103 protein-coding genes, 1 riboswitch and 1 other annotated feature (2 of these 105 cut by a window edge) are annotated in these 115,343 nt (G+C 44.4%); of the genes, 69 read left to right on the top strand and 34 right to left on the bottom strand.

Annotated elements, in window-relative coordinates; all coding sequences use genetic code 11:
* Together AACU28_RS19315 and udp are read left to right on the top strand one after the other, a co-directional pair.
* On the top strand, positions 1-1,210 hold the 3' portion of the coding sequence (locus AACU28_RS19315; protein ID WP_121603445.1) for a zinc/cadmium/mercury/lead-transporting ATPase. The gene continues 1,139 nt to the left of window position 1, outside the view; only the last 1,210 of its 2,349 coding nucleotides appear in the window; its start codon lies off the left edge, out of view; it ends in the stop codon at positions 1,208-1,210.
* A 314-nt stretch (positions 1,211-1,524) separates the two neighbouring features.
* Positions 1,525-2,283, top strand: a complete 759-nt coding sequence (udp, locus tag AACU28_RS19310) for a uridine phosphorylase (protein WP_004736272.1) — start codon at positions 1,525-1,527, stop codon at positions 2,281-2,283.
* A 206-nt stretch (positions 2,284-2,489) separates the two neighbouring features.
* Here udp and AACU28_RS19305 read toward each other — a convergent pair whose 3' ends face one another.
* Together AACU28_RS19305 and AACU28_RS19300 are read right to left on the bottom strand one after the other, a co-directional pair.
* The gene (locus tag AACU28_RS19305; RefSeq protein WP_004736271.1) at positions 2,490-3,656 is read right to left on the bottom strand and encodes a DUF1887 family protein; all 1,167 of its coding nucleotides are present in this window, start codon (positions 3,654-3,656) and stop codon (positions 2,490-2,492) included.
* 197 nt (positions 3,657-3,853) lie between these two features.
* Entirely contained in the window at positions 3,854-5,845 is a 1,992-nt protein-coding gene (locus tag AACU28_RS19300) for a methyl-accepting chemotaxis protein (protein WP_004736269.1), read from the bottom strand.
* A gap of 277 nt (positions 5,846-6,122) precedes the next feature.
* Between AACU28_RS19300 and hinT the strand changes: the two genes are divergently transcribed.
* From hinT to AACU28_RS19265, 7 genes are all read left to right on the top strand, one after another.
* Positions 6,123-6,473, top strand: a complete 351-nt coding sequence (gene hinT, locus AACU28_RS19295; protein WP_121603444.1) for a purine nucleoside phosphoramidase — start codon at positions 6,123-6,125, stop codon at positions 6,471-6,473.
* Positions 6,474-7,015: 542 nt separating this feature from the next.
* Positions 7,016-8,407 carry a COG3014 family protein gene (locus AACU28_RS19290; protein WP_102500363.1) on the top strand — a complete coding sequence of 464 codons (1,392 nt, stop codon included), beginning with the start codon at positions 7,016-7,018 and terminating at the stop codon, positions 8,405-8,407.
* On the top strand, positions 8,407-8,790 hold the full coding sequence (locus tag AACU28_RS19285; protein ID WP_004736265.1) for a YcfL family protein: 384 nt from the start codon (positions 8,407-8,409) through the stop codon (positions 8,788-8,790). The genes AACU28_RS19290 and AACU28_RS19285 overlap by 1 nt, the downstream gene beginning before the upstream one ends.
* An 86-nt stretch (positions 8,791-8,876) precedes the next feature.
* Complete coding sequence (gene lpoB / locus AACU28_RS19280) at positions 8,877-9,467, top strand: penicillin-binding protein activator LpoB (protein ID WP_004736264.1); 591 nt, start codon at positions 8,877-8,879, stop codon at positions 9,465-9,467.
* 205 nt (positions 9,468-9,672) lie between these two features.
* Positions 9,673-10,527 (top strand): phosphotransferase, encoded by an 855-nt coding sequence (locus AACU28_RS19275; RefSeq protein WP_121603443.1) that lies wholly within the window; start codon positions 9,673-9,675, stop codon positions 10,525-10,527.
* 108 nt (positions 10,528-10,635) lie between these two features.
* Complete coding sequence (ycfP, locus tag AACU28_RS19270; RefSeq protein ID WP_004736262.1) at positions 10,636-11,175, top strand: alpha/beta hydrolase YcfP; 540 nt, start codon at positions 10,636-10,638, stop codon at positions 11,173-11,175.
* A gap of 510 nt (positions 11,176-11,685) precedes the next feature.
* Positions 11,686-12,975 carry an NAD(P)/FAD-dependent oxidoreductase gene (locus AACU28_RS19265; protein ID WP_004736261.1) on the top strand — a complete coding sequence of 430 codons (1,290 nt, stop codon included), beginning with the start codon at positions 11,686-11,688 and terminating at the stop codon, positions 12,973-12,975.
* 158 nt (positions 12,976-13,133) lie between these two features.
* Here AACU28_RS19265 and AACU28_RS19260 read toward each other — a convergent pair whose 3' ends face one another.
* The 4 genes from AACU28_RS19260 to AACU28_RS19245 all read right to left on the bottom strand — a co-directional run bounded on the left by AACU28_RS19260 (position 13,134) and on the right by AACU28_RS19245 (position 18,662).
* Complete coding sequence (locus AACU28_RS19260; protein ID WP_121603442.1) at positions 13,134-13,679, bottom strand: GNAT family N-acetyltransferase; 546 nt, start codon at positions 13,677-13,679, stop codon at positions 13,134-13,136.
* A gap of 114 nt (positions 13,680-13,793) precedes the next feature.
* Positions 13,794-14,561 carry a peptidoglycan binding protein CsiV gene (locus AACU28_RS19255; RefSeq protein ID WP_017086100.1) on the bottom strand — a complete coding sequence of 256 codons (768 nt, stop codon included), beginning with the start codon at positions 14,559-14,561 and terminating at the stop codon, positions 13,794-13,796.
* A gap of 63 nt (positions 14,562-14,624) precedes the next feature.
* Complete coding sequence (mfd, locus tag AACU28_RS19250; RefSeq protein ID WP_121603441.1) at positions 14,625-18,086, bottom strand: transcription-repair coupling factor; 3,462 nt, start codon at positions 18,084-18,086, stop codon at positions 14,625-14,627.
* Positions 18,087-18,092: 6 nt separating this feature from the next.
* A complete protein-coding gene (locus tag AACU28_RS19245) occupies positions 18,093-18,662 on the bottom strand; it encodes a hypothetical protein (RefSeq protein WP_009847150.1) in 570 nt (189 codons plus the stop codon).
* A gap of 227 nt (positions 18,663-18,889) precedes the next feature.
* On the opposite strand from AACU28_RS19245, the gene lolC reads away from it, so the two are divergent.
* From lolC to lolE, 3 genes are read left to right on the top strand one after another with little or no spacing between them, the layout of a single operon-like run.
* Complete coding sequence (lolC, locus tag AACU28_RS19240; protein WP_121603440.1) at positions 18,890-20,098, top strand: lipoprotein-releasing ABC transporter permease subunit LolC; 1,209 nt, start codon at positions 18,890-18,892, stop codon at positions 20,096-20,098.
* Positions 20,091-20,783 (top strand): lipoprotein-releasing ABC transporter ATP-binding protein LolD, encoded by a 693-nt coding sequence (gene lolD, locus AACU28_RS19235; protein WP_102500356.1) that lies wholly within the window; start codon positions 20,091-20,093, stop codon positions 20,781-20,783. The genes lolC and lolD overlap by 8 nt, the downstream gene beginning before the upstream one ends.
* Positions 20,784-22,028, top strand: coding sequence for a lipoprotein-releasing ABC transporter permease subunit LolE (gene lolE / locus AACU28_RS19230; protein WP_076676706.1), 1,245 nt, complete (start codon positions 20,784-20,786; stop codon positions 22,026-22,028).
* A 227-nt stretch (positions 22,029-22,255) separates the two neighbouring features.
* Here lolE and AACU28_RS19225 read toward each other — a convergent pair whose 3' ends face one another.
* Positions 22,256-22,768 carry a DUF2062 domain-containing protein gene (locus tag AACU28_RS19225; RefSeq protein WP_017078948.1) on the bottom strand — a complete coding sequence of 171 codons (513 nt, stop codon included), beginning with the start codon at positions 22,766-22,768 and terminating at the stop codon, positions 22,256-22,258.
* 17 nt (positions 22,769-22,785) lie between these two features.
* On the opposite strand from AACU28_RS19225, the gene AACU28_RS19220 reads away from it, so the two are divergent.
* The 11 genes from AACU28_RS19220 to pyrF all read left to right on the top strand — a co-directional run bounded on the left by AACU28_RS19220 (position 22,786) and on the right by pyrF (position 34,369).
* Positions 22,786-25,113: a DNA internalization-related competence protein ComEC/Rec2 gene (locus AACU28_RS19220; RefSeq protein ID WP_121603439.1), complete on the top strand. Its 2,328-nt coding sequence runs from the start codon at positions 22,786-22,788 to the stop codon at positions 25,111-25,113.
* 31 nt (positions 25,114-25,144) lie between these two features.
* Positions 25,145-26,893: a lipid A ABC transporter ATP-binding protein/permease MsbA gene (msbA, locus tag AACU28_RS19215; protein ID WP_004736248.1), complete on the top strand. Its 1,749-nt coding sequence runs from the start codon at positions 25,145-25,147 to the stop codon at positions 26,891-26,893.
* Positions 26,894-26,907: 14 nt separating this feature from the next.
* On the top strand, positions 26,908-27,915 hold the full coding sequence (gene lpxK, locus AACU28_RS19210) for a tetraacyldisaccharide 4'-kinase (RefSeq protein ID WP_017083250.1): 1,008 nt from the start codon (positions 26,908-26,910) through the stop codon (positions 27,913-27,915).
* A complete protein-coding gene (locus AACU28_RS19205) occupies positions 27,896-28,075 on the top strand; it encodes a Trm112 family protein (RefSeq protein ID WP_004736429.1) in 180 nt (59 codons plus the stop codon). The genes lpxK and AACU28_RS19205 overlap by 20 nt, the downstream gene beginning before the upstream one ends.
* Positions 28,075-28,821, top strand: coding sequence for a 3-deoxy-manno-octulosonate cytidylyltransferase (gene kdsB, locus AACU28_RS19200; protein WP_102488189.1), 747 nt, complete (start codon positions 28,075-28,077; stop codon positions 28,819-28,821). Before AACU28_RS19205 ends, kdsB begins: the two co-directional genes overlap by 1 nt.
* A 276-nt stretch (positions 28,822-29,097) precedes the next feature.
* Entirely contained in the window at positions 29,098-29,778 is a 681-nt protein-coding gene (gene cmk, locus AACU28_RS19195) for a (d)CMP kinase (RefSeq protein ID WP_017060237.1), read from the top strand.
* 106 nt (positions 29,779-29,884) lie between these two features.
* Entirely contained in the window at positions 29,885-31,555 is a 1,671-nt protein-coding gene (gene rpsA, locus AACU28_RS19190) for a 30S ribosomal protein S1 (protein ID WP_017057038.1), read from the top strand.
* A gap of 121 nt (positions 31,556-31,676) precedes the next feature.
* Positions 31,677-31,961: an integration host factor subunit beta gene (ihfB, locus tag AACU28_RS19185; protein WP_010439923.1), complete on the top strand. Its 285-nt coding sequence runs from the start codon at positions 31,677-31,679 to the stop codon at positions 31,959-31,961.
* 129 nt (positions 31,962-32,090) lie between these two features.
* Positions 32,091-32,363 carry a LapA family protein gene (locus tag AACU28_RS19180; RefSeq protein WP_004734544.1) on the top strand — a complete coding sequence of 91 codons (273 nt, stop codon included), beginning with the start codon at positions 32,091-32,093 and terminating at the stop codon, positions 32,361-32,363.
* 12 nt (positions 32,364-32,375) lie between these two features.
* Entirely contained in the window at positions 32,376-33,551 is a 1,176-nt protein-coding gene (gene lapB, locus AACU28_RS19175; RefSeq protein ID WP_004734543.1) for a lipopolysaccharide assembly protein LapB, read from the top strand.
* Positions 33,552-33,673: 122 nt separating this feature from the next.
* A complete protein-coding gene (gene pyrF / locus AACU28_RS19170) occupies positions 33,674-34,369 on the top strand; it encodes an orotidine-5'-phosphate decarboxylase (RefSeq protein WP_017078954.1) in 696 nt (231 codons plus the stop codon).
* Positions 34,370-34,537: 168 nt separating this feature from the next.
* Here the strand turns inward: pyrF and miaE are convergent, their stop codons facing one another.
* Both miaE and AACU28_RS19160 read right to left on the bottom strand, forming a co-directional pair.
* A complete protein-coding gene (gene miaE / locus AACU28_RS19165) occupies positions 34,538-35,332 on the bottom strand; it encodes a tRNA isopentenyl-2-thiomethyl-A-37 hydroxylase MiaE (protein ID WP_017080436.1) in 795 nt (264 codons plus the stop codon).
* 102 nt (positions 35,333-35,434) lie between these two features.
* Positions 35,435-36,199 carry a hypothetical protein gene (locus AACU28_RS19160; RefSeq protein WP_004734562.1) on the bottom strand — a complete coding sequence of 255 codons (765 nt, stop codon included), beginning with the start codon at positions 36,197-36,199 and terminating at the stop codon, positions 35,435-35,437.
* A 322-nt stretch (positions 36,200-36,521) separates the two neighbouring features.
* Here AACU28_RS19160 and cysB point away from each other — a divergent pair, with 322 nt between their 5' ends.
* Complete coding sequence (cysB, locus tag AACU28_RS19155; RefSeq protein ID WP_004734561.1) at positions 36,522-37,496, top strand: HTH-type transcriptional regulator CysB; 975 nt, start codon at positions 36,522-36,524, stop codon at positions 37,494-37,496.
* A 342-nt stretch (positions 37,497-37,838) separates the two neighbouring features.
* Positions 37,839-39,047 carry a methyltransferase gene (locus tag AACU28_RS19150; protein ID WP_121603438.1) on the top strand — a complete coding sequence of 403 codons (1,209 nt, stop codon included), beginning with the start codon at positions 37,839-37,841 and terminating at the stop codon, positions 39,045-39,047.
* Positions 39,048-39,253: 206 nt separating this feature from the next.
* Here the strand turns inward: AACU28_RS19150 and ald are convergent, their stop codons facing one another.
* Positions 39,254-40,378 carry an alanine dehydrogenase gene (gene ald / locus AACU28_RS19145; protein ID WP_004734559.1) on the bottom strand — a complete coding sequence of 375 codons (1,125 nt, stop codon included), beginning with the start codon at positions 40,376-40,378 and terminating at the stop codon, positions 39,254-39,256.
* 156 nt (positions 40,379-40,534) lie between these two features.
* Between ald and lrp the strand changes: the two genes are divergently transcribed.
* The 6 genes from lrp to AACU28_RS19115 all read left to right on the top strand — a co-directional run bounded on the left by lrp (position 40,535) and on the right by AACU28_RS19115 (position 48,691).
* On the top strand, positions 40,535-41,029 hold the full coding sequence (gene lrp, locus AACU28_RS19140) for a leucine-responsive transcriptional regulator Lrp (protein ID WP_004734558.1): 495 nt from the start codon (positions 40,535-40,537) through the stop codon (positions 41,027-41,029).
* A gap of 162 nt (positions 41,030-41,191) precedes the next feature.
* A complete protein-coding gene (locus AACU28_RS19135) occupies positions 41,192-44,374 on the top strand; it encodes a DNA translocase FtsK 4TM domain-containing protein (protein WP_121603437.1) in 3,183 nt (1,060 codons plus the stop codon).
* A gap of 341 nt (positions 44,375-44,715) precedes the next feature.
* Positions 44,716-45,312 (top strand): outer membrane lipoprotein chaperone LolA, encoded by a 597-nt coding sequence (gene lolA / locus AACU28_RS19130; RefSeq protein ID WP_029224497.1) that lies wholly within the window; start codon positions 44,716-44,718, stop codon positions 45,310-45,312.
* 64 nt (positions 45,313-45,376) lie between these two features.
* Positions 45,377-46,732 (top strand): replication-associated recombination protein A, encoded by a 1,356-nt coding sequence (locus AACU28_RS19125; RefSeq protein WP_017078970.1) that lies wholly within the window; start codon positions 45,377-45,379, stop codon positions 46,730-46,732.
* Positions 46,733-46,874: 142 nt separating this feature from the next.
* Complete coding sequence (gene serS / locus AACU28_RS19120; RefSeq protein WP_004734554.1) at positions 46,875-48,182, top strand: serine--tRNA ligase; 1,308 nt, start codon at positions 46,875-46,877, stop codon at positions 48,180-48,182.
* A gap of 242 nt (positions 48,183-48,424) precedes the next feature.
* Positions 48,425-48,691, top strand: coding sequence for a DksA/TraR family C4-type zinc finger protein (locus AACU28_RS19115; protein ID WP_004734553.1), 267 nt, complete (start codon positions 48,425-48,427; stop codon positions 48,689-48,691).
* 104 nt (positions 48,692-48,795) lie between these two features.
* Here the strand turns inward: AACU28_RS19115 and bioA are convergent, their stop codons facing one another.
* Complete coding sequence (gene bioA, locus AACU28_RS19110; protein WP_108111680.1) at positions 48,796-50,073, bottom strand: adenosylmethionine--8-amino-7-oxononanoate transaminase; 1,278 nt, start codon at positions 50,071-50,073, stop codon at positions 48,796-48,798.
* A 159-nt stretch (positions 50,074-50,232) separates the two neighbouring features.
* On the opposite strand from bioA, the gene bioB reads away from it, so the two are divergent.
* From bioB to bioD, 4 genes are read left to right on the top strand one after another with little or no spacing between them, the layout of a single operon-like run.
* Positions 50,233-51,285, top strand: a complete 1,053-nt coding sequence (gene bioB, locus AACU28_RS19105) for a biotin synthase BioB (RefSeq protein ID WP_004734551.1) — start codon at positions 50,233-50,235, stop codon at positions 51,283-51,285.
* Positions 51,272-52,483, top strand: coding sequence for an 8-amino-7-oxononanoate synthase (bioF, locus tag AACU28_RS19100; protein ID WP_121603436.1), 1,212 nt, complete (start codon positions 51,272-51,274; stop codon positions 52,481-52,483). The genes bioB and bioF overlap by 14 nt, the downstream gene beginning before the upstream one ends.
* Complete coding sequence (gene bioC / locus AACU28_RS19095) at positions 52,484-53,287, top strand: malonyl-ACP O-methyltransferase BioC (protein ID WP_121603435.1); 804 nt, start codon at positions 52,484-52,486, stop codon at positions 53,285-53,287. It begins immediately after the preceding gene.
* On the top strand, positions 53,284-53,967 hold the full coding sequence (gene bioD, locus AACU28_RS19090) for a dethiobiotin synthase (protein ID WP_004734548.1): 684 nt from the start codon (positions 53,284-53,286) through the stop codon (positions 53,965-53,967). Before bioC ends, bioD begins: the two co-directional genes overlap by 4 nt.
* Before the next feature lie 114 nt (positions 53,968-54,081).
* On the opposite strand, the gene AACU28_RS19085 is transcribed toward bioD, so the two are convergent.
* A complete protein-coding gene (locus tag AACU28_RS19085; RefSeq protein WP_017078977.1) occupies positions 54,082-54,249 on the bottom strand; it encodes a hypothetical protein in 168 nt (55 codons plus the stop codon).
* A 277-nt stretch (positions 54,250-54,526) separates the two neighbouring features.
* Here AACU28_RS19085 and htpX point away from each other — a divergent pair, with 277 nt between their 5' ends.
* A complete protein-coding gene (gene htpX, locus AACU28_RS19080) occupies positions 54,527-55,390 on the top strand; it encodes a protease HtpX (RefSeq protein ID WP_010439977.1) in 864 nt (287 codons plus the stop codon).
* Positions 55,391-55,651: 261 nt separating this feature from the next.
* On the opposite strand, the gene purB is transcribed toward htpX, so the two are convergent.
* The 3 genes from purB to mnmA form a co-directional block, all read right to left on the bottom strand.
* On the bottom strand, positions 55,652-57,022 hold the full coding sequence (gene purB, locus AACU28_RS19075) for an adenylosuccinate lyase (RefSeq protein WP_017083261.1): 1,371 nt from the start codon (positions 57,020-57,022) through the stop codon (positions 55,652-55,654).
* Between the two features lie 144 nt (positions 57,023-57,166).
* Complete coding sequence (gene hflD / locus AACU28_RS19070; RefSeq protein WP_004734565.1) at positions 57,167-57,784, bottom strand: high frequency lysogenization protein HflD; 618 nt, start codon at positions 57,782-57,784, stop codon at positions 57,167-57,169.
* 48 nt (positions 57,785-57,832) lie between these two features.
* Positions 57,833-58,969 (bottom strand): tRNA 2-thiouridine(34) synthase MnmA, encoded by a 1,137-nt coding sequence (gene mnmA, locus AACU28_RS19065; RefSeq protein WP_102451510.1) that lies wholly within the window; start codon positions 58,967-58,969, stop codon positions 57,833-57,835.
* 203 nt (positions 58,970-59,172) lie between these two features.
* On the opposite strand from mnmA, the gene AACU28_RS19060 reads away from it, so the two are divergent.
* Positions 59,173-59,442, top strand: a complete 270-nt coding sequence (locus tag AACU28_RS19060; RefSeq protein WP_004734567.1) for a hypothetical protein — start codon at positions 59,173-59,175, stop codon at positions 59,440-59,442.
* Between the two features lie 102 nt (positions 59,443-59,544).
* On the top strand, positions 59,545-60,849 hold the full coding sequence (locus AACU28_RS19055) for an inosine/guanosine kinase (protein WP_004734568.1): 1,305 nt from the start codon (positions 59,545-59,547) through the stop codon (positions 60,847-60,849).
* A 172-nt stretch (positions 60,850-61,021) separates the two neighbouring features.
* Here AACU28_RS19055 and AACU28_RS19050 read toward each other — a convergent pair whose 3' ends face one another.
* Positions 61,022-61,432: an H-NS family histone-like protein gene (locus AACU28_RS19050; RefSeq protein WP_004734569.1), complete on the bottom strand. Its 411-nt coding sequence runs from the start codon at positions 61,430-61,432 to the stop codon at positions 61,022-61,024.
* Between the two features lie 364 nt (positions 61,433-61,796).
* Positions 61,797-61,974, top strand: a riboswitch (Lysine riboswitch).
* A gap of 112 nt (positions 61,975-62,086) precedes the next feature.
* Here AACU28_RS19050 and AACU28_RS19045 point away from each other — a divergent pair.
* The 9 genes from AACU28_RS19045 to hisIE all read left to right on the top strand — a co-directional run bounded on the left by AACU28_RS19045 (position 62,087) and on the right by hisIE (position 71,347).
* Positions 62,087-63,679, top strand: a complete 1,593-nt coding sequence (locus AACU28_RS19045; RefSeq protein WP_026012259.1) for a Na+/H+ antiporter NhaC family protein — start codon at positions 62,087-62,089, stop codon at positions 63,677-63,679.
* A 189-nt stretch (positions 63,680-63,868) separates the two neighbouring features.
* Positions 63,869-64,004: a sequence feature (His leader region), on the top strand.
* Positions 64,005-64,057: 53 nt separating this feature from the next.
* Positions 64,058-64,954, top strand: coding sequence for an ATP phosphoribosyltransferase (hisG, locus tag AACU28_RS19040; RefSeq protein ID WP_029222074.1), 897 nt, complete (start codon positions 64,058-64,060; stop codon positions 64,952-64,954).
* Complete coding sequence (gene hisD, locus AACU28_RS19035; protein WP_102494320.1) at positions 64,954-66,255, top strand: histidinol dehydrogenase; 1,302 nt, start codon at positions 64,954-64,956, stop codon at positions 66,253-66,255. The genes hisG and hisD overlap by 1 nt, the downstream gene beginning before the upstream one ends.
* A gap of 9 nt (positions 66,256-66,264) precedes the next feature.
* Complete coding sequence (gene hisC / locus AACU28_RS19030) at positions 66,265-67,305, top strand: histidinol-phosphate transaminase (RefSeq protein ID WP_102491433.1); 1,041 nt, start codon at positions 66,265-66,267, stop codon at positions 67,303-67,305.
* Between the two features lie 131 nt (positions 67,306-67,436).
* Positions 67,437-68,525, top strand: a complete 1,089-nt coding sequence (gene hisB, locus AACU28_RS19025; protein WP_004734574.1) for a bifunctional histidinol-phosphatase/imidazoleglycerol-phosphate dehydratase HisB — start codon at positions 67,437-67,439, stop codon at positions 68,523-68,525.
* Between the two features lie 24 nt (positions 68,526-68,549).
* Positions 68,550-69,164 (top strand): imidazole glycerol phosphate synthase subunit HisH, encoded by a 615-nt coding sequence (gene hisH, locus AACU28_RS19020; protein ID WP_004734575.1) that lies wholly within the window; start codon positions 68,550-68,552, stop codon positions 69,162-69,164.
* 43 nt (positions 69,165-69,207) lie between these two features.
* Entirely contained in the window at positions 69,208-69,945 is a 738-nt protein-coding gene (gene hisA / locus AACU28_RS19015; RefSeq protein WP_012604374.1) for a 1-(5-phosphoribosyl)-5-[(5-phosphoribosylamino)methylideneamino]imidazole-4-carboxamide isomerase, read from the top strand.
* Positions 69,927-70,700, top strand: a complete 774-nt coding sequence (hisF, locus tag AACU28_RS19010) for an imidazole glycerol phosphate synthase subunit HisF (protein WP_004734577.1) — start codon at positions 69,927-69,929, stop codon at positions 70,698-70,700. Before hisA ends, hisF begins: the two co-directional genes overlap by 19 nt.
* The gene (gene hisIE, locus AACU28_RS19005) at positions 70,697-71,347 is read left to right on the top strand and encodes a bifunctional phosphoribosyl-AMP cyclohydrolase/phosphoribosyl-ATP diphosphatase HisIE (RefSeq protein WP_017094419.1); all 651 of its coding nucleotides are present in this window, start codon (positions 70,697-70,699) and stop codon (positions 71,345-71,347) included. The genes hisF and hisIE overlap by 4 nt, the downstream gene beginning before the upstream one ends.
* 245 nt (positions 71,348-71,592) lie before the next feature.
* Here the strand turns inward: hisIE and AACU28_RS19000 are convergent, their stop codons facing one another.
* From AACU28_RS19000 to AACU28_RS18985, 4 genes are all read right to left on the bottom strand, one after another.
* Positions 71,593-72,117: a YchJ family protein gene (locus AACU28_RS19000; RefSeq protein WP_121603434.1), complete on the bottom strand. Its 525-nt coding sequence runs from the start codon at positions 72,115-72,117 to the stop codon at positions 71,593-71,595.
* A 118-nt stretch (positions 72,118-72,235) separates the two neighbouring features.
* Positions 72,236-73,453 carry an EAL and HDOD domain-containing protein gene (locus AACU28_RS18995; RefSeq protein ID WP_004734580.1) on the bottom strand — a complete coding sequence of 406 codons (1,218 nt, stop codon included), beginning with the start codon at positions 73,451-73,453 and terminating at the stop codon, positions 72,236-72,238.
* Between the two features lie 123 nt (positions 73,454-73,576).
* Positions 73,577-74,311, bottom strand: coding sequence for a UDP-2,3-diacylglucosamine diphosphatase (gene lpxH / locus AACU28_RS18990; protein ID WP_004734581.1), 735 nt, complete (start codon positions 74,309-74,311; stop codon positions 73,577-73,579).
* Between the two features lie 350 nt (positions 74,312-74,661).
* On the bottom strand, positions 74,662-75,156 hold the full coding sequence (locus AACU28_RS18985; protein ID WP_004734582.1) for a peptidylprolyl isomerase: 495 nt from the start codon (positions 75,154-75,156) through the stop codon (positions 74,662-74,664).
* Between the two features lie 191 nt (positions 75,157-75,347).
* Here AACU28_RS18985 and cysS point away from each other — a divergent pair, with 191 nt between their 5' ends.
* The gene (gene cysS, locus AACU28_RS18980; protein ID WP_017078988.1) at positions 75,348-76,733 is read left to right on the top strand and encodes a cysteine--tRNA ligase; all 1,386 of its coding nucleotides are present in this window, start codon (positions 75,348-75,350) and stop codon (positions 76,731-76,733) included.
* 97 nt (positions 76,734-76,830) lie between these two features.
* The gene (locus tag AACU28_RS18975) at positions 76,831-77,409 is read left to right on the top strand and encodes a thymidine kinase (RefSeq protein ID WP_004734584.1); all 579 of its coding nucleotides are present in this window, start codon (positions 76,831-76,833) and stop codon (positions 77,407-77,409) included.
* Between the two features lie 128 nt (positions 77,410-77,537).
* Here the strand turns inward: AACU28_RS18975 and AACU28_RS18970 are convergent, their stop codons facing one another.
* The 3 genes from AACU28_RS18970 to AACU28_RS18960 form a co-directional block, all read right to left on the bottom strand.
* The gene (locus tag AACU28_RS18970; protein ID WP_121603433.1) at positions 77,538-78,230 is read right to left on the bottom strand and encodes a YdcF family protein; all 693 of its coding nucleotides are present in this window, start codon (positions 78,228-78,230) and stop codon (positions 77,538-77,540) included.
* The gene (locus tag AACU28_RS18965; protein ID WP_061022641.1) at positions 78,223-79,077 is read right to left on the bottom strand and encodes an NAD(P)H-binding protein; all 855 of its coding nucleotides are present in this window, start codon (positions 79,075-79,077) and stop codon (positions 78,223-78,225) included. Before AACU28_RS18965 ends, AACU28_RS18970 begins: the two co-directional genes overlap by 8 nt.
* A 114-nt stretch (positions 79,078-79,191) precedes the next feature.
* Positions 79,192-79,422: a TIGR02647 family protein gene (locus AACU28_RS18960; protein WP_004734587.1), complete on the bottom strand. Its 231-nt coding sequence runs from the start codon at positions 79,420-79,422 to the stop codon at positions 79,192-79,194.
* Between the two features lie 257 nt (positions 79,423-79,679).
* Here AACU28_RS18960 and AACU28_RS18955 point away from each other — a divergent pair, with 257 nt between their 5' ends.
* Both AACU28_RS18955 and focA read left to right on the top strand, forming a co-directional pair.
* Positions 79,680-80,987 (top strand): ATPase, encoded by a 1,308-nt coding sequence (locus AACU28_RS18955; RefSeq protein WP_121603432.1) that lies wholly within the window; start codon positions 79,680-79,682, stop codon positions 80,985-80,987.
* Between the two features lie 363 nt (positions 80,988-81,350).
* Positions 81,351-82,193 carry a formate transporter FocA gene (gene focA, locus AACU28_RS18950; protein ID WP_004734589.1) on the top strand — a complete coding sequence of 281 codons (843 nt, stop codon included), beginning with the start codon at positions 81,351-81,353 and terminating at the stop codon, positions 82,191-82,193.
* Between the two features lie 352 nt (positions 82,194-82,545).
* On the opposite strand, the gene AACU28_RS18945 is transcribed toward focA, so the two are convergent.
* Positions 82,546-83,340, bottom strand: a complete 795-nt coding sequence (locus AACU28_RS18945; protein WP_108155522.1) for an ABC transporter permease — start codon at positions 83,338-83,340, stop codon at positions 82,546-82,548.
* Positions 83,341-83,777: 437 nt separating this feature from the next.
* Here AACU28_RS18945 and torE point away from each other — a divergent pair, with 437 nt between their 5' ends.
* Genes torE through torA form a run of 3 tightly spaced genes read left to right on the top strand, consistent with a single transcriptional unit; the run spans position 83,778 to position 87,681 of the window.
* Complete coding sequence (gene torE / locus AACU28_RS18940; protein WP_004734591.1) at positions 83,778-83,960, top strand: trimethylamine N-oxide reductase system protein TorE; 183 nt, start codon at positions 83,778-83,780, stop codon at positions 83,958-83,960.
* 52 nt (positions 83,961-84,012) lie between these two features.
* Complete coding sequence (gene torC / locus AACU28_RS18935; protein WP_004734592.1) at positions 84,013-85,194, top strand: pentaheme c-type cytochrome TorC; 1,182 nt, start codon at positions 84,013-84,015, stop codon at positions 85,192-85,194.
* Positions 85,195-85,218: 24 nt separating this feature from the next.
* The gene (gene torA, locus AACU28_RS18930; RefSeq protein ID WP_004734593.1) at positions 85,219-87,681 is read left to right on the top strand and encodes a trimethylamine-N-oxide reductase TorA; all 2,463 of its coding nucleotides are present in this window, start codon (positions 85,219-85,221) and stop codon (positions 87,679-87,681) included.
* Between the two features lie 412 nt (positions 87,682-88,093).
* Here torA and AACU28_RS18925 read toward each other — a convergent pair whose 3' ends face one another.
* The gene (locus tag AACU28_RS18925; protein WP_121603431.1) at positions 88,094-89,308 is read right to left on the bottom strand and encodes a putative manganese transporter; all 1,215 of its coding nucleotides are present in this window, start codon (positions 89,306-89,308) and stop codon (positions 88,094-88,096) included.
* 201 nt (positions 89,309-89,509) lie between these two features.
* Between AACU28_RS18925 and AACU28_RS18920 the strand changes: the two genes are divergently transcribed.
* Together AACU28_RS18920 and AACU28_RS18915 are read left to right on the top strand one after the other, a co-directional pair.
* Positions 89,510-90,415: a manganese-dependent inorganic pyrophosphatase gene (locus AACU28_RS18920; RefSeq protein WP_065681213.1), complete on the top strand. Its 906-nt coding sequence runs from the start codon at positions 89,510-89,512 to the stop codon at positions 90,413-90,415.
* A gap of 149 nt (positions 90,416-90,564) precedes the next feature.
* A complete protein-coding gene (locus AACU28_RS18915) occupies positions 90,565-90,954 on the top strand; it encodes a DUF2750 domain-containing protein (protein ID WP_004734596.1) in 390 nt (129 codons plus the stop codon).
* Between the two features lie 229 nt (positions 90,955-91,183).
* On the opposite strand, the gene AACU28_RS18910 is transcribed toward AACU28_RS18915, so the two are convergent.
* From AACU28_RS18910 to pspF, 7 genes are all read right to left on the bottom strand, one after another.
* Complete coding sequence (locus tag AACU28_RS18910) at positions 91,184-91,963, bottom strand: DUF2927 domain-containing protein (protein WP_121603430.1); 780 nt, start codon at positions 91,961-91,963, stop codon at positions 91,184-91,186.
* A gap of 36 nt (positions 91,964-91,999) precedes the next feature.
* A complete protein-coding gene (locus AACU28_RS18905; protein ID WP_017086198.1) occupies positions 92,000-92,782 on the bottom strand; it encodes a peptide ABC transporter ATP-binding protein in 783 nt (260 codons plus the stop codon).
* On the bottom strand, positions 92,779-93,780 hold the full coding sequence (locus AACU28_RS18900; RefSeq protein ID WP_017078997.1) for a peptide ABC transporter ATP-binding protein: 1,002 nt from the start codon (positions 93,778-93,780) through the stop codon (positions 92,779-92,781). The genes AACU28_RS18905 and AACU28_RS18900 overlap by 4 nt, the downstream gene beginning before the upstream one ends.
* Positions 93,780-94,667: a putrescine export ABC transporter permease SapC gene (sapC, locus tag AACU28_RS18895; RefSeq protein WP_017078998.1), complete on the bottom strand. Its 888-nt coding sequence runs from the start codon at positions 94,665-94,667 to the stop codon at positions 93,780-93,782. Before sapC ends, AACU28_RS18900 begins: the two co-directional genes overlap by 1 nt.
* Positions 94,654-95,616, bottom strand: a complete 963-nt coding sequence (locus tag AACU28_RS18890) for an ABC transporter permease (RefSeq protein ID WP_017083273.1) — start codon at positions 95,614-95,616, stop codon at positions 94,654-94,656. The genes sapC and AACU28_RS18890 overlap by 14 nt, the downstream gene beginning before the upstream one ends.
* The gene (gene sapA / locus AACU28_RS18885; RefSeq protein WP_102458020.1) at positions 95,616-97,238 is read right to left on the bottom strand and encodes an ABC transporter substrate-binding protein SapA; all 1,623 of its coding nucleotides are present in this window, start codon (positions 97,236-97,238) and stop codon (positions 95,616-95,618) included. The genes AACU28_RS18890 and sapA overlap by 1 nt, the downstream gene beginning before the upstream one ends.
* A gap of 102 nt (positions 97,239-97,340) precedes the next feature.
* Entirely contained in the window at positions 97,341-98,363 is a 1,023-nt protein-coding gene (gene pspF / locus AACU28_RS18880; RefSeq protein ID WP_004734603.1) for a phage shock protein operon transcriptional activator, read from the bottom strand.
* A gap of 316 nt (positions 98,364-98,679) precedes the next feature.
* On the opposite strand from pspF, the gene pspA reads away from it, so the two are divergent.
* From pspA to AACU28_RS18835, 9 genes are all read left to right on the top strand, one after another.
* On the top strand, positions 98,680-99,351 hold the full coding sequence (pspA, locus tag AACU28_RS18875; RefSeq protein ID WP_017079001.1) for a phage shock protein PspA: 672 nt from the start codon (positions 98,680-98,682) through the stop codon (positions 99,349-99,351).
* Positions 99,352-99,366: 15 nt separating this feature from the next.
* A complete protein-coding gene (pspB, locus tag AACU28_RS18870; RefSeq protein WP_029222098.1) occupies positions 99,367-99,600 on the top strand; it encodes an envelope stress response membrane protein PspB in 234 nt (77 codons plus the stop codon).
* Complete coding sequence (gene pspC, locus AACU28_RS18865) at positions 99,593-99,979, top strand: envelope stress response membrane protein PspC (protein ID WP_029222097.1); 387 nt, start codon at positions 99,593-99,595, stop codon at positions 99,977-99,979. Before pspB ends, pspC begins: the two co-directional genes overlap by 8 nt.
* Positions 99,980-100,136: 157 nt before the next feature.
* A complete protein-coding gene (locus AACU28_RS18860; protein WP_102452946.1) occupies positions 100,137-101,171 on the top strand; it encodes an efflux RND transporter periplasmic adaptor subunit in 1,035 nt (344 codons plus the stop codon).
* A 1-nt stretch (position 101,172) separates the two neighbouring features.
* Positions 101,173-102,258 (top strand): efflux RND transporter periplasmic adaptor subunit, encoded by a 1,086-nt coding sequence (locus AACU28_RS18855; protein WP_004734608.1) that lies wholly within the window; start codon positions 101,173-101,175, stop codon positions 102,256-102,258.
* The gene (locus tag AACU28_RS18850) at positions 102,251-105,361 is read left to right on the top strand and encodes an efflux RND transporter permease subunit (RefSeq protein ID WP_017083278.1); all 3,111 of its coding nucleotides are present in this window, start codon (positions 102,251-102,253) and stop codon (positions 105,359-105,361) included. The genes AACU28_RS18855 and AACU28_RS18850 overlap by 8 nt, the downstream gene beginning before the upstream one ends.
* Before the next feature lie 76 nt (positions 105,362-105,437).
* Complete coding sequence (locus AACU28_RS18845) at positions 105,438-106,004, top strand: DNA-3-methyladenine glycosylase I (RefSeq protein WP_121603429.1); 567 nt, start codon at positions 105,438-105,440, stop codon at positions 106,002-106,004.
* 109 nt (positions 106,005-106,113) lie between these two features.
* The gene (locus AACU28_RS18840; protein WP_121603428.1) at positions 106,114-107,094 is read left to right on the top strand and encodes a winged helix-turn-helix domain-containing protein; all 981 of its coding nucleotides are present in this window, start codon (positions 106,114-106,116) and stop codon (positions 107,092-107,094) included.
* Positions 107,085-107,555: a hypothetical protein gene (locus tag AACU28_RS18835; protein ID WP_017079009.1), complete on the top strand. Its 471-nt coding sequence runs from the start codon at positions 107,085-107,087 to the stop codon at positions 107,553-107,555. Before AACU28_RS18840 ends, AACU28_RS18835 begins: the two co-directional genes overlap by 10 nt.
* 86 nt (positions 107,556-107,641) lie before the next feature.
* Here the strand turns inward: AACU28_RS18835 and AACU28_RS18830 are convergent, their stop codons facing one another.
* A complete protein-coding gene (locus AACU28_RS18830) occupies positions 107,642-108,826 on the bottom strand; it encodes a cystathionine beta-lyase (RefSeq protein ID WP_004734614.1) in 1,185 nt (394 codons plus the stop codon).
* 183 nt (positions 108,827-109,009) lie between these two features.
* Complete coding sequence (gene cls / locus AACU28_RS18825) at positions 109,010-110,464, bottom strand: cardiolipin synthase (protein ID WP_004734615.1); 1,455 nt, start codon at positions 110,462-110,464, stop codon at positions 109,010-109,012.
* A 382-nt stretch (positions 110,465-110,846) separates the two neighbouring features.
* On the opposite strand from cls, the gene AACU28_RS18820 reads away from it, so the two are divergent.
* The 4 genes from AACU28_RS18820 to AACU28_RS18805 all read left to right on the top strand — a co-directional run.
* Positions 110,847-112,280 (top strand): sodium-dependent transporter, encoded by a 1,434-nt coding sequence (locus tag AACU28_RS18820; RefSeq protein WP_012604350.1) that lies wholly within the window; start codon positions 110,847-110,849, stop codon positions 112,278-112,280.
* A gap of 229 nt (positions 112,281-112,509) precedes the next feature.
* Positions 112,510-114,126, top strand: coding sequence for a methyl-accepting chemotaxis protein (locus AACU28_RS18815; RefSeq protein ID WP_017090088.1), 1,617 nt, complete (start codon positions 112,510-112,512; stop codon positions 114,124-114,126).
* Positions 114,127-114,305: 179 nt separating this feature from the next.
* On the top strand, positions 114,306-115,004 hold the full coding sequence (locus AACU28_RS18810) for a TIGR01621 family pseudouridine synthase (RefSeq protein ID WP_004734618.1): 699 nt from the start codon (positions 114,306-114,308) through the stop codon (positions 115,002-115,004).
* A gap of 8 nt (positions 115,005-115,012) precedes the next feature.
* Positions 115,013-115,343, top strand: the 5' portion of a protein-coding gene (locus AACU28_RS18805) for a class I SAM-dependent methyltransferase (RefSeq protein ID WP_121603427.1). 623 nt of this gene lie beyond the right edge of the window; the window shows 331 of its 954 coding nt (coding positions 1-331); the start codon lies at positions 115,013-115,015; the stop codon falls past the right edge of the window.

Below are 115,343 nucleotides of genomic sequence, written 5' to 3'. Positions count from 1 at the left end.
CGATAAGTTCAGTCGCTGGTATACACCGTTAATGATGTTGGTGGCTCTTTTAGTCATCATCACACCACCATTGTTGTTCGCACAGCCTTGGGAAACGTGGGTCTATCGTGGTTTAGCGCTATTGTTGATTGCTTGTCCGTGTGCGTTGGTTATCTCAACTCCAGCCGCGATTACGTCTGGTTTAGCAGCAGCCGCGAAACGTGGTGCGCTAATTAAAGGCGGCGCAGCACTGGAGCAGCTTGGTAAAATTCAAACTATTGCCTTCGATAAGACGGGCACACTGACTGAAGGTAAACCTCAGGTTACGGACATTCAGCCTCTATCGGGTTGGCAACAAGATGCGATGCTGCGTGTGGTTGGAGCAATTGAAGTGGGTTCTACTCACCCATTGGCGCAGTCGCTAGTTGCTAAAGTGAAAGAACTGAATGTCGAAATTCCAGAGTCACACAACAAGACCGCGCTGATCGGTAGTGGTGTTGAAGGCGATGTCGACGGAATTAAGTATCAGGTTCTATCGCCTTCTAAGGTGACGTTCGATCTTAGTGCCGATGTTGTTTCTCAGGTTGAGGCATTAGAAGGCGAGGGCAAGACGGTTGTGGTTGCCCTTGAGCTTAAAGATCAAGAAGAATCAATAGAGCAAGCTGCGACTGTGATTGGTCTGATTGCTTGGCAAGATACGTTACGTAGTGACGCTAAGCTTGCGATTGAACGACTCAATGACTTGGGAATTCAATCTATCATGCTTACTGGGGATAACCCGCGAAGCGCGGCAGCGATCAGCAGCAAGATTGGTATGCAGTATAAAGCAAGCCTATTGCCAAGCGACAAGGTGTCTTACGTTGAACAGTTATCTCAGCAGTCACATGTGGCCATGGTGGGCGATGGCATCAACGATGCGCCGGCTATGAAAACGGCAAATGTAGGTATCGCAATGGGCGGTGGTACGGATGTTGCTCTTGAAACTGCGGATTCAGCACTGACTCATAACCGTTTAACTGAGTTACCAGCGATGATCGAACTGTCGCAAGCGACCATGAATAACATTCGCCAAAACGTCGCACTTGCACTTGGTTTGAAAGGTGTGTTCTTAGTGACCAGTTTGCTAGGTATTACCGGTTTATGGGTGGCAGTTTTAGCGGATAGTGGTGCAACAGCTTTGGTGACACTCAACGCTCTTCGTTTACTTCGATTCAAATCAAAAGCGGATTAGTTTCAGGTTCCTGATGTATGACGCTCTCAATTTAAAAGCACCTAATATCAAAAACGCCTAATATAAAAAGCGCCTTTAGCGGTAATACGTTAAAGGCGTTTTTTGTCTCATTCGTATGCAACACATGCGTGTAGATTGCTTATTTTTGTGATGCCAATCGGTTTTTCGTGAAACTTGAAATCTTGTTGCGATCATTGGTGTGACGCTCGTCACTTCATTTTGTAATGAGCTTGGTTAGAGTGTGTTCGTACCCCACGAATTTACTATGAGCTTAAATAAGGGTAAAAAGCCCAATAAGCCAAAAGGAGCGAACTATGTCTCAAGCTGTTTTCCATTTAGGTGTTACTGAAGCAGATCTTAACGGTGCTACTCTTGCGATCATTCCTGGTGATCCTGCTCGTGTGCAAAAAATTGCCGAAGAGATGGAGAATCCTGTATTTCTTGCTAGTCACCGTGAATACACGCTTTACCGCGCAGAGCTAGACGGCAAGCCAGTTGTTGTATGTTCAACAGGTATCGGTGGTCCATCTACTTCTATCGCAGTTGAAGAGCTTGCTCAACTTGGTGTTCGCACTTTCCTACGTGTTGGTACTACTGGTGCTATCCAACCACACGTAAACGTGGGTGACATGATTGTTTCTACAGGTTCTGTTCGTCTAGACGGTGCTAGCCTGCACTTTGCTCCTATGGAGTTCCCAGCAGTGGCTGACTTTGAAGTTGCAACAGCAATGAAAGCGGCAGTTGATGAATCAGGTGCAACAGTCCACATGGGCGTAACGGCATCAAGCGATACGTTCTACCCAGGTCAAGAGCGTTACGACACGTTCTCTGGTCGCGTTGTTAAGCGTTTCCAAGGCTCTATGCAAGAATGGCAAGACATGGGCGTTCTAAACTTCGAAATGGAATCTGCAACGCTTCTAACTATGTGTGCGAGTTCTGGTCTTAAAGCGGGTTGTGTTGCTGGTGTAATCATCAACCGTACTCAAAAAGAGACGCCTGATCACGAAACGCTAAAAGTAACAGAAGCTCGTTCAATCAAAGTGGTTGTAGAAGCTGCTCGTAAAATGCTTTAAGTCTGTTTCCAAGATTTAAAAATGGCCGCATCAAATGATGCGGCCATTTTTTATGGGGCAAAGAAATTAGAGACATAGATAGTTGAAAGATGAAAATAGAGCTAAACAGATAAATGGCTAGAGAACAAAAAAGGCGAGTGACCTAATCGTCATTCGCCTTTTTAGATTTACTTAAGAGCGTTGAGCTCTCAAGAGTCTATTGGCTTTTAGCATTCTAAATCTTCATCACCACCGGCGGCGGTAAACCATGCCGCTAGGTGTGTTTTAAGATCTTTTAATTCGTCAGGGCCAATCAATGCAAGGCCAAGATCTTCTGCTCGTGTGATGTCGTTATGACGAAGAGGGCGGAAACTCACTAACATTGCACGTGCTTGTAGGCCACCCAGAAGGTCTCTAAGCGATTCCAGCTTGTACAAGGTATCATCGCCATCATCACGCATACCTTTGGTCTTACACTCGATGATGTGCAGCTTATTGTTCACTACAGAGGCAACATCAAGCTCGTTACGAACCTCGCGCTCACCGAGTTGACGATAAACTTGAACATTCAAAGAGCGGTCTTGAATGGTCGGCATGTCATCTTGGATCTGCTTAACTGTGCTATGAACCAATGTTTCAAGCCATTCGCCGTTTGAGAAGCGTCGTGCGTCTTCATTGGCAAACGTCAAAATACCATTGTCGTAAGTGGCGATCTTAGCTTCAACCAAATCGCTCAACAGCATGTTTAGCTCACGATAACCTTGTTGTTTCTCTGACAACCCTACATCAAGTCTCTGTTCTTTGCGGCAGGTCGTTGCAAGATAGTTCAATGTAGCAAGGCCTGGGCCGAGTTCTAGTGCATTACTTGCCCAGCGTTCACCCAGCTCATAAAGCTTTTGATCAAGTTGCGGAGACAGCTGTACATCGCTGAACTCACCACGAGCGCCGAACACAGTCAGGTAGTCGTCGATAGTGATGCGGTCTTGAACTTGTGCGTCTTCTTTGCCATTCGGGTAAAGCCAGCACAGCTTGTCACTGTTTGGTTCAACAACAAAGATTGGCCAGTGGTAAGTACGAAATACTTCGTAGACAGAAAGTAGGCGGTGACGAAGGCCACAACTTGCGTTGAGTTTCACTTCTTCACCACGAGCTTTGAGGTCTTCGGCAAGGTTTTGGATAGACTCTTTAATCGCGGATGTATTTACGAGGGTTGGAATCTCGAAAAATTCACTCGTAATGTCGCGCTTCTGCAAAACGCTGTCTAAGCGTTGGTAAATACTGACTTGATTCTTGTCACCGATGAACACGATGTGAGTGCTGATCGTTCGGTTATCGAGTAGTGGGGTGATCAAGCGAATGGGATCTTGATCGATAATGCCAACATGAACAGCCATATAAATTCCTTAATAGCGGCTCGCTCATAAAGGTGAAAGAAAAAACGGGAAGCAGCAAGCCTTAATAATCATATAATGACAAAGATCATAAAAAACAAGGGCAACCCTTGATAAAAGTTGCCCTTGTTCAAATAGTTATCACTATTGGGTAAGAAGTCCCAATATTCTCACTAAATATCTATCAATTTCTCAGCTACCTATAGCTTGAACTGATGAACCAAATCACCTTGCTGGTTTGCGAGAATTGTTAGGTTTTGGCTTGCCTCAGCAATTGAAGACATCGCTTGGTAACTCTTATCTGCGATATGGTTGATGTCTTCTATATTCCGCGCAATATCACCAGAAGTTTCACTCTGCTCAGCGGCTGCTTGAGAGATGTGTGTACTCATGTGGCTGATCTCTAGAATCAAGGCTTGGATCTCTTCCATCGCACTGTTGGCACTTGAAGCTTGTTGAACCGACATGTCCATATCGCTCATACAACTTTCAATCACGTTGCTTGCTGTTTTCGAGCTTGATTGCAGGTTGCTGATCATGGTCTCGATTTCAGACGTTGATTGAGTGGTCTTCTGTGCTAGCACGCGTACTTCATCGGCAACCACTGCAAAACCACGGCCTTGCTCACCGGCACGCGCTGCTTCGATTGCCGCGTTGAGTGCAAGTAGGTTGGTTTGTTCAGCAATACCACGGATAACATCGAGGATTGAGCCAATCTGGCTACTCATCTGTTGCAACTCACCTACAGCACCAACAGATTCAGTAAGGCGAACCTCGAGCTGGTTAATGGTACTGATGTTGGTGTTCATTATCTGACGACCAGACTCAGAAGCCGATTCTACTTGTTGAACCATGGTTAGTGAGCTTTGCGCGCTGTTCGCCACTTCTTGTACAGAATGAGACATTTCTGTCATTGCGGTCGCGACAGTTGCCGTTTGCTCACGTTGGCTGTTCAGTTGAGCTTGCGTCTCTGTAGAGGTTTTCTGGTTTACGCTTGCGGTCTTCGTTAAGTCATCTGAAGCGTCATTCAGTTTCACCAGAATATTGCGTAGGTTGTCGGCTAAGGTGTTGATGTGACGACTCACACGGCTGAATTCGTTGTCATAACGAATATCGATACGCTGAGTCATATCGCCTTCAGTTAGGCCTTCTAATGTACCTAGAATGCGAGTTAATGGCTCTCTTACGCTATGTGCAATATGGTAACCAATTGCTGCAGCGAATACGGTGACAACAATACCAATTGCAATCGCATTGAACAGGCCTTTGTCGTAGATGCTGCTTGCGTCTTCAAGTGAAGCGTTCAGTTGCTCTTCCGCAGTCACGTTGAATGAGTCTAAAACAGCCATGGCTTGGTCTATTTCTACGGCTAAGTTAGCAATGTTGATGTACAGAGCTTGTTTCGCTTTCAAGTAGTTGTTGTGCTTGTCCAACACACCGCCTTTTTGACCAACGTCTTTGGTGAATTTCTGAACCGATTCATCAAAGACATTTTTAAGTGCTGGCAGTTGTGTGGATAGGCCGCGATAAGCGTAGTTAAGGTGAGTAACGGCCTTTTTGTTTTGGTTAACGGCTTTCTGAACGAAGGCAACATCAGAACTCGCTAGCGCATCAGAGGTAATCACTTCAGCATCTTGAAGTTTAATGAAGTAGCTTTTTGCCATCACTTTTACAGAGATGCTTTTTTGGTCGGCAACGTACTCTTTCATGCCAACAGTTAACTCTGAATGTAAGCGTTGGAAATCGCGAGATGCTTTCTGTACTTGCTCTTGAGCTTCAAACATCGCGACGTAGTTGTTCATCGCTTCGTCTGCTTCGGCGAAGTAGCGTTCTTCCATTGCTCTTAATTGGGCAATGCGTTCAGTGAGCGAAACATTGTTTTGGCTTGCCGCTTCTAAACTTCCGAGAACTTCTGAAAACGAGTTTTGTGACGCAGCAAACTCAGTACGCATTGCAGACATGCGTTCAGCGTTTTGTGTGGTTAAGTAATCTTTGAATGATTTATCAGCAGAAAGCAATTGAACACTTGTTTGATTTGAAAGCGCGACAAGTGGTAGTGAGGTTTCTGAGACACTCTCAAAATTGCTGTGTATCTGATTCATGCTGTTCATCATGATGGTTATCGTGACTGCGAACATGATGATGATCAGTGCGAAACCAGCGTACATACGCTTGATCACAGATCCCTTCATGGCTTTCTCCCTAAATAAAAATGCAGACCTAATGTCAGGTCAAAGTAAAACTAACAAAATTATCAGCATTCTATTGAGCTCCGTTTACGCATTTTATGACGCACACGTCAAAAATAGCCCTCAGTTATAATCAACATGCCATTCTTGAGAGCTAAGGCTCGTTTTCTTTGATTTGAACGGTGTTTTTTATTATGCTTTAAAGCAGATTTATTGTGGTTTGATGCGGCATAGCGCATACTCAAAGCATTAAAAAATAAATGTTTTATCGGAGAGAAACATGGCTGAAGAAACCATTTTTACTAAGATCATCAACAAAGAAATCCCAGCAGATCTACTATACCAAGACGATTTAGTAACCGCATTTCGCGATATCAACCCTCGCGCGCCAAGCCATATCTTAATCATCCCAAACAAGCTGATTCCAACAACGAATGATGTTGAAATAGAAGATGAAGCCATGATGGGGCGCATGTTTACCGTGGCTCGCAAGTTAGCAAAAGAAGAGGGCATCGCAGAAGATGGCTACCGTCTTATTGTGAACTGTAACTCTCACGGTGGCCAAGAGGTTTACCATATTCACATGCACTTGGTTGGGGGCCGTCCACTTGGTCCCCTCTTAATGAGCTAATAAAAAGTGAATGAGCTAATGCAAAGCTACCAAGTTAATGAAAGCTAATGAGCTAGTTTAAACGAACTCATTAGTGGGTTAACACAAGTAGTTAGTTGGAAAATTTGTAGTTTGTATGCCAACTTTAAGTTCTATCTGTTGTCTGAATGTCGGCATCGCCTAGGCAGAGGCTAAATCAGTAGGGCATCAACTTGCTTGAGATCCTTTTTACAACACGTTTCGTTTTGATAATGAGACTAGGGTCTATTGATCTTTCGAGCTGATTTTTGCAGCACTTTGTGGGAAATTTCTACAAGGCAGAGGCTTTGAAGTGTAGCTAGCCTACATGAGAAGCTGATAACGCAGTAGAAATGAACCACAAAGACTGCCCGAAGGGTTCGGCTAGAATCGTTTTATGCTTTGTTAAGAAGTATTAACTTAGAATGACTAGGCTACATACTCCTTGCCGTGCCTAAAATGATTCTATCTCGAACAAAATTTAACCACGAAAGGTCAACAGACCCTAACAAAGTTGGCATTTTAAACATGCACGGAGACGATAAGTGAAGCAACAGTTTAGATTCGCTTCCATTGCCCTGTTATCGGCGTTGACTGTGGGCTGTGCAAGTATGTCTGCAGGAAACCTATTCAGTCATTACAGCGCGCAAAACAAAGAGATCTACCAAGCCGTTAAATCTGGAGATTATTCAGAGGCTCAACAAGAGCTACCAGATTACGCTGCGGGTGACATCCTTGATAACTTTGAAAGAGGTAGAATTAACCTTCTGGATCAGCAATACCCAGAGAGTAAGTCTTCGTTTGAAGTGGCGGATCAGGCGGTAACTGAGCAGCAAAGAAAAGCCGTTATCTCGATTTCAGACAGTGCAACCAGCGTGGGTGCATTGGCGGTGAATGATAATATTACCGAGTATGTGCCAGCCGATTATGAGCTGGGGTTTCTTCATCTGTATCTCGGTTTAAATTATCTCAAGAAAAACGATTTAGAAGGTGCGGTGATCGAAATGCGTCGCGCCAACCAAGTTCAAGAACAAGCAAAGAAGCAACGCGAGGCTGAGTTAGACAAAGCAGCCAGCGATGCGAAGAAGCAAGGCCTGTCTGCCAATGTGGGTAGCATCCTTGCCAATTACCCTGATGCGGGTAAAAAGCTGCAGTCGGTACAGAATGCGTATTTGATGTTTTTGTCTGGACTGCTTTATGAAGCATCGAATGACTTAAACAGCGCATACGTTGACTATCGTCGTGCTTTGGCTGTGATGCCAGACAACCAAGAAATTATCGACAGAACGATGGCAACCGCCGCCCGTTTAGGGATGCGACAAGATTTAGCGACATTGGAAAAGCGTTACAAGCAATCATCTAAGCTTGGTGCAGGTGAAGGGCGAGTGATTGTGCTTCAAGAACAAAGCGCTGTACAAGCAATGGACAGTTGGCGATTAGATTTACCTGTTTATGACAGTCGCGATCAGGGGGCAATATACTCTCTTGCGCTGCCCTATTACCCGAGTCAAAACGTAGAGCGTTTTTCTGCCTTGCGAATCAGTGGGCAACCGTTACAAGAACATTTGATCACGGATGTAAACGCGATGGCTCAGAATGATTTGTCTGAACGTATGACGAGCATTGTTATCCGTCAGGCTTTACGTGTGGTAGCTAAAGACCGTATCCGTAAAGAAGCGACCAAAGGCAACGATGTCGGCAATATCTTGTTCAATGTGTGGAATACATTCACCGAACAACCAGACACTCGCAGTTGGCAATCTCTACCTGCTGAAATTAAGAGCAGCACGTTCGTAGCAAACAGCGGTCAATATACGCTAGAAGCGGGCGCTAAAACGTACGACTTTGATATCCGAGAAGGGCAGACCACTTTGGTGTGGATTTCTCGACAAGGTAACAATGCAACAATGTGGCATAAACAGCTAGGGAGGCTGTAATGAAAAAGTGGTTAGTGAGTTTAGCAGCGGTTATGGCTCTGGCTGGTTGTGCTGATAATACAGCTGGCGTAAGGGTTGATAGTCTGACCCAGAACGTTTTCTTTGGTGACAAGGTATTGGGCAGCCGTTTGTTGGTTGAAGATATCCGTACCGACCAAGTTGACGGTCACACTCGAGGAATTGTTCGTTTAAACAGTAACTATAAAGGCGATCAACATATCCTTTATCGTTTTTACTGGTACGACGATGCCGGGCTTGAGGTCAACCTAAAGCAAGGCCCTTGGAAGCAAGCGATTGTTCGTGGTTTTGAAAGTATTTCGTTGTCGGAAGTGTCGGTAAACCCGAAAGCAACTCAGTTCAGAGTCCAGTTCCGAGAGCAGTAAGTCTGATAAAACGGGTCTAATGATTCGTAAATACAAGAATTTAAGAGTGTGGGTAACCCCGCTCAGTGATAAGTTGAGGAAACAAAATGAAAAAGAGTGTCGTTGCGCTACTAGGTTTAGCGGTTATTTTAGGCGGTTGTTCAAACAAGGTAAGCTACGGTGATGCACAAGCAGTAGAAACCACGACAATCGATTTCGGTTCAACTGACCTTCAAACGATTGCGGGTGAAATGGTCGATAGCATGATGGCGTCTGGTTCAGTGTCTTACATTACTCGTGAGCAACGTCCAATCGTGTTCGTAGAGCGAATCAAGAACAAGACAAGTGAGCACATCGATACTGAGTCAATCACTGACACTATCAGTACTAAAATGCTGAATTCTGGTAAGTTCCGTTTCGTTGATATGGACCGTGTAGAGTCTGTTCGTGACCAATTGAACTTCCAAAACAATGATGAGCTTGTAAATCAAAGCTCAGCAATTCAATTCGGTAAAATGGTCGGTGCTCAATACATGCTGTACGGCAACCTATCAAGCATCGTTAAGAAAGACGGTAGCGACGAAGACGTTTACTACAAAATGACGATGCGTCTAATGGATCTTGAGTCTGGCTTGATTGAATGGGCTGACGAGACTGAAATCCGTAAGCAACAATCTAAGAGCCTACTAGGCCTTTAATTTCGCTTACTTGCCAACTAAACGCAGCCAGTTTTGACAGCGTCTAGTCTTGGCAGCGCATAGCTTGGCCACACAGAGCTTGGTCACACGCCAATGCAGTGCATGATGTGCTGTTTATGAAGAGACACTGGCTTTTGGTCAGTGTCTTTTTTGTGGGGAAATGAAGACGTTTATAGGGCAGTTAAGACGTTTATAGGGAGTAAATATGGCAATTTTTTCTTGGTCTGAGGCTAAGCTTCTTGATACCAGTTTGAGTTCGCTTGATGGTTACTTTTCTGAGCCACCTGTTAGAGCTCAAACGCTGACCGGCGGGTTGACTAATCGATGTTGGAAGTTGGTGTTAGCCGATGGCACTGCGTATGTTTGGCGTCCAATCACTCCCATCACCAAAGCCTTCTTTATCTCTCGTCATGAAGAGTATCAAGTGCTTTCCGCAATTGAGCGTCTAGGTATTGGACCAAGTCCAATAGTGGTCAATGAGCAAGGCTTATTGGTTGAATGGATTGCGGGTGAGACGCTTTACGAAGGCTTAGAGCTTGATGATTTGTTGAAGACTCTGATCTCGGTGCATTTGGTTAATACCGCGCGATTACCACTCCAACCGTTCAGTTTCACAGCGCGAGTCGATCATTACTGGCTCCAACTTGATGCGATTCATAAGACTGAAACCTGCACCAAGATTTATCAAGAGTGGCGCGTGGCTCCAAGTATCCCAAATGTTGACCTGTCTTTGTGCCATTTTGATTTAGGTGGTTATAACTTAGTGAGAAATAGCGATGGGATTAAGGTTATTGATTGGGAATATGCAGCACTAGCAGACCCTAGACTTGATCTTACGTTGACCATTGCTGTTGCAGGATTACCAGTTGCTGAAGCCGTTAACAAGTACTGTCAGCTGCGAGGCATCCATGATGTCCAACCTTGGCTTGATGGGGTAGAAGCATGGTTACCAAGAAGCCAAATGATGGCGATGCTGTGGTATTTACTTGCTCATCAGCTCTGGGGAGATGAAAGTTATCTGCGTGAAGCAGAGGCGCTGAGTCACACTTTATGTAGCTAGGATCACGTTTAGGAAGTGAAAAATATAATTTCGTTCGTGTTCCCTTTAAAACCTTATTTTTCATGTTAGATTAATTAAAACGTACCAATATTCAACAAGGAGGTACTAATGATTATTTATCTACATGGCTTCGACTCAACTAGCCCGGGCAATCACGAAAAAATACTGCAGTTGCAATTCATTGATGATGACGTTCGTTTCATCAACTACAGTACTTTGCATCCAAAACACGATATGCAACATTTGCTAAAAGAAGTGCATAAAGTGATAGAGCAATCCGATGACCCGCATCCGATCATTTGTGGTGTAGGCTTAGGTGGTTTTTGGTCTGAACGTATTGGTTTCTTATGTGGTATTAAGCAGGTGGTGTTCAACCCGAATCTGCACCCTGAGAACAACATGGTAGGTCGAATTGACCGTCCAGAAGAGTACGAAGACATCGCGACTAAGTGTGTTGCTCAATATCGTATGAAGAACAAAGGTCGCTGTTTAGTGGTGCTTTCTCGTGAAGATGAGATTCACGACAATACCAAAACAGCTGCCGCGTTAGAAGATTATTATGATGTCATCTGGGACGAAAAAGAGAGTCATAAGTTCAAAAAAATCTCTCAGCACTTGAAGACAATGAAAGCGTTTAAAAACGCTTAATTATTCCAGTTATTTTATAAAAGCAGCACTCAATTGAGTGCTGCTTTTTTTACATCTGAACCCAAGAGCCGAACATTAATCAAATGGTTGTAGTTATTTTTTGAAGAGTTTGAGCATTTAAAGATAAGTTTGCGCAAACGTTAACTAATTCGCCGCGAATCCTCATTGTGGGTAAGGATTTTTGTTGCGGTCATCTTTTTGCTATATATAATGTTCCCAAGAAAAATATTTTGATAAATATCAAGAAAAATTGAGAGCGAGTGATAAAACTTGCCCATTATTTGTGCTCTACCTCTCAGGTAGTCACCTTTTTATCCAAGTGAGCAAAGCGGCAAGCCAATGTTTGTTGCTTGTAACCCCTCTAACTACTCGGTGAGCTGTCGTTATTCTTTTTCGCGGTAATCCAATTTGTAACAGCCTTCGCATTCAAGGCCGAGTAGATACATAGAATTTATCGGTTGGAGTAATCGAGCCGAACCCCATTTATTCATTTTGTAGAGGATTGTCATTGTGACAAAAATTATCGTAGTAGGCGGTGGAGCTGGTGGTTTAGAACTAGCAACTAAGCTAGGCCGCACTTTAGGTCGTAAAAAGCGTGCCCAGATTACTCTGGTAGATCGTAAAGCAAGCCACCTATGGAAACCATTACTTCATGAAGTAGCAACGGGTTCATTGGACGAGGGTGTTGATGCGTTAAGCTACCGCGCACACGCAAAAAACCATTACTTCGATTTCCAAATGGGCAGCCTGAACGATATCGATCGTGAACGTAAAGTGATCGCTCTGAGCGAATTGAAAGATGACCACGGTGAACTGCTTATGCCAAGCCGTGAACTTGAATACGATATTCTTGTGATGGCGCTAGGTTCAACGTCAAACGACTTCAACACACCAGGTGTTCGCGACAACTGTATTTTCCTTGATAGTCCAGAGCAAGCGCACCGTTTCCGTACAGAAATGAACAACCAGTTCTTAAAGCTTCACGCTAAGAACGGCCAAGGCACAGTAGATATTGCTATTGTTGGTGCTGGCGCGACAGGTGTTGAGCTTTCTGCAGAACTGCACAACGCGGTTAAAGAGCTTCGTACTTATGGCTTTGGCGATCTAGATTCAAGCAAGCTGAACGTTAACCTTGTTGAAGCGGGTGAGCGTATTCTTCCAGCCTTACCTCCTCGTATTTCGAGTGCAGCACACTCTGAGCTTACGAAGCTTGGTGTAACTGTGCGTACGACTACAATGGTTACACAAGCTGATGCTGACGGCCTAACGACTAAAGATGGTGAGAAGATCCCAGCACAAATCATGGTTTGGGCTGCAGGCATTAAAGCGCCAGATTTCATGAAAGATATCGGTGGTCTTGAGACGAACCGTATCAACCAGTTGGTTGTGAAAAATACGCTACAAACTACGCTTGATGACAATATCTTTGCTATTGGTGACTTAGCGCAATGTACGCAAGCAGATGGTTCATTCGTTCCACCACGTGCACAAGCGGCTCACCAGATGGCAAGTTGTGCATTTAGCAATATCATTGCTAAGTTAAACGGCCGTGACCTGAAAGATTACATCTACAAAGATAAAGGCTCACTTGTTTCGCTAAGCCGATTTTCTACGGTAGGTAGTTTAATGGGTAACCTAACTAAAGGTTCGATGATGGTTGAGGGTCGTATTGCTCGTATCGTTTACATCTCTTTGTACCGTATGCATCAGATGGCGCTTCACGGACTAATTAAAACATCGCTGATGATGTTAGTTGGTCGTATTAACCGTGTACTTCGTCCAAACCTAAAGCTTCACTAATCAGGCATGCCTTCTAAGGTCATTACGCTGATAATAAAAAAGAGCTCTTCGGAGCTCTTTTTTGATTGTGTCGACTACGTGTTGTTACGGATTGTTACCCTATTAAGCTATTAAGCTATTAAGCTATTAAGCTATTAAGCTATTAAGCTATTAAGCTGTTAAGAGGTTGGAGGTAGCACGGAATAAACCACGCCGTCTTTCGGCTTACCGTTAAAGGTAAAGCGATTCTTAGCAATGGTTTCACGTTCAGCGCCACATTTCTCGATCAGCTTTTGGCTAGGTAGGTTCTCTGTATCGCAGACAATCTCCAAACGCGTTAACTTGAGCAGTGCGAAGCAAAATTCAAATAAGGCAATCATCGCTTCCTTGGCTATCCCTTTTCTTTGAAATTCATCACCTATCCAATAACCTAAACTTGCCATGTTAAAGGTGTGGTAAAGCTCATTAATGGCCACCATACCGACTAACTTATCGCTTTTTCGCTCGAAGATACCAAAGCCAAACGCTTCGGCTTTAACCCAGTTTAAGCGAGTCGCCAGAATGAATTTCTCGGCCTCGATGATAGAAAACTCGCTATGACACCAGTCGAGCCATGGCAATAAACTCGGGGAGGACTTAACCAGCTGCGAAAATTCTTGAGCGCCTGAGGCTTCAATAATTTTGAGGCTGAGATTTTGTGTATTGATCTGAAAGTCAGGGCTCATAGGACGTACCAAGTAACGTGTAGATAAGGATAGTAAGTACCGCGTAATAAAACGCCCTCACAATGGAGGGCGTATTGAATTATTTATATAATTATAGCCGAATCGGCAAGTAACTTACTGCGCCACGCGTCGAACTTGAATCACCATGCCAAGAAGCGGGTGATCAAGGTAGTGAGTCTCAGTACTGCGCATACGACGTTTTTGGTCCATGCGGTAGCTCTTAAGGAACTCTTCCACTTCAACCGTGGGAGAAATCTCAGTGAGGTTGCCCACTTGAACATTGCTTTCGGCGCCACTTACTGGTGAATCTAGCTCGATTTGTTGCTCTTGAAGAGTCACTTCACGAACGCTCGGCGCTTTTAAATCCAATGTTGTTTCAGCATAGAGGTAATGCTGAACGTAGATTTGTAGCTTGCCGTCTAATTCGTACAGTGGCTTATCAATGGTCTCTTCTTTGAAGCCATCAGTATTTGCTGCAGTTACTGCACCTTTCTCTGAACCGTCAGCGTTGAAGTCTTTAGAGAAATCTTTACCTGCTTGAATGTGGAATACAGGTGCCGAGCTCTTACCTTGGTCGCCCTGACGCCAAGCGGTATGCATTAGCACTTCAAAACCAGCGTGTTTACGTAGCTTGTCTTTCTGAGGCGTTAACTTGTATTCCGAGTAAGGCAGCATTTGTACGCCTTTCTTTGCTCGGTATTGGGTGTCTTGAAATGAACCAACGCGCTCAAGTGAAATCTTAGGCTGTGTGTTAGGCCAAGATTCATTCACTTTTTCTGCATCAACAGCACGCTTAAAAATGATCACTTCTATATCAAATTGTCTCTGTGCCAAACTTGGCAGTGAGACGAACAATAGTAGCAGTGGGATCAGTCTTTTCATTTTTACTCCGTCTTCCAACCGATCTATCGGCTGGATAATTTATATGTGCAAGTGGATTGGATCTTATGCTGAAGGCAGCAAGTTCTGTCTGAATTCGCCCAATAAATCACTAACAAATTGAATTCGTTTCCGTCTGTCGACCAATGGTATCGTAAACTTGAACTTTGTTGGTCCTTCCATTGAAAACTTTTGCGGTTGAGATTGCAACAGTTTAACAAGGTAGGCCGGGTTTATGTCAGCATCTGGGTAGAATTCTAAGAATCCACCTTTATCGTGAGCTTCAATTTTCTTTGCTTTGATTGACGCCGCGGCTAATTTTAGCTCAGAAACTGACAACAAGTTTTTGGTAGCATCAGGTAGAAGGCCGAAGCGATCAATTAGCTCGACTTTCAACTCGGCCAATTCGTCGGTGTCACTCACACTCGCAATACGCTTATAGGTAGACAAACGTGTATTGATGTCTGGGATGTAGTCATCAGGCAACAGTGCAGGCAGGCGCATCTCAATTTCAGTTTGTTCACGCAGTAGGTCATCAAGCGATGGCTCTCGTCCCTCTTTTAATGCCTCAACCGCTTGTTCAAGCATCTCCATGTAAAGCGTAAAGCCAACCGACTGGATTTGACCACTCTGTTCATCACCGAGTAGTTCACCTGCACCACGAATCTCTAAGTCATGGGTTGCTAGCGTAAAGCCTGCACCTAAGTCTTCAAGTGAAGCAATGGCGTCTAATCGCTTGACGGCATCTTTGGTCATTGCTTTCGGGGGAGGTGTTAGCAAGTAGGCATAAGCTTGGTGGTGAGATCGACCCACACGCCCACGCAATTGGTGCAGTTGCGCTAAACCAAGGTTATCGGCTCTGTCCATTAAGATGGTATTTGCCGTTGGTACGTCGATACCCGTTTCGATGATGGTTGTACACACTAGCAAGTTAAAACGCTGGTGATAGAAGTCATTCATGATGCGTTCTAGCTCTCGCTCTCGCATCTGACCATGGGCAACGGTGACACGCGCTTCTGGAATCAGTTTTTGCAGTGACTCAGCCGTCTTTTCAATCGTGTCGACTTGGTTGTGCAGGAAGTAAACTTGACCACCACGCATGATTTCACGCAGTACCGCTTCTCTGACTATCGCGTCATCACTCTCACGGACAAAAGTCTTTATTGCTAAGCGTCGTGCGGGTGGTGTGGCGATGATCGACAAGTCACGCATACCGCTCATTGCCATATTCAACGTTCTCGGAATCGGTGTCGCGGTTAGCGTGAGGATATCGACATCCGCGCGCATCGCCTTCACTTTCTCTTTTTGGCGTACACCGAAACGGTGTTCTTCATCGACAACCAACAGACCAAGGTCTTTAAACTGAAGGTCACTTGAAAGTAACTTGTGAGTACCCACTAAGATGTCGACCTTACCGTCGGCAACATCTTGCATGATCAATTTTTGTTCTTTAGCTGACTTAAATCGCGACAGTACTTCGACACGTATCGGTTGGTTCGCGAAACGGTCTCGGAAGTTTTCAAAGTGTTGCTGAGCAAGTAGGGTGGTTGGAACTAACACGGCTACTTGTTTGCTGTTGTCGGTACAAACGAATGCTGCGCGCATCGCGACTTCAGTTTTACCAAAGCCAACATCACCACACACCAAACGGTCCATGGCTTTGGCTTGGCACATATCTGACATAACGGCATTGATGGCCATTGCTTGATCATCCGTTTCTTCAAACGGGAAGCCAGATTTGAAGGTCGCGTATTGGCCACGATCGAGTACAAACTTGTAACCCGGCTTAAGCTCACGCTTGGCGTAAACATCAAGCAGTTCGGCTGCAACGTCACGGACTTTTTCTGCGGCGCGCTTACGAGCTTTCTGCCATGCTTCGCCACCTAACTTATGCAGTGGTGCAGAATCTTCAGCGCCGCCAGAGTAGCGCCCGATTAAGTTCAGAGAAGCAACAGGTACGTATAACTTGGCATCATTTTGATACTCAAGCGTTACGTATTCTGTTTTCATGCCACCCGCTTCAAGTGTTTGCAGGCCGATGTAACGACCAATACCGTGGTCAATGTGAACCACAGGTTGACCTGGTTTAAGTTCGGCTAAGTGACGAATTACAGTGTCGCTGTTAACGCTTTTCTTGTCTTTCTTACGGCGTTGTACAACGCGATCACCTAACAGGTCGCTCTCACAGACAAGGGCGATGTTTTGCTCTTCGTGGATAAAGCCATGCTCAGCAGAACCTAGGATCAGGGTGAACTTATCTTTACCTTTAATCGCCGCGTCGAGGTTTTCAACTTCACTTGGTCGTACTTTGATGCCTCGAAGCAATTCACTCAGTGCTTCACGGCGGCCTTCAGACTCAACCGAAAAGACCACTTTGCCGTCGAAGGCTTCAGTGAACTTTCTTAGGTTAGACAAAGGTTCTTTATTCTGATGTTGAACGCTGAGATCAGGCAGAGACACAACCGGAAGGTTGGTACGTCCGGCTTTTTCTTCAATTGAATCTAAGCTCAGATTGACCTGTGGTTTTTGTTTGAAATGTGCGAACAGTTCATCTTTTTGTAGCCAAAGTTGTTCAGGTTTCAGCAGTGGTCGTAACGGGTCAACACCGCGTTGTTCGTATCGATGAGAAACGTCTGTTAGGAATGAATCTACCGCAGTCTCGACATCACCTAGAACGAGGATTTGCGCTTCGTCGGCAACATAATCAAACAAGGTTTCAGTATGGTCGAAGAACAGCGGCTGCCAGTATTCAATACCTGCGGGCCAAGTGCCTTTTGAAACCTGCATATAAACCGATTCTGGTTCACGGCGCGCATCAAACTGTTGGCGCCAGCGAATGCGGAAATCTTCAATAGCACTTTCAGAAGTTGGGAACTCGTGAGCTGGCAGCAAACGGATCTCAGAGATGTCTTCGATAGAGCGCTGATTTTCAGGATCGAAAGTACGTATGGTGTCGATCTCGTCATCGAAGAAGTCGATACGATACGGGTCTTTGCTGCCCATTGGGAACAAGTCGAGAATTGAACCTCGGCTCGCATACTCACCCGGGCCAAACACTTGGTCTACGTAACGATAGCCAGACTTTTCAAGTTGAAGACGCAGCTTCTCTAACGAGTACAGATCGCCCGTTTTCACCATTAAGGTGTGCTGCAACAAGAAGTCACGCGGCGACTGACGCTGTAGTAGCGTGCTGATCGGAACGATCGTGATGCCATCTTTTAACGTTGGCAATGCATATAGTCGGGCTATACGGTCAGAAATAATCTCTTGATGTGGTGAGAAGCTGTCGTATGGCAGTGTCTCCCAATCAGGGAATAGTGCCACTTCATGTGACGTAAACTGCTCAATTTCTGATTGAAGCTTGAGTGCGATTTGAGGGTCGGGCACTGCAAGTAAAGTATGGCTGTTATGCTGCTCCGCAAGTCTAGCGATAGCAAGCGCGAGAGATGAACCAACTAGGTTACCGATGTGTTTTTTATCACCGGCACCTTTGAGCTTAGGTAGTGTAAAAATGGATTGTTTTGTCATGTCTATTTACTTGTTATCTCGTTCTAGAGAGCGTTGACGTAAGAGCTTTTGTTGTTGATGAAGCGCAGCTTTGATCAGCAAGTCTTGGTCAGTATCACGAAGATGAGCATATTTGAATTTGATTTCGAAACCTGAATCTTTAGGTTCACTAGCGAAGACTTCCGCGTAGCAATAAATAGCGGCGGCAGGGTGCTCGATAAAGAGCTTGGCTTTAACTAAGCGACCCGCTTCGATATCTGTTTTGGAAAAACAAGAGAACTGACTCGCGCCAAATGAATATGTGTGGGTACGAAATTGTTCATCATCTTGTTGCGATAACATAAAGCTCAACAAGAGGTTTAATTTAGAGTTCTGTGCATCCAATAAACTGATGACATTCTTCAAGTCGCTGTTTTTCAGTTCGTTGCGAGCACTGTCGGCTAATAGATCCAATTGGCTAAATTCACTTGCCACGACAAACGGGGCAGGGATCTCAGATTCGAATTGAATTTGAGAAGGTAAAGCGAAGTTACTGTCCATTGGCTCAATATTAGCGGTAAGGCTGTGGTGAACGGTGAAAAACTCTTGTTCTGTCATGCGTTAGTTCCTTGAAGTGATCTATTGATTATCGCTATGTGGCCGCAGTAATCAAGGTCAGTTAATTGAAAGTCTCAAATAGTTGTTTGAAAGTTGGCTATTTGACAAGGTTCTGTTTTTCAAGCCTAACTAATTGAGTTAATTCACTCTATATTTTCAATTAACCCCTACACAGTAACAGCAATACCCGTTACATTAACCCGCATCCCCTTTAGATGGTTCAAAGTATGTTTCATCCTATTTCGTTGTTTGTTGGCCTGCGCTATTTGAAAGGTCGTTCAGGTGATCGCTTTAGCCGTTTTGTTTCTTATATGTCGACGGCAGGTATCACCATTGGTGTGCTGTCTTTAGTTACTGTTTTATCGGTAATGAATGGATTCGAAGCGCAGTTAAAAGACCGAATTCTCGGTGTCCTTCCTCAAGCCGTCGTTTACGAGCAAGGGGGCACTACGTCACTTTCTGCTCAAGCGCCTAATTTTGCAGAGCAAATGTCGCTCAATGGTCACGTTGAACCTATTGTTCGCAGCGAAGCGGTAATTCAAAGTCCTGCCCAGTTATCAGCAGGTCTGTTGATCGGCATTGAACCTAATTCAGATGACCCTCTTCAGAACCACTTGATTGCGGGTAGATTGTCTTCACTTAAAGCGGGCCAGTATCAGCTATTTCTTGGCCATACCTTGGCGAGAAATTTGAAGGTATCTATGGGTGACAAAGTTCGCCTGATGGTGACCAGTGCCAGTCAATACACACCGCTCGGACGTATTCCTAGCCAACGAAATTTCACGGTAGCCGGTATCTTCAATACAGGTTCTGATATTGATGCTCAACTGATGGTGACAGATATTAAAGATGCTGGGCGTTTGATGCGCTATAAATCCGATACCATTTCAGGCTGGCGCTTGTTCTTTGAAGACCCGTTTGAAGTGGCGAAACTGTCTAATCAACCGTTACCTGAAGGTTGGTTGTGGAGTGATTGGCGAGACCAACGTGGTGAGTTATTCCAGGCCGTTCGAATGGAAAAAAATATGATGGGCTTAATGCTTGGGCTGATCATCGGTGTTGCTGCTTTCAATATTATTTCGGCACTTATCATGGTGGTGATGGAGAAGCAGTCTGAAGTGGCTATTCTTAAAACCCAAGGCATGACCGATGGTCAAGTTATGGGGATATTCATGGTTCAAGGTGCAAGTAGCGGCGTGATTGGAGCCCTATCAGGTGGCGTGTTAGGCGTTGCTCTAGCGATGAACCTCAATACTGTTTTAGAGGCGATGGGTGTTGCTCTGTTTTCATTTGGTGGACAGTTGCCAATTTTAATTAACCCAATTCAAATCGCCGTTGTTGTGGTTCTGGCTATTGCACTTAGCTTGATTGCCACTGTATTCCCATCTTATCGTGCATCGTCTGTGAAACCTGCTGAGGCCCTTCGTTATGAGTAATTTTCTTCAATGTAATGATATCCGTAAAACGTACCGTGAAGGCTCGTTAGATACTGAGGTTCTCAAGGGAGTCAGCTTTGAAATCGAAAAGGGTGAGCTAGTCGCTATTATTGGTACCTCTGGTTCCGGTAAAAGTACGTTATTGCATATTTTAGGGGCATTGGATGATGCGTCTGATGGCAGCGTGAGCTTTCTCGGACAAGACTTAGCATCTTTGAGCTCAAATAAGCAGGCGAAGCTTCGCAACCAGCATCTTGGCTTTGTTTATCAATTCCATCATCTTCTTTCGGACTTTTCAGCGTTAGAAAATGTGGCAATGCCGCTGCTGATTGGTGGTGAAAAGCCAGCTAAAGCAAAAGAAGAGGCGCAACGTCTGTTGGATAAAGTTGGATTGAGTCATCGTGTTGACCACCGACCTTCAGAGCTTTCTGGTGGTGAGAGGCAGCGTGTGGCGATTGCTCGAGCTTTAGTGAATAAACCTGCTTTGGTGTTAGCGGATGAGCCTACCGGCAACCTTGATCACAACACCGCACTTTCTATTTACGACTTAATGCGTGAACTAAACCGCGAGTACGACACGGCCTTTTTGGTTGTAACTCATGATGGTGAACTTGCAAGTAAGATGGATCGCCAGCTTCACATGCAAGATGGTTTATTGGTCAACGTAGAAAAAGAGGAGAGCTAAGTGTTTTCTTCTTTATCTCTATTGATAGGTGGCCGATTTAGCCGAGCGAAACAGCGAGACAAAATGGTGTCGTTCATCTCTTTGTCTTCGACGATTGGTATCGCTGTTGGTGTGGCGGTGATCATTATCGGTTTGTCTGCAATGAATGGCTTTGAGCGAGAGCTAGAGTCGCGTGTACTTTCCGTTATTCCACATGGTGAATTCGAGGGTGTAAATGAACCAGTGACTCGCTGGGAGCACGTGATTGAGCAGTCGGTGAAAAATGATAAAGTTGTAGCTGCAGCACCCTATGTAAAAATTACCGCGCTTGCTGAAAAGGGCAAAGAACTCAAAGCAATTGAAGTTCGCGGTGTTGATCCACAACTTGAACAACAGGTATCAAGCCTATCGAAATTTATCGATAAACAAGCTTGGAGTGAGTTTAAAGCAGGGCAACAACAAATCATCTTAGGTTCTGGTGTGGCTAACGTGTTGGGGGCGAAAGTGGGTGACTATCTGACTTTGATGATTCCAACGGTTAACGGTTCTGTGAAAGTTCAGGCGCCAAAACGAGTTCGAGTGAAAGTGGTTGGCTTACTGACGCTTAATGGCCAGATAGACCACAGCTTGGCGCTAATCCCGATTGGTGATGCTCAAGCTTATGCAAACCTAGGCGAGGCAGTAACCGGAGTTTCTTTAAAAGTGACCGATGTGCTGAACGCGAACTCTATTGTGCGTGAAGTGGGTAATCAGCTTGATGTGTATGTGTATCTACGAAGCTGGCAACAGAAGTTTGGCTTCTTGTATCGAGATATTCAGTTGGTTCGCACCATTATGTATCTGGTGATGGTACTGGTTATTGGTGTTGCTTGTTTCAATATTGTCTCGACCTTAATGATGGCAGTCAAAGACAGAGCATCGGAGATCGCGATCTTAAGAACCATGGGCGCATCAGACGGCCTTGTAAAACGTATCTTTGTTTGGCAGGGCGTATTCTCGGGTGTGCTAGGCAGCTTAGTCGGGAGTGCGATAGGTGTCTTGGTGGCGCTTAATCTCACTACGCTTATCAAAGGGCTCGAAAAGTTGGTCGATCATCAATTCTTGTCCGGTGATATTTACTTTGTCGACTTCTTGCCATCACAACTTGATATGACGGATGTTGTTGTGGTTTCCGGTACCGCGATTGTGTTGAGCTTACTGGCGACATGGTATCCAGCCTCACGAGCGGCTAAGCTAAACCCGGCCTCGGTGCTTAGCTCGAAGTAATTTTCGAAGTAATGCTCTAAGTAATACGTCACGTTGCGCGATAGACTAACGGCATAAACAAAAAAAGGATCCCTGATGGGATCCTTTTTTATTGAATTCAATTCGTGTTCTTTACAACTTTCGTTACATGTCAATCTTGCAGAGTTCAGTGGCTTATCTGATTTTAACTTGTGTACGTTTTAAGTGAAGCGCATACAAGGATAGATTGAATAACAAGGAACGGTCGTTCAGTACCTTGCTTGTCGCTTCTTCCAGCTTCTTACTACTGAGTAACGCCATAACCCGCGAATACCAAAGTAGCCAACCATTGCAGAAACCACACCACAAATCAGACAACCCAGCAGGAACGGAGGTCCTATGGTGCTCATTTGCGCCAAGATGAAATCCCAAGACAGTTCGAAATGGAAGGCTTGAGGTGGCACATGCATCACAAACGCGCCTACTTTATAAGCAAAGTAGAACAGCACCGGCATAGTCACAGGATTACTGATCCAAACCAATGCGACAGACAGTGGTAGGTTAACACCACATGCGACCGCAAGACCTGCAGACATAATCATTTGACTTGGTAAAGGGACAAACGCCATGAATAACCCAACAGCGAACGCACCAGCCGCAGAGCGACGATTAAGGCACCATAAGTTGGGGTTGTACAAAACATTGCCAAAAACTTTCAATGCTTTCTGACGCTTGATTAGCTCATGGTCAGGCATAAATCGTTTGATAAACTTTCTTGGCATAGGAGGAAGCTACTCTCTTGTTTAACACTTGGTTCTTGATTTCATTTGCTGCGACAGTTGTGTCTGCCAGCTTCTGGCCTGTGATGCCACATTGGGTTTGGGCACCATTGATGCTGTTGTTACTGCTAGCATCAACAAAGTATAGCGTTTTCCGGAGTGCAAGAGGTCTAGCAACAGCATTGATACTAGTTATCTGCCTAGGGAATGTGATTGAAATACAAACGAGTCGCTTATTCCAATCAGGGCAGAATACTACCATAAATGCTTCGGTTGTTAGCCTTTTTAGTGAAAATAGCCACGGTTTTGAAAGCGTAATAGTAGCCAGATCAATTGGCGGCGAAAAATTAATCTTTCCCCAATTGATAAAATTGCGTTTGTTCACTCCTTTTAAGTTGACGCTCGGGGATGATGTCTATTTATCAGTCTCAATAAAACCAGTGTGGGGTAAACTCAATGAAGCAGGCTTTGATCTAGAAAAGTATTTGTTTAGCACCGGTGTGGTTGCCAATGCAACTTACAGAGCCGATACCCAATATCGAATTCACACCAATACCAACATGCGGTCTCATTGGTTTGAAAACCGTCTTGAAAGGTTAAGTGAGTTAGCAAATCAAGACCTCATTATGGCTTTGAGTTTTGGTTATCGAGACCTTATTCATCCTCAGCGTTGGGATTTGCTTAAAAGCAGTGGTTTGATTCACTTGATGGCTATCTCGGGGCTGCATATTGGGATTGCCTTTGGTATCGGCTATCAGGTAGGAAAGGTATTCAGGTTACTCTCACCTTCATTTCTTTGGTTTCCCACAATATTCGGGCTCGGCTTAGCCTATTTCTATAGTTGGTTTGCTGGATTCACGCTGCCAACCTTGAGAGCTTTAGTGATGTGTATTATCGCGAGCTATTTCTTGTGGCGTGGGCAAAATATCAGTGTGCTTCGGTATGTCGTCTTAAGCCTGTGCGTGGTTCTGCTGATTTGGCCGTTTTCAGCATTATCGAGCAGCTTTTGGCTATCCTTTGGTGCGTTGGGTGCCGTTATTTATATTGCCTTGAATAGTCGGCCATCATCTTCAAACGCCACTCTTATCGATCGATTGCTGCAGCTCATCAAGATTCAGCTGATGCTGACATTTCTTATTGCTCCCTTTTCGATACTGTTTTTCAAAGGGGTGAGTCTAGTCTCTGTTCTCTACAACTTGCTCCTTTTGCCTTGGGTATCAGTAGTGACGATCCCGCTGCTGTTTCTTGCGATGTTACTTAGCTTAATATTGGAGTCAGTGTCTGAGGTGATGAGTTTGACAGCGTTAAGCAATGGTTTTTCTGAACAGCTATGGATGTTGGTCGACTTGTCGCTTGATCCTCTCGTATATAGCCTTCCTTTCTCTGAACGATTTTGGATTCAAGTTGATAATCACAGTATGGCGTTGTCTGTATTCCTCATCTTATTTTTCGGGTTCGTCAGCCGATATCTCAAACGAACACTATCAATATTGGTCATTGCAGTGTTTGTACTGTGGTGGGAGTTCGGTAAGCAGCAAAACAAATTAACAATCGATATCTTGGATGTTGGGCATGGGTTGTCTTTAGTTTTGGAAAAGAACAATCGGGTCGTTGTTTACGATCTCGGCAACGCGTGGCAGGGAGGTTCGATTGTTGAATCCTTGCTGATTCCCACCTTGAATCAGAGAGGAGTTCATGAGGTGGAAGGTGTGATAGTGAGTCATTTCGATTCTGACCATGCTGGTGGCTATCCGGCGTTACTTGAAAACTACAATCCTAAGTGGATAAGAGCCAGTCAGAATATCAATCAACAAACACAATCGACTGTTCAAGTTCAGTCGAATATCCAAACATGTACTTTTGGAGAGGTGTGGAACTGGCAGGGTCTAGAGTTTGAGGTTTTATGGCCACCTCAAAGAGTAAAGAGGGCGTACAACCCACATTCGTGTGTGGTCAGGATTTTTGAGCCCAATTCTGAGTTCTCGATGTTGCTCACTGGTGATATTGAACGGGTAAGTGAGTGGCTACTTGCTCGTGAAGGTCGGCGGCTCAAGAGTGACGTGATGCTTGTCCCGCATCATGGTAGTAATTCGTCGTCGATTAAGCCGTTTATTGAGGCAGTTTCACCTCAGTTAGCAATCGCTTCTTTGGCTAAAGGTAATCAGTGGGGAATGCCCAGCAAATCTGTGATTGAACGTTATCATAAAACGGGTGGTGCTTGGCTTGATACCGGAGAAAGCGGACAAATAACCATCACTATCAGCAAGGAAGGTTGGAAATATCATACGATTAGAGAACAACAAGGCAGGCAGTGGTATAGGCAGATGCTTCGTAAGGGAGTAGAATAGATAGATTATTGTGAGAAAATTAAGCGATTCTATGTCAACACAAACAGATGAAACTACCTGGGTCACATTTAAAAGACTTTGGACTTATATTCGACTGTATAAGGCCGGCCTTGGTGTTGCGGTTATTGCGCTTATTATAAATGCCGTCTCTGATACCTATATGATTTCTCTACTGAAGCCTCTGCTTGATGAAGGTTTTGGTAACGCTGAGTCTGACTTCCTACGTACACTTCCAATTATTATATTTGTTATGATGTTTGTTCGTGGCGTCAGTGGTTTTGTTTCAACCTATTGCCTCAGTTGGGTTTCTGGCAATGTGGTCATGGAAATTCGTCGTAAGATCTTTAGCCACTTTATGCACATGCCTGTTTCTTTCTTTGATAAAGAGCAGACGGGCGCACTGCTATCTCGAATTACTTACGATTCAGAACAAGTATCTGCTGCGACCAGTAAAGCTTTGGTGAGTATTGTGCGTGAAGGTGCCAGCATCATTGGCTTGCTGACGCTGATGTTCTGGAATAGCTGGCAGTTGTCTTTAGTTCTATTTGCTGTCGCTCCTTTTGTTGCTTGGGCAATTAGTATTGTATCAAAGCGATTCAGAAAAATTTCTAAGAACATGCAAACCAGCATGGGACATGTTGCTTCTTCAGCAGAACAAATGCTGAAAGGTCATAAAGTGGTTCTAACTTACGGTGGTCAAGAGCTAGAAAGAGGCCGTTTTGATACCGTTAGCAACCAGATGCGCCAACAAAGCATGAAGCTGGTAACGGCTCAAGCTGCCGCTAACCCAATTATTCAGATGATTGCCTCAATTGCGATTGTTGTTGTTCTTTATCTAGCGAGTGTTGATTCAATTAAAGCTGAGCTAACAGCAGGTACGTTTACAGTTGTTTTCTCCGCGATGTTTGGCTTACTGCGCCCCCTTAAAGCTTTAACCAATGTGACGTCTGAATTCCAACGCGGTATGGCAGCGAGTACGACCCTATTTGGTTTGATGGATCTAGATACGGAACAAAATAAAGGTACGTTGAAGCCTGAAACCGTAGCGGGTGAAGTCGAAGTAAAAGATGTGACATTTACTTACCAAGGTGCTGAGAAACCAGCGCTTGATAAGGTCAGTTTTAATATACCGAAAGGTAAGACCGTTGCACTTGTCGGCCGATCAGGTTCGGGCAAGAGTACCATTGCGAACCTGTTTACTCGTTTTTATGATGTAGACTCAGGCTCTATCGAACTTGATGGCCACGACATTCGTGATTACGAATTGAGAAACCTACGTGAGCACTTTGCGCTTGTTTCTCAAAATGTACACTTGTTTAACGATACGGTAGCCAACAACATTGCTTACGCAGCAGAAGCTAAATATTCTCGCGAACAAATCGAACACGCGGCTAAGCTTGCTCATGCTACTGAATTTATCGAAGGCATGGAAAACGGCATTGATACGATTGTTGGTGAGAATGGGGCAAGCCTATCTGGCGGCCAAAGACAACGTATTGCTATTGCAAGAGCGTTGTTAAGAGAGGCTCCAGTATTGATTCTTGATGAAGCTACATCGGCTTTGGATACTGAATCAGAGAGAGCGATCCAATCTGCGTTAGAAGAGCTGCAAAAGGACAAGACAGTATTGGTTATCGCTCACAGACTCTCTACTATCGAACAAGCCGATGAGATCTTAGTGGTTGATGATGGTCGTATTGTAGAAAGAGGTGCACACGCGGAGCTAATCGCGCATGATGGCGCTTATGCACAACTCCACCGAATTCAGTTCAGCGGATAAGATTAGGCCTTGTTGTGATCGAAAAGATTTGGTTTAACAATCATCCGTTAAAATACCTTCTTTGGCCGCTACTGTGGCCATTGAGTCTGCTTTTCAAAATGATCAGCGGTCAAAGACGTGACGCCTATCTATCCGGTAAAAAAGAGACCTACCGTCCGCCCTTACCAGTAATTGTTGTTGGTAATATTACCGCTGGTGGCAATGGTAAAACTCCGGTTGTGATTTGGTTAGTTGAGGTGCTTCAAGCTAACGGCTTTAAGCCTGGGGTGGTTTCTCGAGGTTATGGGGCAAAAGCGCCAAGCTACCCGTTAGTATTGGATGAAAACACGCCTGCTGAACACTCTGGCGATGAACCTCGTTTAATTCGAAAGCGAACCGGTGCGCCTGTCGCTGTCGATCCTGTGCGTGCAAACGCGGTAAAGGCTTTGTTGAACGAAGGGGTTGATGTCATCATCACGGATGATGGCCTTCAGCATTATGCACTTGAACGTGATATTGAATTTGCGGTTATCGACGGTGCTAGACGTTTTGGTAGCGAATGCCTAATTCCTTTAGGCCCGTTAAGAGAGCCTATATCTCGTTTAGATGACGTAGACTTTTTGGTTAACAATGGCGGTAAAGTGCAAGGACGAGAGTTCTCTATGTCTTTGCTACCAAGCCAAGCCGTTAACCTAAAGACTGGTCAGAAAATATCGGTAGCAGAACTACAGAAGTTGGTGGCTTTTGCTGGTATTGGTCACCCACCACGCTTTTTTAAAACATTGGAAGATCTTGATGGTGATGTGGTTTTCACACAGGGCTTCGCCGACCATCAAGATTTTGATAAAGATGAACTTCATGCCTTAGCTAAGAAAGGTATGAATCTGATTATGACAGAAAAAGACGCTGTAAAATGCGAAGAATATGCTCAAGATAACTGGTGGTATCTTCCAGTTTCTGCGCAGTTTGATGAAGATTCGCAACAGCAAATTTTAAAAAGAATAAAAGAGGTTATGGAATACTATGGATCACCGTCTACTTGAGATCGTTGCTTGCCCTGTATGTAAAGGTAAACTAACTTTTGACAAGGATAAGCAAGAGCTTGTTTGTAAAATTGATCGCCTTGCTTACCCAATTAAAGAGGGTATTCCTGTTCTTTTAGAACCTGAAGCTCGCACCGTTTCAATGGATGAGGGTAAGTAATGTCTTATACGGTTGTTATACCTGCGAGATACCAATCGAGCCGTTTACCTGGGAAGCCGCTTGCTGACATTGGTGGAAAGCCGATGATTCAATGGGTATACGAACAGTCAATGAAAGCGGGTGCCGATAACGTTATTATCGCTACCGACGACGCTCGAGTTGAAAAAGCGGCTAAAGCATTTGGCGCGACCGTTTGTATGACATCTCCGAATCATGAATCGGGCACTGAACGCCTAGCTGAAGTGATTGAAGTTATGAAGATTCCTGATGATCATATTATCGTGAATGTTCAAGGTGATGAGCCACTTATCCCACCAGCGATCATTAATCAGGTTGCTAACAATCTTGCGAACAGTACAGCTCCGATGGCAACACTCGGTGTGGAAATCACTCATGCTGATGAAGTGTTTAACCCTAATGCCGTTAAAGTTGTAACCGATAAAGACGGTTACGCCTTGTATTTCAGTCGAGCAACCATTCCTTGGGATCGCGATGCTTACGCGAACAACGGTACTGCAGCGGAATTGCCACTGCTTCGTCACATTGGCATCTACGCTTACCGTGCGGGTTTTATCAATACCTATATCAATTGGGAACCAAGTACTCTTGAGCGTATTGAGTGCCTAGAGCAGTTACGTGTACTTTGGTATGGTGAAAAAATCCATGTGGCAGTTGCAGAAGAGGCGCCTGCTGCTGGTGTTGATACGCCTGAAGACCTAGAAGCGGTTCGAGCTATTATTGGCTAAGCTTCTTTGAGCTGTTTACAGAACACCGCTGAGCCTTGCTTGTTGCGAGGCTTTTTTCTATCTATCGAAAAGTGCGCTATCGAAAAGCGCGTGCGTGTCTTATTGACCTAAGCAAACGGATATTGGGCTGGTTGCATTGGTTTATGCATCATCAACTCCGAATTATCTGAGATTTACCTCGCTCGACTTCCAATTTTTCTCTATAATATGCCGCCTATAAAGTAGTGGCGAATCGCTAGTACAGAATAAAACTTACGACAAAACGTGGAGTAAAAGATGCCTTCTCAAAGCCCAGTGATTACGGTTGATGGACCAAGTGGTGCAGGTAAAGGTACCCTGTGTATGTTGCTAGCAGATAAGCTAGGCTTTCATCTTCTAGACTCAGGCGCGATCTATCGCGTATTGGCTTTAGCGGCAATTCACCATGGTGTGGATACTGAATCAGAAGATGCTTTAGTACCGCTTGCGACACACTTAGACGTGCAGTTTATTGCTGAAGGCGACTTAGTTAAGGTTATCCTAGAAGGTGAAGATGTGTCTGGTGAACTTCGCAAAGAAGAAACCGGCATGGCAGCTTCAAAAGTGGCCGCTTTACCTCGCGTTCGTGAAGCTCTGCTTCGTCGTCAACGCGCATTCAGCGCGGCACCTGGTTTGGTAGCTGATGGCCGTGACATGGGAACGGTTGTGTTCCCTGAAGCTGAAGCGAAAATATTTTTAGATGCAAGTGCTGAAGAGCGTGCGAGTCGCCGCCTTAAACAGTTGCAACAGAAGGGGTTAGATGTTAAATTTGACGACCTTTTGAGCGAGATCCAAGAGCGAGACGACCGAGATCGTAATCGCCCAGTGGCGCCACTTCGCCCTGCAGAGGATGCTCTAGTGCTTGATTCCACCTCAATGAATATTGAGCAGGTAGTAGAAAAAGCACTACACTATATTGAATCGAAACTGGCTGGGTAATTTCGCCGAGCTAGTACGAACGTTGGTCGCAAGGATGATGACCGGCGAATTTATCAACCCCATGCGGTAGGATACCCATGGACGTTTAATTATTGAAGATTAAATAATGACTGAATCTTTTGCTCAACTCTTTGAAGAGTTTCTATCTGAAACTGAATTCCAACAAGGCAGCATCGTTAAAGGTACTGTAGTAGCTATCGAGAACGGTTTCGTTCTTGTAGATGCTGGTCTTAAGTCTGAATCTGCTATCCCTGCTGAACAATTCAAGAACGCTGCTGGCGAACTTGAAGTTGAAGTTGGTGCTGAAGTAGACGTAGCTCTAGACGCTGTTGAAGATGGTTTCGGTGAAACTCAACTTTCTCGTGAGAAAGCTAAGCGTCACGAAGCTTGGATCGTACTTGAGAAAGCTTGCGAAGAAGCTGAAACTGTTGTTGGTATCATCAACGGTAAAGTTAAAGGCGGTTTCACTGTTGAACTTAACGGTATCCGTGCTTTCCTTCCAGGTTCTCTAGTAGACGTACGTCCTATCCGTGACACTGCTCACCTAGAAAACAAAGAGCTAGAGTTCAAAGTAATCAAGCTAGACCAGAAGCGTAACAACGTTGTTGTTTCTCGTCGTGCTGTTATCGAATCTGAAAACAGTGTTGAGCGTGACGAACTTCTTGAAACTCTACAAGAAGGTACTGAAGTTAAAGGTATCGTTAAGAACCTTACTGACTACGGTGCATTCGTTGACCTTGGCGGTGTTGACGGTCTTCTACATATCACAGATATGGCTTGGAAGCGCGTTAAGCACCCATCAGAGATCGTTAACGTTGGTGACGAAATCCTAGTTAAAGTTCTTAAGTTCGATCGTGAGCGCACTCGTGTTTCACTAGGTCTTAAGCAACTAGGCGAAGATCCATGGGTAGCAATCGCTAAGCGTTACCCTGAAGGTCACAAGCTTTCTGGTCGTGTTACAAACCTAACTGACTACGGCTGCTTCGTTGAAATCGAAGAAGGCGTTGAAGGTCTAGTACACGTTTCTGAAATGGATTGGACTAACAAGAACATCCACCCTTCTAAAGTTGTTAATGTTGGCGACGAAGTTGAGGTTATGGTTCTTGATATCGACGAAGAACGTCGTCGTATCTCTCTAGGTCTGAAACAGTGTAAAGCTAACCCATGGCAGTCATTTGCAGAAATGCAAGCTAAGGGCGACAAAGTTACTGGTAAGATCAAATCTATCACTGACTTTGGTATCTTCATCGGTCTAGAAGGCGGTATCGACGGTCTTGTACACCTATCTGACATTTCTTGGAACGCTGCCGGCGAAGAAGCTGTACGTGAATACAAGAAAGGCGACGAAATCTCTGCTGTTGTTCTAGCAGTAGATGCAGAGCGTGAGCGTATTTCTCTTGGCGTTAAGCAAATGGAAAACGACCCGTTCAACGCATACGTTGCTGACAACAAGAAAGGTGTTCTTGTAAACGGTACTGTAACTGCAGTTGACGCGAAAGGCGCTACTATCGAGCTAATCGAAGGCGTTGAGGGTTACCTACGCGCTTCTGAAGTTTCTCGTGACCGTATCGAAGATGCATCTCTAATCCTAAGCGTTGGCGACAGCGTTGAAGCGAAGTTCACTGGTGTAGACCGTAAGAACCGCGTAATCAACCTATCTATCAAAGCTAAAGATGAAGCTGATGAGCAAGAAGCAATGGCTTCACTGAACAAGTCTGATGAAGGCGCGTTCGGTAACGCAATGGCAGACGCATTCAAAGCTGCTAAAGGCGAATAATAGCTTCTCGTTAAGAGAATTATAGCTATATAGCCAAGAAAGGAGCCGTAAGGCTCCTTTTTTTTTGCTTATTTTTCCGATAGGTCTATAATTTCTAAAAAGAAAACCAACGAGGGTAACTATGACTAAGTCTGAATTGATTGAAAGACTGTGCGCTGAGCAAACGCACCTTTCTGCAAAAGAAATTGAAGACGCTGTAAAAGACATTTTAGAGCACATGGCTTCAACACTAGAAAGTGGTGATCGAATCGAAATTCGCGGATTTGGCAGTTTTTCTCTGCATTACCGTGAACCTCGTGTTGGACGTAATCCTAAAACTGGTGACAAGGTTGAGTTGGAAGGCAAATACGTTCCTCACTTTAAACCAGGTAAAGAGCTACGCGAACGAGTAAACTCAGGACTGTAGACTACTTATCGGAATTAAGAAAAGCGGCATACTATAATGTATGCCGCTTTTTTATGACCATAATATGGTGGTCTGATTAGTAATTTTCCTGCATAATCGTACAGCTAACTAACCAATGAGTGATGAACTATGAAAATTATAAAAATAGTCGCCGTTATCGCACTTTTCCTAATTGCACTGGCTTTAGGCTCTCAAAACCAAACAAGTGTGAATTTCAACTATCTGCTAGCGCAAGGTGACTTCCACCTATCAAGCTTATTAGGTGTTGTCTTCGTTTCAGGTTTTGGTCTTGCTTGGTTAGTCTTCGGCAATATGCACATGCGATCTCAACTGAGAATTCATCGTTTGAAGAAACAACTCAATAAGCAATCAAAGCAGGTAGCTGCTGATACCAAAGCTTAAAGGTCTTATTTGATGTTAGAGTTACTGTTCTTGCTCTTACCTATTGCCGCCGCTTACGGTTGGTATATGGGTAATCGTAATGCTCAGCAAGAAAAACAGAAACAATCACACCAGATTTCCCGTCAATACGTGACGGGTTTGAACCTATTACTGTCAGATCAGTCTGACAAAGCGGTTGATCACTTCATTGAACTCCTTCAAGTAGACAATGAAACCATCGATACTCACTTAGCTTTGGGCAACTTGTTCCGCTCAAGAGGTGAAGTAGACCGTGCTATTCGTATTCACCAAAATCTTATCTCTCGTTCGGGGCTTACTCTCGATCAGAAAAACCTCGCACTACAACAATTAGCTAAAGATTATATGGTCTCTGGCTTTCTTGATCGCGCCGAAAAAATCTTTGAACAGCTTGTAGAAGAACCCGATCACAAAGAGGGTGCTCTACAACAGTTGGTTGCTATTTATCAGCAAACTCGAGAGTGGAACAAGGCTATTCATTACGGAAATATCCTAGTTAAGCTCGGTAAGAAGAAAATGAAGATGCGTGCGACAGTTGCACATTTCTGGTGTGAACTTGCGATGCAAGAGCAAGCCGATGGTAATCGTTCTAAAGCGCTTCAGCATTTCAAAAAGGCACTTTCTGAAGACCCTAAATGTGTCCGTGCTAGCATTGCTCTAGGCAAGTTCCACTTAGCGAACGAAGACTACCAAAAGACAATCGATTGTTTGGAATCGGTACTCGAGCAAGATATCGACTTTATTAGTGAGGTGTTGCCAACCCTTGCTGAGTGTTACCACAAGCTTGGGCAAGAGGCTCAATTGGTCGAGTTCCTTAAAGCTTGTATTCAGAATAAAGCTGGTGTGTCCGCTGAACTGATGCTCGCTCAATTGGTTGCTCATCATGAAGATGTTGGTTCTGCTCAAGAGCTACTAACAAAGCAGCTTGTCAAAAATCCAACCATGAAGGGTTTTTATCGATTAATCGATTATCACCTAGCGGAAGCAGAAGAAGGTCGTGCGAAAGACAGCTTAACCACACTTCAATCTATGGTTGGTGAACAACTTAAGGTTAAGCCTCATTATCGTTGTCGTCAGTGTGGTTTCTCAACACACTCAATGTATTGGCACTGCCCTTCATGTAAGGGGTGGGGAACGATCAAGCCTATTCGTGGGCTTGATGGTGAATAGATTCGTGGTCATTTTAAGACCAAATTATTAATTGCAGCTTTCGGGCTGCATTTTTATGACTGTTATTTATGGCCTGATTGGTATAAATATTTTGTAGAAAGTTAACTGCGTTAGGAGATGAAATGAACGACCAAAAAATCATTGTAGCATTGGATTATGATAACCAAGCGGATGCGTTAGCCTTTGTTGATCGTATTGACCCAGCATCTTGCCGTCTAAAAGTGGGCAAAGAGATGTTTACCTTGTTTGGTCCTGAATTTGTTCGTGAATTGCATAAACGTGGTTTCTCAGTATTTTTGGATCTCAAATTCCACGACATCCCGAACACATGTTCAAAAGCTGTGCGAGCTGCCGCGGAACTAGGCGTTTGGATGGTGAACGTACATGCTAGTGGCGGTGAGCGCATGATGACGGCGTCTCGCGAAATTTTGGAACCGTATGGTAAAGATCGTCCGTTGCTAATTGGCGTGACAGTGCTGACTAGTATGGAGCAATCTGACTTGGCGGGTATTGGTTTGGATCTTGAGCCACAGCAGCAGGTGATGCGCTTGGCATCTCTGACTAAAAACTCAGGCTTAGACGGCGTTGTATGTTCGGCACAAGAGGCTTCTTTACTGAAAGGTGCACTTGGCCAAGAATTCAAGCTAGTAACTCCTGGTATTCGTCCTGTAGGTGCTGATGTTGGTGATCAGAAGAGAATCATGACGCCTTCTAAAGCGATTGAGTCAGGTTCTGACTACCTTGTTATCGGTCGCCCTATCACTCAAGCGATAGACCCTGCCGCTGTACTTGCAGAGATCAACGGTACGCTAGCTTAAGTTTGCATCAGAAAGCTATTCGAATAAGAAGGCCAGCAAATTGCTGGCCTTCTTATTTGTGTACGAGGCCTTCTTATTTGTGTACGAGGCCTTCTTATTTGTGTACGAGGCCTTTTCATTTATGTACGAGGCATTGAATTGGTCTGGATTTGAGTTATCTTGCCTAGTCTAAACCGGAGCGCCGCTATGGAACTTAAAATCGCTGTCTTCTGAAGTGATAAGATCCGCTTCTACTTGCGCGAAATGAGCAATACGCTCTGAGATATCTTTCCCTGCGATCTGCTCTGCTAACTCAAGGTAATCTTGGTAATGTCGAGCCTCTGAGCGAAGCAGAGACACGTAAAACTTCTCCATATCTTCTTCCAAGAATGGAGCTAATTTAGCGAAACGCTCACAAGAGCGAGCTTCGATAAACGCACCGATGATGAGCTTATCAACTAGAGCATCGGGTTCGTAAGTTTTGACTTGCTTGATTAAACCCTTAGCGTAGCGACCCGCTTCAATCGGTTGGTAAGTGACGCCTTTCTTTACCATCAATTCCATGACTTGGTAGAAATGATGCAGCTCTTCTTTGATCAGCAATACCATTTTATCGATCAGGTCAGCGCCGTAATTGCAGCCTTCTTTCGCTGTAATTTGCTTTGATACGTTGCTTTTACCACGCAGAGACTCTAAGTCTCCGATACGACGGTAAGCAAATTGCTCGTAGGGCAAAATCCATTCATTCAGTTGCTTTGCGCTTTCTTTATCAACTGCGTACTTGCGGATAAGGAACAAAGCACTCTGTGCCGCCTTAAGCTCACAAAGCATGTGATCGCGTAGAATGATGTGAAGGTTTTCAGGCTTTTTGGCTTCATCGATCCATGAATCTGGCGTTTCAGCTTTAAGAAAAGAGTGGATTGGAGCTAATAATTCTTGATACATGGTCAGGGCAAGTTTGTTGATAATGCGGGATTTTATCACAGCTCAAGAGATCTCCCTATACAGAGAAAGGAAATTCAACAGCTACAAAAAAGGCCGCTAATTTAATGTAAATAAGCGGCCTTTATGTATTGCGTTAGACAGTTACCATTTCTTCTTCTGACCGAAGAGGGCGTCCATGTCTTCGTCACGCTCTTTAGATTCGATCTGTTGTAAATCTTGCGCGTTTTTATCTTGGCGCTTCTGATCAAGATCGTTAAGCATCTGCTGAAGCTTTTCTTTCGCTTGAGTAGAGTATGAATCGTTCTTAGTTGCTAATGCGTCGATACCTTTACGCAGTAACTGAATTGCTGTGCCTGGCTGTCCGCGAGAAATCGAGTCGTTTGCACGCTTGATAACATTTTCGATGTTGATGCGAATTTGAATCGTCTCTAAACGAGCGTTTTCAACCACATAAGCTTGAGTCTCGAAGCGGCCTTTATTGTGCTCGTTACGGACCGTATCACGTAGGCGCTTAACTAACTTCAGCATCATGATCGCTTGTTTGTCACTGCTTGGAACACGGAAGGTAGTACTTTCACCACCTTGGTAGTTCTCTTTAAGCTGAGTGATTTGTTGTTTTACGCTTTCAATGCGTTGGGCAAGCTGCTTGTTTTTGGGATCGAGCTGATACATGTTTTCTAACGCATCAAGAATTCGATTGTTTAAGCATATAAGAAGATCTTGGCTAAACGGCATGTGATGAGCATTGCCAATCAACTCTTCTGTTCCGTCAATAATGGTTAGATAACGAGAAGCTTCCTGTTTCTTCGCTGTTTCTACCTTAACTTTGTATTGAAGCATGATGTTGTAGCCTAAAACCAACACCAAAAGAACGGCGACTAAGGCGATTATTAAACCAATATTCATATATTTGTGTCTGCTTGTTGTTTTCTATAGCTAACTTGAGAGGATACACGATTCCATTGTGTATCGGCACTCGTAAATTGCAATTTCTGATTATCTCTTGTTGAGCACAATCGGCAATCAAAACTTACCAACTAATGTATGAGAATGAGGTGTGGGTTGCAAAGCGTTAGTGATGTTTTTGTTTGTTAAGCTAGAAAAACTCATTATTTCTGTCATTTTGGTTCTCGAAGCGTTATAACTATTAATTATATTACACGAGACTATAAAGCTCTATTTGCAAATAAGTTAGCGCAGAAATGAGTAAAGGATTACGAGGTTAGATATGAAGTTACAGCAACTGAAGTACATTGTTGAGGTTCTAAACCATAACCTAAATGTTTCAGCGACAGCAGAGAGTTTGTATACATCTCAGCCCGGCATTAGTAAGCAAGTTAGGTTACTTGAAGACGAGCTAGGCATTCAGATTTTTGAACGTAGCGGTAAGCATTTAACTCAGGTTACACAAGCCGGTGAGGATATCATTCGTATCTCTCAAGAGATTTTGGCACGTGTAGAGAGTATTAAAGCAGTAGCGGGTGAGCACACTCATCCTGAGATGGGCACATTGAATATTTCAACCACTCATACTCAAGCTCGTTATGCGCTCCCTGATGTGATTAAAGGTTTCACGGCACGTTATCCAAAAGTGTCGCTTCACATGCACCAAGGTACACCAAGCCAGATGTCAGAAGCGGTTGCTAAAGGGACTGCGAACTTTGCGATTGCAACGGAAGCGCTGCACCTTTATCAAGATGCAATTATGCTGCCTTGTTATCACTGGAACCGTTCAATCGTCGTAACTAAAGATCATCCACTTGCGCAAAAACGAACTATCTCGATTGAAGATCTTGCTGCTTATTCTCTCGTGACTTATGTATTTGGTTTTACTGGCCGTTCTGAGCTTGATACTGCATTCAACAAAGTAGGATTAACACCGCGAGTTGTGTTTACCGCGACGGATGCGGACGTAATTAAAACTTATGTTCGTATGGGGATCGGAGTTGGTGTAATCGCGAGTATGGCGATTGACCACGAGCAAGATACAGATTTGGTTGCTATTGATGCGAGCCACCTATTTGGTGCTAGCACCACAAGTATTGGCTTTAGAAAAGGCACTTTCCTGCGTTCTTACATGTTTGATTTTATGGAGCGTTTTGCACCACACTTAACTCGTCCTGTGGTTGAACAAGCTATTTCTTTGAAATCGAACGAAGAAATCGAAGAGATGTTTAAAGACATCGACCTGCCTGTTCGCTAAGGGGCTCAGTCTTTAACTCGATTCCTATTCGGCCTGTTTACAGGCCGTTTTCATTTGAACTCGGTTTTGGTTTCTACCAATCGTAGTAAATAACGGGTCACCCTAGCTTGTTAAAATGCTCGATAACGTTGTTAGAACTTTTGATTGCAGAATAAGTACTTATCGAAACGACTTGCCGAACAGAGCTGCCTTGTTCTCAAGCCTTTTACTGCGCTACTTCTGTTCACTGACTTTCCGTGATTGGTATGATTTACTGATAGCCTGCCCCTATAGCCTCGATTTGTATCCTTCCTTTCCATTTTGGCCTCTTACCCCTACAATCCTCGCATCATAGGGGGAAGCATGCATTCACGATTTACAATACTCGACTCATTCTTGTTAGAGCACCAAGTCTATTGGCGTTCGGAACCTTTTCATCTATGCCAAACTCACCATCAACCATGGAAAGATGTGAATCGTCCACTTGTCGATTGGCTAGAAGGTTTGAGTATTGAGCGCATTCAAACGTTAAAAGAGCAGCCTCAGCTTTTGGTCGAGGAACTGACTCGCTTCCTCCCTCGATTAGATGCTGCTAACCAAAATATCCAGTTTGATAACACGGCTTTGGTTGGACTAGACCTCCCACGTGGTACTGCTGATGGTATTCCCGGCAGAAAGCTGCAACAAATCGTGGCGATGGGAGAGGCTGCACTTGAACACCATCATGGTAAAGAGTGGCTGGAGTGGTGTTCTGGCAAAGGTTTTCTGGGCCGAATTTTATCTCAACAATCAGGTCAAAAGGTCACTAGCTTTGAATGGCAACAATTGTTATGTGAAAGCGGACAAAAGGTAGCAGACGACCAGAAATTAGAAATGCACTTTGTCCAAGGTGACGCGTTTTCAGAGGAAGCAGATGGCGTATTTAACTCTGATCAACACGCTGTTGCGCTCCATGCTTGTGGTGATCTGCATGTTGAACTGGTGAAAAAGTCTGTTTCACATGGGCTATCGGCGGTAACAATTTCACCTTGTTGCTATCACCTTATTCGAGGCGATGTGTATCAAGCTATGTCTACCGTGGCCAAAGGTTCAGCGCTAACGTTGAGCAAAAGCGACTTAAGAATCCCGCTTCAAGAAACCGTCACTGGTGGTGAAAGAGTAAAGAGACATCGCCAACTAGAGATGAGTTATCGTTTGGGCTTGAGCAAACTGCTCAAAGCTGAACGTCATATCGACGAATACATTCCAGTGCCAAGCATTAAAAAGTCAGAGTTATCTAAGGGTTTTGAATCATTCTGCCGCTGGGCATCTGAAGTTAAAAAAGTATCGCTTGGTTCAGACGTCGATTTTGATTTCTACTTAGCCCAAGGCGAGGCGCTTTTTTGGGAAATGGAGAAGTTGAGCTTAGTACAACAAGTCTTTAGACGCCCATTGGAGATATGGTTGGCTTTAGATCGTGCTATCTATCTGCAAGAACAAGGCTATGAAGCTTCGATTGAAGAGTTCTGTGAACGCAGTATTACGCCAAGAAACCTATTGATTCATGGGGTTAAAGTTGAGCGTTATCAGTAAACAGAACTGTTGCGTGTTTTACGATCTAAACTCATAAACGCAAAACAAAGTCATAAATGAAAAATGAAGCTATAAATACAAGACAAAGCTATAAATGCAAAAAAAGCCAGCGCGACATAATGTCGTACTGGCTTTTTGTTTAATGTGTATGAGTTAACTGAACGCTTCAACGAGAAGGTTATTGCGCTCAGTTAGCTATTACAGCATTAGTTAAACATTGCGATTGCTTCAGCTGGGTCTACATATTCTAGGTCAAAGCTCTCTGCAACTTCTTTACAAGTCACTTTACCGTGGATTACGTTTAGACCTTCTAGGAAACCTTCATCAGATAGAAGTGCTTCGCGGTAGCCTTTGTTCGCTAGCTTAACAATGTAAGGAAGTGTTGCATTGTTTAGTGCGTAAGTAGAAGTACGAGCAACGGCACCCGGCATGTTAGCAACACAGTAGTGAACTACGTCATCAACGATGTAAGTTGGATCGGCGTGAGTCGTTGCATGTGAAGTTTCAAAACAACCACCTTGGTCGATTGCAACATCAACAACCGCTGAACCTGGCTTCATCTTAGCGATGTGATCTTTTGTAACAAGTTTAGGAGCGGCTGCACCTGGGATTAGTACTGCACCAATCACTAGGTCTGCTTCTAGAACATGCTTCTCAATAGCGTCTTCAGTAGAATAAACCACTTTTGCGCGACCTTGGAATTCTTCATCAAGACGACGAAGCGTATCTACGTTGCGATCAAGAATGGTTACGTCTGCGCGAAGGCCAACAGCCATACGTGCTGCGTTAGCACCCACAACACCGCCGCCAACAACAACAACTTTCGCTGGTTCAACACCAGGAACGCCGCCAAGAAGAAGACCACAACCACCGTTAGATTTTTCTAGTGTTTGTGCACCTGCTTGAATAGACATGCGACCAGCGACTTCAGACATTGGTGCTAATAGTGGCAAGCGACCCATATTATCTGTTACAGTCTCATAGGCTACGCAGACAGCTTTGCTCTTGATTAGCTCTTCCGTTTGTGGAAAATCTGGTGCAAGGTGTAAATAGGTAAATAATATTTGCCCTTCACGAAGCATAGCTCGCTCGACAGCTTGAGGTTCTTTAACCTTTACAATCATCTCTGCTTTCGCGAAAACGTCAGCAGCAGTAGGAAGAATGGATGCGCCTACAGCGATGTAATCATCGTCTGAAAAACCGATACCAGTACCGGCATTGGTTTCAACAAAAACTTGGTGGCTATGTGAGATTAGTTCTCTCACGCTAGCTGGGGTCATACCAACGCGGTATTCGTGGTTCTTGATTTCCTTCGGTACGCCAATGATCATCCTGACTCCTCATTATATTATGGTTGTTTTATCTATGTGTAGGGTAATTCTGTCGAATTAATATCTAGTATAGATAGGTTCAGATAGAATTTGATACCGAATATTAAAAAGTTGTAGTATATTTTTTTGCAAGGAAGTAATAAGGTGGAATAAAAAATGGCAGACAATTATAAGAAGCCGTCCAAGGAACTAGATCGTATTGACCGCAACATTCTTAATGAGTTGCAAAAAGACGGTCGTATCTCAAACGTTGAACTCTCAAAACGAGTAGGACTTTCTCCAACTCCATGTCTTGAGCGTGTTCGTCGTTTAGAACGTCAAGGTTACATTACTGGGTACACAGCGTTGCTGAACCCACAGTATCTTGATGCTTCACTTTTAGTGTTTGTTGAAATTACGTTGAACCGTGGTGCTCCAGATGTGTTCGAACAATTCAACACCGCTGTGCAGAAACTGGATGACATCCAAGAGTGTCATTTAGTGTCGGGTGATTTTGACTATCTTCTAAAAACACGTGTATCGGATATGGGTGCTTACCGTAAGCTACTGGGTGATACGTTACTTCGTCTACCGGGCGTAAACGACACTCGAACTTACGTTGTAATGGAAGAAGTGAAACAAACCAATCAACTTGTGATTAAAACTCGTTAGTCACAATTGGTGAAATGAAAGAAAGCGGACATTTGTTCCGCTTTCTTGCTTTCTGGAATTGGGTTTTTCTGTTTGATATGGTTAAATCAACAGTAGTTTCATTGAAACGGGCGGCTTTGGTCGCTCGAGATGTTTTATTCCGTTTAATTATTAAGTTGGTTTATGTTCAAGCAGAGCAGTAATAAAGTAGAAACAATCATTAAAACGAGTGAAGAGCCTCAGTCTCCTCGTTTGAATGGTTCTCAACGTCTAAAAGAGTGCAGCCTGATTATGGGTGTTCTCTTCTCTATTCTACTTGCCGTTGCGTTATTAACTTTTAGTCCTGCAGACCCATCATGGTCGCAAACGGCGTGGGGTGGTGACATTCAAAATGCGGGTGGCTACCTAGGTGCATGGTTAGCGGATACGCTTTTCTTTGTGTTTGGTTCTCTGGCTTACCCTTTACCAATCTTGGTAACGGTTGCTGCGTGGGTATTATTCCGTAAACGCAATGAAGACGAGCAGATCGATTTCATGCTGTGGGGTACTCGCTTACTTGGCCTTACTGTCCTTATTCTTACTAGTTGCGGTCTAGCCGATATCAACTTTGACGACATTTGGTACTTTTCGTCAGGTGGCGTCGTGGGGGATGTACTAACAAGCCTTGCGCTTCCCACGTTAAATGTTCTCGGTAGTACGCTGGTTCTTCTTTTCTTATGGGGAGCTGGCTTGACGCTATTAACCGGAATTTCTTGGTTAAGTATTGTGGAATGGCTAGGCGAATGTGCCATTAAATTTTTTACATCTGCTGTTAATAAGGCGCGTGGCCAAGATCAAGAGCTACTTGAGCCTGAATTGAAAGAATCGACAGACAGAGATTCTCTAACAGAACGTCATCAAAAGCCGACTTTCCGTGATGTCCCTGCGTTAGAAGACAATCTTATCGAAGGTAAGGCTATAGAAGGGTATAAAGAAGCAGAACAAGATCAGCTCGACCCTGCGATGAGCTTCTCTGCGACCAACGACTCTTCAGACACTGGCGAAAATGCGTTGGACAACAGTGCAACGTCGAAGCGTCATTACAATATTCATATGCCAGTAGAGGCTCCTGCTAAGCCAGAGGTTTCTACTTATGAGGCACCGCAAGTTCAACCTGAAATTCAACCAGAGCAACCTATCTCTGTCGCTCCTGTTTACCACGCGCCAGAAGAACCTTTCGAAGAAGGTATTGAGCGCTCGAAGCAGTTGAATGCGACGATAGAGCAGCTAGAAAATGCCGCTATGTATGAAGATGATCTCGCTGAGCAAGATCAGACGGATGCTCACGAATCTCAGGCTGCGTACCAACAATACATGCAGAACGACCAACCAGAAGTTGTCCCTACTGACATTGGCCTTGAAAGTGCTGAGTCAGCAGTCGATAGCACTTCAGAAGTTGATCGCACTCCAGAAGTTGAGAGTGAATTCGATACGGAAGATGTTCAACCTGAATCGTTATACGCTTCGCCAATGAGTGAACCAGAAGAACCAAGCGAAGACGATTTCTCAGTACAAGCATCACCGTTTGATGTGGCTGAAGAACAAAGTTATGAACAGTCTACAGAGTTCGAGTCTGTATCGACTGAAGAAGATAATGCAGAGCAATCTGAGTCTTTAGTTAACCAACAAAATAATTCAGAATTTGAGCAATCAAACGAACAAACTCAAGAGCCAACGGTTGATCTTCCTTGGGAACAGGTAACAGAAGAAGAGCCTCTTCACCAAGATCAAGATGTTGCAGCCTTCCAAAGCCTTGTCTCTGAGGCACAAGCGAACATGGCGGCGACACAAAACCCGTTCCTGGTACAGCAAGATGTTAACTTACCGAAACCGGCCGAACCATTGCCAACGCTTGAGTTGTTGTTCCACCCTGAAAAACGTGAAACCTTTATTGACCGCGATGCACTAGAGGCGATCGCTCGTCTTGTTGAATCGAAGCTAGCGGACTACAAGATTAAAGCTGATGTGGTTGATATTTTCCCAGGTCCTGTCATCACTCGATTCGAACTCGATCTGGCTCCTGGCGTCAAAGTAAGCCGTATTTCTGGCCTTTCTATGGACTTAGCTCGTTCGCTTTCTGCATTGGCAGTACGTGTCGTCGAGGTAATACCGGGTAAACCTTATGTTGGTTTGGAATTGCCGAACATGAGCCGTCAAACCGTATTCTTCTCCGATGTGGTGGGCAGCCCTCAGTTCCAAGAAGCGAAGTCACCAACGACCGTTGTTCTAGGGCAAGATATTGCTGGTGAAGCAGTTATTGCTGACCTATCGAAGATGCCACATGTTCTGGTTGCAGGTACAACCGGTTCTGGTAAATCTGTGGGTGTGAACGTGATGATCTTGAGTATGCTTTACAAGGCATCACCAGAAGAAGTTCGTTTCATCATGATCGACCCGAAAATGTTGGAATTATCTATCTATGAAGGTATTCCACATCTATTGTCTGAAGTTGTGACTGACATGAAAGATGCGTCTAACGCCCTTCGTTGGTGTGTAGGTGAAATGGAACGTCGTTACAAACTGATGTCGGCTCTAGGTGTTCGTAACATCAAAGGCTACAACGACAAATTGAAGATGGCCGCGGAAGCGGGTCACCCAATTCATGACCCACTGTGGAAGCCGGGCGACAGCATGGACCCTGAAGCACCATTGTTGGAAAAACTGCCTTATATTGTGGTTGTCGTCGATGAATTCGCTGATTTAATCATGGTAGTCGGTAAGAAAGTGGAAGAACTGATTGCACGTTTGGCGCAGAAAGCGCGTGCGGCTGGTGTTCACTTGATCTTAGCCACTCAACGTCCTTCGGTGGATGTTATTACTGGTCTTATTAAAGCAAACATCCCAACTCGTGTTGCCTTTACGGTATCAACCAAAACGGATTCAAGAACTATTCTTGACCAAGGTGGTGCAGAATCATTATTGGGTATGGGTGATATGTTGTACTTACCACCGGGTTCAAGCCACACAACCCGTGTGCACGGTGCGTTTGCATCTGATGATGATGTACACGCGGTAGTGAACAACTGGAAAGCACGCGGTAAGCCAAACTATATTGAAGAGATTACGAACGGCGACCAAACCCCAGAAACACTGTTACCGGGTGAGAAGATGGAAGGCGATGAAGAAGTCGATCCTCTGTTTGATCAAGTGGTAGAACACGTTGTCCATTCACGTCGTGGTTCAGTTTCTGGCGTACAACGTCGATTCAAAATTGGCTACAACCGCGCGGCACGAATTGTTGAGCAGCTTGAAGCTCAAGGCATTGTGAGTGCTCCGGGCCATAACGGTAACCGTGAAGTCTTAGCGCCAGCGCCACCAAAAGATTAGTTCTACTAGGGCGTGTAGATCTTTCGAGCTGATTTTTGCAGCGAGTTGATGGGTATTTATACAAGGCAGAGGCTTTGATGTGTAGCTAGCCTGCATGAGAAGCCGATAACGTAGTAGAAATGACCAGCAAACGCTGCCTGAAGGGTTCGGCTAACAGCGTTTTACTCTTTGTTGAGGGAGATTTGCTTAGAATGACTAGGCTACTTCCCCCTCGCCGCGATTAAAACGCTTTTATCTCGAACAAAATTCAACCACGAAAGGTCAACACGCCCTATGAACTTATACCCATTAAGTCGGTCAAATCGAAAATATGACCGACGTATGTTCTAACAGGATTATTGATGAAAAAAGTATTCGCACTTTTATTTATGAGCTTTTCAGTATTGGCTTCTCCGAAAGAAGAACTGAGTAGCCGCTTGTCATTGAATGCAGGTTTTAGCGCCGACTTTAAACAAGTCGTGACTAGCCCTGATGGTGATGTTGTTATGGAAGGCGAGGGCACGGTTGAGATTGCACGCCCAAGCTTATTCCGTTGGGAAACGACTTTCCCTGATGAAAACGTGTTGGTATCTGATGGTCAAAGCTTGTGGTACTACAGCCCGTTCATTGAGCAGGTTAGTATTTACTGGCAAGAGCAAGCAACATCACAAACACCTTTTGTCTTGCTGACTCGTAATCAAGAAAGCGATTGGGACAACTACAATGTCGCGCAAACGGGTAACCAATTTACGCTAACGCCGACAGCTGTGGATTCTAATCAGGGCGACTTCCAGATTAAGATCACTGAAAATGGCATTGTTCAGGGCTTTAACGTGATTGAACAAGACGGTCAGAAAGGTGAGTTTACCTTTAGCAATGTTGACTTAGGTAAACCTGCAGCAGACCGCTTTACTTTTGTGGCACCGGAAGGTGTCGAGGTCGACGACCAAAGAAATTGATCTAATGAAGCAGATCATTTGGTAGTACGTCGATAGGCACAGATGCCATCAACGAATCAAGAGATTGCAATTGAGTAATTACAGCTTAGATTTTGCAGGGGACGAAGATTTTCGTCCCCTTGCTGCTCGTATGAGACCTGAAACTGTCGAACAGTACATCGGTCAGCAGCATATATTAGGCCCAGGTAAACCACTTCGTAGAGCGTTGGAAGCGGGCCATATTCACTCGATGATTTTATGGGGGCCTCCTGGCACCGGTAAAACCACGCTGGCGGAAGTGGCAGCAAACTATGCGAATGCTGAAGTTGAGCGCGTATCAGCGGTAACCTCGGGTGTTAAAGACATTCGTATCGCGATTGAAAAAGCGCGTGAAAACAAACAAGCAGGGCGCAGAACGATCCTGTTTGTGGACGAAGTCCATCGTTTTAACAAAAGTCAGCAAGATGCCTTTTTGCCACATATTGAAGATGGCACCGTGACCTTTATTGGCGCGACCACAGAAAACCCATCCTTTGAACTGAACAACGCTTTGTTGTCACGTGCGCGTGTTTACAAGCTGACTTCGCTTCATACCGATGATATTTCTCTCGTTATTCGCCAAGCTATTGAAGATAAACAGCGCGGTCTGGGTGATGTAACGGCTGATTTTGCTGGTAACGTCTTAGATCGCCTCGCTGAACTGGTCAACGGTGACGCACGTATGTCGCTCAACTATCTTGAGCTGCTGTATGACATGGCAGAAGACAACGACAAAGGCGAGAAAGCGATAACGTTACAGTTGCTGGCTGAGGTAGCTGGGGAGAAAGTCGCTCGCTTTGATAATAAGGGCGATATTTGGTACGACTTGATCTCCGCTGTTCACAAATCGATTCGCGGTTCAAACCCTGATGCGGCGTTGTATTGGTCAGCAAGAATGATTGCTGCGGGTTGTGACCCTTTGTATATCGTAAGACGCTTGCTGGCGATAGCTTCTGAAGATATCGGTAATGCTGACCCAAGAGCAATGCAGGTCGCAATGTCCGCTTGGGACTGCTTCACTCGAATTGGTCCTGCCGAAGGTGAGCGTGCTATTGCACAGGCGGTTGTTTATCTCGCGTGTGCACCAAAGAGTAACGCCGTTTACACCGCTTGGAAGCAAGCGTTAACGGATGCACACAATCTGCCTGAGTATGAAGTTCCTCATCATTTACGAAATGCACCTACAACTTTGATGAAGGACATGGGCTACGGGCAAGAATACCGTTATGCTCATGACGAACCTGGTGCCTACGCAGCTGGCGAAAAGTATTTGCCCCCTGAAATGGGAGAGAAGCAATACTATTTCCCAACAAAACGAGGCTTAGAGACTAAAATTGGCGAGAAGCTAGATTATCTGGCGGATTTGGACGCAAAAAGCCCACAAAAACGCTATGAAAAGTAGTCTTTTTTGGATATCGTTACCTAGTCATAAAAATTCAATTAAATCGTTTGAAATTGGTCGAAATAGCACCAGTTTTAGGGGTTTAGCAGTGATTCAGTAGTAATCTACTGAATATTCAAATAACTAAAGCATAGGATTAGCAATGCTGGATTCTAAATTACTTCGAGCTGAGCTGGATGAAACAGCGGCAAAATTAGCACGTCGAGGCTTCACCCTTGATGTAGAGACAATTCGTGAACTTGAAGAAAAACGTAAGTCCCTTCAGATGAAAACTGAAGAGCTGCAAGCGTTACGTAACTCTCGATCGAAGTCCATTGGTCAAGCGAAAGCAAAAGGCGACCATGAAGAAGCTGAGCGTATCCTTGCTGAAGTAGGCAACTTAGGCGCAGAACTAGACCAAGCTAAAGTAACATTGGCTGAGCTTCAATCTGAGCTAGAAACGATCACCATGTCAATTCCTAACCTACCTGATGCAGAAGTGCCAGACGGTAAAGATGAAGACGACAACGTAGAAGTTTCTCGTTGGGGTCAACCTAAGACTTATGACTTCGAAGTGAAAGATCACGTAGATCTAGGCGAAATGTCTGGCGGTCTTGATTTTGCTAGCGCAGTTAAAATCTCGGGTTCTCGTTTCATCGTGATGAAAGGCAAATTTGCACGTCTACACCGTGCTATTGCTCAGTTCATGCTGGATCTTCACACTGATGAGCACGGCTACACAGAAATGTACGTGCCGTACCTAGTGAACCACGATAGCCTATACGGTACTGGTCAACTTCCTAAGTTCGGCGAAGACTTGTTCCACACAAGCCCGCTAACTGAACAAGTAAGTGACGTACCTCTTAAGACTCTATCGCTTATCCCTACGGCAGAAGTACCGGTAACGAACATGGTTCGTGACACGATTACTGATGAAGCTGAACTGCCACTTAAGATGACAGCTCACACTCCATGTTTCCGTTCTGAAGCGGGTTCTTACGGTCGTGACACTCGTGGTCTTATCCGTATGCACCAATTCGACAAAGTTGAGCTAGTACAAATCACTAAGCCAGAAGACTCAATGGCAGCGCTTGAAGAGCTAACAGGTCATGCTGAGAAAGTACTTCAACTTCTAGAGCTTCCTTACCGTAAAGTGATTCTATGTACAGGTGACATGGGCTTCGGTTCTGCGAAAACTTACGACTTAGAAGTATGGGTTCCAGCACAAGAGACTTACCGTGAAATCTCTTCTTGTTCAAACATGTGGGATTTCCAAGCGCGTCGTATGCAAGCTCGTTTCCGTCGTAAAGGCGAGAAGAAACCTGAACTTGTACACACACTAAACGGTTCTGGTCTTGCTGTTGGTCGTACTATGGTTGCTATTCTTGAGAACAACCAAGAAGCAGATGGCCGTATTGCTATCCCAACAGTACTTCAACCATACATGGGCGGCGTAACGCACATTGGTTAATTGGTTAATTGGTTAATTGGTTAATTGGTTAATCAGTAAAACTGTTATACGAAAACCCAGTCAATCGGCTGGGTTTTTTATTATCTGTTACACCGGAAAGCAGTAAGTCGAGGGCCAGTTTCATTACTCATTTGTAATAGTGTTTCTCTAATTTTGGTTATTATTACATCACTCAAAAATGGTTATAATGCGCTCTTACCGCGGTAGGTACAAATTTCTCATACAAATACAGAGGAGGACTTATGGCCGTAGGATGGGCAGGTGACGATAGCGTCAGTCAGCAAATTCAAAATACCATTGATGATGAGATCTCTCGTGTAAGAGGGAACATTCAAAGTGGGGAAAGCTTGCATTATTGTGACGAGTGCGGTGATGAGATATCAGAAAAGAGACGGCTAGCGATTAAAGGCGTGCGTTTCTGTATTGGATGCCAGTCCATGTTTGAACACGTTGCGCATCGTCACTCATTGTTCAATCGCAGAGCAAGTAAAGACAGCCAACTTCGTTAGAAGGCGGTCGTTCTCTATTGTCGATAATAACTAACCGACCTCTCCTTAACCTCAATATTGCAGATAGCAAATGAACCAGCAAGGAGAGGTCATAGTTTTGTCTTCTATTTAAAGCAGCGGCTATCTTTTAATGCGCAATCAATGGCGGAAACAAGCTGTTCGATATGTTCCGGTTTGCTAATGAAGGGAGGCATCATATAAATCAACTTACCAAACGGACGTATCCAAACGCCTTGTTCAACAAAGTGAGCTTGGATGGTTTCCATATCGACAGGCGTGTGAGTCTCAACGACGCCAATAGCGCCTAGCCAACGAACGTCTTTGACAAGATCATGCTCTCGCAACGGTGGTAGCAACTCAGAAAAGAGTTGTTCAATCTGTTGAGTCTGATTTTTCCAATGGCCTTGCTCGATGATGGATAAACTTGCTGCACCCACAGCACAAGCTAAAGGGTTGCCCATAAAGGTTGGCCCGTGCATAAAGCAACCGGCTTCACCGCCACATACGGTGTCTGCGACTTCTTTGCTCGCAAGTGTCGCTGACAGTGTCATATAGCCGCCAGTTAAAGCCTTGCCTACGCATAAAATATCGGGTTGAACATCGGCATGCTCACAGGCGAACAGTTTGCCTGTTCGGCCAAATCCGGTCGCAATCTCATCCAAAATAAGTAATACGTTGAATTCATCACACAGCAAGCGAACCTGTCTCAGGAACTCAGGGTGGTAGATGCGCATGCCGCCAGCGCCTTGAACGATAGGCTCTAAGATTACGGCGGCAACCTCTGCATGATGGGCTGTGAGTTTCTCTCGAAAGCTATTGATGTCACTTGAATTCCACTCATCCCAAAAGCCAGTTTTTGGCGAATCAGCGAAAATGTGCTCAGGCAAAAAGCCTTTGTAAAGGCTATGCATCGAGTTATCCGGATCGGTCACTGACATCGCCGCGAAGGTATCGCCGTGGTAACCATCTCTTAGCGTTAGGAACTTTGAACGAGGTTGCCCTTTAGCGTGCCAGTATTGCAGCGCCATTTTGAGGCTTACTTCTACGGCGACCGAACCAGAGTCAGCCAAGAATACATGTTCAAGATTACTGGGTGCTAGATTCAAAAGTTTCTTACATAAATCGATAGCGGGCTGGTGGGTGATACCACCAAACATAACGTGTGAAACCTTATCGATTTGACTGTGTGCGGCGGCATTTAACTCAGGGTGATTGTAGCCGTGGATGGTTGACCACCAAGATGACATACCATCAATAATTCGTTTTCCGCCTTCTAATTCTAGGTAAACACCGTCTGCGTTGGTGACTGGATAGCAGGTCAGAGGTGTTAACGTTGATGTGTAGGGATGCCAGATATGCTGGCGATCAAAGGCGAGATCCATAGTAACTTCCATTCTTGGTGTGATTAAAAAATAACCAGATGTAAACTTTTGATATTATCAATGTGTTGACAGTCTAAAGCTTGTCGGTAGACTAGCCAAGCATAAATGCAATCTCTATTGATAGAGATGCAACATCAAATAATAAAAAAGGATCGACACGTGGAAGTTCGTCATGACTGGACAGTTGCTGAAGTAACAGCACTGCTTGAAAAACCGTTTATGGATTTAATGTTTGAAGCTCAAGTCGTTCATAGACGGTACCAAGAGCACAACCACGTGCAAGTGAGTACGCTTCTATCGATAAAGACGGGTGCTTGTCCTGAAGATTGTAAGTACTGCCCTCAAAGTGCTCACTACCGAACGGATGTCGACAAAGAACGCTTAATGGAAGTCGAGCGTGTTTTGGATGCTGCGCTAAAAGCTAAGAATGCGGGCTCAACTCGCTTTTGTATGGGCGCTGCATGGAAAAACCCGAAAGAGCGCGATATGCCTCACCTTACCGACATGATCAAAGGTGTGAAAGGCATGGGTTTGGAAACCTGTATGACACTGGGCATGTTAACGCCCGATCAAGCGGGTGAATTAGCGGATGCGGGTTTGGATTACTACAACCATAACCTTGATACGTCTCCTGAGTTCTACGGCAGCATCATTACTACTCGCACTTACCAAGATCGTTTAGATACCTTATCTCACGTGCGTGATGCCGGTATGAAGATCTGTTCTGGTGGCATTATTGGTATGGGCGAAAGCACTAATGACCGTGCAGGTCTACTTGTCGAGCTAGCGAACCTCCCAGTACACCCTGAGAGTGTGCCAATCAACATGCTCGTAAAAGTGAAAGGCACACCGATGGAAAACGTCGATGATGTTGAGTCTTTCGATTTCATTAAGCTGATTGCGATTGCTCGTATCATGATGCCAATGTCTGCGGTTCGTCTATCAGCGGGCCGTGAGAATATGAATGAACAGATGCAAGCGATGTGTTTCATGGCTGGCGCGAACTCTATCTTCTACGGTTGTAAGCTACTGACTACACCAAACCCAGATGAAGACACGGATATGCAGCTGTTTAAGAAGTTAGGTATCAACAGCCAACAAGTGGCTCAGAAGCCTGATGAAATTCAAGAAAACGAACTGTTAGATCAAGTGGTGGAGCGCGTTGCTGCTCGTCCAACGAAAGATGACATGTTCTACGATGCCACTGTTTAAATCTCGCATCAAAAGTGCCCTTGCTCATCGCCGTGAGCAAGGGTTAACTCGTCAACTTAAGGTACTCGAAAACAGCAATAGCCCTTTGCTTACTAGTGAAGGTTTTAACTTCGTTAATTTTTCGAGTAATGACTATTTAGGTTTGGCAAACGATCCTGAACTGGTCGATGCATGGCAAACCGGACTTTCCCAATATGGTGCTGGCAGTGCAGCATCGCCATTGGTCACGGGTTTTAGCCCTGCTCATCGAAATTTAGAGGCTCAGCTGTGTGAATGGCTTGGCTTTGAACGTGCCATTCTCTTTAACTCTGGTTTCAGCGCTAACCAAGCCTTGTTGTTTTCTCTGCTCGAGAAAGACGATTCTCTATTGCAAGATAAGCTTAACCACGCATCTCTAATGGAAGCGGGGATGCTTTCTCCTGCGACAATGAAACGTTTCAAGCACAACGATACTCAGCACCTCGAGTCTTTACTAAGCCGCTCTCCACAATCGTTAGTCGTGACTGAAGGTGTGTTCAGCATGGATGGCGACAAAGCGCCTCTTAGCCAGATATTTAACCTGACTAATCGATACGACAGTTGGTTGGCGGTTGATGATGCCCACGGTATTGGCGTATTAGGTGATAAAGGGGCTGGGAGCTGCAGTGCGGCACAAATCTCACCTGATATCTTGGTGGTGACTTTTGGTAAAGCATTTGGCCTTTCTGGTGCTGCGATTCTTTGTTCGTCAGAGGTGGGTGACTACTTAACTCAGTTTGCTCGTCATCATGTGTATTCGACAGCGATGCCACCTTCACAAGCGGTGGCTTTGTCTCATGCGTGTAAGATGATTCAGACGCAAGAGTGGCGTCGTGAGAAGTTGACAGAACTTGGTGCCCTTTATGCTGAGCAGGTGAGTGGCGTGAAAGGCTTTATTGATACTCAGACCCCAATCAAGCCGTTCGTTATTGGCGAAGCCCAAGCTGCACTATCTATTGCTGAAGAGTTAAAGCGCAATCAAGTTTGGGTAACGGCAATAAGGCCACCAACGGTGCCTATTGGGACTGCTTGTTTACGAATTACGTTAACGGCCAATCACAGTCAGGAACAGATTCTTCAGTTAACTGACTCGTTGCTTCAAGCAATAGAGCGAAGCAACGACTCTGAAAGCCAACCAAGCATAGAATCAAGCTTTGAATTAAAGAAAGAGGCTCAGTAAATGTCACAAGAAGTAGTAGTGCATAATTACGTAGGCCAAGATAAGAGTGCGATTGCCGAAGCCTTCGGTAAAGCAGCGACAACGTATGACAAACACGCTGAATTTCAGCGCGATGTCGGCCACCGACTCCTAGATAAGCTACCGAGAGACCTCTCTGGCTTAAAGGTGCTCGATTTAGGTTGTGGTACTGGCTACTTCTCTGAGCAGATGGTAAAGCGTGGTGCTGAAGTGGTGTGTGCTGATCTTTCTGTTGGAATGTTAGAAAGGGCAGAGCAGCGCTGTGGTGTATCGGTTTCTTTATATCAACAAGCCGATGCTGAACAATTGCCGTTTGAAGATGGGTGTTTTGACATCGTTTTTTCAAGCTTAGCGTTGCAATGGTGCGATGATTTATCCTCACCTTTAAAAGAGATGAAGCGCGTTGTAGCGGTTGGCGGACGTGTGATTTTCTCAACTTTGCTTGATGGGTCACTGTTTGAACTGGAAAAATCATGGTCCAAAATTGACGCACATCAACACGTTAACCATTTTATTACAATCAATCAGGTAAAAATTGCGTTAGCGCAATCTAGCTGTACTGCTCATCAACTAGACTTGCCCACCATCACCGTTTGGTACGACACTGCGTTTGAACTGATGCGCGACCTTAAAGGTATCGGCGCTAATCACGTAAGTGGTCGCTCACAAGGTTTAACAAGTCGCCGCATGTTGCAGCTTGTTGAACGGGAATATCGAGAGTTTAAAAACCATCAAGGTTTCTTACCAGCAACATATCAAGTTTGTTTAGGGGTTATTCAATTATGATTGATGCATTATTCATTGCAGGTACGGATACCGAAGTGGGAAAAACTGTGGTTTCAAAAGCGATTCTTCAAGCTTTGGCCGCACAGGATTTATCAACAATTGGTTATAAACCAGTTGCTGCAGGGTGTGAACAATACCCTGAAGGGTTACGTAACAGTGATGCATTGCACCTTCAAGAAGCTGCGACGCAAGATGTTGCTTACGAAGACGTTAACCCGTACGCATTGTTGCTACCATCATCGCCTCACATCGCGGCAAAGCATGACGGTGTCGTGGTTGATGAAGCGGTATTATCAGCGAAGCTAGAAGAGCATAAGCAAAACTCTGACATCGTTTTAGTTGAAGGTGCTGGTGGTTGGCGTGTACCCGTTTCAGATGACGAATATTTATCTAGTTGGGTTAAGAAAGAGCAGCTTCCAGTTGTCCTGACTGTTGGTATTAAGCTGGGTTGTTTGAGCCACGCTCTGTTAACTGCTGAAGCGATTCGTGCAGATGGTCTAAACCTAGTAGGTTGGGTAGCGAACCGCATTAATCCAGGCACTGAACATTATGCTGATATTATTGCGATGCTTGAAGACAAGCTAGGTGCGCCGAAGTTAGGTGAAATCCCTTACGTACCAAGAGCAAAGTCTAAGAACATTGGTAAGTACATTGATGTGCAGCCTTTACTTGCGCTTTGATTCTCACCTTGTGTACTAAATAAGAAAAGGGCTGCGATTGCAGCCCTTTTGCTATGTTAAGCCTTTGACCATAAGTTGATAAACAACCGGTCTTTTAATCCAGCAAGCTCGGGATTAATGTTCTTTTGTTAGTCCCATTAATGCTTGTTGCGTTTCTGTGATTTTTGTCTGTGCCGTTTGTGGAGTTAGGATCCCAATCTGCTTTTTTGCTTCTTCTTCAGTAATCCCTAGGTGACAGCACAGTAAATCGATAGCCATTTGAGTGTTAGTACCTTCAACCATGATCCTTCCCTTTTTGTACATGGACTAGCCAATAAATCATCTGAGGTCACTGTAAACGGATTGTTATATCGACACCATACGACTTAGGTCTAATAGACCGTGATTAACTCATCTACAATCTCGTAATCAAATGTTGCAATTTAATGCTTAACCTTGTTTTCTTAATCTAAGACTATATGTATAAGTAAGTATAAGTCTTCAAGGTTGGAATCTATTGCTGTCTGCCTTGTCTATAACAATAAGTTTTATAAAAACAGCTTTCATGCGGAGATAAGTAATGAAGCGAGTAATGTTGTTCCTTGCAACCAACCTTGCGGTTGTATTGGTACTAAGTGTTGTTCTTAATATTGTATATGCAGTCACAGGTATGCAACCAGGAAGCCTTTCAGGCTTGTTGTTAATGGCTGCGGTGTTTGGTTTTGGCGGTTCATTCATCTCATTAATGATGTCAAAGAAAATGGCGCTACGCTCAGTAGGCGGCATGGTAATTGAAAGCCCACGTAACGAAACAGAACATTGGTTGATGGAGACGGTAAGCCGTCAATCTCAACAAGTTGGTATTGGTATGCCAACAGTGGCGATCTACGACTCGCCTGACATCAACGCATTCGCGACGGGTGCTAAGCGTGATGATTCATTGGTAGCAGTATCAACAGGCCTGCTGCACAACATGACGCGTGATGAAGCTGAAGCAGTATTAGCGCATGAAGTGAGCCACATCGCGAACGGCGACATGGTGACCATGACGTTAATGCAAGGTGTAGTGAACACGTTCGTTATCTTCCTATCTCGTTTCATCGCCAACATTGTTGCGTCGAATGACAACGAAGAAGAGGGCGGCAGCAACATGATGGTGTACTTCGGTGTGTCTATGGTGTTGGAATTGGTATTTGGTTTCTTAGCAAGCTTCATTACGATGTGGTACAGCCGTCATCGTGAATTCCATGCCGATGCAGGTGCAGCGAACCTAGTGGGTAAAGAGAAGATGATTGCAGCGCTAGAGCGTCTAAAGGTGAGCCATGAGCCACAACTAGAAGGTTCTATGATGGCATTTGGTATCAACGGTAAGAAGTCTTTAACAGAGCTTCTAATGAGCCACCCACCGCTAGACAAGCGTATTGCGTCTCTACGTAACATGTAATTTCTAATACAAGCAGTTGTCGTTAAGCGGCAATAGGTATTCTAAAGGCTTCCTTCGGGAGGCCTTTTTTGATCTTGGCATTTAAGGATGTTTGTCTAATGTGGCTTGCAGTATTTGAATGGGGGAGGTGAGTAGGACAAGTCAGGTTTGATTGACGACTGTTGTTTACTTAGGGACTACTGTTCGAGACATTTGTTCTACGCAACAAAAAGGCTTCCACATGGGAAGCCTTAGTCTATTCTGTGATTCGAACTTCGAATCTTACAGCTTGTCAGTTAGCTCGATTGCTTGACCGATGTAGTTCGCTGGCGTCATCTCTTTTAGACGTACTTTCTCGTCTGCAGGGATTTCAAGACCATCGATGAATGCACGCATGCCTTCGCCATCTACACGTTTACCACGAGTTAGCTCTTTTAGCTTCTCGTATGGCTTCTCGATGCCGTAACGACGCATTACTGTTTGTACTGGTTCAGCCAATACTTCCCAGTTTTTGTCTAGTTCAGCAAGTAGCGCAGCACGGTTAACTTCTAGCTTGCTAATACCTTTCAGAGTCGAAGTGTATGCAATGATTGCGTAGCCAACACCAACACCTAAGTTACGAAGAACTGTAGAGTCAGTAAGGTCACGCTGCCAGCGAGAAACTGGAAGTTTTTGTGCTAGGTGGCTAAATACTGCGTTCGCTAGACCAAGGTTGCCTTCAGAGTTTTCGAAGTCAATTGGGTTAACTTTATGCGGCATTGTAGAAGAGCCGATTTCGCCAGCAATAGTCTTCTGCTTGAAGTGACCAAGAGCGATGTAGCCCCAAACGTCACGGTCGAAGTCCAGAAGGATTGTGTTGAAACGAGCAACAGCATCAAACAGCTCAGCGATGTAATCGTGAGGTTCGATTTGAGTTGTGTACGGGTTCCAAGTTACGCCAAGAGATTCAGTGATGAACTCTTCGCTGAACTGGTGCCATTCAACTTCTGGGTATGCAGAAAGGTGTGCGTTGTAGTTACCTACAGCACCGTTGATTTTCGCTAGGATCTCAACGTTTTCGATTTGCTTGTATTGACGTTCCATACGGTACGCAACGTTAGCCATCTCTTTACCCATTGTAGAAGGAGAAGCTGGCTGACCGTGTGTGCGAGACAGTAATGGAATATCACGGTACTCGTTCGCAAGTGCTTTGATAGCATCAATTACGTTACGGATTTCTGGAAGAATCACTGTATCACGAGCTTCTTTAAGCATAAGCGCGTGAGAGGTGTTGTTGATGTCTTCAGAAGTACATGCAAAGTGAATAAATTCGTTTACAGCGTGAAGTTCAGGAACGCCAGCAACTTTCTCTTTCAAGAAGTACTCAACCGCTTTAACGTCGTGGTTAGTCGTGCGCTCGATCTCTTTGATACGTAGAGCATCTTCTTCACTGAAGTTAGCAGCTAGTTCATCAAGAAACTGGTTAGCTTCTGCACTGAAAGCTGGTACTTCTTTGATTGCATCTGTAGCTGCAAGCTTTTGTAACCAACGAACTTCAACGATAGAGCGGTACTTTAGTAGGCCAAACTCACTAAAGATGCTGCGTAATGCAACAGTCTTGCTTCCGTAACGGCCGTCTACTGGTGAAACAGCAGTCAATGCTGACAGTTCCATGGTGTTCTCCTGAATTGAGTTTTCTAAATTTTGAGAGGTTTATACCAGTAACAATCTCAATTGTCACGCATATTGCGCAATCGTTTGCGTGAGAGTTGTGTTGGTACAAAAAACAAGCTCGCGAACGAGGCGCGAGCTAATAAATTACATGCGAGCTAGCAGGATTTGAGCCTGCTCGATCATCTTCTTGCGACCGAAGATAAGGTGGCGACGTTTACCGCCAACTTGACGCCATAACACAGCGCTTCGAATTCCTGATAGCAGCAGAGCACGAACCTTATGCTGGCTCGATGTCTGTTGAAGTACTGCTGGCGTACCAGAAACCTGAATACGAGGGCCAATAGGGCTAACTACATCTAAGTAGATGCTCGCAAGGTTGCTGATCATTTGCTCGTCAAACAGATCGAAGTGCTCAGTTTGACGCTCTGCAGTTTGAATACGATCGCCAAGCTGTGACATAGAGTCATTGCGAGCAGATAGTTTACGTTCAAGCGCCATCAAGCTGATGATGTAGCGAGTAATGTCGCTACCAGCAGGAGTACTGTCGATACCTTTTACTAAGCATTCAAGGCCTAGCTTTAGGTTCGCCTCACGGCCAAATACACCCACAGTGTTCGCTGGGTTAGTATTTAAAATGGCATTGAGTGAAGCTTCGAAGGCATCTTTATCACAACGGCCGTCTTTCGCTACTTGTTGAACCAAAGCTACAGCTTGGCAAATTCCAGCGAAAGCAATAGTACGGTCATAAAGTGTATTAGCCACGTAGTAACTCCTAGTTGTTTTCTATCGTTTGTTGTTCGTTCGATTAGATTAGATGCGCTTTTCGATGATACCACCACCAAGACAGACTTCATCTAGGTAGAATACTGCCGATTGACCTGGGGTCACCGCAATTTGTGGTTCGTCAAAAATAACCTTAATGTTCTCATCATCAATTGGGATGATTGTACAAGGAATATCAGTCTGACGGTAACGTGTTTTTACCGTGCATGTCATAACTTCAGTAATTGGTGTGCGATTTACCCAATGAAGCTGAGAAGCGATCAAACCTTCTGATTTTAAAAGAGGGTGGTCTTTACCTTGTACCGCGATCAGAACATTACGTTTAAGGTCTTTTTCACCAACAAACCATGGGTCTTCATTACCGCCACCGCCTTTGGTGCCACCGATATGCAGGCCTTTACGTTGACCTAGCGTGTGGTACATCAAACCTTGGTGTTGACCAATAACTTGGCCTTCAGGTGTCTCGATGTTACCTGGTTGAGCTGGTAGATATTTGCCAAGGAATTCTGTGAACTTACGCTCACCAATAAAGCAGATGCCTGTTGAATCTTTCTTCTTCGCTGTGATCAAGTCTTGCTCTTCAGCAATGCGTCGTACTTCAGGCTTCTCTAATTCACCCACAGGGAATAGGCTGCGTGCCACTTGATCTGAACTTAGCGTATATAGGAAATAGCTTTGGTCTTTGTTGCTGTCTAGGCCACGTAGCATTTCTGGTTTCACGCCAGCGTCTAGCTCTTCTTGAGTTGGGAAAGTACGACGAACATAGTGACCCATCGCGATGTAGTCTGCGTCTAATACTTCATCCGCAAACTCTAAGAATGCTTTGAATTTGATTTCTTTGTTACAAAGGATATCTGGGTTCGGTGTACGACCCGCTTTGTATTCTTCAAGAAAGTACTCGAATACATTATCCCAGTACTCTGCTGCAAAATTGATAGTGTGAAGGTGGATACCTAGTTTGTCACATACCGCTTGAGCATCAGCAAGGTCTTCAGCTGCCGTGCAGTATTCTTCGTTATCGTCTTCTTCCCAGTTTTTCATGAAAAGGCCTTCTACCTGATAGCCTTGTTGCTGAAGAAGATACGCCGATACTGACGAATCTACACCGCCGGACATACCGACAATTACTTTCTTTTCGCTGTTTCCAGAGCTGATATCTGACATGTCTAAACACCGTTACTATTACTTGGTCGCAGATTCTAACAGAAAGAGAAACACCGCGACAGATCCGAGACCGGAATCACAGTTTCATTTGCACAAATATTGCGCTGAATTCGTTAGAGAATCGCATGAACGCGAGGAGACTCGCTAGGATGTCAGATCTATATGTGGCATAGTCGCTCAAAATCCAAGACCTGAGATAAAAAATGTCTGAACAAAATGAGTTTATGCAAGAAGAACAGTTGATCGAGATTATCGAAAACCAACTTGAAGATGGCCAACCTGTGAAAGTGAAAGAGACGCTGATGCGTTTAATGATGACAGGTACTCCTCGTGAAGAGGCGATTGCGGCTATGGCATGTGCATTGGCTATTGAAGTATTTGATGTAATGAAAAACGGCGCTGAGTTTAATCAAAAACGTTACGCCGAGCATTTGGGTATGCTACCTGACTTAAGCTTTATGGAAGGCGAATAAAAAAATAGCCTAGCAAACGTTTGCTATAGTTTGAAAGATTGCCGCGTTAAATATAGCGCGGTAGAATCCGCCACCTATTTCCCCTTGACTTAGACTAGCCTTATGAAATTCCCTGGACAACGTAAATCAAAGCACTATTTTCCGGTTCACGCTCGTGATCCTTTAGTAAGCCAAGCTCAAACTAGCAAAAGAATGTCACGTACTCATATTATCGGTATTGACCAAACTTTGGTGGATATTGAAGCGAAAGTGAGTTCTGAGCTAATCGAAAAATATGGCCTAAGTAAGGGACACTCACTGGTTATTGGTGATGAAGCTGCTGAATCCTTGTATCAAGAATTAAAAGAACAGTGCCTGATTACCAATGAATACGCTGGTGGCACAATTGGTAATACATTACACAACTATTCAGTATTGGCGGATGACCGTTCAACGCTATTGGGTGTAATGAGCCAAGATATTAAGATTGGTAGCTACGGTTACCGCTATTTATGTAATACATCAAGCAGAATGGATCTGAACCATTTACAAGGGGTAGATGGCGCAATTGGTCGCTGCTTTGCATTAATTACAGAAGATGGTGAACGTACTTTCGCAATTAGCGAAGGACAAATGAACCAATTAAAACCAGAAAGCATCCCTGAGAAAATTTTCAAAAGTGCTTCTGCTTTAGTGTTAACGGCGTATTTAGTTCGTTGTAAACCAGGTGACCCTATGCCTGAAGCAACAATGAAAGCTATCGAATACGCGAAGAAATACGATGTGCCTGTTGTTTTAACTCTTGGTACTAAGTTCGTTATTCAAGATGATCCAGAGTTCTGGAAAGATTTCCTTGAACAGCACGTCACTGTTGTTGCAATGAATGAAGACGAAGCTGAAGCCTTAACCGGAGAAAGCGATCCTCTTGCTGCTTCAGACAAAGCACTAGAGTGGGTAGACTTAGTTCTATGTACGGCAGGCCCTGTTGGCTTATTCATGGCGGGTTATACTGAAGACGCGGTGAAGCGTGAAACTTCATTGCCGCTGTTACCAGGCTCGATTGCAGAATTTAACCGCTATGAGTTTAGCCGTCCTGCACATAAAGAGTTATGTGACAACCCAACGAAAATCTATTCGCATATCGCGCCTTACATGGGTGGTCCAGAAAAGATCAAGAATACCAATGGTGCAGGGGATGCGGCGCTGTCGGCTTTATTACATGATATGGCAGCAAATAAATATCATAAAGAAAATGTACCGAATTCTAGCAAACACCAACATGCATTTTTAACGTATTCATCTTTCTCACAAGTTTGTAAATATTCAAACCGTGCAAGTTATGAAGTGTTGGTTCAGCACTCTCCTCGCTTGTCTCGTGGCCTTCCTGAAAGAGAAGACAGTCTAGAAGAAGCATACTGGGAAAGATAAGATATTTTTATCTTTTTCATTTATATTTCTAATAGTGAAATATAAAAAAGGCTCCGAAAGGAGCCTTTTTTGTTTCTGAATATATTGAAGCCGTAAATAATACTTTAGTCGACTTAATATTAATTCTATTGCTTAGTGTTTTATTGATTATTCACTTAGCAAACACGATGCCTTAAAGAGCAAACTCTTCTAGAGATTTACCAGCATCTAGTTGTTCTTGGATAGCTGAAGGCGTACGGCCTTGACCTGTCCAAGTTTTCTCGTCGCCGTTTGCGTCTACGTATTTGTATTTCGCTGGGCGAGGAGCACGTTTAGCTTTAGTTGTTTTAGATTTTGCTTCACCAGAAAGTGCAGCAATAAGATCTGCAACATCAATTCCGTCTTTTGCAATTTGTTCAGCAATAGCAGAAAGCTTAGCTTCTTGCTCTGCTTTAGCAGCACGTTCTTCAGCTTCAGACTCTTGACGCTCTTGTACAACAATAGTCAGCTTGTCTAGCGCTTCTTCAAGTTGCTCAAGAGTTAATTCACGTGAGAACGCACGAAGGCTGCGGATATTTAATAGTGTTTTTGTTAATTCAGACATGATATTTCCCATCAAGGTAAACTAAATAATCCTCCTAATAATAAACAGAGCCTAGGAATAAAACAAATAGTATTTCTTGTATTGGTTATTTAAATATAAAAGTGAGATGAATAGTTGAAAAAGAAACGACTCACTTTTGATGAATTTATAATAATTATTAAGATTCTCTTAAAAATCGATATGTGACTGGTGGAGTAATTGTTATATGTAGACTATTTTTTTATTGATTAGTTCATTAACAAAAAGACATTTTTGTCGGAATGATATGTTGCATTGTTGCTCTTGATGGGTACAATTGCGGCTACCTGATGCGATGCTTTGGTTAATTTGTTGTTAAACTCTGGTTTACACAGTTAATAATGTTATCGCACGTAGAGGCGCAATTATAAAAAGTAGTTTTCGTTGGGGTGATGCCAATGAGCGGGAATGAAAGGTCTAATTGCCGAAGTAAATTGTATATCTAAGCAATTTGCTGGGGTTGTGCTCAATAGGTACAACACTGCCATAGTCTTAATTTTAAACTATGGAGCGCTACTGTAGGGTTGGGTGAAGTGTTCACTTCCCTTTCGCTTAGTTCAACATGAGCTTGATAAGTCGTATCAAGTTTGTCTGCAGTAGATCTCTAGCCAAATAAAAAACTGGTTTTTGAAGATCATGAATTTAATAGATTTTGCAACATCGCCTTTATCGCTGCTTCCTCCTTTGGTTGCATTGACTTTAGCAATTGTTACCCGCCGTGTATTGGTTTCCTTAGGTGTTGGTATCTTTATGGGTGCGATTCTACTTGCTGACTACTCAGTAGGTAACGCAGCTAGTTACGTGTTCACTAAAGCATCTGGTGTTTTCATCGAAGATGGTGGCATTAACACTTGGAACATGAGCATCATCGCATTCCTAATTATTCTCGGAATGACAACTGCATTACTCACACTATCTGGTGGTACTCGCGCATTCGCTGAGTGGGCACAGTCTCGTGTGAAGAGCAAACGTGGTTCAAAACTACTTGCTGCCTTCTTAGGCGTATTCATCTTTGTCGATGATTACTTCAACAGCTTAGCGGTAGGTGCTATCTCTCGTCCTGTAACAGACCGCTTCTACGTATCTCGCGCTAAGTTAGCTTATATTCTAGATTCTACCGCTGCTCCAATGTGTGTGATTATGCCGGCTTCTAGTTGGGGTGCTTACATCATCACTATTATTGGTGGCATCTTAGTGACACACGGTGTGACAGAGTATTCTGCACTGGGTGCTTACGTTCGTCTTATCCCAATGAACTTCTACGCTGTGTTCGCACTATTAATGGTATTTGCCGTTGCGTGGTTCGGTCTAGACGTTGGTAAGATGCGTGAACATGAGATCGAAGCATCTCAAGGCCGTGGCTTTGAAGGCGACAACGATCAAAAGCAAGCTCACGATCTAAACGAAGAGCTAGACATTCAAGAGAGCGAAAACGGTTCTGTTTCTGATCTCGTTATGCCAATCGTATCGTTAATCGTAGCAACAGTTGCCGCTATGCTTTACACGGGTGGCCAAGCGCTGGCTGCTGACGGTCAAGCATTCAACCTGCTTGGTGCGTTCGAAAATACAGATGTAGGCAAGTCTCTTGTTTACGGTGGTGTTTTAGGTCTGCTTGTTGCGCTAGCGACAGTGTTTAAGCAAAAGCTACCAATGTCTGATATCGCAAGAACAATGTGGATCGGTGCTAGCTCTATGTTTGGCGCGATCCTGATTCTTGTGTTTGCATGGACTATCGGTTCTGTCATCGGTGACATGAAAACAGGTTCGTACCTATCATCTCTAGCAACTGGCAATATTGATTACCACTGGCTACCTGTTATTTTGTTCCTTCTTGCTGGCCTAATGGCGTTCTCGACAGGTACATCATGGGGTACGTTCGGTATCATGCTACCTATCGCGGGTGACATGGCTGCAGCCTCTGACATCGCGCTAATTCTGCCTATGTTAAGTGCGGTTCTTGCTGGTTCTGTATTTGGTGACCACTGTTCTCCAATCTCAGACACAACGATTCTGTCTTCTACCGGTGCTCGTTGTAACCACATTGACCACGTATCGACTCAGCTTCCTTATGCGCTGTCTGTGGCGTTCGTATCGTGTATCGGCTTCATCACTCTAGGTATGACATCATCAACTGGCATCGCGTTCGGCGCAGCGTCTCTAACGTTTGTAGCAGTATGTTTTGCATTGGCTTATTTCTCACGTTGTAAAATGTCGACGTGCAAAAGCTAATCATCACTTGATTGAATAATGAAAAGGGAGGCGTTTGCCTCCCTTTTTTTGTGCTCGTTAATTTAATTTTAAATTTCGTGAAAAAAGTTCGAATAAATGGTTGAAAAAGGGTGTCAGCTTAGTTAGTGTGGAGACAAGACAGCAAACAACCTAAGAGCTGATAAGTATGCGTAAATTAGTAATGAACATTCATCACCATCATCACCCTATCTAGTCTTTCGGGGAGATTTACGTATACCCGGGAGCAAGAATTCTCCCGGAGGTTAAGTCAAAGAATTTAGATTTAAACCCTCGGGACGACAAAGTCTTCCGAGGGTTTTTTAGTTTTAGCACTTTTAAATAATCAATAAATTCAAATATTTGCACAGGGATACAGCAATGCAGACACAACGCCTAAGAATCGCAATTCAAAAGAAAGGTCGCTTAAGTAAAGAGTGCCAAGATCTACTTAAAAAATGTGGTGTTAAATTTAACATCATGGGTGAGCGTTTAGTTGTTCATTCACTAAATATGCCAATCGACTTGTTATTAGTTCGTGATGACGACATCCCAGGTCTTATCATGGATGGTGTGGTTGACCTTGGTTTCATCGGTGAAAACGAACTAGAAGAAGTTCGCCTAGACCGTGTTGCTTTAAAAGAGCCATCAGAGTTTCGCACACTACGTCGTTTAGACTTCGGTGGTTGCCGCCTTTCTATCGCGATTAACAAAGACGAAGAATACAACGGCCCACAAGATCTAGCGGGCAAACGTATTGCGACAACTTACCCACAACTACTGAAAGCCTACATGGACGAGCAGGGGGTTGAATTCAGCGCTTGTATGCTAACGGGTTCGGTTGAAGTTGCGCCTCGCGCAGGCCTAGCAGACGCTATCGCAGATTTAGTTTCTACAGGTGCGACGCTAGAAGCGAATGGCCTAAAAGAAGCAGAAGCTATCTTCCAATCTAAAGCAACGTTAATTCAACGCACTGGCGAATTTGATGCAGACAAAGAAGCATTAATTGAAAAACTACTGACTCGCATGCAAGGTGTTCAGCAAGCGAAAGAGTCGAAGTACATCATGCTTCACGCGCCGACATCTCAGCTAGAGCAAATCAAAGCATTATTGCCTGGCGCTGAAGATCCTACTGTTCTTCCACTATCAACAGACAAAGACAAAGTTGCCGTTCACCTTGTAAGTACCGAGAACTTGTTCTGGGAAACTATGGAACAGCTGAAAGAGTTGGGTGCAAGCTCGATTCTAGTATTACCAATCGAAAAAATGATGGGGTAGTGACGATGAGAACCGTTGTTTGGCAATCTTTAAGTGAATCACAGCAAGACTCGGTACTAGAGCGTCCAGCTATTACTGAAGGTGCAAACATCACAGCGACTGTTTCTGATGTTATTGCAAAAGTACGAAATGAAGGCGATGCCGCACTTAAAGAACTGACTGAAAAGTTCGATCGTGTGACTCCAGAATCCATTCGAGTCAGCTCGACTGAGATTGAAGAGGCATGTGCTCGTTTAACACCAGAAATGAAGCAAGCGTTAGAACAAGCTTATAGCAATATTGCTAAGTTTCACGAAGCTCAGAAGCCGCAGCCAATTAAGGTTGAAACACAGCCAGGCGTTGTGTGTGAGCAAGTGACACGCGCTATTAATACTGTTGGACTCTATATTCCGGGTGGCAGCGCGCCACTTCCGTCAACGGTTCTTATGTTAGGTGTACCCGCTCAAATCGCGGGTTGCCGCAAGGTTGTGCTTTGTTCACCTCCGCCAATCGCGGATGAAATCTTGTATGTCGCTAATCTTTGTAAAATCGATGAGGTTTACAATGTAGGTGGTGGTCAAGCCGTTGCGGCGATGGCTTACGGTACGGAGAGTGTCTCTAAAGTAGATAAAATTTTCGGTCCTGGTAATGCGTATGTAACGGAAGCTAAGCGCCAAGTGAGTAACGACTTCCGTGGTTCTGCGATTGATATGCCGGCAGGCCCATCGGAGGTGATGGTGATTGCAGACGAAACTGCGGATGCTGACTTCATTGCTGCTGATCTACTGAGCCAAGCTGAACATGGCCCAGATTCACAGGTTGTATTAGTAACACCATCGCCAGTTATTGCCGACCAAGTAACTGATGCGGTTCAGAAGCAACTGAAAGAACTGTCTCGTGCGAACATCGCTCAGCAAGCATTGGCTTCAAGCCTAATCATCATTGCTGAATCGATCACTCAAGCGATTGCGATTTCTAACTTCTACGGTCCAGAGCACTTGATTGTTCAGACCAAGAATCCACGTGAATTGCTGCCGTTACTAGACAATGCCGGTTCAATCTTCCTTGGTGACTGGTCTCCAGAGTCTGCAGGTGACTACGCATCAGGTACAAATCACGTTCTTCCTACTTACGGCTATACCAAAACCTATTCAAGTCTAGGTTTGGCTGATTTCTCTAAGCGTATGACGGTACAAGAGTTAACGGCTGATGGTTTGAAAGGCCTAGCGCCAACGGTAGTCACAATGGCGGAAGCCGAAGGTTTGGATGCGCACAAACGTGCTGTGACCATCCGAATTGAAAAGTTAAATAAAGCGAAATAAGGGTAGGGCATGGAAAAGTTAGCAAGAAAACAAGTTCAGGCTCTTACACCTTACTTGTCTGCAAGACGCATTGGTGGCAGCGGAGATGTGTGGCTAAACGCTAACGAGTCTCCGTTTGATAACGAGTACAACCTAAACTTGTCTCGTCTTAATCGCTACAGCGAGTGCCAGCCTAAAGAGCTGATCGATGCTTACGCTCAATATGCAGGCGTGAAATCAGAGCAAACGCTGACCACTCGTGGCGCTGACGAAGGTATCGAACTTTTGATTCGAGCTTTCTGCGAGCCGAACGAAGATTCGATTCTGTACTGCCCTCCGACTTACGGTATGTATGCCATCAGTGCCGAGACGATTGGTGTTGAGCGCAAGGTTGTGCCTTTAACGGCTGAATGGCAATTGGATCTTCCTGCTATTGAATCTCAACTAGACAACGTGAAAGTAGTGTTTGTTTGTAGCCCAAACAACCCAACGGGTAACTTAGTTGATCGCAAAGACATCATCAAACTGCTTGAAATGACGCAAGACAAAGCGATTGTGGTGATGGATGAAGCGTATATCGATTTCTGTCCAGAAGCGTCAACGGTCGACTTGCTTGAGCAATACCCGAACCTTGCGATTCTGCGTACCTTGTCGAAAGCTTTTGCTCTGGCGGGTTTACGTTGTGGCTTTACGCTGGCGAACAAAGCGCTTATCGATGTACTGTTGAAAGTGATTGCGCCTTACCCAGTTCCGATTCCAGTTGCTGACATTGCCGTTCAAGCGCTTTCTGAACAAGGGCTTGCGCGAGCGAAGTTCCAAGTTTTGGATTTAAGTGCTAACCGAGCGTATTTGCAAGCTGGTTTGTTGGGTATGCCTCAAGTGACGGTATTTGATGGTTGGGGTAACTACCTGCTGGTTAAATTCCCGAACGGCGATGAGTTATTTAAAGCGGCTTGGGATACGGGCATCATCTTGCGTAATTCGCCAATTGAAGACTGTGTTCGTATTAGTATTGGTAACCGCGAAGAGTGCGAAAAGACACTTGGATTCATTCGTAACTTTTTTCAGTAACGAAAGGCTTACCATTAATAACATTTGTCAGTCTGAGTTGATTAAAAACAGACTGGCAAATGAAATCAATATTTTGGGTTAGCGTTTGATTTTAGCTAGGCCAGCAGATTTAAAATTAAAAGGAAGTTCAAGTGAGTAAACAACAGAAAATACTTTTTATAGACCGTGATGGCACCTTAATTGTTGAGCCGCCAGTCGACTTTCAAGTAGACCGTTTAGACAAACTAAAATTCGAACCGCTAGTGATCCCTAGCCTACTGGCATTGCAAGATGCGGGTTACCGCTTAGTGATGGTCACTAACCAAGATGGCCTAGGTACCGACAGCTACCCACAAGAAGAGTTCGATGCTCCACACAATATGATGATGGAGTTCTTTGAGTCTCAAGGCGTTAAGTTTGACGATGTGCTTATTTGCCCTCACTTTGACGAAGACAACTGCTCTTGCCGTAAGCCTAAACTGGGTATGGTTAAAGAATACCTACAAGGCGGCAAAGTCGACTTCCAACATTCTGTTGTCATTGGCGATCGAATGACGGATCTTCAACTTGCAGAAAACATGGCAATCCGCGGCATTCAATATGGCCCGGATGCAGAAACGGAAGGCACACTCAACTGGCCACAGATCGTTAAAGATTTAACGGTTAATGCTCGTGTTGCTGAAGTGGTTCGTACAACGAAAGAAACTGACATCAAGGTAGCCGTTAACCTCGATGAAACGGGTGGTAACAAGATCGATACTGGCATGGGTTTCTTCGATCACATGCTTGATCAAATCGCGACACACGGCGGTTTCCAAATGAACCTGACTGTGAAGGGCGACCTACACATTGATGATCACCACACAATCGAAGACACCGCTCTCGCTTTAGGCCAAGCACTTAAAGATGCGTTAGGCGACAAACGTGGTATCGGCCGTTTCGGTTTCAGCTTGCCTATGGATGAGTGTTTAGCTCAGTGTGCTTTAGACCTATCTGGTCGTCCGTACCTAAAATTTGATGCTAAGTTTAGCCGCGAGCAAGTGGGTGACCTTTCTACGGAGATGGTGGTTCACTTCTTCCGCTCTCTAACCGATACATTGGCTTGTACATTGCACCTTTCTTCAGCTGGTAATAATGATCACCACATTATTGAGAGTCTGTTCAAAGCGTTTGGCCGTACTCTCCGCCAAGCAATCAAAGTTGAAGGTAACGAGTTACCAAGCAGCAAAGGCGTTCTGTAAGGCTAACGTTAGCAAGGAAAAACAATGAAAGATCAAAAAGTCGTTATTATTGATACTGGTTGTGCCAACGTTTCCTCAGTGAAGTTTGCTATTGAACGCCTGGGCTATGCCGTTGAAATTTCAAAAGAACCAAAAGTTGTTCTTGCTGCGGACAAGCTGTTCCTACCCGGTGTAGGTACAGCAAGTGAGGCAATGAAGAACTTGCAAGAGCGTGACCTTGTTAGCCTTGTGAAACAAGTAGAGAAGCCTCTGCTGGGTATTTGTTTAGGTATGCAACTGTTAGGCAAACTGTCTCAAGAGAAAGGCCAAAAAGCTGACGAGTTAGTTGAATGCCTAGGATTGTGTGATGGCGAAGTTCGTTTACTTGAAACGGGTGATTTACCATTACCACACATGGGTTGGAACACAGTAACCGCGACACCTAACCACCCTCTATTCAAAGATATTGAAGAGGGCGAGTACTTCTACTTTGTACACAGCTTCGCAATGCCAGTGGGTGACTACACAATCGCACAATGTGATTACGGCAATCCGTTTACTGCCGCAGTGCAAAGTGGCAACTATTATGGTGTTCAGTTCCACCCAGAACGTTCGTCAAAAGCTGGCTCTAAGCTGATTCAGAACTTCTTGGAATTGTAATAAGGATTAGGCAGCGGCTACCGTTGCCAGATAAGGAATGTAAATGATTATTCCCGCGTTAGATTTAATTGAAGGCCAAGTAGTTCGCTTATTTCAAGGGGACTACGGGCAAGTAACAGAATACAAAGTCGATCCAGCAGAGCAGTTCAACCTGTATCACCAAGCTGGCGCTGGCTGGCTTCACCTTGTTGACTTAACGGGCGCAAAAGATACCACTGCTCGTCAGTTAGACTTGATTGCTAAGCTACTGGCTAGCACGCCTGCCAACATCCAGATTGGTGGTGGCGTTCGTAATGAACAAGATGTCGTTGATCTGCTAGAAGCTGGCGCACAGCGCGTTGTGGTTGGTTCTACAGCAGTTAAGCAACCAGAGTTGGTTAAAGGTTGGATGGAGAAGTACGGCGCGGAAAAAATCGTGCTGGCTCTGGACATCAACATCGACGAAAGCGGCACACGTAAAGTCGCGATTTCAGGTTGGCAAGAAGATTCAGGTGTGACTATTGAAGCGCTAATTGAAGATTACCTCACGGTTGGCCTTAAACACGTTCTGTGTACTGATATTTCACGTGATGGCACGCTAGAAGGGTCAAACGTAGAGCTCTATGTTGATCTTTGTAAGCAGTACCCACAAGTGCAATTCCAATCATCGGGTGGCATTGGCAGCCTAGCTGATATCGAAGCACTGAAAGGCAGTGGCGTTGCGGGTGTGATTGTTGGTCGCGCACTGCTTGATGGCAAGTTCACAGCAGAGGAGGCATTTGCATGTTGGCAAAGCGAATAATCCCTTGTTTGGATGTCCGTGATGGGCAAGTGGTTAAGGGCGTTCAATTCCGCAACCACGAAATTATTGGTGACATCGTTCCGCTAGCACAACGCTACGCAGAAGAGGGCGCTGATGAATTAGTATTTTACGATATTACCGCATCAAGTGATGGCCGTGTGGTCGATAAAAGCTGGGTGAAACGCGTAGCAGAAGTGATTGATATTCCTTTCTGTGTGGCTGGTGGTATTAAGTCCGCGGAAGATGCAGCACGTATTCTTGAGTTTGGTGCAGATAAAGTATCCATCAACTCGCCTGCATTAGCTAACCCACAGCTGATCACGGACCTAGCGGATAAGTTCGGCGTGCAGTGTATCGTTGTCGGTATCGATTCATACTTCGATAAAGAGACGGGTAAATATCAGGTTTACCAATTCACAGGCGATGAAGCGCGTACCAAAGCAACCAAGTGGGAAACCAAAGATTGGGTGCAGGAAGTACAGAAACGTGGTGCAGGTGAGATTGTGTTGAACATGATGAACCAAGATGGCGTTCGCAACGGCTATGATATCGACCAGTTAAACATGGTACGTTCAGTGTGTAATGTACCCCTGATTGCATCAGGTGGCGCAGGTGCGATGGAGCACTTTGCTGAAGCCTATAAAAAAACCAACGTGGACGGAGCACTTGCGGCTTCGGTATTCCACAAGCAAGTCATCAATATTGGTGAACTTAAACAGTATTTGAAACAACAAGATGTAGAGGTGCGACTATGAGTTTTGAACCCGTAAGCTTATCAAAAACAGAAGTAGGCGCATTGTCAGAGCGTATTGATTGGGAAAAAGTAGATGGCTTAGTGCCAGCTATTGTTCAAGATTACCAATCGAGCCAAGTGCTGATGATGGGATACATGAACCCAGCAGCGCTCGAGAAAACAGGTGAAACTGGCCAAGTGACGTTTTTCTCTCGCACTAAAGAGCGCCTTTGGACCAAAGGTGAAACGTCGGGTAACGTATTGCAACTGCAAAACATGTCATTGGATTGTGACAACGACACCTTGCTGGTTAAGGTTAATCCCATTGGCCCAACGTGCCACACAGGTACAACAACGTGTTGGGATGGAGACAAGCAAGAAGAATCTCAGATGGTGTGGCTTCATCAGCTTGAGCAGCTACTGGCTGCCCGCAAGGACGCAGACCCTGAGTCTTCTTATACTGCCAGTTTATATGCCCGTGGCACCAAGCGTATTTCGCAAAAAGTGGGCGAAGAAGGCGTTGAAGTCGCGCTTGCGGCGACGTCGGGCGATAAGGCGGAATTAGTGTGTGAGTCAGCAGACTTAATTTATCACTTGATGGTTCTTTTACAAGACCAAGGCTTATCGATGAACGATGTGGTGAACAAATTAAAAGAGCGCCATAAGTAAGCTCTCTTTAGATTAATCGAACTACGTAACAGATAGATAAAAGCCCCGTAAACAATTATGTTTACGGGGCTTTTTAATTTTCAATCTTTTCAATCTTTTCAATCTTTTCAATCTTTTCAAGATTTCAAGATTTCAAGATTTCTAAGCCCTACGTCACTTTTCTACACTCTGACTTTACGTCATTCCGAGGAGCCTAAGCGACATCAGGAATCTCTTTACTTAATCAAACATTCTAGTTTTTTGACTTACCCGCAGCACTTCTTATATTTCTTTCCGCTACCACAGATACATGGGTCATTACGGCCGATTTTAAAACTTTCAACCGTTTGGTTTAGACGCGGGTCAATCTCTGGATCTGATTGTTCTTCTTGTTCATCTTCTTGCTCAGGGAAGGTGCCATCAATGTAATACCAAATACCGTCTTCACGAACAAAGCGCGAACGTTCTTGCATACAGAACTGATCAGCTCCGTCGTTGAAGTAAGCTTTAAACTCAACAAAGCCTTCGTTCTCATGTGAACCTGCGGCTGTACCGATGACCTCTAAACCCGCCCAATCACTATCTATGGATTCGGCAATACCTTCTCTCTGCGCTTCTGCATTACAAGTCGGGTGGTAAGTAGCAACCACATAATCAACCAAACCAAGTACATGTGCAGAATAACGAGAGCGCATTAATTGCTCGGGTGTTTCAACTGCACTGTGGTTAAGGTGTGCTGATTCGCAACATTGTTGGTAAGTATTTTTGCTACCGCATGGGCATAAAGACATAGTCAGATCCTGTAAAAATGGCCTCTATTAAGAGGCCATATATGAATGCGTTGGAGTTTACCAAGAAACGATCGCTCACCAAAGCTTAGTTTCTATTGAAGCAGCAATGTGAAGTGAATTATTTCAACGAAGGTGATAACAGCTCTTGAGCCCAAGTAGTGGCTTCATCATAAGCTTGACCGAGTTCCGCTTCACTTAGCTTGAGAAGTTTACGGATGCGCGTTGCTTCGTCCCAGCGAGCTTGTTCATAGGCAATGACCATTGCCATAATGGCACCTAAGACACCTTTTCGTTGAATCAGAGCTTGCTTGATCTCTTCATCGATTGGTACTGAGTCCAAGACTTGCTGTAACGGTTGGTCAAACAGTGAATCAAGTAGAGAGAACATACCGGTTAAAAAGGCTTGTCCGGGTTCTACCTTTACATTCATCTTTTCTACTAAGAGTTCACACTGACGAGCGCGCAGTACCGCTAAACCATAGAGTGAATCGGGTTTATCTTCTTTCGCAGAGGCAATCGCTACTAGTGAAACGAACTTACGCAGCTTTTGCTCGCCAAGGAAAATAAGCGCTTGGCGAAATGAACGAATGGTCGTTGCTGAGCCACCTGCGGAGTTTACATACGCAAGTACTTTATAAGAAAGCGTCACATCTAACGTAATTAAACGTTCTACTTCGCCGAAGTCGATAGGGTCGTGCGCAATCTCTTTTAACAGTTGAACAATCGTCAAGAACGCAGGGTTGAGAGCGCGAGTTTGAATCATTTCCGGCTTGCTGAAAAAATAACCTTGGAAGTAGGTGAAGCCTGCTCGATTTGCTTCTTGATATTCATCGTAAGTCTCGACCTTTTCTGCGAGGAACTTAATATCCAACCCTTTGAGAGAGTTCATGAACATCGAAGCTTTCGCGATTGAGATCAAACGGATATCAAACTTGATAATTGAAACGTACGGTAAAAAGCGCTTCCATGCTTTGCTTGGTACAAAGTCGTCTAACGCGATAGTGTAACCCGCGTCATAGATAGCTTTTATTGCTTCAAGTAGTTCGTCTGTTGGTTCGCAGTCTTCAAGAACCTCAACAACGAGGCTTTCTTTGGGGAACAGAGTCGGGACTAAGTTGATTAGGCTTGCATAAGGGAAGTTCACGAACCCCAATTTATCACCCAACGTATTATAGTGAGTTGATAAAAAGTGATCGGAAAGCAAACGGCTAGTAGCGAGCTCCGGCTCTACTTCAGGGAAAGTGTTCTTAGGACCATCCCTGAATAGCAACTCGTAACCTATGGTTTTCTTGTCTGTATCGAGTATTGGTTGACGCGCTACGTATGAATATTTCAACTTGGTACTGTGTTCTGTTTATTTCTGGTAGAGAGATAATAGCTAATTCAGTAGAAATTACCATACACTTTCTATGAAAGTCTGACCGATAATAATAATCAAAGTGAAAGTTTAATAGTGATGTTAAAAGCGGTTGCTAAACTCTCGATTCTGTAGTTCAAAACTTTGCGGAGTGAACACCAGCACTGAACCTTGCGTATACCAATCACCCAATACGATACGAGTTTTAGTGCAATTATTAGCATTGAAGGTGTGAATGTCAGGGCGATGAGTATGGCCATGGATCATAAGATCGACGCTGTTTCGTTCCATCACATCTTCCACTTCTTGTTGTGTCACATCCATGATGTCGAGAGATTTGGTCTGCTTGTCATCTTTGATGTCAGATTGAACCTTCGAGACAATTTTCTTCTTGATGAAAAATGGAATTCTGTTGAAGACCCATTGCAGCCATGGTTGATGCACTTTTTCGCGGAAGGCGAGGTATTTTACATCTTCGGTACACAGGGTATCACCATGCAACACCACCGCTTTTTGCCCGTAGATATCGATCGTTGATACTTCATCTAGAAGTTGCACACCCGTTTGCTTGGCAAATTTTTTACCAACTAAAAAGTCACGGTTACCTTGTGTGAAGTAGCAAGGTACGCCCGTTTTCACTAAGTCGATAAACGCTTGGCGGATAGAAGTGGCGAACTCACTCTTATCGTCGTCACCAATCCAGAATTCGAAAAGGTCGCCTAATACGTAAAGTGCATCCGCTTCTACCGCTTCTTTCTTCATAAAGGTTAAGAAGCAGTCAGTGATATCTTGTCGTGACGGAGTAAGGTGCAGGTCTGATATAAAATATGTTTTCATAGGTCTAAAAAAAGGGAGCGATTCGCTCCCTATATCCTGATTTTATCGGCGCATCAATTATTAATACTAGGGCGTGTTGACCTTTGGCGGTTAAATTTTGTTCGAGATAAAAGCGTTTTAATCGAGGCGAGGGATAGGAAGCCTAGTCATTCTAAGCAAATTTCCCTCAACAAAGAGTAGAACGCTTTTAGCCGAACCCTTTGGGCAGCGTTTGCTGGTCATTTCTACTGCGTTATCGGCTTCTCATGTAGGCTAGCTACACATCAAAGCCTCTGCCTTGTATAAATCCCCAGCAACTCGCTGCAAAAATCAGCTCAAAAGGTCAATACGCCCTAACCGAAAGCAAGTGATTAAGCTTCGATTGTAGTACCAGTGATGATCACTTCTTCTAGAGGTACATCTTGGTGCATACCCATAGAACCAGTGCTAACACCTTTGATCTTGTTTACGATGTCCATGCCTTCAACAACTTCTGCGAATACACAGTAGCCCCAGCCGTCTAGGCTTTCGCTACGGAAGTTTAGGAAAGAGTTGTCGTTAACGTTGATGAAGAACTGAGAGCTCGCTGAATGCGGTTCCATAGTACGAGCCATTGCTAGCGTACCAACTTTGTTCGCTAGGCCGTTGTTTGCTTCGTTCTTGATAGTTGCACGAGTTGTTTTTTCTTTAAGGCCAGAAGTCATACCGCCGCCTTGAACCATGAAACCATCGATAACACGGTGGAATAGCGTGTTGTCGTAAAAACCGTCACGGCAATACTGTAGGAAGTTTGCGCTTGTTTCTGGTGCTTTTTCTTCGTTAAGTTGAACTTTGATGTCACCAAAATTTGTGTGAAGGATGATCATGATTGTTACCTTACTGTCTTTTTAATATGAAGTTCGAATTCTAGCGCATGTTGACGGACTTTCAAATCACCAAATCATTAACTTAACTTGGTTGTTTGAGGTAATTACTGCTTTGGGGGATTACCTAATAACGCATGAATTGATATACTTGACCTCTTATTTTGATTAATACACAAATATAGATAGAGATCATGCTGAAAATTTATAACACACTCACAAGACAGAAAGAGGAATTCAAACCAATTACAGCTGGCAAAGTCGGCATGTATGTCTGTGGGGTAACCATATACGATCTCTGTCACATTGGTCATGGCCGCACGTTTGTTTCTTTCGATGTAGTAACTCGTTACCTTCGTTACCTTGGTTACGATTTGAACTTCGTTCGTAACATCACTGATATCGATGATAAAATCATCAAGCGCGCTAATGAAAACGGTGAGTCTTGTGATTCTCTGACTGAGCGCCTGATCGGGGAAATGCACGCGGACTTCGATGCATTGAACATGAAGCGTCCTGATGTTGAGCCTCGTGCGACTGAATTCATCACTGAAATCGTTGAGCTTGTTGAAAAGTTAATTGAGCGTGGTTTTGCTTATGTCGCAAGCAACGGCGACGTCATGTTCGAAGTTAAGAAATTTGACGAATACGGTAAGCTTTCAAAGCAAGACCTTGACCAGCTTCAAGCGGGTGCTCGTGTTGATGTCGATTCCGCAAAACGTAGCCCGTTAGATTTCGTTCTTTGGAAGATGTCTAAGCCAGGTGAACCTACGTGGGAATCACCATGGGGTCCAGGTCGTCCGGGTTGGCACATTGAGTGTTCAGCAATGAACTCTTCTATTCTTGGCAATCACTTCGATATCCACGGTGGCGGTTCAGATCTACAGTTCCCGCACCACGAGAACGAAATCGCACAATCTTGCTGCGCACACGGCACCCAGTATGTGAATACTTGGATGCACAGTGGCATGGTGATGGTAGACAGAGAAAAAATGTCTAAGTCACTGGGTAACTTCTTCACTATCCGTGACGTACTTCAGCATTACGATGCAGAAACAGTACGTTACTTCCTAATGTCTGGTCACTACCGTAGCCAACTGAACTACAGCGAAGATAACCTAACCCAAGCTCGTGCGTCACTTGAGCGTCTCTACACATCACTTCGTGGCCTAGACGTTACAGCAGCTCCGGCTGGTGGTGAAGAGTACGTGACTCGTTTCTCTACAGCGATGAACGATGATTTCAACACTCCAGAAGCTTATTCAGTACTGTTTGAAATGGCTCGTGAAATCAACCGCATCAAAACTGAAAGCGTCGAAAAAGCAAGTGCACTAGGTGCATTGATGCGTGAACTGGCAGACATCATCGGTATTCTTCATCAAGACCCAGAGGCTTTCTTGCAAGGTGATGCGGCAGGCAACGATGACGAAGTGGCTGAAATCGAAGCGTTGATCAAACTGCGTAACGACTCTCGTGCTTCGAAAGATTGGGCGAATGCTGACCTTGCACGTGACAAGCTGAACGAGTTGGGTATTGTTCTGGAAGATGGTCCAGAAGGTACGACTTGGCGTCGTAAGTAAATATTATAAAAAGGGCTGATTTTCAGCCCTTTTTTCTAGCAAAAATTCTCTAATATCACCTTTTTATCTTCAACTTTTAATTAACAGGAATATTTCTGTGGCTCAGATGTATTTTTATTACTCGGCAATGAATGCGGGTAAATCAACAACACTTCTTCAGTCTTCATTCAACTACCAAGAGCGTGGCATGACGCCAGTGATCTTTACGGCAGCATTGGATGATCGTTATGGTATCGGTAAAGTTAGCTCTCGAATTGGTTTGCAATCTGAAGCTCAACTTTTTAAAAATGACACCAATATGTTTGACGCAATCCAAAAACTCAATGAAGAAGAAAAGCGTCATTGTGTTTTGATTGATGAGTGTCAGTTCTTGTCGAAAGAGCAGGTGTACCAGTTAACAGAAGTGGTCGATAAACTGCATATCCCTGTACTTTGCTACGGTTTACGTACCGATTTCTTGGGTGAACTGTTTGAAGGTAGCCGTTACTTATTATCTTGGGCAGATAAACTGGTTGAGCTTAAAACCATTTGTCACTGTGGCCGTAAAGCTAATATGGTAATCCGTACCGACGAGCACGGTGTGGCGATTGCTGAAGGTGACCAAGTGGCTATTGGCGGTAATGATCAGTATGTTTCTGCTTGCCGTCTGCACTATAAAGAAGCATTAGGTAAATAAGCCGATCTCATAGTTCAGCTTGCTAAAACAAAAACGGTGACCAAGTGTCACCGTTTTTGTTTATTGAGCCTGTGCTTTTGCTTTATTCCAAGTCGCGCCTTTGCTTTATTCGAAGTGGAACTTTTGATTTATTCGAAGCCGAGCTGCTTCAATGCTTGATAGGCATGATCAACGTCATCGGGGATTGGCATCTCAATTTGAAAGCCTTGGGCTGGGTAGAATTTGATTCGTTCATAATCAGCAATCAATGCGCCCAACACCATGTCTAACGGCAACTCTTCGTTAAAGTAATCATCCCAATTTTGCCATTGTGAAGTCACGGTTATTTCTACACTCTCTTCAGGCCATTGTTTACTAAACGTGGCGTAGGTACGTTTCTCCATAAAGGGTTTCTGTACTAAGGTCAGTCGTTTCGGGGATAGCCCACGCTCAGTCAGCAATTTGTGGGTGAATCGTACGTTCTCCCCAGTATTGGTTGCGTGCTTCTCAACGATAATGTCAGAGTCAGGCACGCCAGCGTCTCGTGCGATAGCCGCGAATGTTTCGGCTTCTGAACGTTCAAAGCTCCCTTCTGTAAAGCGTCCCACACCGCCAGAAAATACGATATAAGGCGCCACACCTTGGTGATAGAGCTCAGCTGCGTATTCAGCAACGCGAGTATCATTACTGCACAGCACAAAGATGCAATCTGAAGGCGTAACCTTGTGACCCATAGACATGAAGTTCCAAAGGGTGTCGACCGAACGATGTAGCTTAATCCTTGAGTTATTTGTTACAGATTGCTTAGCTATGTCTTGGTTAGCTATCGATTGATTAGTCATAAAGAGCGTCCAGCGTGGAATCGAATTTAAACGAGTAACCTAAGTCGAGAATCTTTTTCGAAGATATCAGCTTGTCTGGCGTATCGACCACGAGGGGAAGCGGCTCACTGCTGTTGGCGCTTTTCAGTGCAGCGGCATAAAATTCCGCCTTACTCACCGTGTTTGGGGTCGTAACATTAACCACTTCGTTGTGCAGTTGGTTGATAGCGAAGTTGACCGCGCCAATCGCGTCGTCAAGATGAAGCATGTTGGCAGGAGCTTGAGTGCTGACCTGCTTCAATTTACTTGCAAACCTTGATGGGTGGCGGCTTGGGCCGATTAACCCACTGAAACGAAGAATGGTGTAATCGATGCCGGAATCCATCACCAGTTGTTCAGCCTTCAGCATCACGCGTGCATTGTCCGAAAATGCGGATGCTTGCTCGTTTTCTGAGGTAGAAAGAGTGAGTGAGGCGTCTTGCTCGTACAGAACTCCGGGCTTGGTTGGGTATACGGTCGTCGAACTGACCATAATGAGCTTTTTCACGTTAGCCTTCTGGCAAGCATTGGTCAGTTGTTGCCAATAGTCGGCGTACTCGACACCAGCACCTTTTCTAAAGCCGGGAGGGAAGCTACCAATGACGATCTCTGCATTATTTTCGAGTAACAGCGAATAGAGTTGGCCGATAGTATGCTCAGGCTCCGATGAGTCAAAGCTGAAAACTTCACATGGGATACGTTTGTTACCAATGGCGTCTGCACCCGCTCGGGTCGTTTTTGTGACCACCACTTGGTTACCATGTTTTTCTAGATGTTTAGATAAAGGTGCACCGACCCATCCTGCACCAACAATAAATATAGAAGCCATGTGTTCCTCACAACTGCAAGTTATGAATTTATAGTAAGCCTAACAAACCTTTACCCAAAAATGAAAAAACTCCACGGCCGAGGCGAGTGGAGTTTTTACTAGAACAATGGAGCTTTAGTTTAGTACGCGAAGTAGTTTGTCTGCGCGCTCTGCCATCTGTATACCTTCATCTGTTAGGTAACCGCCGTCTGGCTGAGTACAAAGGTTCTTTTCGAATAGGCGCTTAACAGCGTCTTGAGTTTCTTGAGCTGCCTCTTGATGAACTTTAATTCCAGTAGCGGCACTACTTACATCAAATTGAAGAAGGAGGTTTAAATCAGCAATGTTTTCAGCGTTGTACTTCATAATTAACCTATATATTCATAACGTTCTCTACCTTCACCTTAGTGCGCATTCACGGCTCAGGCAATAGCAAATAAAGAGAATTGATAAGTGATACCAAATTGATTGATTAATCATCGAGTGATGGGTTTATTTTGGTTATATTGGGTGATTTGCACCCACTTAAATCATCAGTGATGTTTATTGCTAAGTGGTTGTAATATATTGTGACTAGAAATAATTTGCATTGAGCGAATATTGTATAAAAAGGATATGCATAAGTGAGAGCGAACAAAGTAGCATTAATGATCAGTATGCTATTTGCTATCGCAGGGTGTCAGAGTACACCTTCAGAGCAGACAGACGCGAACCAAACCACAAACAACAATAACGAATCTACAATCGAGGTCCGTTCATTTCAGTCTGTCCAAAGCGTTTACTCCGAATGGGAGGCTAAGCTTGAAGACCACGCTCAGTTGTCTCTCTATGCTCCAGAGAATTACAATGAACTCTTAGACGCTTGGGACGACGCTGAAAGCATTTATGCGGATTTACTGAAAGACGAAACTCGGCTCACCAAGAGTTATTCAATTTTTTCGAGCCTGACTTACGCTGAAGCTTTTGATGAAAAAATTGCGTTGATCAAATCAAATTATGACTCGATATTAGTGCTAAAGACGAAGGCTGACCGAGTACTAGCGGATTCGATTGTACAAATGGATTACCTCAAGTTCCTTGGCGCAGATACCATGTTTACCTCTAGCTACAAACGCTTGTATTCAGAATACAGTGAGTTGTTTGAGTATGTGCTGGTCGATGAGCTTGAAGACGCTCAAGAAGCACAGGTGGAGTTTCTTAATAATGCTCGCTTATTAGAAGTTAAAGTGGCACATAAGAAATACATCGAACCATTGAAGGATGAGTTAGAGTTCTTGGAAGATGAAGATTTTGATGACGTTGCTCCACTGACGTTTGCTAAAGCAGCATCTCAAATTGCTTTGGCAGAAAGCCAAGTAAAAGCCAGTCCCCGTGAAAAGTCGATCATTGAAGATGCGGTGCACGCTGCGGAGTTTGAGTTGAACCACGTGCGCAGTGTCGCTTATGAAGTAAAAGTGCTCGCGAGTGTAAAAGGCGACAAGTTCGAACAATCGGTTTTGAATGCAGAGAATCAGTTGCTGAGCATTTCACAAGTGGTTAATGATGAAGATTACCGAGATGTTGGGTTGCGTCAGCAATCTCAGAAGATTATAGCGAGTGTGAAAGCGTTAAAAAGCTTAGATATGACAGCGTCATTAAAGTCAGAAATTGAAACTTTGACTGAACAACTCGCTAAGCTAGAGAGTGATAATCAGAAGCAGGCGCAACAATTGTCTGAGGCGACTAAGCATAGCAATCTTCTAGATGAGCAGATTACCAAGAGTGATGCGCATATTAAGAGTTTAGAAGAGCTAGTGGACAGCTTGAGAAACCTAGGTGGTAAAGTTGCCAATGAAAGTGATTCTGATGTAATCCCTTTGAGTCCAGAGTCGAATCTAGAGGGCTCTGCTTTAGAACAATCATCAGAAGAAGTGATTGAACCTTCGGTTTAGCATCACTAATTTCTGTATTTGTGATTCAGTTAAAAGCGCCTAAGGGCGCTTTTTTACGTTCTGTTGATCTATATCAAAATCTAGAGGCAACAGCGATCTGTGAGTCATTATAGTGTACGTTATTCCTTTGCTTTCTTTCGTAACTTATTGATATTTATAAGTGTGTCATTTTTTAAGTTGATAACCTTTCATTCAGCATACTTTTCTTTTTACTACTAAAGTTGTATGAATTTTGAATAACTTGGGCTATTTCCTTTCCACAAGGTTGTGGGAGGTATTTTGAGTCCCAAATAGCTCTTGAATTCAGAAATGAAAGAGAGGATTATCTCGCTCCCGACAACATGTTTCAAAATGTAAATCATCATGAATCTGAACCAATTTGACTCATTATTACCGCCACAAATGGCTGAGCGCGCTGCAGATATTGGCGTAGGTAAAGCAACCAAAGATCCAACCAAATCTTTTCTCCTAGCGATTTCAGCTGGCATACATATCGGTATTGCGTTTGTGTTCTACACAATTGTAACCACTGGTGCTGGTGATTTACCTTGGGGTATTACTCGCGTCCTAGGTGGCCTTGCATTTAGCTTGGGCTTAATCCTCGTTGTGGTTACTGGCGGTGAACTGTTTACCAGTTCGGTGCTCACTCTTGTTGCTCGCGCAAGTGGCAAGATTAGCTGGGGAACCCTAGTCAAGAACTGGGCGACCGTTTATATCGGTAACCTTATTGGTGCTTTATTGCTAGTGGCATGCATGCTTCTGACTAAACAGTACATGTTCGACCATGGGCAAGTGGGTTTGAATGCCATGGCCATCTCTCAGCACAAAATGCACCATGGTTTTATCCAAGCTATCGCGCTTGGCATCATGTGTAACGTATTGGTTTGTATCGCAGTATGGATGACGTTTAGTGGACGAACATTGACTGACAAAATTGCAGTACTGATTTTACCTGTCGCGATGTTTGTATCATCGGGCTTTGAGCACTGTATTGCGAATATGTTCCAAGTCCCTTTAGCTATCGGTATCAAAACATTTGCTCCAGCTGAATTCTGGACAATGACAGGGGCTAATCCGGCAGACTATGTTGACCTAAACATGATGGACTTTCTGATGAACAACTTGCTGCCCGTTACTATCGGTAACATCATCGGCGGCGGTATCTTTGTTGGCATGTGGTATTGGTTGATTTATTTACGCGATTGATAAAGATGGCGGATCAACAAAGCTTGCGTGACTAGCTCAGTGACAAGATTAGTTAAAGCTCAGTGAAAACATTGAACTGACTTATGACATTTACAAGACGGCCTGCATTGCAGGCCGTTTTTTATTTGTGGAAAACTTACTCGTTGATTTCTTAAATTATCATTTGAACGCTTAACAACGCAGTTCTGCACGTGTGTATATGTCTTTGAAATCACCCAAGGATCAATGGCAATGATCTTTGCTCGAGCCGAAATGGACAAAAAAGGATCTATATTGATTTGGTTATCCACAATTTCTGTGGATAACCTGTATCAAATTCAGTGAGTAACCAGATCTAAGAGGAGTCGGGAGGTTATTTTGAAGGCTGTATTTGAGCGAGAACTCTCCCTTCTTTGGTTAAAGAAGTCTTTAACGATAGGTGTAGTGCAAGCGCTAAGGAGCAGCTCATCATCACGAAAATAGCCAACATGATCATCAGTTGATACTTAATTGCGATCATTGGTGAAGCCCCCCCTAAGATTTGTCCTGTCATCATTCCTGGTAGCGTTACCAAGCCTGTGGTTGCCATTGAGGCCATAATAGGAGACATCGCTTTCTGTATAGCATTACGCACAAAAGGCGCTGCAGCATAGGAAGGAGAGGCGCCTAAAGCGATAGCCGCTTCGTACTCTGATTTCTGCGTTTCAAAAGCACCGAACAAGTTCTGCAATGCCACGATGTTACTGCTTAAGCTATTACCTAACAGCATCCCTGCAATAGGGATTAAGTACTGCGCGTTAAAAACCGGTGTTGGTTTAATGATGAATAAGCAGATAAACAAGACAATGGGTACACAGGTTACCGCTAGGCTCACAGCGACTGGGACTAACAAGAGGTTTCGCGGTAACTTGGATTTTTCAACAATCGAGCTTGCCCCAACGATAATCATCGTAAATAACCACAGTAAATTGACCCACAAGCTATTCAAAGTGAACAGGTATTCTAGGTAGAGGCCAACCAGAAATAGCTGAATAGTCATGCGAATGATGCTGATAGAAGCCTCTTTGCCAAGGCCAAGTTTTAGCTTGTGGTTGATTACAATTGGTAGCAAGAGAAGTGAACTGAAAAACAATAATTGCCACCAAGATATATCAATAACGTCTTGCATAATGCTTCCTTTTAATAAGGCTTCTATCATATCTGAAAGTGCCAAATGATGCATTTCAACTGCAAAGTCATCGATTCGAAAAACGATCAATTATTTAACAAACAAAACACAAAATAGTGGTTGTTTGAGGCTTTTTTGGCTACTACTTAGTAGGTAAAAAGTTAAAATCGGTTGTCAAATAGTTGCACGAGTGTTGGTTTTTAACATTTGTGAAATATACTTAATTCTTCACATTTGTTAATACTTTTTAATAAGTTTGTTTAACTGAAAACAAGTTTGGATGACCTCAAAAAAGTATTGATTAGCAAGGGTTATAACAGGAGATTTGATTGAACCCTACTTTGTGTATGGTCTAAAATTTGTTGTTAGATACTCAAGAACTTTAGCTCCTTAGAATGAGCTACTCGAAATTACTAAATACAAAATAGGCAAAATGTATGAGTGATGTTAATAAAATTGAAACTGGCGAAAAACGCTCGTTGGAGTGGAAGTCATTCCTCTTCATTGCAGTGGTTCTCTTTCCAATATTAAGTGTGGCTTTTGTAGGAGGCTACGGCTTTCTAGTTTGGGCACTGCAAGTGTTTGTATTAGGTCCTCCAGGTGCACACGGCGGCATGTAATGCCCTCTTGCTATCACATTTTTATTAGAACTAATTTTTAAGAGAGCTAAACATGAAATCATTTTTAGTTAAATTATGGCGCACAATGACTCGCCCAGCAGTACACATCAGTCTTGGTGTACTAACCATGGGTGGCTTTATCGCCGGTGTTATTTTCTGGGGCGGTTTTAATACAGCGCTAGAACATACAAATACAGAAGAGTTCTGTGTAAGCTGTCACACCATGCGTGACAACGTATACGTAGAACTACAAGAAACGGTTCACTGGAAAAACACTTCTGGTGTACGTGCTACTTGTCCTGACTGTCACGTTCCACATGAATGGACAGCAAAAATTGCTCGTAAGATGCAAGCATCTAAAGAAGTATTCGCTCAAGTATTTGGTGACCTAGATACGCCTGAGAAATTCGAAGCTCGTCGTATCGAACTGGCTAAACACGAATGGGATCGTTTCTCTTCGAACAAATCTCTAGAGTGTAAAAACTGCCACAACTACGATTCAATGGATTTCGAAAACATGCGCCCAACAGCGCGTATACAGATGAAGAACGCGGCAGAGCGTGATCAAAGCTGTGTTGACTGTCACAAAGGTATTGCTCACAACCTTCCATTAGATATGGCATCAGCGAGTGGTATTGTTGGCGAGCTAGAAAATGTAGCAAGCAGCACATCTTACGCAAATGGTTCTGACGTGATCTCTATTCGTCACCTACCAATGTACACAGATGAAACAGCAACAGTTGAAGCGGGTCTACTAAGCCCTGCAAGTAAAGTTGCGGTTATCGACGAAAAAGGCGACATGATCAAGATTCAAATCGACGGTTGGCGTAAAGCGAAAGGCTTCGGACGTGTAATCCAAGAAGACTTCGGTATGAACATCTCGACTGCAATCTTGACGAAAGAAGTATCTCAAAGTGACGTTATCACTGTTGGTGAGAAGAAAGAAGATGAGCTTACAGGCCTTCCATGGGAAGAAGTTAACCTAGCACTTTGGATGAAGAAAGAGTCTATGGTTGATAACTTCGATCCAATCTGGAACGCAGCAGGTCAAGCGTACCAATCTAACTGTTCAACGTGTCACTCACAGCCAGATGAAGCTCACTTCAGCGCTAACGGTTGGGTAGGCATGCTAGATGGTATGATTGCGTTCGTTAACTTCGATACAGATACAGAAGCACTTGTTCTTAAGTATCTACAGAAGCACTCATCAGATTTTTCTGAAGGCCATCACTAATAAGACGTCAATTGGAGTAACACAATGGCAATTACAAGAAGAAGTTTTCTGAAAGGTGTCGCTACTACAAGTGCGGCATCGGTTATCGGTCCAAGCTTATTGGCGTCGGCATCAGCGTCTGCTGCAGAAACAGACGGCGCGTGGAAAGTCTCTGGTTCTCACTGGGGTGCATTCCGAGCTCGCGTTTACGCGGGTAAAGTGCAAGAAATTAAACCTCTAGAAATCGATCAACACCCAACTGAGATGTTGAAAGGTATTAAAGGTATTATCTACAGCCCATCACGTGTGCGTTACCCTATGGTTCGCCTAGATTGGTTGAAGAAGCATAAATACAGCGCGGACACGCGTGGTAACAACCGCTTTATTCGTGTGACTTGGGATGAGGCACTAGACCTTGTTTACCGCGAACTAGAGCGCGTACAGAAAGATTACGGTCCATGGGCACTTCACACAGGTCAAACTGGTTGGAGACAAACGGGTCAGTTCCACAGCTGTACTAACCACATGCAACGTGCAATGGCACTTCACGGTTACTCTGTGAAGAAAATCGGTGACTACTCAACAGGTGCTGGTCAAACGATCATGCCTTACGTGCTAGGTTCGACTGAAGTTTACGCACAAGGTACATCTTGGGAACTTATCCTAGAAAACAGTGACAACATTGTTCTTTGGGGTAACGATCCAGTTAAAAACCTTCAAGTAGGTTGGACATGTGAGACTCACGAGTCGTTCGCATACCTAGAACAGCTTAAAGAGAAAGTTGCTAAGAAAGAGATCAACGTTGTTTCTGTTGACCCTGTTCAAAACAAAACAGGCCGTTACCTAGAAAACGAGCAGATGTACATCAACCCACAAACTGATGTGGCGTTCATGCTTGGTGTTGCTCACGTTCTTTACAACGAAGGCCTATACGACAAGAAGTTCATCGAAACTTACTGTCTAGGTTTTGAAGACTTCATCAAGTACGTTCAAGGTGAAACGAAAGATAAAGTTGAGAAGACACCAGAGTGGGCTTCGGCTATCTGTGGCGCAAGCGCGGACTCTATCCGTGAATTCGCTAAGATGCTGGTTAACGGTCGTACGCAGATTCTTGTTGGTTGGAGTATCCAACGTCAAGAGCACGGTGAACAGCCTTACTGGATGTGTGCAGTTATCGCAGCAATGGTTGGCCAAATTGGTCTTCCGGGCGGTGGTATCTCTTACGGTCACCATTACTCAGGTATCGGTGTATCTTCAACTGGTTTCGCTGCTCCGGGTTCTTTCCCGTTGAACATCGACCAAGGTCAATCACCTAAACACACGAATACAGATTACAACGGTTACAGCCGCGTAATTCCAGTAGCTCGTTGGGTTGATAGCTTGCTTGAACCAGGTAAGAAGATCAAAGCGAACGGTTCTACTGTAACGCTACCAGACATTAAGATGATGGTATTCAGTGGTAACAACCCGTGGCACCACCACCAAGATCGCAACAAGATGCGTAAAGCATTCAAGAGTCTACAAACTGTAGTGGCTGTTGATTTCGCTTGGACTGCAACTTGTCGTCACTCTGATATCGTGCTTCCAGCATGTACTCAGTGGGAACGTAACGATATTGATGGCTACGGCGCGTACTCTGGCCGTGGTTTGATCGCGATGCACAAACTAGTGGATCCTCTGTTCCAGTCTAAAACTGACTTCGAGATCATGTCTAGCCTAACTAAGCGTTGGGGCCGTTACGACGATTACACGCGTGGTATGGACGAAATGCAGTGGGTTAAATCTCTGTATGACGAATGTCGCGCGGAAAACGAAGGCAAGTTCGAAATGCCTGAGTTTGCTGAGTTCTGGGAAAAAGGTTTCCTAGACTTCGGTAAAGGTAAGCCATGGACTCGTCACGCTTCATTCCGTGAAGATCCAGAGATCAACGCACTAGGTACTCCTTCTGGTTTCATCGAAATCACAAGCCGTACTGTTGGCAACATGGGTTACGAGCACTGTCAAGAACACCCAATGTGGTTCGAGAAATCTGAACGTTCACATGGTGGTCCAGGCTCTGACAAACACCCGTACTGGCTACAATCTTGTCACCCAGACAAGCGTCTTCACTCTCAGATGTGTGAATCTGAAGAGTGGCGTGCGACTTACGCGGTACAAGGCCGTGAGCCTATCTACATCAACCCAGTCGATGCTAAGAAGAAAGGCATCAAAGATGGCGATGTAGTACGTGTGTTCAACGACCGTGGTCAACTACTAGCAGGTGCTGTTCTAATGGATAGCTACGCTCCTGGTGTTGTTCGTATCGAAGAAGGTGCTTGGTACGGCCCGATCAACGAGAAAGTGGGTGCGCTAGATACATACGGCGATCCAAACACACTAACTCAAGACATCGGTACGTCTGAACTTGCTCAAGCAACGTCAGCAAACACATGTTTGGTTAACTTCGAGAAGTTCCAAGGCAAACTGCCTCCAGTAACTTCATTCGGTGGTCCAATCGAAGTTTCTTAAGTCTTGTACTTAAGAACCAAGACTAAAGCTTGAATTAAAGCCCCTGTAAGTACTCTTACAGGGGCTTTTTGTTTTTCTAGTGTACGTGTTGGGATTTCTAACTAAGCATTGTAACAGCGCCAGAGGGGCGTTTTTGAGACCAGCTGTAACGTGCTGTTTGAGGTAGGCTGTAGAAACATAAAGTATTAGCATGAAGCCGGAAGGGAATGCACAAAGAACCTGTTGTAAGGGCTTAGGCAGATGGAAACAAAAAGGTCGATACAAAGTACCGACCTAATAGAAACCTATGGAGTAAAGCTAAAACCTTGAAGATAAACCTGAGCCTTGAATAAAAGCTTAAGCCTCGGATATAAACTAAAGCTTCAATTGTAAACCTAAGCTTCAATTATAAACCTAAGCTTCGAACGTAAGCCTAAAGCTCGAACATAAACCAGTAACCGTATGCACAAATCAAAGCGGGAACACTGGAATACAAGGTTGCGACAAGAGCGGCTTTCGGTGCCATCGCAATCGCAGGGAATAGCGCATCACCGTCATTAGAAATTGCGTTACCTACCTGAGCTGACAGTGGCAGTGCACCAGAAAGGTATAGGCTAGTGACCAGCAATTGCGGACCACACCCCGGTAGCAAGCCCATCAACACTCCCGCCAGGGGGAGCATCATGCCCCAGCTTGAGAATAGCGTCGCAAAATCGACATTTGCTATCACAGAGCCAAATTCGAAGAAAAGAAAAGCAACCACCACCCATGCAGTGACGAAGTTAGTATCTTGAGCCGTTTTTTGTAGTGGATGAGAGCCTACACATTTCTCGTCTTCACTGACGGCTGATTTGTAATCTTCAATTTCACGGGTGAGACCCCATAGAAACATCGAGCTAATCAGCAAAATAGTGCCTGCCCATTCCATCGACATTTCGGGCAAAGCGAGCAACTCGTTCACATCCACTTGAAAAGAGCCAAGTAGGGCCACCGCAGCACCTGGAATAATGAGTACAGACCATAGATAGCCTTGCAGGTTGATCGCTTTTTTCGATACTGCTTCTTTGTCTTGAGATTGAGAAGCACAGTTGTTCACCGCTTCATTTTTCTCTGCTTTTTTTGGGCGTAAGAAGTCGTCTGCGTGAAACAAGTTAATGATTCGACCTGACGCAGTTCCGACAATCACGCCCATCGCCATCATGGCTAAACCAGTCTTGGGTTCACTTGCAATGAGCAGGAAGGCCGCATCACCCATGGTTGAGACGAGCACAGCAACAACTGCGCCGAATCCGAGCTTGCCCGAGATAAATTGTGTGGTCACCACGATCGCACCGCCACAGCCGGGTAGCGCCCCCATAAGTGCAGCGAATACAACTTGGTTTGAACGGGATTGATGGACGAGCTTGTTGAAGACGTTATCTTTGTTGATGTACAGGCTTAACCCGTGGTAAATCGCTAAGGTCAAAGCAACATAACAAGACACGGCCCAAAAGGCGTCTGACAAGGTAGAGACCGTCAATTCTCGCGTGGCAGGCGCCATAACTAAAGCTGCAAGTGAGATAGGTAAAAGCAGGCGCTTAAATGACAGTGAAAACTGAGTTGTTTTCGCAGCGCTACTGCTTGGCAAAAAAGAGATTAGTCGATCCATAGGTGTTACTCAAAATTAGTGGCTTAAGATAAATATATACGAATGATAATAATTATCAATTGCATTTGTTGTTTTTTTATCTATTGTTACCATTGGCTAAACCTACGAAACATGACCAACCTGAAAAAATGAGGTAAAGTATGGCTAATAAAGAGAGGCTCTAAAGGTAGAGTCATAATTGTTAGTGTAATAGGAAGAAACATGATTTTAGTTGTTGGTCACAAAAACCCTGATAGTGACAGTATTTGTAGTGCGTTAGTTGCAACAGAGCTTCTTAAAGCTCGTGGCGAGGAAGCGACACCAATTCGCCAAGGCGAGATCAACCGCGAAACTCAACACATTCTAGAAGTCGCTGGTGCTGAAAAGCCAGAACTTCGTACTTCTGTTGCTGGTGAAAAAATCTGGCTAGTAGACTACTCAGATCTAGCACAAGCACCGGACGATGTTGCTGAAGCTGAGATCGTAGGTATTGTCGATCACCACCGTTTAGGTGACGCGATGACAGTTAACCCTATGGAAGCTTGGATCTGGCCTGTTGGTTGTACAAATACTGTACTTTTCAACATGTTCAAGATTGAAGGTCACTCTATCTCTCAACAAATAGCTAAACTGATGATGTCTGCAATTCTTTCAGACACGGTTGGTTTTGCTTCTCCAACGTGTACTCAAAAAGACAAAGACGCGGTTGCTGAGCTTGCTGAAATCGCTGGCGTGACTGACGTTGATGCATTCATCAAAGCGCTTCTAATCGCTAAGACAAACATCGAAGGCCTATCTGCTGCACAACTAGTAGAAAAAGACCTTAAAGGCTACCCATTCAACGGTCGTGATGTTGTTGTTGGTCAAGTTGAGCTTGCGACTCTTGACCAAGTAGATGGCATGATTGAAGCGTTAGAAGCGGATCTTGAAGAACGTTGTGAGAAAGACGGCCTAGCATTTGCTGCGGTAATGCTAACAGACATCACTACTGCGCAAACTCACCTTCTATACAAAGGCGAGTGGGCTGATAAACTGGTTAAGCACGAGAAAGACGGCGTATTAATGATGGAAAATACATTAAGCCGTAAGAAGCAAGGCTGGCCTTGGTTACAGGGTGAGCTTGTTTAATCAAGTCGCTTAATTATAAACGCCTGCTAATTTAGCAGGCGTTTTTCTTTGAAGTGGATTTTCTTCTTCATCGAAAATGTTTGAAGTTAAAAGCTCTCGGCATTAAATAGCTTTAAGAGCAAAGTTACTGACTAAAGTAGGAAATTAAGATGACTACACAGCTAGACGATAAAAAAATCGCTGAAATCAATAAGTATACGGGTGAGCAACGCCTAAAGTACTGTGTGAAAGAAATCGTAGCGAACCGTGAAGTATGGATCTTAACCGATGAACACGGTTGTGTAATGCTTAACACAGAAGATGAAGACTGTGTTCCAGTATGGCCAAATCAAGAGTTTGCTGAATCTTGGGCTACGGGTGATTGGTCTGAGTGTAAAGCTGAGTCTATCTCGTTGAACAAATGGCACAGCCGTTGGACTAATGGTCTAGAAGACGATGAGCTTGCAGTGGTTGTGTTCCCGAACGAACAGGAAGAAGGTGTTATCTTGTTCCCGGATGAGTTCGATTTCGAATTGAAAAAGCAGGCTGCTAAGCGCTAATGCTTTCGTAACATGGTTACATCGTTATATCGTTACATGGTAAGTCAGCGTTGCCTTTTCTTAGGCAGCGCTATCATTCTATTTTCCCATCTAAGCTGTTCAGAAAAACAAAGTAACGTCCCTGTCTATTTCTGGTAGTACTCAATTCTTCCGTTAGCCCTCAATATTCCTGTTCGTGGCTAGTTATTCCGTTAGTATTCAATATTTCTGTGTGCAGTCAGTTATTCCATTAGTACCCAATTAACTGATACAACGGTGCTTGCTGCGCTGCTTTTGAAGCTTGTTGGAGCATGCCAGTTTCGCTGTATTGCTTTAGTATCTTTCGGACAATTGGTTTTGCTTGTGCTTTTGTCATTCCAACTTTCAATTCAGGCTCATACAGTAGCTTTAGTAGCACCACATCTAAGGGGGATAATAAGTCTTCTGGCGTATGGTCATTAAAAATAGAAGGGTAGGCTTTATCTGAATCATTCGGCAGGCCTAAAACCTGTGTGATTTCTTCCACGATACAGGCGACGAGCTTACCTCGCGATCTTGCTTGATCAACGGGAATAACAATCCCAGCGTAAACAATCTCACCTTTAGAATTTGTTCGATAACCCGCCGTGCAAATAGCGTTGTTTAAATGCTCAGTTGATTTGAGTTTGAGTACTGATTTCGCCTCAGATACCCACTGACTTTGCCTCGTGTATATCCATTTTACGTTCGCTTCAGACTCTTTGTTGACGATTGTTATCGTGTGCTGAGTGACTTCGGATAAGTGTCGGATATGAAGCTCTGTGAGCTCTTGATGCAGTTCTTCATCACCCACTCGATGATCGATCCAAATCTTGATCGGTTGTTTCCATTTGGCGAGTGGCTTGTTGCCTTGGGAATATTCGTGTTGAAGTGCGACGTTATAAAAGGCAGTTTCGACGAAGCTTCTATCTAACCAAGTGAGCGGTGTGCTTGCTGCGTTAAAGGAAAACAGCGCCAACAAAAGGGGAAGCATTGAAGCTCTTAATAACATACCTTTCCCCTTTGTTGAACGTAGCGTGATTCGAGATTAGTGGTTAGGCGCTTTGGAGAAATGGCTCTCAACCAATCTTTGGGTGATTTGGTGAGTTGGATTGGTTAACACTTGATCCGTTTCCCCACTCTCAACCACATTACCTTCGTGCATGACGATGATTTTGTCGGTAATGTGTTTAACAATACCAAGGTGTTGAGATACATAAACGAACGATACGCCCATCTCTTCTTGTAACTCTAAGAACAGGTTGATGATTTGCGAGCGCATTGCCATGTCTAAACCATTCAACGCTTCGTCTGCAACAATGATTGATGGTTGAAGGATTAAGGCGCGCGCCAAACATACCCTTTGTTTTTGGCCTGCAGCCAGCATCTGCGGGTAGAAGTAAGCATGTTCCGGTAGAAGGCCCACACGTAACAGGGTGTCTTTCACACGACGCATACGGGCTTCTGGTGGCATATTGGTGTTTCGCTTTAATGGACCTTCAAGAATTCGACCAATCTGAATGCGCGGGTTAAGCGAGGTGTTCGGATCTTGGAAGATCATTCGAATCAGCTTACAGCGAGTCGAGTAGTCCTTGTGCTCTAGCCTTTCACCGTTCACACGAATCTCGCCTGCAGTTGGCTCTACCATGCCTGCTAGCATTCTTGCTAATGTCGACTTTCCTGAACCATTCTGACCGATAAAACCAATCGTCTGTCCCGCCTCAAGCGAAAAGCTTACTGGTTTCACTGCCTGATGAATCTTTTTACGGAAAAGACCAGAGCGAGTCGTAAAGTCTTTAGATAAATCAATGACTTCTAATAATGCACTCATGATTTCTTTTTCTTCTCCATATTAAGAGGGAAGTGACAATTGAACTTATGGTTTTTGATTCGTTTGGTATAAGGAATCTCAACACATTGCCTTTGCGCATACGGGCAACGTGGTCCTAGTCGACAACCAATAGGAAGGTGCTGCAACGGAGGGATTGAACCTGGCAAAGACTGTAGCTTCTCTTTATGAGGAATCCAGTCGTTAAAGTCAGGCATCGCTTTCAGTAGCGCGACGGTATATGGGTGTTTCGGTGCATCTAACAGCTTCTGCGTATCCGCTGATTCCACAGACTGACCACAGTACATAACGGTAATGCGAGTTGCCCATTGGGTAATGGTGGTTAAGTCATGGCCGATCAGCACGATGGTCGTGTTATTGATCTGATTCATACGACTCAACAGACGCAATATTTGAGATTGTGTGATCGGATCTAGATCGTTGGTTGGTTCATCAGCGATCAAGACTTTTGGTTTGGCTGCGATAGCCATGGCGATCATGACTTTTTGACACTCACCATCGGTCAACTCATAAGAGTAACTGTCCATAAGACGAGAGTGATCTTTAATACCGACTTTGTGCAGTAGAGCGATGGCCTGCTTCTTACGCCATTTGAATCTCTGCCACCACCGACCTTCAAACGAATAGGAAGGAATCGCTTCAATCAGTTGATGACCCACTTTTTCAGATGGGTCAAGGCAGGAGGATGGCTCTTGAAAGATCATCGCGATATCACGAGCAATAACTCGGCGTCGTTCTTTGGGTGTCAGTTGCAGGAGGTCGATATTGCCAAGGCGCATTCGGTCGGCAGAAACCTTCCAGTTTTCTTTACATACTCCGACGATCGCTTTTGCAACTAAGCTCTTGCCTGAGCCTGATTCACCTACTAAGCCGCGAATTTCCCCTTCATTGAGGGTAAGACTCATTCTATCAACGGCTTTAACCATCCCTTGAGGGGTCTCAATCTCGATGGTTAGATGTCGAATATCAAGTAAAGGCATTATTCGATTCCTGCATTTAGCGCTTGGCGAACACCTTCACCGACGAGGTTAATCACGATCACTGTAAACATAATGGCTAAACCGGGTAGGGTTACTGTCCATGGTGCGAGGTAAATCAGCTCTACAGAGTCACCCAAGATTGAGCCCCATTCGGTACTTGGTGCTTGAGCGCCAAGCCCTAAGAAACCCAAAGCCGTGATATCAAGAATGGCGACTGACAATGCCAGCGTAATTTCAAGTGCCACAACGGTAAGAATATTAGGAAGGATTGAATTCCATAACAGGTAGAAGTCGTTCGCACCATCGAGGCGAGAAGCCAAAATATAGTCTTTTTCTACTTCAGCGTGCACGGCAATGTATACCGAACGAATAAAGCGTGGAATCAATGCTAAACATAAGGCAAGCAAGATATTAAACTCGCCAAAACCAAGAAACGCCACGAAGATAATGGCCAGTAACAGAGACGGAATCGACATAACGGTATCAAGCAGGTGGTTTAGCGTGCTTGATAGTAATCCACGAGTCATCCCCGCAAGTACACCAATCAGGCAACCAATGACTGCTGCGATAAAGGTAATCACAACCGCGGCACCAAACGTCAGCTGAGAGCCGATAATCAGACGAGAAAGAATATCTCGGCCTAAGTCATCGGTACCTAAGAAATACTCAACTGTTCCTGAGGGATCCCAAGAGGGTGGGGTTAACAGATGTCCCGTTTGTTCTTGAGCATCATGCGGAGCTAGCCATGGTGAAGTGACGGTGATTAGAATGATCAAGGCCAAACACCACAGTCCAAACATAGCGAGATTATTGCCACGGAAGCTGCGCCAGAAACGCTCGAACTGGGTTGGAATCTGCTCTTCTTGGTAGACGTTATTTGTTAGCATACCATTCCTTCCTTACCAGTGGATTGACCATCGCGCCTAATAGATCGGACAGAATGTTTGCGGTCAAAACCAAGGTTGCTACCACTATTACGCCAGCTTGAATTGAAACGTAATCTTGATTAGATAAAGCATCCAATAACCAGCGGCCAATACCCGGCCAGTTAAAGATAGACTCGGTAATAATCGCGAGCGTTAACATACTTGATAGTTGAACGCCGACCTTAGGAATAATCGGTGGTATCGCATTTCTTAACACGTGCTGCGTGACGATCTCTCTTGTTGAAAGACCTTTAATTCGTGCGGCGCGGATGTAGTTTTGAGTCATTACTTCAGCCACTGACGCTCTCATCAGTCGAATTACCTGAGTCGTTGGGGCGAGTGCCAATACAAGACAAGGTAACGCCATATGTTCGATAACACTTTGCAGTGCGTGTGCTCGATAACGACCTTCAGCAAAAAAGGCATCAATCATAGCGAAGCCAGTGACGTGTTCGATTTCGTAAAGCAGGTCGTATCGCCCACCAACTGGGAACATCTCAAAGTGCAACGAAAACACCATGATCATCAGTAGTGCGACCCAAAATATAGGTGCAGAGTAACCGGCCATTGAAGTAAACGATATGGTGGTATCGACAAACTTGCCCTGTCTCATGCCAGCAATCGTGCCGAAAGGGATACCGATAAACAGCGCAAGCACAAAAGCAAAGAAACACAGTTCTAACGTTGCAGGGAATACCACGACAAGCTCATCGATGATAGGCGCTCCGTGCTTGCTCAAGCCAAAGTTCAGCGTCGATAATTCTGTGATGTAGCTAAGCCAACCGGGCCAAAAGTCTTGAATCGCCCAAGGTGAGGTTTGGTCTAGTCGAAGCAGAGCGAACCCCACTAACGTCAGGATCCCCAGTGTGATAATGAATAAGTTTACACGTCTTAATGTATACCAAAACATCACTGCACCTCTCTTCTGACTTGATCAAAAGGTTGAGCATTGAACGGGCTCTGCTTAAAGCCACTTAGCGAACGATCGTGCACGCGGAATTGCACGCCATGAGCGAGAGGAATCACAGGAACTTCTTCATTGAGAATGTTTTGGGCTTGTCGATACAAGTTCACACGGTGCCTTTGTTGATTGATCTCTAATGCTAAGTCGAGAAGGAAATCAAAGTCTGAATTACACCACATAGAGACGTTTAATCCTGCGCGCTCTGAGCTACATGAAAGAAGCGGACGTAAGAAATTGTCTGGGTCGCCCGTATTGCCGATCCAACCTGTGAGCAACAAGTCTGTTGAGGAAATTGATGACAGCTGCGTACGATCAAATCGGTCGTCGGTATAGAGCTTAAGTTCGATACCAATATCAGCTAAATTTGCTTGGATTAATTCTGCTGTTTTTCTTGGGCTTGGGTTGTAAGCTCTTGGCTCTAATGGCACCCACATTGAAAGCTCTAATCCCGGTTCTACCCCGGCTTCTTTAAGAAGCGCGACCGCGTAGTTTCGGTCGTAGCGAACTTGAACGCTGTCTTTTTGATAAGCCCAAGAAGTAGGGGGAAGCAAGGTGTAGGCTTTTGTACCCGTACCGTAGTACACAGAATCAAGAATGTTCTGACGATTAATAGCCAAGTTCAGCGCTTTGCGCACTCGTGAGTCACGCAGTGCTGGGTGCTCGGTGTTCAGCGCGATGAAAGAGACATTAACCGCAGGCGTGGCGGAAATCTTCAACTCTTCATGAGCTTGAATAATAGGAATCTGACTAGAAATCGGTGAGTTCAATACATCACACTCACTACGAAGTAGCTTGGCAAGAGTCCCTGTCCCACGTTGTGAAGTATCAAACACAACTTGGTCCATTTCTACGTTACCCTTCCAATAGTGCTTGTTCTTTTTCAAGCGAACTAGATCATTGATTTGGTATTCGTCCAAGTAGAAAGGGCCTGTGCCAACGGGCTTGGAGTCTATTTCATTCTTTTCATCCGTAGCAATGAGTTTATTGGCATATTCTTTAGAATGAATGACCGCATAGCTGGTGGCGATATTGTTGAGGAATGAATTGTCTGGGCGACTTAATTGGAATTTCACCGTCAGGTCATCAACCGCAGTGATATCGACGATCAGGTTTTGGAAGTCGATACCGGCAAACCATGGGTATAGGCCGCCGCCTACATAATGAAATGGGTTTGAACTGTCAATGATTCGCTCAAAACTAAAGACCACATCTTGTGCATTCATACTGCGAGTTGGGGTAAACCAATCTGTGGTTTGAAACGCAACATTAGGGCGCAGTTTGAACGTGTACTCTGTACCCGATTCATCGACAGACCAGCTTGTTGCCAAGTTCTGTTTTGGTCGATAAGTCATTGGATCAAGAGTGAGCAGTGTATCGAAAATTTGAGGGCTCAGCGATTCTGAGGTAATGCCACTATCAACCAGTTGTGGGTTGAAAGTACTAGGATTACCTTGGCCGCAATAAATGAAGCCTTTTTCACGGATTTGCTCGTGATTCACACTCTCACCACATCCAGCTAAAAAGCTCAGCGTGCAGATGCTCAGTGATAGTCTTATTAGTGCTTTCATAAAAAGAAATACTTTTCGAAACGAGGCGTTAGAGGAGCCTCAAGATCCGGATAATTTAACATTTTATTTATTCGGCTCCAAATAATAATCAAGTGCTGACAGCTATTTATCGTTAGCTTGTCCGACAATCGCGTACTTCCTCACCATTCCACGTAATTGGTTGTAGGTTAATCCAAGTAATTCTGCTGCTTGTTTCTGGTTGTACTTGCTCTGTTTTAGGGCTTGATTGAGCAGCTTGATGTCTTGTTGTTCTTGCCATGCTTTGTAATCAAGTGGCAAAGAAAACGAGCTCTCTGATGAAGTATGGCTGTTGGACGGCGCATTGCCAATTTCATGCGTGGAATCTTGATCTATTTTCCATGCGGGTTTGAATGGGTTAAACACCAAAGATTCAATAGGATATGGGTCTTTACCGTGCTGGTAGACTGCGCGCTCAATAACGTTCTTGAGTTCTCGCACATTCCCCGGCCATGAATAATCCAGCAGCGCCTCTACGGCAGACGGAGCAAAGCCAACAAACAACTCCAATTCTAATTCACGGCACATCTTAATGGCGTAGTATTCTGCCAGCAGCGTGATGTCTTCTTTTCGCTCTCGAAGAGGGGGGATAGTAATCACGTCAAACGCGAGCCTGTCCAATAAGTCGGCTCTGAATTCGCCCCTTAATGCCATGTCTGGCAAGTCAGCGTTGGTCGCGCAAACCAGTCTTACGTTGGCACTTAAAGCTTTTTGTCCGCCGACACGTTCATATTGCCCGTATTCAATAACGCGCAATAGCTTCTCTTGAACCGCAAGGGGAGTGGTCGCCAGCTCATCCAGAAACAGCGTTCCTCCTTCTGCTCTTTCAAAACGACCTTGATGGCGACCTTTCGAACCCGTAAACGACCCCGACTCGTGACCAAACAGTTCTGAATCAATCAAACCTTCACTGAGCGTTGAGCAATTAAGTGAGATCAACGGCTGATCCCATCGCCTTGAAAGGTAATGCAGCCTTTGAGCTATGAGCTCTTTACCCGTACCACGCTCTCCAATGATCAGGATCGGTCTTTCAATTGGTGCGAGTTGAGACACTTTATCTAAAACGGAGAGAAAACTGGGTGATTCACCAATGAGGTTCTGCTGCATAGCGGGTCCTTGTGTGATTTGAGCGCCGATGGATGTGATTTGGAGGGCTTTATTTAAATCACATCATGTAAATAACTTAAGTATAAGAGTCGTAGTGGTGAAAAATACCAATACTTGGCTAAATTCATCATAGCATGGTTCGGATTAATCACCATTTTATTGTAAGTGTCTGATAATAAATGGCTTAAAAGTTGGCACGCTACTTGGATTACTTATGGTAGGTTTAACAACAAACGTAAATTTTTGAGCAAGTGGATTGAGAAATCGAATAACGCTTTAAAGCACATTTGCCATCATTGTAATTAAGGAGTTCCTCATGGGTATTTTTTCTCGCTTTGCAGACATTGTAAATTCGAACATCAGCGCACTTTTAGACAAGGCTGAAGATCCTGAAAAGATGATTCGCCTGATTATCCAAGAAATGGAAGATACGCTGGTTGAGGTTCGCACTAACTCCGCTAAAGCTATCGCAGATAAAAAAGAGTTAGCACGTAAAGTTGAAGCTATCGAAACTCAGATCCTAGATTGGCAAAACAAAGCGACACTAGCACTGACTAAACAACGTGAAGACTTAGCTAGAGCGGCGCTAATCGAAAAGCAAAAACTTGAAGATATCATCAAAAGCCTTCACACAGAGCAAACCTTGGTTCACGAAACCATCGAAAAGCTGACCAGTGAAATTGGTAAGCTCGAAACCAAAATCGTAGAAACCCGCGCAAAGCAGCAAGCATTGATGATTCGTAATAATGCTGCGAGTAATCGTCGTGATGTTCAAAAACATCTGCATTCAAGCAAAACCAACGAAGCAATGGCGAAGTTTGAACAATTCTCGCGTAAAGTGGATGAATTAGAAGCTGAAGCAGATGTTTACGCCAAAACTGGTAACGCAAAATCGTTAGACCAAGAATTTGCAGATCTACAAGCTCAAGATGAAATTGAAAAAGAGCTGGCGAAACTGAAGCAACAAGTTGAAAACCGCGATAAATAATTTTAGGAGTTGTCTATGTCAACATTTCTAATTGCAGGTCCACTGATTGTCTTTTTAATCTTTGTGGCACCGCTATGGTTGTTCTTACATTACCGTAGCAAGAAGAAATCCAGTAATGGTCTTTCAGAAACGGATCTTCAGCGTTTGCACAAGCTTTCTGCACAAGCTGAATCCATGCAAGATCGTGTGAAAACACTGGAAAAAATACTGGATGCGGAGTCGCCAAGCTGGAGACGAAACTATGAGTAGAGAACTGTATCGCGACCCAATTAACGGTAAGTTATCTGGCGTCTGCGCAGGGTTAGCGAACTACTTTGGCCTTGAAGTGTGGTTGGTTCGCATCTTGGTTATCTCGGCGGCACTGCTTGGTGGTAGCTTTTTGGTGTTATTAGCGTATGTAGCTTTGACATTTATGCTTGAAAAACAACCACCTCAGTATGTCGATCAGATGAAGGCCAAACAAGAGCACACGCTCAAGCAAAAACCTTGGGAAAAAGGGCAAACCGCAGAGTCGTTACTGGGCACTTTAGAGGGTGATTTCCAGAAATTAGAGACCAGTGTCCGCAATATGGAAGCTTATGTGACTTCGGATACTTTCAAAGTCGACCGCGCATTTAAGAACATGTAGTGGTAAACCTGAAAAACATTAGATAACGGTTTAGGAAAATTTATTCCAAGCCGTTATTTTTTTTAATAATTTTGTCTAAATAAATCTTACGATAACTGGTAAGTTACATGTGATTAATCTATGTTATAAAAATATTTATAGTTATGGATGATCACTAATGTATAGAGCCTCCGTTGTCCTATTGACAGCCTTAGCTGGGTTGTCTGGGTGTGGTAAGGAGCTTCCTCCCGTACCTGAACCTGATTCTAGACCCGCCAAACTCTTCACTGTCTCCGTCGGTAGTAATGCCTTTGAACGTAGCTTTCCAGCCACCACAGAAGCGGGTGACAAAGCAGTACTGGCATTTCGTGTTCCAGGGCTACTTCAGACTATCGATGTCACATCTGGTCAACAGGTTACCAAAGGTGATGGGCTTGCAACGCTTAATCCTGACGAATATCAGTTGTTAGAGAAGCAAGCGAGAGCCAACTTTAAGCTTGCCGATGTTCAATACCAACGTTCCATTAAGTTGCGCAAAGATCGCGTCGTATCTGAGCAAGACTTCGACCAAGCGAAAGCTAATCATAATTCTGCTAAAGCGATGCTTAACCAAGCAAAAGCCAACCTACGTTATACCACTTTGGTTGCGCCTTACGATGGTACTATCTCTATCATTCCTGCTGAAAACCATGAATATATCGCTGCCAAACAAGGCGTGATGAATATTCAAACGAATCAAATCCTCAAAGTCGTATTCTTATTACCCGACCAACTTATCACGCGCTTTTCTTCAGGGTTTGAGACGGATGCAACCATGGTTTTTGATGCTTTTCCTGGTAGCTCCTACGCTTTAGCATTCCAAGAAGTTGATACTGAAGCAGATCCCAAAACCGGGTCGTACAAAGTCACCATGGTAATGGAAAGACCCACCGATGTTGGTATTTTGCCGGGTATGTCAGGCACAGTTCATTTAGTTTCAGCGTTAGCGGCCGCCACAAAAATTCCCACATCAGCAATGATGACTGATGGCGATGATGTCTCTGTGTGGCGCGTGAATAGCGACGGTATTGTTGAAAATGTCGCAATCATCATCGATGAAAAGCGCCATATTGTTTCAGGGTTGAACGATGGTGATCGCATCGTAACTTCTGGTGTTAATGGTCTTGAACCGGGCGTTAAAGTTCGAGAGTGGATCAAGGAAAGGGGGCTATAACATGAAAACACTTAAAGTGGCCGCTGGACTGTCGTGTTTGGTTTTACTTACGGCTTGTGAAGATAAACAAGTTGTAGAAGTGAATAACACGCCCTTGGTTAAAGCTATCGAGATTTCAGTCATCGACTTTAGCGACAAACTCTATTTCCCTGCGGTTGCAAACGCTGCCGAGAAGGCTCACCTCAGCTTTCGAGTCGCTGGTGAAATCAATAAGCTTGATGTGAAAGAAGGTGAACGTGTTTCACAAGGAGACATCATTGCAGAGCTTGACCCTACCGATTATCAACTGGATGTCGACAATGCTCAGGCGCGTTACACGGTAATCAACAGCCAATACAGACGTTCAAGTCCGCTAGTGAAGAAAGGTTTATTGGCGAAGTCACAGTTTGATGAAATTGCTGCTCAACGCCAGATCGCTTATGCCGAGCTGGAACTCGCAAAACTGCGCTTGTCGTTCACTAAGCTTCGTGCTCCTGTTGATGGGATCATTTCTCGTGTCAGTGTCGATCAATATGAAAACATTCAGGTAGGCCAGCAGGTGGTGAACATTCACAGTGTCGAGGATGTTGAGGTTGTTATCCAACTGCCTGACCAGATTTACGTGAATCAGCCTAGCGAACAGCTGTTATCGAATGTTGAGGCTGTGGTAAGAGTACCCAGTGGCAATGAATACACGGCGGCTATTAAGGAGTTCACCACTGAACCTGACCCAAGCACGGGCACGTTCACGGTGACGCTTGCTCTACCTATGCCGGAAGATGATTTAATTCTGGATGGTATGGCCGTTGAGGTGACGTCAAATGGGCGAGATATCGGCTTGGAGTTAAAAGCTGGGGTACTTATCCCAATCGAAGCTGTGTTTAATGCGGATGGCGATGATTTAACGCGCCAGAACTCTTATGTATGGGTGCTTAATGACGACAGTACCGTCTCGAAACAGCAAGTCGTAATAGGAAAAGCCAATCAGAAAACATTGCAGATCATGAAAGGATTAGAAATGGGGCAGCATGTCGTTGTTGCAGGCGTATCGCGATTGCGAGATGGGATGACAGTGGAAGTATTGTCTCAGGAGACGAACAATGAGTGAAGTAAATAACAAGCCCCAAAATGACGATCAACAGGGTGATGATCAGATCACAGGTGTTGCTTCTTACTTTATACGTAACAAAGTCATTAGCTGGATGCTATCTCTGATCTTTCTTATTGGTGGTGTCTCTGCCTTTTTCGGCTTGGGTCGTTTAGAAGATCCTGCCTTTACTATCAAAGATGCGATGGTTGTGACCTCTTACCCAGGAGCCACACCTCAACAAGTCGAAGAAGAAGTTACTTACCCACTAGAAAAAGCGATTCAACAACTTACCTATGTGGACGAAGTGAACTCTATCTCTAGCCGCGGCCTATCACAGGTAACGGTGACGATGAAGAACAACTACGGCCCAGATGATCTTCCGCAAATATGGGATGAACTTCGCCGAAAAGTGAACGATCTCAAGGTTGAACTGCCACCCGGAGTCAATGATCCTCAAGTCATCGATGATTTCGGTGACGTTTACGGTATTTTGCTGGCGGTGACGGGGGATGGCTATAGCTACAAAGAGTTGCTGGATTACATTGATTACCTGAGGCGAGAGCTAGAGTTGGTTGATGGGGTCAGTAAAGTCTCCGTTTCCGGCCAACAACAAGAGCAAGTGTTCATTGAGATATCGATGAAACGGATAAGCTCTCTGGGTCTGTCTCCAAGCACGGTATTTAACCTTTTATCGACTCAAAATATTGTATCAAGTGCAGGAGCGGTAAGGATTGGTGATGAATATATTCGAATCCATCCAACGGGTGAGTTCCAAAACGTTGAACAGCTTGGAGATTTGATTCTTACGGAAGGTGGCGCTCAAGGGCTTATCTATCTAAAAGATGTGGCGAATGTAACTCGTGGTTACGTTGAGGTACCGAGTAACATCATTGGTTATAACGGCGAACTCGCGCTTAACCTGGGTGTCTCTTTTGCGCAAGGCGTGAACGTGGTCGCAGTGGGTGAAGACTTTGATCGAAGACTCGCCGAGCTTAAATATCAACAACCCGTCGGTATCGACATCTCCGAGGTTTATAACCAACCTAAAGAGGTGAACAAGTCGGTAAGCGGATTTGTGGTGAGTTTAGGGCAGGCGGTTGCGATCGTAATCGTGGTGTTACTGTTCTTCATGGGAGTACGATCGGGTCTGTTGATTGGTTTGATACTGCTATTGACCGTATTCGGCACCTTTATTTTCATGCAGTACTTCAAAATCGACCTTCAACGTATTTCACTGGGCGCGTTGGTTATTGCCTTGGGGATGCTGGTGGATAATGCCATTGTGGTGGTGGAGGGGATATTGATCGGCACGCAGAAGGGGCGAACCCGGATGCAGGCCGCCACTGATATCGTGACCCAAACCAAATGGCCATTGCTTGGCGCAACGGTGATTGCGGTCACCGCGTTTGCTCCAATTGGTTTGTCTGAAGATTCAACGGGCGAATACTGTGGCACCTTGTTCACGGTACTATTGATTTCATTGATGCTGAGTTGGTTTACTGCTATCTCGATCACGCCGTTTTTTGCCGACATCTTCTTCAGAGGACAGAAGGTTGATCCCGATAACGAAGGCAAAGACCCATACAACGGGATGGTTTTTGTTATCTATAAAAACTTCCTTGAGTTCTGTATGAAACGCGCGTGGCTAACCATGATCGTTCTGGTGATTGGTTTAGGTGCGAGTGTGTACGGTTTTGGCTTTGTGAAACAAGCATTCTTCCCATCTTCAACTACTCCGATGTTCCAAGTGGATGTTTGGATGCCAGAAGGTACTGATATTCGAGCAACTAATACCAAGTTGAGAGTGCTTGAGAGTTGGCTGTCGGAACAAAGTGAAGTTGAACATATCACGACCACGGCCGGTAAAGGTCTGCAGCGTTTCATGTTGACCTACTCACCCGAGAAGAGTTATAGCGCGTATGGCGAAATCACGGTTCGTGTGAAAGATTATCAGGTACTTGAGGGGCTGATGCGTCGCTTCCGTGAACACGTTGACAGTCAGTTCCCAGAAATTGATTACAAACTTAAGCAAATTGAATTAGGCCCTGGTGGCGGTGCGAAAATTGAGGCTCGAATCGTCGGTTCAGATCCAACCGTGCTACGTTCAATCGCAGCTCAAGTTATGGACATCATGCGTGCCGATGATGGAGCGTTTAACGTTCGTCATGATTGGCGTGAAAGAACTAAGGTATTAGAGCCTCAGTTCAATGAAAGCCAAGCGCGTCGTTATGGTATTACCAAGTCTGACGTTGATGATTTCCTAGCGATGTCTTTCTCTGGTAAGTCGATTGGTGTGTATCGTGATGGTACTACTCTGATGCCTATTGTGGCTCGTTTACCTGAAGATGAGCGAATTGATATTCGCAACATCGAAGGTATGAAGATTTGGAGCCCGGCATTAAGCGAATACATTCCGTTGCAGCAAGTGACGCTTGGCTACGAATTGGAATGGGAAGATCCACTTATCATCCGTAAGAACCGTAAGCGTATGCTGACGGTAATGGCCGACAACGACCTATTGGGTGAAGAAACGGCTTCGACGTTACAGAAACGCTTACAGCCACAAATTGAAGCGATTGAGATGCCGCCGGGTTATTCGTTGGAGTGGGGTGGTGAATATGAGTCATCTGCTGATGCACAAGCGTCACTGTTTACCACTATGCCGATGGGTTACCTGTTCATGTTCTTGATTACCGTGTTCTTGTTCAACTCAGTCAAAGAGCCGCTGATTGTTTGGCTAACGGTTCCATTAGCGCTAATCGGGGTAACGACAGGCTTATTAGCCTTGAATACACCATTTGGCTTTATGGCATTGCTAGGCTTCTTGAGTTTATCCGGGATGCTACTTAAGAACGGTATCGTACTGCTTGATCAAATTGAGATTGAGATGAAGTCCGGTAAAGATCCGTATGTAGCGGTTGTTGATGCGGCACTGAGTCGTGTTCGTCCGGTATGTATGGCAGCGATTACAACGATTCTTGGTATGATCCCTCTACTACCGGATATCTTCTTCAAGCCGATGGCAGTAACCATTATGTTTGGTTTAGGCTTTGCGACTGTACTCACGCTAATCGTAGTACCTGTGCTGTATCGTTTATTCCATAAAATTGAAGTGGCTTAACGTCAACTAACCTTTGAAATAATGCCCCTATTTGGGGCATTATTTTTATGTACGATTACTAAAAGAGACTATCGAAATGGAAGCGAATACAGTGGATAGAACGTGTGCATGGGCACTTAAGCACGAATTAGAAAGGGAGTACCACGACGCAGAGTGGGGCGTGCCTGTTTATGATGACCAAGTTCTGTTTGAGTTCATTACTTTAGAAGGCGCTCAGGCGGGCCTGAGTTGGATTACGATCCTTAAAAAGCGTGAAGGCTATCGTGCTGCATTTGATAATTACGATCTAAACAAGCTAGCTGAGTTGAATGAAGACAACGTGCCGTACATCATTGAAAACTTCGATGTGGTTAAGCATAAGGGCAAGATCGCTTCTGTATACGGTAATGCTCGAGCAACACTTGAACTCCAGAAAGAGTTTGGCTCTTTATCAAATGCTTTATGGCAATTTGTCGATAACAAGGTGATAGAAAACAACTGGACTGAGATGTCTCAAGTTCCTGCTTCTACTGAGCGGTCTAAGGCAATGAGTAAGTTTTTGAAAAAAAGAGGCTTTAAGTTTGTAGGGGAAACAATCTGTTACGCGTTTATGCAAGCGACAGGTATGGTTAATGATCATTTAGAAGGTTGTCCACACAAATAAAAGTGTTATTTCTCGTCGCGAAATAATTGCGTGAAAATTGGAAAATTTACTGGTCATTTGTAAACTATTCAATATCATATGCGACCGAATTCAAACCTAGAAGACGATAGTGAAACAACAAATCTACCAAATATGTGATGCTCGTTATGATCCCTTGCTTAGGCAGTTTGTGCGTGAAGATGGCCACGTAGAAACTATCGCGCCGTTAGAAGGTAAGGTGTTTCTATTCTTGCTTGAAAATGCCGGTGAGTGCATTGAGCGAGGTCTGATATTTGATAGGTGTTGGGGTAATGTCATTGTTTCAGAGCAAGCTCTGACTAACGTTATCTCAAAGATTCGAAAAACATTGTCTAGAGTAACTTGTGGTTGCGCGACGATTCGTACCGTTAGTAAGACAGGGTATTCTCTTGAAATCGACGAGTTGAGCCGGTCCACAGTAACTGAAGAGGTACCTTCTCAAGCGAGTAAAGAAGTCTGCGAACTCGGTGTCTCACTTGCCGATTCTACGTTGAAGCAAAACGTACCTTTGTCCCAAGGAATGTCCCAAGACCCGTTGACAATAAATGAAGTCTTGATTGATGCAGATTCTGCAAAAGTTGTTTCTTCCGAGCTACCTAGCGAATCACATCTAGATCAGAGTGCAGTTAAGCAAGAACAGGCAAATGTTGTGTCTAATAGACACCTCGCTAAAGCCGGTTATTTACTCGCTTTGGTTTGTGTCGCAGTAACGGCGTTCAACCTTTTCCAAACCTACTATACGCCCCTGCCTTATTTTATTGATAAAGCGGAATATCGTGACAATTACACCGACAATACCAACCACTACTTCTTCCATATTGCTCATAATGACTCCTATTCGTTGCCTGCGGTCACTCAAAAGCTTACAGCGGTGATACCTAGCCACTGTAACGTTGATGTCTTTGTCCGTATTTACCCATCAGTCGACCAACCCGAAGATGACGCGTTATACATGTTGATTCAAAGGAAAGATGGTGAGGCTCTGAATTATAGTGCTTCGGTTTTCAATGTAGAGTCGTCTTTTGATTCCTTTGCTCAGTATATGAAGAAGAGGAGTTACTTTTGCGACTAATTGGTTTACTCATTTTAGTGGTAATTGCTGCTGCAAGTTTTTTGCCAGAACAGAACGTATTAGCGGGCACTCGATGGCATTGCAAAACGATTAAAACTGATTTTTTATCTCAGGCATTCCAACCATATCAATCGCTTTATGAACGTATAAGCCTTACTTTTCAATCTGACCATACCTTTAGCATGAGAGAGTTTGTGACGATTACAGAGCAAGACGGTAAGGAGAGTACTATGGAAAATCTGTATTTCGGGCACTATGAGCTTGATGGGAATAATTTGTCGATGAGCATTATAGATGTGAGAACGGCGACCCCTTTCCATGATCCAATTATTAACAATGAATATAGTGAGTATAAAGGGGTGACGATTGATTACGCTATTGCAGTCAAGGATCAGTCTTTGTATTTGTTCAATGAACACCGCTCTGAAATTTTCAATTGGGCGTGCTTTGACGTTCAGTAGCTTTTTAAAGCGACGTGTCTAATGCGCTAATCTAAAAAAGGCAGGAATATCCTGCCTTTTTGGTCTGAGTCTGCTAACGCTTTAAATTAAACGAGCGCGTTGTAACGCTCCAATCCAGCCTCTAGGTCCGCAATCAGATCGTCAACGTCTTCTAAGCCGATATGAACACGTACCAAGGTTCCTGTGAAGTTAGGGTTCGCTACTGTTCTTAGGCTATCAAAGCTGTTCGGTTCGTTCGCTAGAATTAAGCTTTCAAAGCCACCCCATGAGTAACCCATACTAAAGTGCGTCATACCATCAAGCAGCGCTGTGGTTGCTTTTGTATTTGAGTTCTTCAGCACGAAAGAGAACAAGCCATTACCACCAGTGAAATCTCGTTTGAAGAATTCATGGCCTGGGCAAGACTCAAGGGCAGGGTGACGAACATGATCAACCTCAGGTCGAGTCTCCAACCATTTTGCGACTTTCAAACTGCTCTCTGCATGTTGGCGTAGTCGAACGTCAAGAGTACGAATACCACGAAGGGCAAGGTAAGCGTCATCTGGTGATACACATTGCCCCATCAAATAGCTCTGTTCTCTTAGTTGATCCCAACACTTCTCGTTGGCAACAGCCGTACCCAACATCACATCAGAGTGACCAACAATGTATTTGGTCGCAGCTTGAATCGAGATATCAACGCCAAAATCAAACGGTGAGAAGTTCACACCAGCAGCCCATGTGTTATCGAGCATCACGATGATGTCGTGTTCATGAGCAATACGCGCTAGCGTTGGAATGTCTTGCACTTCCATGGTGACTGAGCCCGGAGATTCGGTAAACAGCACCTTAGTGTTTGGCTTAATAAGGTCTTGGATGCCTTCACCGATCGTTGGCTCGTAGTAGGTCGTCTCTACACCCATCTTCTTCATGATGGTGTCACAGAAATCACGCGTCGGTTCGTAGCAGGTGTCGACCATCAGAATATGATCGCCTGTTTCTACAAAAGAAAGAATGGCATTTGAAATGGCTGCAGTACCACAAGGGTAAAGTGCACAGCCTGCGCCGCCCTCGACTTCAACCATGGCATCTTGGAAAGCGAAGTGAGTGTTGGTTCCACGGCGTCCGTAAAAAAGCGTTTTATTAGCGCGATTAATCGTAGCTTTACGCTTTTCTTCTACTGAGTTGAACACGACAGTAGAAGCGCGCTGTACTGGTGGGTTAACGACACCATTGGTCCACTTCTTATCACGACCTGCAGTGATCAGTTTAGTGGTTTTGTTCTCGGACATGCTGTGAATTCCTTATCAATCGGTTATGTCCTATTTAAAACATGCCAATAGCATTCAAAGCAAGAGCAGAGGGGGAGTTTTTATGCTTTTCTTTCGCTTTTTAACCTTTCACGTCGTTTATCGTGAAAGGTCAAAAATCTGATAAGCAGAGAGATATGAGTCGCAGTGGGTCCATTGATTGGATTACAGCAGGGGATTGAACAAATAGAACAATCGTTCGAAAAAGCGGTTACGTAAATTTCTCTGCTCCCATTGCTCCAGTTCCACTGGATGAGATGATTCAATATAGGATTGCTGCAAATCAAACAGTTGCTTGGTGAAGTGTACGTCATCAACGGCTAGCGTCACTTCGAAGTTTAGCCAAAGGCTGCGCATGTCGATATTGACCGTTCCGATTAAGCAAAACTCTTCATCAATCACTACCGATTTGGTGTGAAGAAGGCCACCGTAAAATTCGTAAATCTTAACGCCAGCTTCAAGTAACTCTGTATAGAAAGCGCGAGAAGCCCATTTAACCATCAATGAATCGTTGTTATGCGGAATGATCAGTTCGACATTTACGCCCCTTTGCGCTGTCATTTTTAGCGTTTCTAACAAGTCGGCACTCGGTACAAAATAAGGTGTAGTGATGCGCACAGAACGATTGGCTTGATTAATGGCAATAGTCAGAACTTGTAGGATCAAATATTCCGGCATACCAGGACCAGACGGAACGACCTGAACCGGATGGTGCGTCATTATTTCTTCAATCGGGCATTCAGGTAAATCAGGAAGAATGCGCTCGCCTGTTTCTACTTCCCAATCCCAACCATGAATGGCCGAAAGCACGTTAACGGTTGGCCCAGTGACTCGGACCATTACGTCGATCCATTGACCAACGCCTGAACTCTGTTTGAAATGCGCCGGATCCACCATATTCATTGAACCGGTATAGGCGATGGATTCATCAATCACGATGATCTTACGGTGCTGTCTTAAATCAAGGCGACGTAAGAAAATACGCCATGGGCTTACTTCTAATGCTTGCACAACTTGCACACCAGCGTCTTTCATCATTGAACGCCAATGGCTTTTGAAAAAGCGTGGACTACCTGCTGAATCGAGTAAAACCTTAACATCTACGCCACGTTTGGCCGCTCGAATCAGTGCAGAGGCTACGGAGTCGGTTAGGCCTCCAGGATGCCAAATGTAGAAAACCATTTTGATACTGGTTTGTGCGTTTTCTATATCTTCGATAATTGCGTGCAGGATCTCATTGGGTGAAGCTTGCAGTGAAAGTGTGTTCCCACTGAGTGCAGGAATACCCATTCGATTATTACAAAGCTCATCAATCTTGTGGATTGGGGAACCAACTTTACCTGGGAGGTGAACCTGACAATCATTTAATTGGCGGAACCAATCACCGAACGGAGTAAACATGCGATGTGCGCGCTCAGCTCGCTTTCTACCTAGGTTTAGCTCGCCGAAAAGGAAGTAACAGGCCACGCCAACAATCGGGATAATGTAGATAACCATCAACCACGCGAGAGAAACGCTGACAGAGCGTCGTTTTAGTACGACACGAAAGGTCACACCGGCGACGAGAACCCAGTACAAAGCAACGGAAGCTAAAGTTAAAAAATGGTAGAGCTTTTCCACATTGAATACTCGAAAAAAGAGACACTTAGATAGTAATGCTATTTTGAGGATATGGGAATTTAAGGAATCAACTATTTACAAAATAGAGCAAAAGCTGTAAACAGGTTATAGTTGTTAAGTTTTGGTTAACTTAAGACGAAAACGATTGTTTTGTATAAAAAGACGGCATTTAACCATAAAAATTTACATTGGTAACGAAATATGTACGGTTCGGACTTCCAATTTTATTCTTAAACTGGTTTACTTGCCATACAACGAGCGTCAATCAAATCTTTTAAGTGTGTAAATTTTTTTATACACCTTATCTTTTAAAGACGCCACCCAAAGCAAAACACAACATCACACAACACAACACAACACAACACAAAAGTTTGGAGTACACGTGGCTACTAGTAATACAACCACAACACCCCGCGATACCTGGGGTTCGAAGTTAGGATTCGTAATGGCTGCAGCAGGTTCTGCTGTTGGTCTAGGTAACATCTGGAAATTCCCTTACACAGCAGGCGAAAGTGGCGGCGGTGCATTCGTTGCAATTTACCTGTTTTTTGTAATCTTTATCGGTTTCAGTGTCATGCTGACTGAATTTGCGATTGGCCGTCATACGCAAAAATCAGCAGTAGGTGCATTTAAATCAACTGACCGTCGTTGGACGTTCGCTGGTGTTATCGGCGTAGTCAGTGGTCTACTTATCATGGGTTTCTACCCTGTAGTAGGTGGCTGGTCTATCGCATACATCGGTAAGATTGCTGGTGGTCTACTAGACGCACCTGAAGCAATTGGTGACAGCTTCGGTGGCTTTATCTCAAACCCAGTTCAACCACTTATGTGGATGGGCCTATACCTACTACTTAACGTTGTTATCGTTATGAAGGGTATTTCTGGCGGTATTGAGAAAGCGGGTAAGATTCTGATGCCACTTCTTTTCATCATCCTTATCGTGGTATCAATCAAAGGCCTAATGCTTCCGGGCGCGATGGCTGGTCTTGAATTCCTATTCAGCCCTGATTTCTCTAAAGTAGACAGCGGTGTAATTCTAGCTGCACTAGGTCAAGCATTCTTCTCATTATCTCTTGGTATGGGTTGTATGTTGACTTACGGTTCTTACCTTAAGAAGAAAGAGAACCTAGTTCAAACTACAGCTATGGTTACGGCGATGGATACAGGCGTTGCTATCCTAGCTGGTGTTGCAATGTTCCCTGCAATGTTCGCATTTGGTATGGAACCTGCGGCGGGTCCTGGTCTAGTATTCGTTGTTGTTCCTCAGCTATTCGCTGAAATGGGCGGCGTAGTTGGTCTGCTATTTGCTCTAATGTTCTTCGTTGGTCTAAGTGTTGCGGCACTGACTTCTTCAGTATCTCTACTTGAAGTTGTGGTTTCTTACCTAATCGATGAGAAAGGCATGAAGCGTGTGACTGCAGTACTGTCTGCAAGTGTAGTAATGGCGATTCTATGTATCTTCGCTTCTCTATCACTTGGCGGCTTCGGTCCAACATTGTTTGGTACTGGTGCATTCGATATCTTCGACTTACTAACGGATAAAATCTTCCTAGCAGTTGGCGGTATGTTGGTATGTATCTTCGCTGGTTGGAGACTAAACCGTGCTGACCTAGAGAAAGAAATCACTAACGACGGTGAAGTATCATTCCCACTATTCGGCCTATGGTACACACTTGTTAAGTACATCATCCCAGTAGCTATCGCTATCGTAGCGTTCATGGGTATCTCTTCTGGCTTCGACAGCGGTAAAGGTGCAATCATGCTACTAGGTATTGGTATCATTGCTGGCTCTGCGCTTATCTCTAAGAAGTTATAGTTCTGAGAAGCTATAGTTTTAAGAAGCTATAGCTCTAAGAAACCATAGTTATTAGTAGCTACAATCGCGAGTTAAAGTAAGTTAAGAAACGGGAGCCATTGGCTCCCGTTTTTTTATGCTACTAACTTAATTATCAAAGAAAAATAAATGCTTAAAGTTATTGGTCTGGTAGCCGATATAATGAAAAGTAATAGCTGATTGAGCTGTATTTTATTTAAGTAGGTGTTGTGTGAAATTGTCAGTTAGGAAGAAGTTGTACGCCGGATTTGGCTCTATATTGGCGGTGCTTGTCACGTTAGTCGGTATTGTATGGATAGAAGTCATTGGAGCTCACAAGAGCGCTGATGAAATTAGGATGGATGATGTACCGGGAACGGTGACCTACCTTGTATTGATAGATGAAGCCGGGGATGTTTATCGCGATGCACTTGGTGCGATTACTCAAGCCGATAATGCGCTTAATGATTATCGAACCAACAAGAATGAATTTGCTCAGGCTATTAAAGAAGCAAAACGTTTAGAGAGTCGAGGTTCAGAAGACCATCGCCGTATTGAGCGAATTGAAGACCTGATGGGGCGCTTTACTCAAGAGTTTGAATCTAAGCTTGTACCTATGATCAACGATGAGTCTGCGCTGTTATCGAATATCCAGCAGCTTCGCTCCTTATATGAGAGTAATCTAATCCCGGTTGAAAACTTACTGGACCAAGCGTCTGCAAGTGAGCGAGCCGATACAGAACAATCGCTGCTTGTATTAACCGATTCGTTTACCACCATCGAACGCACCATCATGGTGTTGTCTGCCATTGCGATTGTGTTTGGTTGTGTGATTGCGTTTGTATTATCTAGCTCCATCACTAACCGTCTAACTCGTGTTGAACAAGTTGCGCGACGCGTGGCAAATGGCGACCTTACCGCTGGAGATATTGTTGATGATTCTGGCGATGAACTGGCCGATCTTGCTACGTCGATTAACCAAATGCAGAAATCTTTGGTCGACCTATTGGGTTCAATCTCTTCTGTGACGAACCAAGTTCAATCGGTGACAGGTGAGCTATCATCAATCAGTCAAGACATCGTTTCTGGTGCCTCTGCGCAAGCTGATAAAGCTAACCTGATTGCGACTGCCGCAGAAGAGCTAAGCTTGACCATTTCTGAAGTCGCTCAGCAAGGTACTTCTACTTATGAAGAGGCGCGTCGCTCAGAAACGTCAGCAGAAGATGGCCGTAACGTGATTGTTGAAATGGTGGCAAGTATCCAACAAGTGTCGACTCAAATGAGCGACATGTCGGTACAAATGAATACGCTAGGTTCACATGGCGAACAGATTGGCAGCGTTATTAAGGTAATCGAGGACATCGCTGGGCAAACCAATCTACTGGCGCTGAATGCTGCGATTGAAGCGGCACGTGCTGGCGAGTTTGGACGTGGATTTGCAGTGGTGGCTGATGAAGTACGAGCACTGGCAGAGAGAACGACCAAAGCGACTCAAGAAGTGTCTGGTATCATTCAGTCGATTCAATCTGGTACGCAAGAAGCGGTGACTTACACTCAAGATAACTGTCGTCTAGTTGAGATTGGTGTTGAGCAAAGCTCTGGCGCAGTTTCGGCGCTAGAAGCGATTGTAAGTGGTGCTGGCAATGTACAAAGCATGGTCAACTCTATCGCGACAGCGGCAGAAGAACAGACAGCGGTGACCAAAGAAATTGCAGCGGATATTACGGCGATCAGTGATATTTCTGAGCAGTCTTTGCAATTAGCGACTCGCAGCTCTGAAAATACCTCAGGCTTGAACGCTAAAGTTGCTGAGCTAGAAGCATTAGTCGGTAAGTTCAAACTCGCGTAGGGCGGGTGGCTTTGTTCTATTTTCCGAATGCCAATAGAACAAAGACCAAGCACTGATCGCTACTTGCTGAAAAGAAGCCCAATGATTCAATATTTATTGAGTGAGTTGGGCTTTTTCGTAGCTGGAATCTGGGTTCAGACACGGTATACTCCACGTTCTACAATGGAGCTAGCCTTTAAATGTTCGACATTCTTCTGAACCACTCTGATTTTTTACTCATAAACAAACATCCTGGCGTCAGCGTCCATAAAGACGATGGTGATACCATGTTGTTGCAAGAAGTTGCTAAAGCAATCAACGAGCCGAAGCTATACCTAGTCCATCGTCTCGATAAAATGACATCAGGTATTCTACTGCTGGCAAAAAATGCTTCGGCAGCAAGTGAGCTTTCACAGCTGTTCGCAAAGCGTGAAGTCGAGAAGTACTACCTTGCGATTGGTTCGAAGAAGCCTAAGAAAAAGCAGGGGCTGATTTCAGGAGATATGGAGCGTTCACGACGCTCGAGCTGGAAGTTACTGACAAGCAAAGAAAACCCAGCGATTACCCAGTTTTTATCTGCAACGGCTGAACCCGGTGAGCGTCTATTTTTATGTAAACCCTATACGGGAAGAACTCACCAGATCCGTGTCGCGATGAAGTCGATCGGCTCAGCCATTGTTGGTGACCCTATTTATAATCCATCGAGTGAGGCTGACAGAGGTTATCTGCATGCCTTCGCGATTCGATTTACCTATCAATCACAAGCCTACGAATATGTCTGCGATCCAAGAAGTCTAAACTCCTTGGGTGAGAAGTGGCATCAAGAGATCGTGTCTAATGGTTTAGACAACTGGCTTGAACCTTGGTCATTAACTTGGCCAAAGCTAAACACTAAGTGAGTGAAATAATGGAAGCATCAGCTTTACCTCTGTTTTTTAGTCATATTGAACAGCAACTTAATGAAGTGCCGAATGAACTACGCCGTATTTTTCACGGTCGTGGTAAGTTTTGGCCAGGCCTAGATCAACTGACATGTGATTGGGTTGATGGGCAGTTATTGGTTAACGTATTCAAAGAAGTGGATGATGAGTTCTTATCATCTCTTAAAGCTGGATTGGTTGATTTGACTAATAAAGACATCTGGCAAGCAAAGCAGGGCACCAGTATTGTTCTGCAACATCGTTATGCCGATGGTGCGCCGTCAGAAGTTTTATGGGGCGAACTTAATGACTCACCCG

It is taken from the genome of Vibrio sp. SBT000027, assembly GCF_963894355.1.
GTDB classification, from domain to species: Bacteria; Pseudomonadota; Gammaproteobacteria; order Enterobacterales; family Vibrionaceae; genus Vibrio; species Vibrio splendidus.
The sequence above is the reverse complement of the archived record's forward strand: the minus strand, read 5'-3'. Positions and strand labels throughout refer to the sequence as shown.

Coding starts and splice junctions, on each gene's coding strand:
- udp (WP_004736272.1), top strand. CDS start 1,525: ATGTCTCAAGCTGTTTTCCATTTAGGTGTTACTGAAGCAGATCTTAAC.
- AACU28_RS19305 (WP_004736271.1), bottom strand. CDS start 3,656: ATGGCTGTTCATGTTGGCATTATCGATCAAGATCCCATTCGCTTGATC.
- AACU28_RS19300 (WP_004736269.1), bottom strand. CDS start 5,845: ATGAAGGGATCTGTGATCAAGCGTATGTACGCTGGTTTCGCACTGATC.
- hinT (WP_121603444.1), top strand. CDS start 6,123: ATGGCTGAAGAAACCATTTTTACTAAGATCATCAACAAAGAAATCCCA.
- AACU28_RS19285 (WP_004736265.1), top strand. CDS start 8,407: ATGAAAAAGTGGTTAGTGAGTTTAGCAGCGGTTATGGCTCTGGCTGGT.
- lpoB (WP_004736264.1), top strand. CDS start 8,877: ATGAAAAAGAGTGTCGTTGCGCTACTAGGTTTAGCGGTTATTTTAGGC.
- AACU28_RS19275 (WP_121603443.1), top strand. CDS start 9,673: ATGGCAATTTTTTCTTGGTCTGAGGCTAAGCTTCTTGATACCAGTTTG.
- ycfP (WP_004736262.1), top strand. CDS start 10,636: ATGATTATTTATCTACATGGCTTCGACTCAACTAGCCCGGGCAATCAC.
- AACU28_RS19260 (WP_121603442.1), bottom strand. CDS start 13,679: ATGAGCCCTGACTTTCAGATCAATACACAAAATCTCAGCCTCAAAATT.
- AACU28_RS19255 (WP_017086100.1), bottom strand. CDS start 14,561: ATGAAAAGACTGATCCCACTGCTACTATTGTTCGTCTCACTGCCAAGT.
- mfd (WP_121603441.1), bottom strand. CDS start 18,086: ATGACAAAACAATCCATTTTTACACTACCTAAGCTCAAAGGTGCCGGT.
- AACU28_RS19245 (WP_009847150.1), bottom strand. CDS start 18,662: ATGACAGAACAAGAGTTTTTCACCGTTCACCACAGCCTTACCGCTAAT.
- lolC (WP_121603440.1), top strand. CDS start 18,890: ATGTTTCATCCTATTTCGTTGTTTGTTGGCCTGCGCTATTTGAAAGGT.
- lolD (WP_102500356.1), top strand. CDS start 20,091: ATGAGTAATTTTCTTCAATGTAATGATATCCGTAAAACGTACCGTGAA.
- AACU28_RS19225 (WP_017078948.1), bottom strand. CDS start 22,768: ATGCCAAGAAAGTTTATCAAACGATTTATGCCTGACCATGAGCTAATC.
- msbA (WP_004736248.1), top strand. CDS start 25,145: ATGTCAACACAAACAGATGAAACTACCTGGGTCACATTTAAAAGACTT.
- AACU28_RS19205 (WP_004736429.1), top strand. CDS start 27,896: ATGGATCACCGTCTACTTGAGATCGTTGCTTGCCCTGTATGTAAAGGT.
- kdsB (WP_102488189.1), top strand. CDS start 28,075: ATGTCTTATACGGTTGTTATACCTGCGAGATACCAATCGAGCCGTTTA.
- cmk (WP_017060237.1), top strand. CDS start 29,098: ATGCCTTCTCAAAGCCCAGTGATTACGGTTGATGGACCAAGTGGTGCA.
- rpsA (WP_017057038.1), top strand. CDS start 29,885: ATGACTGAATCTTTTGCTCAACTCTTTGAAGAGTTTCTATCTGAAACT.
- ihfB (WP_010439923.1), top strand. CDS start 31,677: ATGACTAAGTCTGAATTGATTGAAAGACTGTGCGCTGAGCAAACGCAC.
- AACU28_RS19180 (WP_004734544.1), top strand. CDS start 32,091: ATGAAAATTATAAAAATAGTCGCCGTTATCGCACTTTTCCTAATTGCA.
- lapB (WP_004734543.1), top strand. CDS start 32,376: ATGTTAGAGTTACTGTTCTTGCTCTTACCTATTGCCGCCGCTTACGGT.
- pyrF (WP_017078954.1), top strand. CDS start 33,674: ATGAACGACCAAAAAATCATTGTAGCATTGGATTATGATAACCAAGCG.
- AACU28_RS19160 (WP_004734562.1), bottom strand. CDS start 36,199: ATGAATATTGGTTTAATAATCGCCTTAGTCGCCGTTCTTTTGGTGTTG.
- cysB (WP_004734561.1), top strand. CDS start 36,522: ATGAAGTTACAGCAACTGAAGTACATTGTTGAGGTTCTAAACCATAAC.
- AACU28_RS19150 (WP_121603438.1), top strand. CDS start 37,839: ATGCATTCACGATTTACAATACTCGACTCATTCTTGTTAGAGCACCAA.
- ald (WP_004734559.1), bottom strand. CDS start 40,378: ATGATCATTGGCGTACCGAAGGAAATCAAGAACCACGAATACCGCGTT.
- lrp (WP_004734558.1), top strand. CDS start 40,535: ATGGCAGACAATTATAAGAAGCCGTCCAAGGAACTAGATCGTATTGAC.
- AACU28_RS19135 (WP_121603437.1), top strand. CDS start 41,192: ATGTTCAAGCAGAGCAGTAATAAAGTAGAAACAATCATTAAAACGAGT.
- lolA (WP_029224497.1), top strand. CDS start 44,716: ATGAAAAAAGTATTCGCACTTTTATTTATGAGCTTTTCAGTATTGGCT.
- serS (WP_004734554.1), top strand. CDS start 46,875: ATGCTGGATTCTAAATTACTTCGAGCTGAGCTGGATGAAACAGCGGCA.
- AACU28_RS19115 (WP_004734553.1), top strand. CDS start 48,425: ATGGCCGTAGGATGGGCAGGTGACGATAGCGTCAGTCAGCAAATTCAA.
- bioA (WP_108111680.1), bottom strand. CDS start 50,073: ATGGATCTCGCCTTTGATCGCCAGCATATCTGGCATCCCTACACATCA.
- bioF (WP_121603436.1), top strand. CDS start 51,272: ATGCCACTGTTTAAATCTCGCATCAAAAGTGCCCTTGCTCATCGCCGT.
- bioC (WP_121603435.1), top strand. CDS start 52,484: ATGTCACAAGAAGTAGTAGTGCATAATTACGTAGGCCAAGATAAGAGT.
- bioD (WP_004734548.1), top strand. CDS start 53,284: ATGATTGATGCATTATTCATTGCAGGTACGGATACCGAAGTGGGAAAA.
- AACU28_RS19085 (WP_017078977.1), bottom strand. CDS start 54,249: ATGGTTGAAGGTACTAACACTCAAATGGCTATCGATTTACTGTGCTGT.
- htpX (WP_010439977.1), top strand. CDS start 54,527: ATGAAGCGAGTAATGTTGTTCCTTGCAACCAACCTTGCGGTTGTATTG.
- purB (WP_017083261.1), bottom strand. CDS start 57,022: ATGGAACTGTCAGCATTGACTGCTGTTTCACCAGTAGACGGCCGTTAC.
- mnmA (WP_102451510.1), bottom strand. CDS start 58,969: ATGTCAGATATCAGCTCTGGAAACAGCGAAAAGAAAGTAATTGTCGGT.
- AACU28_RS19060 (WP_004734567.1), top strand. CDS start 59,173: ATGTCTGAACAAAATGAGTTTATGCAAGAAGAACAGTTGATCGAGATT.
- AACU28_RS19055 (WP_004734568.1), top strand. CDS start 59,545: ATGAAATTCCCTGGACAACGTAAATCAAAGCACTATTTTCCGGTTCAC.
- AACU28_RS19050 (WP_004734569.1), bottom strand. CDS start 61,432: ATGTCTGAATTAACAAAAACACTATTAAATATCCGCAGCCTTCGTGCG.
- AACU28_RS19045 (WP_026012259.1), top strand. CDS start 62,087: ATGAATTTAATAGATTTTGCAACATCGCCTTTATCGCTGCTTCCTCCT.
- hisG (WP_029222074.1), top strand. CDS start 64,058: ATGCAGACACAACGCCTAAGAATCGCAATTCAAAAGAAAGGTCGCTTA.
- hisC (WP_102491433.1), top strand. CDS start 66,265: ATGGAAAAGTTAGCAAGAAAACAAGTTCAGGCTCTTACACCTTACTTG.
- hisH (WP_004734575.1), top strand. CDS start 68,550: ATGAAAGATCAAAAAGTCGTTATTATTGATACTGGTTGTGCCAACGTT.
- hisA (WP_012604374.1), top strand. CDS start 69,208: ATGATTATTCCCGCGTTAGATTTAATTGAAGGCCAAGTAGTTCGCTTA.
- hisF (WP_004734577.1), top strand. CDS start 69,927: ATGTTGGCAAAGCGAATAATCCCTTGTTTGGATGTCCGTGATGGGCAA.
- hisIE (WP_017094419.1), top strand. CDS start 70,697: ATGAGTTTTGAACCCGTAAGCTTATCAAAAACAGAAGTAGGCGCATTG.
- AACU28_RS19000 (WP_121603434.1), bottom strand. CDS start 72,117: ATGTCTTTATGCCCATGCGGTAGCAAAAATACTTACCAACAATGTTGC.
- lpxH (WP_004734581.1), bottom strand. CDS start 74,311: ATGAAAACATATTTTATATCAGACCTGCACCTTACTCCGTCACGACAA.
- AACU28_RS18985 (WP_004734582.1), bottom strand. CDS start 75,156: ATGATCATCCTTCACACAAATTTTGGTGACATCAAAGTTCAACTTAAC.
- cysS (WP_017078988.1), top strand. CDS start 75,348: ATGCTGAAAATTTATAACACACTCACAAGACAGAAAGAGGAATTCAAA.
- AACU28_RS18970 (WP_121603433.1), bottom strand. CDS start 78,230: ATGACTAATCAATCGATAGCTAACCAAGACATAGCTAAGCAATCTGTA.
- AACU28_RS18965 (WP_061022641.1), bottom strand. CDS start 79,077: ATGGCTTCTATATTTATTGTTGGTGCAGGATGGGTCGGTGCACCTTTA.
- AACU28_RS18960 (WP_004734587.1), bottom strand. CDS start 79,422: ATGAAGTACAACGCTGAAAACATTGCTGATTTAAACCTCCTTCTTCAA.
- focA (WP_004734589.1), top strand. CDS start 81,351: ATGAATCTGAACCAATTTGACTCATTATTACCGCCACAAATGGCTGAG.
- AACU28_RS18945 (WP_108155522.1), bottom strand. CDS start 83,340: ATGCAAGACGTTATTGATATATCTTGGTGGCAATTATTGTTTTTCAGT.
- torE (WP_004734591.1), top strand. CDS start 83,778: ATGAGTGATGTTAATAAAATTGAAACTGGCGAAAAACGCTCGTTGGAG.
- torC (WP_004734592.1), top strand. CDS start 84,013: ATGAAATCATTTTTAGTTAAATTATGGCGCACAATGACTCGCCCAGCA.
- torA (WP_004734593.1), top strand. CDS start 85,219: ATGGCAATTACAAGAAGAAGTTTTCTGAAAGGTGTCGCTACTACAAGT.
- AACU28_RS18925 (WP_121603431.1), bottom strand. CDS start 89,308: ATGGATCGACTAATCTCTTTTTTGCCAAGCAGTAGCGCTGCGAAAACA.
- AACU28_RS18920 (WP_065681213.1), top strand. CDS start 89,510: ATGATTTTAGTTGTTGGTCACAAAAACCCTGATAGTGACAGTATTTGT.
- AACU28_RS18915 (WP_004734596.1), top strand. CDS start 90,565: ATGACTACACAGCTAGACGATAAAAAAATCGCTGAAATCAATAAGTAT.
- AACU28_RS18910 (WP_121603430.1), bottom strand. CDS start 91,963: ATGTTATTAAGAGCTTCAATGCTTCCCCTTTTGTTGGCGCTGTTTTCC.
- AACU28_RS18905 (WP_017086198.1), bottom strand. CDS start 92,782: ATGAGTGCATTATTAGAAGTCATTGATTTATCTAAAGACTTTACGACT.
- AACU28_RS18900 (WP_017078997.1), bottom strand. CDS start 93,780: ATGCCTTTACTTGATATTCGACATCTAACCATCGAGATTGAGACCCCT.
- sapC (WP_017078998.1), bottom strand. CDS start 94,667: ATGCTAACAAATAACGTCTACCAAGAAGAGCAGATTCCAACCCAGTTC.
- AACU28_RS18890 (WP_017083273.1), bottom strand. CDS start 95,616: ATGTTTTGGTATACATTAAGACGTGTAAACTTATTCATTATCACACTG.
- sapA (WP_102458020.1), bottom strand. CDS start 97,238: ATGAAAGCACTAATAAGACTATCACTGAGCATCTGCACGCTGAGCTTT.
- pspF (WP_004734603.1), bottom strand. CDS start 98,363: ATGCAGCAGAACCTCATTGGTGAATCACCCAGTTTTCTCTCCGTTTTA.
- pspA (WP_017079001.1), top strand. CDS start 98,680: ATGGGTATTTTTTCTCGCTTTGCAGACATTGTAAATTCGAACATCAGC.
- pspB (WP_029222098.1), top strand. CDS start 99,367: ATGTCAACATTTCTAATTGCAGGTCCACTGATTGTCTTTTTAATCTTT.
- pspC (WP_029222097.1), top strand. CDS start 99,593: ATGAGTAGAGAACTGTATCGCGACCCAATTAACGGTAAGTTATCTGGC.
- AACU28_RS18860 (WP_102452946.1), top strand. CDS start 100,137: ATGTATAGAGCCTCCGTTGTCCTATTGACAGCCTTAGCTGGGTTGTCT.
- AACU28_RS18855 (WP_004734608.1), top strand. CDS start 101,173: ATGAAAACACTTAAAGTGGCCGCTGGACTGTCGTGTTTGGTTTTACTT.
- AACU28_RS18850 (WP_017083278.1), top strand. CDS start 102,251: ATGAGTGAAGTAAATAACAAGCCCCAAAATGACGATCAACAGGGTGAT.
- AACU28_RS18845 (WP_121603429.1), top strand. CDS start 105,438: ATGGAAGCGAATACAGTGGATAGAACGTGTGCATGGGCACTTAAGCAC.
- AACU28_RS18830 (WP_004734614.1), bottom strand. CDS start 108,826: ATGTCCGAGAACAAAACCACTAAACTGATCACTGCAGGTCGTGATAAG.
- AACU28_RS18810 (WP_004734618.1), top strand. CDS start 114,306: ATGTTCGACATTCTTCTGAACCACTCTGATTTTTTACTCATAAACAAA.